The sequence below is a fragment of the Methanomassiliicoccus sp. genome (genome assembly GCA_012719175.1).
Lineage (GTDB): Archaea > Thermoplasmatota > Thermoplasmata > Methanomassiliicoccales > Methanomassiliicoccaceae > UBA6.
The window spans coordinates 1-113,895 of the sequence record JAAYAX010000013.1; the positions used below are offsets into that span (position 1 = coordinate 1).

The window sequence follows — 113,895 nt, forward strand, 5'->3', positions numbered from 1 at the left end:
ATACGAGATGCTCAGGGGCAAGGGCATGATGGATAACAAGGACGGTCTGACGGCCTTTGATACGCTGGCCTCTTATACACACCTTCACTTTGCCTCCTGCCCGAAGTTCGTTCGCCGGTTCGTGCATAACTGCGAGAAGTGGGGGCGAAGGTGAGATGGACGAGTATTGGTGCAAGGTGGTCAGCGAGCTGCAGGATTACCGCCCAGGACCCAACAAGGATTGCCCGTACTATTATTGTCACTTTGACGGTCAGGACTGCTCCCTGTGCTTCTGCCCCCTCTACCCGTGCATGGACCCCCGACTGGGCGGCATGGTGGTATCGAAACGGGGCACCGAAGTGTGGAGCTGCGAGTCCTGCTTATGGATCCACCGCGGAGAGGTGGCGAAGGAGCTGGCGAAGCGCATCGCTCCCACCGCAACCCCCCCTCCAAGATCGGAGCTGGAACATGTGAAGAAGGAGGTGGAGGCCTTGCATCCTGTCAGCGCGATGCCCATTATGGTTCTGGGAGCCACGTCGGGTGCGGGGAAGTCCCTTCTCGCCGCGGCGCTCTGCCGCCTGTTCTCCGATATGGGATTAAACGTCGCCCCGTTCAAGTCTCAGAACATGTCACTGAACTCCATGGTCACCCCTCAGGGCGGGGAGATCTCTCGGGCTCAGGCCTTGCAGGCGGTGGCGGCCAGAACGGAGCCGGACCATCACATGAACCCCATCCTCCTCAAGCCCAAGAGGGATGACGTGTCCCAGGTAATCGTTGACGGCAAGCCCTACAGGGACATGGACGTGAGGACCTACTATGGGGAGTTCACCCTCGGGGAGGGCACGGAGATCGTGAAGAGGGCGTGGGAGTTCCTCCGAAGGACGAGGGACGTGGTGGTGATCGAGGGTGCGGGATCCCCTGCGGAGATCAACATCCTCGACCGGGACATCGCCAATATGAAGGCAGCGGAGATCGCTCAGGCGCCATGCCTGCTGGTGGTGAACATGGAGTGGGGGGGTGCCTTCGCCTACGCCTTCGGTACCGTGGACCTTCTCCCCCCGGAGCACCGCCGCATGATCAAGGGGATCATCCTCAACAACATGTACGGCGACGCGACCTGCCTGGACGAAGGAATAAGGGAACTGGAATCGCGGCTGGGGATCCCCGTCCTGGGAGTGGTACCTCACGTGGAGCACTTCCTCCCTGACGAGGACTCCCAGGACCTGGCCAAGGAGAAGGGGTCCGGAGAGCTGAAGGTGGGGGTCATAATGCTCCCCCGCATCGCCAACTTCACCGACCTGGACGCGCTGGCGTTGGAGGGGGTGAAGGTCATCTATGTCAAGGAGGTCCGCTCCCTCCAGGGGGTGGACGCGGTAATCATCCCCGGGACCAAGAACACCGTGGCCGACCTGCGCTGGCTTCACGAGAAGGGTCTGTTCGAGGCCATTAGGTCACTTAGGGGCAAGGTCCCCATACTGGGCATATGCGGTGGCTACCAGATGCTGGGAAAAGAGGTCATCGACCTCAACGGGGTGGAGGGGGACGAAGGGGCCTCCTGGGAGGGCCTGGGGCTGCTGGACATCACCACCAACTTCGAGTTCTACGAGAAGAGGACCACTCAGGTGACCGGACGGCTGGCGGTAGGGTCAGGAGAGGTTCGCGGCTACGAGATCCATATGGGGCTGTCGCAGAGCAGGGAGTCTCCTCTATTCTACCTCAGGGAGAACGGTTCCGAGAAGGCGGAGGGCGCTATCTCCGCCGACGGCATGGTGATGGGCTCCTACGTACATGGCCTGTTCGACCTTCCCGCGTTCCGCTCCGCGTTCCTCTCCAAGATCCCCTATAGGGAGTCCAAGGACGTGCTGCCACATGATTATGACCGTTCCGTCCAGGAAGGGCTGGACGCCCTGGCATCGGTGGTGGGCTCGAGCCTGGATATGAACAGACTGCTTGCCATATTGAAGGAGGGTCTGTGATGGGGCGGATCATGGTCATGGGGACGTCCTCGGGCGCGGGCAAGACCACCATCGCTGCCCTGCTGTGCCGCCATTTCACACTCCAGGGGCTCAAGGTCGCCCCTTTCAAGGCCAGCAACCTTTCCCTCAACTCCTTTGTCACATCCCGAGGGGAGGAGATAGGGGTCTCTCAAGCCTACCAGGCGTGGGCCTGCGGTCGTGAACCGGAGGGGGAGATGAATCCTATCCTTCTAAAGCCTAAGGGTAGCGGGGTCTGCCAGATCGTCCTCGATGGGCACCCATATATGGACGTAGGCCGGGGGGGAAGGACGGTGGAGAGGGAGAACCTTATGGGCGCGGTCACCGCCGCCTATCGAAAGCTTGTGGAGAGGAATGACGTGGTGGTGATCGAGGGTTCTGGATCCCCTGCGGAGATAAACCTGAGAAGGGAGGACATCGCCAACATGGCCACGGCAGAGATGGCGCAGGCACCGGTGGTCCTGGTGGGTGATATTGAGAGAGGTGGTGTGTTCGCCGCCCTCCACGGCACATACACTCTCCTGGAGCCCAGGCACAGGCAGCTAGTGAAGGCCTACCTCATTAACCGTTTCCGCGGTGACGCCAGCATACTGGGGGCGGGCATAGACCGTCTTAGCGAGCTTACCGGTCTCCCCTGTCTGGGGGTGATGCCGTTCGCCGACCTGCGTTTCCCCAGCGAGGACAGCCTGGACCTTGCCCGCGAACAGGGCAAGGGCATGAACGGCGCAGACGTCAGGCAGGGCTGGCTGGACAACCTTGACAGCCTCTACCGGACCTCCCGGGACCACATCGATTACGAGATGATCGATAGGATCGCGTTGAGCTAGGGTCCAACCTAGGACGATGCACGACTAAACGTCGGCAACCGCCGCCTACAAGTAGCGGAGGGAGTGCGGTTCCCCCTCTCTCATCTTGGGCTTGAGGCCAAGCTGCAGCCATAGTCCCAGAGCCTTGCCCAGATCATGGATGTAATCCCCCGCGGCCAGGGTGTTCCTCTCGATGATGGTGGCGTACCGGTCCATGAGGGCCCCGGGCGGTATGAAGTCCAGGTTCTGCTTCTGCCCTTCCGGGGCCATGTATAGCAGCCTCTCCTGGAGGGAACAGAAATCCTCCTTCACGAAAGCAGGTTCCTCCGACAGTTTGATGTCCTTCCGGCCCAGGCTAAGGGACGCCTTCTCCGCGGTACGGAGCTCCTCCAGGATCTGGGAGGTGGCCTTCCTGCCGTTGAGGCAGTGATCGTGGAAGTCCTCCACACGCACGTTGAGGTAATCCGCCTTGGCGGCCCTCTCGCATTGTTGGACCAGGGCCATGAGCTTGCCCATCTCCTCGAACATCACCAAGAGGACCGAGAACCGCAGGCGGTCCCGACCAGGATATTCATCTTGGCCTGCCAGGACATGATAGGTGTTGGAGTTCTCCAGGATATGCGCTGCCAGGTCCTCGGCCATTTGAAAGGCTGCGTCCCGGGCAGGGTGAAGGACATCTGCTTCTCCGCTCATGCCTGGTCCATGGCACGACCGGATATGAAAGGTTTCCCGAAGCGATAGTAAGTAAAACCGTCGCCTCCAACTCTTATTGTGATTTAGAGCGAGGAAGAGCTCAGGGCGAGAGCGATGATGATCACCGAGGACAAGATTAGCTTCTACATCCGTCTGGCCTCATAGGGGTCCATAAACACCTTGTTATCGTGATATGGCCTTCTAACGGAGGTGGCTTTCCGGGGTTCATTCTCCCTCTGGTGTTCAGGGGCATCGGGCTTGTCGCACATGGCCTGGGGGCTTTTATGGGCACAGGGTACGCCGACCGGCTGGCGCTGAAGGAGTACAAGCGGCTCAAAGCACAGCGGTGATCTGTCCTCCTATGGAACGATAAACATGTGGAGGGGCGGACCACCTGCATTCTATCATTGGTCATGTCCCTCCTACTCACAATTTCCTTCTGATGCTGTCATCGAAATACTTTTTTAACATCCGTTTTATATGCGGCCACAGACGGGGATGGAGAAAGTGGCAGCTGTAGAGGTAAAAGACCTTGTGAAAACCTTCGGGGAGGTCCGGGCCGTTGACGGCCTCTCCTTCTCGGTGGCCGAAGGCGAGGTTTTCGGCCTTATAGGTCCGAACGGAGCGGGGAAGACGACGACCATGAGGATGATGTCCACCCTCCTCCAGGTCACCTCCGGGAGTATCAGCATCTTCGGTCATGACGTGATGAGGGACACGGACGAGGTCCGAAGGATCATCAGCTACCTGCCTGAGGAGGCGGGTGCCTACAAGAACCTGACCGGGAGGCAGTACCTGGAGTTCATCGCCCGGTTCTTCGCGAAGGGCAATGGGGCCGTGGAGATCGCCGCCAGGGGGATCGAGGTCGCCCGTCTCGACGACAGGATCGATGACCGGGTGGAGACCTACAGCAAGGGAATGGCCCGCCGTTTGCTGGTGGGCCGCGCGCTCATGTTCCGGCCCCGCCTGGCCATCCTCGATGAGCTGACCTCGGGATTGGACGTCATCAGTGCCCAGCAGATCCGCAAGGTGGTGCGGGACGCCGCTGCATCCGGTACCACGGTTATAGTGTCCTCGCACAACATGCTGGAGGTGGAGCTCATCTGTGACCGCATCGCCCTGGTCAACGCCGGCAAGCTCGTGGAGCTAGGCACCCCCTCGGAGCTGAAATCCCGGTATGGGGCGGCGAACATCGAGGATGTTTTCGTGAGGGTGGTAGGATGAAGCCGCTGACCAACATATTTCGAAAGGAGGTCAAGGAGCTGCTGACACCCGCCGCCATAATCCCGGTGGTCGTCATGGCGGTGCTGTTCGCAGCCCTGGGGGGGATGATCGGAGGGGCCCAGCAGGAAGCGTCCAAGGCCCCGGTCATCGGCCTCATCGACATGGACGGAGGAAATTATTCGCACGTTGTCTCCTCCTACATCTCCGCCAACTCGGAGATCACCTATAACGGTACCGATGTCGACGTCGGTCTGGAGACCGTTCGCACTGCAGGAGGCCCCGCTGTCATTGTCATAGAGGAGGACTTCACCTCCAACATCAGCTCCGGGGTCCCTGGCACCATAAGAGTGTACTGGATCATGGCCGGCGCAGGCATAATGGACTCCGTCTCCTCCTCGATCGTGGACGCTATCCTGTCGGGGGCAGGCCAGATGCTGTCCGCGAAGATGATAGAGGAAGGCGCGTCCACCAACTCCAGCCTCATAATGGCCCCCATGGTGAAGAGCGAGACCACCTACTTCAAGCAGATGACCATGGACGACATCTCCCCGTCCACTGTAGCCAGCGTCCTCTCCTCCCAATCTTTCCTGATACCGTTGGTGGTGATGCTGGTCATCCTCATGTCCGGGAGCAGCATCATCGGCTCCATGGGAATGGAGAAGGAGAACAAGACCTTGGAGACCCTCCTGACCATGCCCGTGAAGCGCCGTGACATCGTCCTGGGAAAACTTGCCGGGGCGGCGGTGGTAGGCCTGCTGATGGCCATCGTCTACATGGCGGGCATGGGCTACTACATGGGCTCCCTGCAGGGGCAGTCCGCCATCGACATGACCCGCTTCGGGCTGGTTCTCGATCCCCTTGACTACCTGCTGGTGGGGCTGTCCCTGTTCCTGGCGGTCCTGGGCGCCCTGGCACTGTGCATGTTGCTGGGGGCTTTTGCGCGGGACTTCAAGTCCTCGCAGACCCTTACCATGCCCATAACCTTCCTGGCACTGGTACCGTTCTTCATCATGATGATGAAGGACTTCAACACCCTACCACCGCTGGGGCAGGCGGTCATCTTCCTGATACCCTTCAGCCACCCCATGATGGTGATGAACAACCTCATGTTCAACGATTACTGGCTGGTGATCGCGGGCATAGCCTACGAGGCGTTGTTCGCCGCCGTCACCGTGGGGCTGTCAGTGTGGCTGTTCAAGAAGGACATGCTCATTACGGGATGGAAAAAAGGGAGCAAGAAGGCCTTCGGCGGACTCCTGAAAAAGGGGCGGTGATTAGTCTCCTTCCCTCAGTGGATGAACGTTGGGGACGTTAAGGCCCGAGCAACAATGTGAGACCGCGTCCATGGCCGTCGGTGGTCGGCAGGTCGCGATGCTGGCAATGGACAACCTAATGGTAATTATGTCTGTCTAAGGAACAAGGTTTAAGTAATGGAGCCTTTCTTTTCCCATCGGAGTTATCATATTGCCTAGTAGACCACCATTTAAACCGGGTTCCAGGGACGACAAGAAAAAGTTCCGTCCTCAGACACCCCGGGTGGCCATGTTGAACCTTCACCGAATGGGTTCGTTCAAGTACGATCTTCGGGAGATACTCAACGCCGCCCCTATGGACAAGACAGCTATACCCACCGTCGTCGCGAACATCATAGCTAAAGCATCAAGGGTCTCCGTCAAAGAGACCAAAGAGTACGTTAGGGAGATAGAGAAGTTGGGCACCATCGACAAGATCGCTGCCGATGATGTGTGCACCCTTTTGGACCGTTACTCCAAGTGGCGCTGAAATATCTTCTCAACGTTTACGGTTCAAGGGCGTGACGCTTATTTTCCTGCCCTTGTAGGAAGATTGCCGCAGAGCACGGAGAACTTTCAATCCTACGTCCTTGTGTATCTCCACAACGGTCTTGACAGGCCCGATCTCGATCTGCCCGACGGTGATCTCGTTCACCCTGGCCGTGCGGGCCACGAAGTCCGCCAGCTCCACCTTGTTGACGCCGTCATTAGCGCCGATGTTGATCTCAAAGCTCACCATTCCGAAGATGTCGGCCATCTCGTCGAAGTCCAGGACCTCCCTGACCGTCTCCTGCCCCTTCACTCCCGGGACCTCCACCTGCTTGAGCTTGACATCGGTGAAGTTCTGTATGGCCTCCAGTAGATGCATCTCATCGCTGGAGACGAAGGTGATAGCCTTCCCCTCCTTGCCAGCACGGCCAGTCCTCCCTATCCGGTGCACATAGCTCTCAGGTGATTCGGGGATGTCGTAGTTGATGACATAGTTGACCCCTTCGATGTCAAGGCCTCGTGCGGCCACGTCAGTGGCGATGAGGACCTTGATCTTTCCGGAGCGGAAGTCCCCCAGCACCTTCTCCCTTCGGGCCTGGGTCAGGTCACCGTGTATGGCCGCAGCGGGATAGCCGTAGGATGTGAGCCTGCTCTCTATGATATCCACCATGTGCTTCGTCTGGGCGAACACGATGGCCTTGGGCCTCTCCTTGTCCAGGACCCGGCACAAGGCCCATATCTTGTTCTTCCTGCCCACGGAGAAGTACATCTGCTTGGTATTGGGGAGGACCAGCTCATCCTCGGACACCGATACCACCTGGGGCGATCGCATATGTTCCTCGGCCAGTTTCCTGATCTCTCCAGGTATGGTGGCGGAGAACAACATGGTCTGGCGCTCCTTGGGGACCTTGGATATGATGTACGTGATGTCCTCGATGAAACCCATATCCAGCATGCGGTCGGCCTCATCTAGTACCAGGTAACGGACGTTCTTTAGATCGAGGGTCTTCCGCTGGATGTGGTCGATGACCCTGCCCGGGGTACCTACGACCACGTCCACGCCCCGGTGCAGGGCCTCGAACTGCGGCTCCATGCCTGCCCCCCCGTATACCGCCAGCACCTGGAGGTCAAGGTTGGCGCTCAGGCGCTTGATCTCCTCTGATACCTGCACCGCCAGCTCCCTGGTAGGGCACAGGATGAGGGCAGAAGGGAGCCTACCGGGCTCTATCCCCTGGATTATTGGTATCCCGAACGCGGCGGTCTTACCCGTTCCCGTCTGGGCCTGGGCGATGACATCCTGCCCTTGCAGCAGAAGTGGTATCGTGCCCACCTGGACCGGCGTAGGTTCCGTCCACCCCATACTTTCTATGGCCTTCATCACAGGTTCGGCTATCTGTAGACTTGTAAAATCCTCGGTCATATCAACTCACGTTCACAGCGTTCCATTATGAGATGGTCTCTATTGTTCAAGGCCCTCATCGACCCATTCCCACTTAATCATTGCTGTAATCCAGGAGCAAGAATCGGATGGTGATCGCGGACCCTTTCATTTCCATCCGGCGATATAGGGACCACCTAGCCATGTTTCTACGGCACCTCTATCGATCTGCGGAGGTGCTCATCTCTTCCGATGACGACGTTCGTTGACCGGAACGAACTCGTCCGCTCTGGTAGGAAGGTAGATCTTCTTGCTCACCCACCACCAGGCCAGCATCGTGGATGCCAGCGTCGAGAACAGTATCACATAGAGGAACCACGTCAAAGATGAGCCCTCTAAGGGGAGAAGCCCGCCGATGGTGGCTAGGGTATTGGGCACCAGCACCGCCGTGCCCAGGATGGTCAGCCACGTCATGGCCAGGGCCATGCGGTTGTTCAGGACCTGCAGCTGGTTGTTATAGATGGATTGCAGAACCTCCAGCCCGGAGGCGAGAACCTCCGACATGTGCTCGCTCAGTGAGATCTGCTGGGTCACGTCCACGACCAGCAGGTTGACCTTGGCCAGAACCTTGGGGTTATCGGTGATGACGTCAGCGTCACCGTACCTGAGGTTGTTGAGGACATCGAGGGTGCGCCAGAGAGTGTTGAGGTACACGATGAGAGTGTGCTTCATCTCGTAGATGCTCTTCCCCAGCATGCTCCTCTCCGCCTTCATGTCCAGGAGGCTCTCTGAGAGCCAGTCGGCCTGGTCCTCGATCTCCCGGAGCTGCTCGAAGTTCCGGTTGTTGTTCTCATCGATGATGCGGCACAACATCGTTGTGACCTTATCCTCAGGAAGCATGTTCTCAGGCAGCTTGCGGACGAAGGCCTCGGCGTACCGAGAGAAGTTGACCAGACGGGAGACGTCCTCGGAGTGGATGGTGAGGATCAGATTCTTCTTCACCAATATCAACAAGGGGAAGCACTGGAAGTCCACCTTCTTCACCCGAACCGCCGGCAGCAGGATGCCAAGCTCCACATCTCGGTCCTCGAAGTTGGTGAAGTAGCCCTTCAACAGGGTGGGGACCATGCTCTCACTGAAGCCGAAGGCGGTGGCCACCTGGGTCCCGTCCTTCTCCACATCCTTGACCATGAAGTTGATCCAGGTGAGGGATGAGCCTTGTATCTTGGGAAGGAACTCCTCAGCGTTGTCCCCGTAGAGCTTGAGGGGCTTGGACCCGGAGGGAATGGTGACCGCTACCGCCTTCTTCTTGGGAACCTCATTCCCGTTACCGTTCCCATTGGTCTGGGCCATCAAGTCCACACGGTTATCCGTTATTACTTTTCCCTCTACAACCTCCAAGTGCCCGCCTCCTCTATTAGTTATGTTCTAAGCCGTATCTGGCATGCCATTGTCAAACGTGTGCGCGGGTTGACATCTCAGCGCACCCTCTCCACCTTCCCCACATGCTTGGCGACCAGGTCCGAATGGTGCTGTTCGGCAGCGATGAGGGAGCTGATGGTGGTCAAGAAATTATCCGCATCCGCCTCATCTATGAGCAGGCCGGCGGGTGACAGCGAGAAGGAGTTCCTGACATCAGTATAAAGGTCGCGCATGAGGATCTCCGTACGTCCCAGGTCCATCATCATCTCCAGCTCGTTCTTGTTCTTGAAATTGAAATCTCTGCCCCTTACCGAAGTGAAGGTCTTGCCGGGACTGACCTTGACCATGGCCATGAGCTTCTGGACCATCTCCGCATGCTGGGCAGAGTCCACGATGAGCTCCATGAGCAGAGCGCGGAGCTTTTCCTTCTCATAGTACGCCTCCCACTGGGACTCGTGCTCGAACGACAGCTCTATCTCCAGGGCCCTGCGGAGCACCATCATGAGCTCGTCACCGTTACGATACGCAACCATAAATAATCAATAATAATTTTTTCACAATATATGTAATGGCTTCCATCTGATTCCACCATTCTCATTAATTATAAAATTAATTAGCAAAGATGAATAACTAGGATAATCGTATATGGACGTGTGAACACCGTAATCCTATCTCCTCGATTGGGCGCGATGGCCGGGATCGCCGGTTCCGTGTTCTTCGCTATCATGTGGACGGCCGCTGTCTTCGCCGACGGCAGCTGGCATCTGGGGGAGATGACCCTGAGCGAGCTGGGCGACCGTTCCCGGAGCGGACACCTGCTTTTCAACACTGGAGCGATGGTCACAGGCATCCTTTCCCTCCTGTTCTCCGTGGGACTGTATAAGGTCCTGTCCCCCGGCATCATAGGAAGAGCAGGAGCGGCAATGATGGGGCTGGCCTCCCTGCTGCTCATAGGGGTGGGTCTCTTCCCCATTGACACGGGAACTCCGCACACCGTGGTGAGCCTCTCCTTCTTCGGCATCGCCGCACTGGCCATGGTTCTTTTTATAGTCCCGTTCGCTAGGAGCTACGTCTTCCATCCCAGCATGGCGATGTTTACCGCGTTTCTCCTCCTCGTATGTCTAGTGGGCGCGGCCATCCTGAAACTGCCAGGGTTGGAGGCCCTAGCCGTCGGCTGCCTGCTCCTGTGGATGTTCGTGGTCAGCATCCGTATGATGTGGCATCATCCGGCCCGGTGATCACATCTTCCCCTGGTAGCGGAAGGCGATGTTGCAGCCACCCTCACGCGACACCATGCACGGGCCCATAGGGTATCGAGGGGTACACCCCCTGCCGAAGGCGGGGCACTCATGGGATTCTATGATGCCGCGGAGCACCTCTCCGCAACGGCACCCGCGATGTTCCTCCTCCACTGGAGGGCGGTCTTTGAGAACGTCCTGGTGGACCACCCGGGCGTTGTGATCGTCGTACTCCTCCTTGAGGTCGTACGCGCTCTGAGGGATCATGGGGAAGCCCCTCCAGGCACTGTCCACGGGACGGAACACCCGCTCCAGGAGCTTGATGGCCTTGGGATTCCCCTCCTTCTTCACCAGGCGGCCGTACTCGTTCTCCACCTGCGCCCTTCCTTCCTTGATCTGCTTTACCAGCATGTGGACGGCCATCAGCAGGTCCAGCGGCTCGAAGCCTGTCACCACCTGAGGGATCCCGTACTTTGTGGAGAACACCTGATAGGGATCTACCCCGATGATCGCGCTCACGTGCCCGGGCTCGATAAGCCCATCGATCCTGAACTCCCCCATGTTTATGATGGCATGCAGGGCCGGAGGCAGAAGGCGATGGCAGGAATAAACCGAGAAGTTATCCGGAAGCGTCTCCACCATGACCGCCGCGGTAGTGGGGCTGGTGGTCTCGAAGCCGATGCCCATGAAGACCATGTGCTTCACCTCCGAGGACAAACGCACCGCGTCCTCCACCGAGTACACGATGCGGACATCATGCCCTCTGGCCTTGGCGTCACCCAGGGAGCCCATGGGGGTGGGCACCTTGAGCATGTCCCCGAAAACCGCGATGGTCCTCCCTGCCTCCGCCAGAGCGATGGCATCGGCGACCTCGGCGGTGGTGGTCACACACACCGGGCAGCCCGGTCCCTGACGGATCTCTATGCCCACCTCCCGAAGCATGGGATCGAGGCCAAAGCGCACCAGGGTGTCCTGATGTGTACCGCAGACATGCATGAAACGGAGGTTCACATCCTCTTTTCGTATTGAGTCCAGTATCCTCTGGGCTGCTTCCTCGTTCCTAAGCTTGAACATCGTCCTCAACCACCTTGATCGATCGCACCATGCAGCTCTTACCCTTGATGATCTCCACCCTCTTGCCGCAGTCGGGGCAGTTCAGCGTAGGCACGTGAGAATGGTACATCTCATCCTCGTGATATGCCGCCCGACCGCGGTATTGACAGCTGGGGCAGGACACCTCCACCTCCTCCTTCTCGATCACCAAGGTGGAACCTTCCATGTCCGTGTCCTTGGTGAGCACCTCGAAGGCGAAGTTCAATTGGTCCGCGCCCAGGAAGGTCATCTCCCCCACAACCAGCAGCACCTCCTCGACCTTCAGGATGTGGTGCTTCCTAAGCTCCTCCCGGACGGCCTCCAGGATGGAGGACATGACAGCGACCTCGTGCATTCAGTTCGTCATTGGGACCCCATTATTAAAACCGTTTGCCGGAGGCTCAGCGCGTATCGGAGGAACGGACATGGCACAGGATTTAATATCATTAATGAATGGGAAATTGGATCATATGGCCGATGAGGAGCGCTCTCGCAAGGACCTTACCCTGGAGGCATTAGTAGAAGGAAAGAAAATGGAAGCCTACGTTGAGCACCGCACCCGTGATATGCATGTGTGCGCCCTTTGCGATAAGGTAGGTTACAAGAAATGCCCGATGAAGTGCGTGGGAAAACGTTGGATCTGCCTTGACTGCCTCCACCAGCTGCGCGAGGTCCTGGAGACCCTGGAGCAATGGGAGGCCGAGGTGCAGTTGGAGAGGGAGATGTCTAAGAAGATCGACGACGGCCTGGGTCTCTAGCGCCCTGTCCGACCGCTCTCTTGGAGGAAGGTATCACAGAACTCCTGGATGGGGCATAGGTCATGCTTTGGGCGTAGGGGCGTGCATATCTCCTGCCCGAAGCGCACCATCAGCTCGTTGACGGACCTCCATCGTGGCCTGGGGACCACCACCTTCAACTGTTCCTCGGTGCCATCCGGGCCCGCGCTGCGGACCAGCCCGATGCGGTTGGATATCCTATGTACATGGGTATCGACGCAAATAGCATCCTTTTCGAAGGCATATGCCAGAACGCAGTTGGCGGTCTTCCTTCCTACCATGGGCAGGGCCATCAGTCCCTCGATGTCCGACGGGACGGCATCATGGTGCTCCTCGTGTATGATACGGGCGATCTCCTTGATGGCCCTAGCCTTGCCCTTATGGAAGTTCACCGCTCCAATGGCCGCCGTGATGCTCTCCTCGGGAGCGTTCATCAGGGCCCGGGGTGTCCCATATTCGGAGAACAGCTTCTCGCTCGCTATCCAGGTGCATTCATCCCTGGTCCTCTGGGACAGGACGGTGGCTATGAGCATGGTGAAGGGGTCCCTCCTCCAAGAGGGTTCCAGCCCTATGGCGGAACCTGGTGATGCCCTCTGCGGAGAGCGTGCCTCCAGCCTGTCCAGGATCTCATCGACGGGTTTTTCGATCATCCAACCACCTGAAGGCCTCGCCGATGGTAAACAGCGAGCCCGTGACCAGTATACTATCCATAGGGGAAGCCAGGGCCACCGCCCTTGTCAGGGCGGCGGCAACGTCCGGCACCTCCTCCACCGTGCCCACGAATGGTCTCAGCGCCTGGGCCACCTGTGAGGCCGTGAACGCCCTGGGCGAGGAGGGGGATGTGGCTATTGCCAATCGCGCCAGGGGCCCGAAGCTAGCGGCTATGCCCTGCAGGTCCTTATCGCTGAGCACCCCCAGGACCAGGATCAGGCCGCTACCCAGCAGCCTCCCGACCTCGGCCGCCACGGTCCTGGCGCCATCAGGGGTGTGGGTGACGTCGAACATGATCAGAGGTTCACGGGAGACGATGTCCATCCTCCCCGGCCACCTCACCTTGGCCATGCCATTGATGATCGCCTCCTCGGGGATATAGATCCCTCTCCTCATCAGCTCGGCCAGGGTACCTCCTGCCAGCGCACAGTTGGACGCTTGGTACCGCCCGAGCAGGGGGACTCTGAGGGCCAGGTCAAGCTCCTCAAGGTATACCTCCGTACCATCCATCGTAGAGAACAGCTCCTCGAACCCCACATCCCTCCCGACGATCTTCAAAGGTGCCCCCAGGTCGCCCGCGCGAGCACGGATCACCGACAGCGCATCACTATCCTGCTCAATGGCGACCACGGGAACACCTGGCTTGATGATGCCGGCCTTCTCCCATGCGATGGCGGCGATGGTGTCACCTAGATACATCGTATGCTCAAGCCCGATCCTGGTGATGGCGCAGCAGTCAGGTGTTATGACATTGGTGGCGTCCAGTCTGCCTCCCATGCCCACTTCCACGACCGCCTCATCAACTCCTGCATCGGCAAAGTGGGCGAAGGCCATGGCCGTTGTCAGCTCGAAGAACGTCAAGCGCTCTTCGGGTGGGCCGGGCCGTTCCGCGAACTCCCTGACCTCATCGATGAGGTGGAGCATGTCCTTCACCGGTATGGGCGTTCCATCCACTTGGATGCGCTCTCGGAAGTCCACAAGATGGGGGGAGGTGTACAGCCCGGTGCGATATCCTGCCTCCTGTAGAACGGAGGCGGTCATGGCGCTCACTGACCCTTTACCATTGCTGCCCGCCACATGCACTGAGCGGAAGCGCAGGTGGGGGTCGCCAAGATGGGAGAGCAGCCGGGTGATGTTGCCCAGCCCTAGCTTGATCCCCATGGCCTCCCTACCATACAGCCATCTCAGCGGCTCATCGTCCATCATCAGCGTCACCCTTCCTCACTCATCGATCGAAGGCTCCAGCGCCAGGCCGGAGACGTACTCGGAGAGGTTCATTCCTGCTCTCCTGGAATGGGACTTGAGCACCTTCATGAAACCCGATCCGTACTGGGCGGCCTTCTTCTCGCGGTTAGCCAGAAAGGGATATCCCAGCCTTACCGCCGTCTCCCGCAGCGGGATCTTCCTTACCCCATCCCTGACCTTGTCTGTCGCTTCTATCTTGCTCGCCGCCCTGCGGACCTCAGGGTCCAGGAAGGGGTGATCGATGCTCTTGGAGAAGTGGGCGGCGATCCTCTGGTCGAGAGGCTGCACCTCGGCCAGCAGCTTTCCCAGGTCATCGTTCATGGACCTTTCCAGCACTGCAGGGGCCATATTGAGGTAACGGTTGTACCCTCCGAAGAGCTCGTCGGCCCCCTGCCCGGACATCAACACGTCCTCCCTGGAACGTGCCGCGATGATGTATAGCGGAAGCTGGAATGACAGTACCACGGGGTCCCTGATAGGGCAGACGCCGAGCAGGTCCCGGGTGGCCGAGATCACCTCATCAGAGGTAAGGACCATCCCCGTCCAGGGCAGCTTCAGCTCCTTCGCGGTCTCCCGCCCCGCCCTGAGGTCATGAGATCCATCGATGCCCACGGTATATAGGTAAGGTGTTCCGTGCTGTCCGGCGACAGCGGCCAGAAGGCCGCTGTCGAGCCCTCCTGAGAACAGGATGCCCACCTCCCCCTTGGCCATCGTCCCTTTGACCGCTTCCTGAAGGGCTTTCAACAATCTCTCGACATCGCTCATCGGCTGGTCGGAATCCCCTAGGGCGGTCAAGCAGATAAAGTTGACATCACATGGTGGTTTTTTAACGTCGTAGCCCTTACATAAACACGCTATGGACAAGGTAACGCGCATCGGCATCTCCTTGGAGCCGGAACTGCTCAAGGAGTTCGATGAGCTGGTGACAGGGAAAGGGTATACAAACAGGTCAGAAGCGATAAGGGATATCATCAGGTTCGCGCTTATCGATGACCGCTGGGAGGACGAGGATGCGGAGGTCGTGGGCACCATAACCATCGTCTACGATCACAAGAAAGGCGCGGTGCAGGAGCGTCTGATGGACATACAGCATGACCATCACGTAAACATCGCCTCCACTGTTCACCTCCATCTTAACCAGGACCAATGCCTGGAGGTACTTCTCGTGTGGGGCAAGGTCCGCGAGGTGAGGCACCTGTCGGACGAGATCATATCCGTGAAGGGCGTGAACTTCGGGAAGCTGACCATGACCTCAGGCTCGATGGACCTGAACCGCGATCAAGAGGTCCGGCACCCCCACTACCATTAGGGAAGGATCGAGTTCGCTGCGGTTAAAATCACCCTAGGGCCATCTTTTTTATACTCTGTGTTCTTTGGTCCAGGGCCATGAGCAGGCTCATCATTTCCGAGAAGAGCGATGCTGCTGCCAGGATCGCTACCATTCTCTCCAGGGGCAGCTCCAAGAGGACCAGCATCAACAAGGTGCCGGTCTTCAGGTTCGAGGATGGGGAAGGGCCTGTTAGCGTCGTAGGCCTCAGGGGCCACATCATAGAGCTTGATTATCCCGAGGGCATGAACGACTGGCGCAAGGTCCAGCTCGCAGATCTCATCAAGGCGGAGCCGGAGAAGCGCATCACCGCCCACAATATAGTGTCCACCCTCCGCGACCTGTCCTTGGAGGTCGAGGAGATCGTAATCGCCACCGACTTTGACCGCGAGGGAGAGCTGATCGGTCTGGAGACCGCTCGCCTCCTTGAACTGGGCGAGAAGAAGGTGAGCCGGGCTCGGTTCAGCGCCTTCACCCGGCAGGAGATCGATGACGCCTTCGGAAAGCTCACTGAGCCGGACGAGAGGCTGGCAGACTCCGCGGAGTGCCGCCAGAAGATCGACCTCGCATGGGGTGCTGTCCTCACCCGGTTCATCTCCCTGGCCTCCAACCAGGGGGGCGGCAACTTCCTGTCCGTGGGCAGGGTGCAGAGCCCTACCCTCGCCCTGGTGGTGGCCAGACACAAGGCCATCGAGGGGTTCGTCCCCAAGCCGTACTGGAACGTCAGCGCCCGGTTCGAGAAGGGCAAGGAGTTCCAAGGTAACCATGTCCACAACCCCTTCCATGACGAGGCCAAGGCATCTGAGGCCTTGGCCAATTGCCAGGGGGAGGGCAAGGGGAAGGTCACCAAGTACGAGAAGATCAACAAGGACGAATATCCTTTACCGCCGTTCAACACCACCATGCTTCTCATGGAGGCCAACAAGCTGGGATTCACAGCGGCCAGGGCCATGAAGATCGCCGAGGACCTGTACACCAGCGGTTACATCTCCTATCCCAGGACGGACAACACCGTGTACCCGACCTCTCTGGGGCTCAGGAGGATATTGGAAAAATTGAAGGAATCGGAGGACCTGAAGAAGGATGCCGAGGAGCTCCTGGAGCAGGAACATATTCGACCCTCACGGGGGAAGGTGCAGACCACTGACCACCCACCAATCTATCCTACCGAGGGCGCGACCAGCAAGCAGCTGAAGGGAGAGAAGTGGGCCATCTATGAGCTCGTGGCGCGGCGCTTCATGGCCACCGTGGCCCCACCGGCGAAGGCCCAGCTCTCCCACGCTTCCATAGATATCAATGGGGAGATCTTCGATTCCAAAGGCTATAAGCTTCTGTCACCTGGCTGGAAAAAATATTACCCGTACTTCAAGGTCAATGAGATCGACCTCCCCGAGCTGAATCTCGGCGAGGACATCGACGTGCTGGGGACGACCTCGGAGAAGAAGATGACCCAGCCACCGGTCCGCTACTCTCAAGGCAGTCTCATCCAGGAGATGGAGCGCCTCGCCCTGGGTACGAAGTCCACGCGCCATGACATCATCCAGAAGCTTTATGACAGAAAGTACGTGGAGGGCAACGATCTTATCCCTACGGCCAGCGGTGTCGCGGTGGCCGAGGCCCTGATCAAGCATGCCCAGATCGTCACCGACCCCAAGATGACCGCTCACCTGGAGAAGGATATGGACGACATAGCCAACGGGAAGAGCGAGCTTTCTGAGGTCGTGGAGGAATCCCAGGATATGCTGTCGGACATCCTTGATGCACTGGAGAAGCACCGGGAGCAGATCGGGGAAGAGATCCGCAAGGCCATTGAGGAGCAGCATTACATCGGTAAGTGTCCAGACTGCGGCTCCGACCTCAAGGTCATCAGGGGAAAGTTCGGCAAGCCTTTCGTGGGCTGCTCCAAATATCCAGAGTGCAAGCGCATTTATCCATATCCGCCCTCCGCGCTGGTTCAAGCGACGGAGGAAGTATGCCCGGAGTGCAAGGCACCCCGCGTAAGGGTCGTGAGGAAGGGTCAGTCACCTCAAGTGCATTGCATCGATCCGTCCTGCGAGAGCAACCGTGAGAGGAACACCGTGGGTGACTGCCCCAAGTGCGGCAAGGACCTCCGGGTGATCTTCTCCCGCGCGGGCAAGAGGTTCCTCGGCTGCTCTGGCTACCCTGAGTGCAAGCAGACCTACCCTCTCCCCCAGTACGGTCAGTTCTCCGCCACCGGTGAGAAGTGCGAGGCCTGCAGCGCTCCCATGATCCAGATCTGGATGAGGGGGCAGTCCTGGAAGTCATGCGTGGACATGGAGTGCCCCACCAAGAAGAAGAACGGGGAGTCCAAGGCCCAGAAGGCACCTGCGAAGAAAGCCCCGGCCAAGAAAGCGGTTAAAAAGAAGGCATCCTCTAATGTGGAGGGCTCTCCGGCTGCGGACAAGAAGGCCAAGGCCTCGCCCGCGAAGAAGGCGACCAAGAAGACGGCTGCACCAAAGAAGGCCGGGACCAAGGCCGCAGCGAAGAAGGCCGGGGCTCCCAAGAAGGATACGGAAAAGAAGCCCAAGGCCGCTCCGACATCCCCTTGAGCATCTTCCTATAACTCAGTTCCTTCCGCTTCCTACCTTCTCAGTGCTCATGGACATGATTCCCATGGTCATGCCCACCGTCATGGTGGTGCTCATCAAGGTCGCTGAGGTGGAGGTGCGCCCCTGGGATATCGAGCACACACTCAGTTGTGCGCTCGACTATCTCCACGACCTTGTCCCGGGGTAGTCCATAGAGAAGCACATTGAGGACGATGGAGAGTTCTCCGACCCCCTCATCAAGGGCTCCTCTGAACCGAGGTGCGGCCTTCTCATCGACCACGCTCACGGCCAGAAAACCATGGCTGGCGGTGCTGGCGAGGCATTTTATGTGACCGATGAGGGTGGCCCCTGCGGCCATGCACTCCCTGGCGATGACTGAAAGGAGCGATTCAATACGCGACTGCAGCAAGGCAGAGGGGACGGTCTCGTGGAGATCTACATCGATCTTCACAGCATATGCCGAGAAGTCGGAGGTTATCATCGGCTGGTCACCGCCTCTACGAACCTGTCGACGTTCGTCCCTTGGACCGCAGATATGGGAATGATGGGGACATTGGCGTTGATGGTGTGCAGGACGGCCTCCATCCGTTTCAGCTCCGCCTCCGGCACCGTGTCCATCTTGTTGAGCATGATCATGTCGGCCGCCTTCACCTGAGCGGTCATGGGCAGCCCCAGGGCCTTCAATATGACGTCGAAGCGCGAGGCGTCGACCACCACGGCCGACCTTATGTGAAGGGGATCGCTCCGTTTGTAATGATCTAGCACCTTGACTATGGCCTGAGGATCGGCGACCCCGGTGGGCTCCACCACGATCATGTCCGGCATCAGCTTCTCATCTATATCCTTGACCGTCTGCAGAAGGTCCGCTCCCAGAGTACAGCACACGCAACCGCTTGCCAGTTCCATGACCTCGAGGCCATACTTGGTCATGAGGCTTCCGTCGATACCCACGGTCCCGAAGTCGTTCACGATGACCACGACCTTGCGATTGGTCCGCTCGATCAAAGACCCGATTACCGACAGGACCAAGGTGGTCTTACCCGAACCGAGAAAGCCCGCGACGATTAGAACATCCATGAAACGTACCTGCTCGGTACGATTTCCTGAAGCCTATTAAAACCCTTTGAAAAACCGTGAAGGCGGGATGGCATTCCCAGGGTCACGGCCCCATTGCGTCATCTATATGGTGGTCCATGCAGTACTTTCTTCTTCCAATCCCAGGAAATGCCTCTCCATCGATTCCTTCTCCACAGCGATCCGACGGTTACGGCAGTTGACGCACTCCACCCTCTTGCCGAGCAGTTTCTTCCTGATGACCGTATCCGTATCCAGATCTACAAGCTCACCGCAGCCGCACAGGGCCTTCTTCATCGAGTTCGGACCAAACATGAGTGATACCTCAGCAATGCTTGATCCCATTGGACTCAGCAACGGTCACCCCCATCCCTGTTCTTGCGAACGTGCCGGTACCTTGTTGATCCTATGAGAGACTCATAGCATACGCTATTGGTTTACCTTCACTTACTTGAAATGTTGCAGACCCACCACAGAACAACGGATTTCCCCTTAGGTCCAATGTTCTTGACAGGACTGATAATCATGTAGCTTGAAACCCAATTTAAAGATTTCCGTAAGAGCGCATATTTTTAGATTAGAATTGGACATCTGGCTTGTATCAATTTGTTTATTATTCGTCCATATGATTAAAAGAAATTTCGGTATTATCAATTGTAGTAACAAGTGGCCAGTAAAAATGTGCTGGAGCAGTTTCTCCATTTTTTACTGGAACCTTTTTACTGTTATCATTTAAGATTTTTTCACCGGATAAATCTGGACATCTACCGGGATCCCTGCCCGGACGCTCTGCGTGACAATGCAAAAGTCCTCGAAGACCTGCCGGCAACGGGCGTAGCGGGCCGCATCCTCGAACTCAGGGAACATCTTCACCGACATGTGCGTGATCCTGAACCGCCCCTCCTCGTTCCTCTCTAGGGTGGTGGACACCTCGGCGGAGATATGGGGGACCTCCGAGTGCGCCTTTTCCATGCAAAAGACCAGGGAAGCGCACAGGCAATTGCCCACCGCGGCCGCCAACAACTTCCCGGCATTGGGGTACTCTCCCTTGCCAAGGGGCTCAGGCTCGTCGGTGTAGATGTCCTCGATCTTGTCGTTGAACGAGATGCGGTACTTGTATTCCTCTACCTTGCAGACCCGGGTGTGGAACTCACCCTCCTCCATCAGAGGGTCACCCTTCCGAGCTGCTCGAGGACCTCATCGCGGATCTCCTGGGGCGTCCTATCGGGGACCAGCCTACGTCCTTTCTCCATGAGCTTGGTGGCCGCGGGGACCATCTCCTGGCCGCACTTCGCGCACCTCGGGACCTCTTGAGGATCGTGCGTCACTTCAAAGCTGAGGCAATCCCGGCAGCGATAGACATGCTTCCTGCCACCGAACTTGCCCCTCTTGGCGACGGGGCGACCTTCCTTCTCCACGATGTCCAGGGCGAAATCCACGGTCGGGGCGTTGGAGATGCTGGTTCCCACGCCGAAGCCGTCCGCCCCCGCACGGGCAAGCTCGGGCAGCACTTTCTCGTCCAACCCTCCGGACACGAAAATGTCCACATCCTTGTATCCACGGATGTCCAGCTCCCATCGTACTTCTCTGATGAGCTCGGTGAAGGAGCCTCTGCGGGAGCCGGGGGTGTCCAGACGGACACCTGACAGGTCCTTGATGGCCTCACAGGCAGCGATGGCCTCCGTCTTCTCATCGGAGTAGGTGTCCACCAGCACGATCCGTGGGACCCCGGGATCGATGACCTCGTCGAAGGCCTTGAACGCGGTTATGGAGTCCCCCATCATGATTATCAGCGCATGGGGCATGGTGCCGTCCGGACTTCTGCCGATGGTCTCCGCCCCCAGGAGCGAGGAGACACCGTCGCATCCCCCTATGTACGAAGAGCGGTCGAGCATGGGACAGATGGCCGGGTGCGTGCGCCTTATGCCGAAGGCTATCATGGGACGTTCCCCCGCAGCCTTGCGGCAGCGGGCCGCCATCGTGGCCACGCCCGTGGAGTGGCAGATGAAGCCCAGCATGGGGGTCTCATAGATGCAGAACTGGGCATAGGGCCCTTCCATCGTCAGGATGGGCAGCTTGACTCCGCTCTGGGTGCGAGAGGGGAATACCGTGCCCTCGGTGAACCCCCAAACGTCAACGTTCTTGCCCTCCAGGAGTCGCAGCGCCTCCTCCAGACCGCACAGCACTCCCCACTGCCAATCGCGGGGGAGCTTTGCCACGGTCATCTCCCCCAGGGCCTGGGTGTCCATCATGCTCTTGGCCTGAAGGACCTCCATGGTCCGGGTGAAGTAGATGTCCGTGGTCCGGCCTTTCAAGATGTCCTCGTCGGAGGCGGTGAAGAAACGCTTCCCTCCTTGTTCTGCCATGATGCTCTTTCCTCAGGAGGCGGGAAATGGTTACGTTCCATTTAATCTATCGTGTCCTCAGGACCGAGAGCTCACGCCAGGGACCTGAAGGTCGACCTGCCAGCATATCTGGAGGATTGTCCCAGGCGTTCCTCGATGCGCAGCAGGCGGTTATATTTCGCCGTGCGCTCCGCCCTGGCGGGGGCTCCTGTCTTTATCTGACCGCAGCCCAGGGCGACGGCGATATCGGCGATGGAAGTATCCTCGGACTCCCCGGAGCGGTGGCTGACCATGACCGCGTAACCTGAGGAGCGGGCCAGGGCGGCAGCGTCCATGGCCTCGGTGACCGTTCCGATCTGGTTTACCTTCAAGAGAAGCGCGTTCCCGGCCTTGCGCTCGATCCCCATCCTCAGCCTCTGAGGGTTGGTCACGAAGATGTCGTCGCCGACGATCTGCAGATCGTCGCCCATGGTGGTGGTCATCAACGTCATGGTATCGAAGTCGTCCTCCATGACCGGGTCCTCCAGGCTTATGATGGGATACTTCCCCTTCAATTCCTTGTAGAAGTCTACCAGCTCTCCGGGCGTTAGCCTCTTTCCGTCGACGGTGTACACGCCGTCCTCATAGAACTCCGAGGCCGCCGCATCCACGGCCAGATACACGTCCTTTCCCGGTCCGTAGCCTGCGGACTCGATCGCCTTGACGATTATCTCCAGCGCCTGGTCGGTGGTGTCCAGGGGAGGTGCGAAGCCCCCCTCGTCGCCGATGTTGACCGCGCCCACACCATACGCGTCCTTCAGTTGCTTCTTCAGAGCGTGGTATATTTCGGCCCCGGTCCTCAAGGCCTCGGCGAAGGTGGGAGCGCCGGCAGGCGATATCATGAACTCCTGTATCTTGAGATTGCTCCCAGCGTGCTTCCCCCCGTTCAGTATGTTCATCATGGGCACCGGAAGGATGCGGCTGCCGGACACTAGATGCTCGTGCAGAGGTATTCCCTTCACCACAGCGCCCGTCCGGGCCGCGGCCAAGGATACCGCCACCGTGGCGTTGGCCCCCAGCCGGGACTTGTTGGGTGTGCCGTCCAGTTCTATCATTCGCTGGTCGACGGCCCTGAGGTCGGTGACGTCCATTCCCACCAGCGCCGGGGCGATGGTCTCCCTGATGCCACGTACCACGTTGACCACGCCCTTGCCGCCGTACCGCTTCCCTCCATCGCGGATCTCCAACGCCTCGTGCGAGCCGGTGGACGCCCCGGAGGGGGCGATGGCCGTTACCATGACCTTTCCGGCCTCGATCTCCGCCTCCACGGTCGGATTTCCTCTGGAATCAAGCACTTCACGGGCCCAAACACGAGTGATCTTGGTTGACATGTGCGTTCACCGACGGATCTTACTTCGGGTAGCTCCCGAAAAGCGCTCCCTGATCCCCAAGGACAACGGCGAGCATCCTCCCTGAACTTGCGGGGAGGTTACGTCTGTCATCCTGACACTGACCTCAGGGCAGCACAGGGATGGATGGTGAATCCGTTATTATGTCTTTCCCAGTTCCGGATGTTATCACAAAGAACCTTTCACATCGATGAGGGAACGAAGCCACGGCATAGCTAGCGCATTATCTTCGTGATCAGCTGGGGCTCCCCCTCGATGACCTCCATGTTCCTCTCCATTAGGGCCATCTCGCGAACGTCGAGGGCCCGAGGATCTACGGAGATTATGACACGGGACTTGAACTCCATGACCACCTCGGTGATGCGGTGGATCATCTTCAAGACCTTGTCGAAGCCATTGTTGACGATGAGGAACTCCACGCCATCGATCATTATTACGCTGTCATCGGACTTCTCGATGAACCTGATGATGGTATCGCCCAGGATGCCGATGTTGGCAGGATTGACGTATACCTTGCCCAGCTGATTGCTCAGCCAGATGATCGGGGTCTCCTCCAATCCCCACTCCTGGCGCACGGCCGCAGGGTATTGGCGGGTGACGCACAACCCCTGGATATTGTGGGTGACCTGATCGGTAAAGATCTCGAAGGACTTGACCGCCTTCTGCTCCTTGACCACGAAGCTCAGGCCGCGACGCAGCTCGTACTTCTTGGCCGATCTGCGTACCTTTTCCATACCCTCAGGTTGTCCTTCCTTCTTCTTCTTGAGGAAGTCGAAGATGCCCATGTCCTCCTTGGGCTGCTGCTCCTCGGCCAGGGGCACCGGTGCATCCTCAAGGATGGCCTTCAGACGATCGGACAGCTCCTTGTTGTTGAACGGTTTGCGTATATAGCCGGAGACCACATCCTGGAGGCCGAAGATGTCCGTTCCCACGTCGGTGGTGGCGGTGAGCATCATGACCTTGGTGTTGTTGGTGATCCCTTCCTCCTTGAGCTTCCGCAGGACCGACCAGCCGTCCATGTCCGGCATGTTGATATCGAGGAGAACGAGGTCCGGCTTCTCCGCTCCCGCCTTTTCCAGCGCTTCCTTCCCGCCGGACGCGGTCACCGGAGTGAAACCGGCCCCGGAGACGAGCTCGGAGACGATATCCTGTATCGCAGGATTGTCATCGACGATCAACACTTTCTTAACAAGAATGCCCCCTGGACATGCTTACAAAATCCAGAAGGCCATCAGCTTAATAAACTATCTCAGGTGAATATTATTCACGTAACTAACGTGAACGCGAACAGAACAGACCTTAGATGGTGAAAGGTTTTGAAGGCTTACGCCTTCCTGCTCTCTTTGGCCTTTTGGCGGAGGCCCTCATAACCGCACTTGCGGCAGCGGGTGGCCCGGGGGGCGTTGCGCGCGTCGCACTTCATGCAGACCTTCTTGTTAAGAAGCCTCGCATCAGCTTCCTTGAAACGTGCCATATATATCCTCTTGCGTGAGGAATATGAAGGTTCTATAAATACATTAGCAGAATGGCGGTCAGTCGGCGCTGTCCCCGCGGTTCTCCCCCACGAGGACCATGTAGGCCAGCAGAGACTCCAGCTGTATGCGCTCGTTAGAACCCTCGACGATGCGGAACTCGATCTCCCCGGTGCGGTCCATGAGCTTCACCTTATCATAGTCCGATATGTCCAGGTCGAATACCGTGCGATGGATCTGCTTTATAATATCCTCGCCTGAGAGGCCATACGATATCATTATTTCATCCAGACGATTCCTGGCGGCGATGAAATCACCGCTGATGGCGGTCTGCAGAAGGTCCTTCACCTCCTCCGGTCTGGCTGTTCCCGTGGTATGATACACGAGGTCCACGGTGATGTTCTCGCCCAGGGAAGCGGCCACTTGCAACGAGTTGACTGCTTTCCTCATGTCTCCTTGAGAAACGTGCACCAGGGCTTCCAAGGCATCGTCGGCGATGGTCAGGTTCTCCAAGCTGACGATACGGCGGAGGTTGCTGCGGACGTCCTCGGCCCTCAGAGGCCGGAAGCGGAACACCGCACAGCGTGACTGGATAGGTTCAATAATCTTTGAAGAGTAGTTCACACTGAGGATGAATCGACAGGTCTTGCTGTACTTCTCCATCGTCCTTCTTAACGCAGCCTGCGCGTCCCCTGTCAGCGCGTCGGCCTCGTCCAGGAAGATTATCTTGAAGTCGGCGCCCCCGATGGGCGCGGTACGGGCGAAGTCCTTTATCTTTCCGCGTACGACATCGATGCCTCTCTCGTCCGAGGCGTTGAGCTCGTTGAAATTACCCTTCCAGTTATCACCGTAAAGTTCCTTCGCCAGGGCTATGGCGGAGGTCGTCTTCCCGGTCCCGGCCGGACCGGCGAACATGAGGTGAGGTAGGTTGTGAGCCCGGGCATAGGACTCCAGGCGATCTACGATGTCACGCTGGCCAATGATATCCTTGAGGGTCTTGGGCCGGTACTTCTCTATCCATATCTCATTCATCAAAGTCAGTCCGCGCTAACGGGATGGAGTCAATTAAATGTTGTTACGGGCCGCCCGAAAGTGGCGGAGGACGAGTTTCATCATGCAAAGCCCAGAAAGGGCGATACAAATGAGCTTTGTATTACGGGGACCGAGCGTCTGGCGGTACGGTTGAATGTATCTCAGCTCCATATCTTTATTAATTCAGTTATTGGTATAAGCTAGAAGGAGGAGAAGCAGAAATGAACTGTCCAAGTTGTGGAAGGGAGTCGTCTCCCGGGGCAAAGTTCTGCGAGAACTGTGGAACGCCGTTGCCCAGTGTACAGAGCTTCCAGGCGCCCGATCCGCAGTACGCACAGGCACCGCCTCAGGCAAACGGGGCACAGCCCCAATATGGCCCACCGCCCCAGCAAGAGTCCCAGCCATATGGTCAGCAACCCTACGGCCAGCAGCCATATGGTCAGCAACCCTACGGCCAGCCCATGTACCCAATAGTGCAGATGAAGAATGCGGGAATCGCTGCGGTCCTCGCATTCTTGATCGCAGGGCTAGGCCATATCTACCTGGGACTGATAACCAAGGGCATTGTGTTCATGATACTCATGGTGGTCCTATGGATCGTTGGCATCTTCACGTTCGGCATCGGCTTCATCGTCTACATAATCTTCTGGCTGTGGCAGATCTATGATGCCTATAACAAGGCCAACCAGTACAACGCCGCTCTGCAGCAGACAGGGAGGGCCCCCTGGTAAACTTCTTCCTAACCTTCTTATTCATTGTCTTTCCAGATTAGATTATTAAACATCTTGAGGATATATCTACTAAAAGCGCGTTCAAAGGGACCAAGTATGTACTGTCCTAACTGTGGAACTAACCTGCCGGATGAATCAGCCTTCTGCCCCAACTGCGGTTTCGACCTAAAGAAAGGGACCGCGACTCCATCGCAACCATGGCAGCCCAATGTCCATCAGAACGCACCACCACCTTACGGTTACTACCTGCCGGTCAAGAGCGAGCTTGTGGCCGCAATACTGGGGTTCTTCATACCGGGGGCAGGCCATATCTATGTCGGCAAGATCGTTCGCGGCCTGATCTTCATGATCGCGTATTTTTCGTTGACCGTTATCTCTGTATGGGTGGTCTGGAGCCAGATAGGCGGCCTCGTAAATACGTCGGATCCTAACGAGATAATGAATGCACTGAGCGGCTCAATAGGCCTGATAACGGCCGTCAGCATCATCACGTTCATCATCTGGATAGTCCAGTTGATCGACGTTATAATGCTGACCAAGAAGTACAATGAGGGGCTGCAGAGGACCGGTCAGGCACCCTGGTGAAGTGATCATTTCGGCGATCGAAATCGCTAAGGTGAAATCTGAGAATCGATTGCTCAGCACATAACGATTAATAGGCCAGATCAAGATGCCTGGCCACATGGACTTCCTGGACCTCGATGGCTTGTTCTATTCGGCAACGCTGCTGTTCTTCATCTTCGATCCCTTTGCCAGCGTCCCGGTGTTCATTGCCATGACCAAGAGCTACGACGAGAAGGCCTTGGTGTCCTGTGCCAACCGCGCGATCCTGGTGGCAGCATTGCTGTTCGTCATATTCGTTCTTATTGGACAACCGCTGCTGGACATGTTCGGGATCACCGTGGACGGTTTCAAAGTAGCTGGGGGTCTTGTGCTCCTCCTGATGTCCATGGAGATCATCTTCGGTCTCAACCTCATCCGCTCGGGGGACCAGAACGTCGCCTGGGTTATCATCGCCACCCCCATTCTGACAGGTCCAGGAGTGATATCAACGGCCATCATCCTCACCGTGCAGTATGATCCTATCACGGTGCTGCTAGCAGGCAGCTTTTCGCTGGTGACGACTTGGCTCCTCATGCGCAACGCTCATGCCGTTACGCGTATCGTCGGGAACCAGGTCATCGATATCTTCTCCAAGGTCGTGGGGCTGCTGATAGCAGCTATGGCTATCGAATACATCTTCCGGGGGGCCACCGATTGGATGATCAACAATCCCCATTCCTTACTGGGCCTTATCCTTGGGATTTTCTAGGTACCGATCAAGGTGTGGGCCCTCCTTCCGAGTGGAGGAACACCGCGTTGTCATTTTTAGTGCAAGGAAAGATCTTTCTTCGAGTTAAACGGGAGGCTCCCCGTGGATGATCAGAACGGACATTGCACATTTTTTCGCGAACCTTATTCATCTCAGGCATTGTTAAAACGAGAAATGATCCTCCTAATCAGAATGAGGACATGAGAATATATTTTCTAAAAAAATAGAATTTTTAATTGATGTAATAAAAAAGGCTGAATAATTTTTTATAAAGACAATTTGCTTAACCAACATTCTTCCAGTTTTGGCTAGGAGGATTAGGGGGTTAATGACAATGGATGAAAAAAGCAAGATATTCGGGTTGACGTACGCGCAGGCATTGGCTGCAATTGCTGCTGTGCTTGGGATAATTGGAATGTTCCTACCATGGTGGTCATTCAGCGCTTATGGGTTTTCCTCCTCAGTGGGGGGCGGAGGTAGAAGCGCTTTAACAGGCTTCCTGTGCATAATCGTGTTGGCGATCATATTCTCCGACAAGATAATGAGTTTGATATCACAGTCATCGGGTGGTAACGGCACGGCCAACCAACTGTCCTCGTTCAATAACCTGGTCAAATCGTTCTCCAACATCATAATGCTCATCATCGGTTTGATCATACTTGTGCTGGCATTAGATGCCTTTGGAGTCCTTGGCAGCTACCAGGGAATCGGCCTATGGCTCACGATCATCGCTGGACTCGGCATCATCGGCTCAGTGGTCATCAACCTATTGATCTTCAAGGCCCCGCTCATGCCCTCGAACCCTGCCGGGCAGATCCAAAATGCCTTCAACCAGCCGCCTCCAGCACCTCAGCAGGCCCCGACCGCGTACTCACCGCCGGTTCCTCCTGCACCACAGCCTGCTCAGCCAATGAACCCGCCTCAGGCCGCTCCGACCGCTCAGGCCATGCCGAAGGTCTGCCCGTACTGCTCGGCACCTTTGACAGGAGAGAAGTTTTGCGGTAACTGTGGGAACAAGGTGGGCTGAGTCAAAACTCCTGCAATCTCTTTTTTTATACTTTTATGAAAACATCCTGATATGGCCCTTAGGCGCACGTCCAGAGCTTACACGCACATCTGTGAGATAGTGGAAGGATGAACGACCACCCCGAAGATAGGGGTCGAGGCCAAGAATTAATAACTTCTCCGGGTTGGGTATGTTGAATGAGCAGATGCGATAAGTGTAATCGCGAAGCCGTAGAGTTCATCAGATACAACGGCAGCCACCTCTGTTCCGCTCACTTCCAGGAGTATGTGGAAAGGCGAGTCAGGAAGGAGCTCAGGTCGCAGGTCGATCTGGACCGTTCCAAGCATATCGCAGTGGCCATTTCGGGGGGCAAGGACAGCTGCATCGCTCTTCTGCTGATACACAATATCCTGGAAAAGAGAAGGGATGTCACCATATCCGCCATTACTGTAGATGAGGGCATCGAAGGCTACCGCCCGGAGGCACTGCAGAAGGCGCGACGCTTGGCCAAGGACCTGGGCGTGGAGCATCATGTGATCAGATTCCAAGATGAGGTGGGGATGACCATGGACGAGACCGCCTCCATCCTAGGACAGCGAACGCCATGCGCCTATTGCGGGGTCTTTCGCCGCATGTGCATGAACTTGAAGGCAAGGGAGATCTGCGCGGACGTCCTGGCAACAGGTCATAACCTTGACGATGCGGCCCAGGCGGTGCTCATGAACTTCACCCGGGGGGACGTGGAGAGGCTGGCCCGCATGGGGCCCCATGAGAAGGTGCAGCCCGGCCTGGTCCCAAGGATCATGCCCCTTCGTCTCATCCCTGAGAAGGAGGTGTACCTCTATGCGCTGCTGCGCGAGATCGACTTCTCCGATTCCTCCTGCCCCTACTGGGAGGCGGCACTGCGCAACGAGTATCGGGATATCATCGACGGGATGGAGGCGAGGTCCCCGGGTACGAAGCACTCCATCATAGCCAGCTATGACGACCTCAAGCCACTGCTGCAGATGAAGTATCCTCAGACCGCCCTCAAATTGTGCCAGTGCGGTGAGCCCTCGCCCAAGGGAAGGTGCATGGCCTGCACCATGATGGAGGAGCTTCAGGACCGGCGGACCCGCCAGTTGCCCTGAGCCCATCTCATTGTACTACAGATGACCTCGTTTTCCGACCGCCTGGCTACCTTCCATCCTCGGAGTAAAGGTCCTCGATGCCCAGCGGGTGGGCTCTCTCCCTTACCGACCTGGAGACCTCCGGGGTCATCACGATCTCATCCGGCCACTCCCGCTCATGGCCGTCCACCGATCCCTTCTTGGTGGCATCGATGATGAGCTGCCTATCCGCCATCCAAACGTCTCGCAGGGGATCCACATTGTTAAAGAACTTCCAAAGACAGAGGGAGCTGTCGGTAAGGTCGATGTCGTCGAACAGGACGATCACACCCTCCCTGGTCAGCTGGGGGCTCCTTTCCAACAGGTCCCGATAGTACTTGGAGCTCTTCCATTTCTTATCAATGCTAAGGAGCAGGAGAGGGGTCCTGCGGCCAGCTGCGGCCATGCGGAAGGAGATGAAGCCCCTGTCCAGGTCTCTGAGCACCTCCCTGATCTCCATCTCTGAACGATAAGGTGAGAAGCGGGACTCGCCACGGGACCTCTCTCCCGGCCTCCGTTCCGTGGCATCGAGACCCAGCTTTCCACCGAACAGAGGGTCCGGCGCGGAGTGGTCCAGAACGTCCAGCACACCCTCCGTGAGCACCACGTCGGTCCACGGGTCGATGGTGTCCAGCAGGTGATCGAACAGGACCTCTGGCTTCAGGGGAACGTCCTCGTCGACGACGGCAATCATCTTGGCGAAGCTCATCTGCCCGCTCCCCCAAAGTGCGCTCATCACCTTCCGGGCGTGGAGCGGGTATTCCTTGCGAATTGAGACCACCACGATATTGTGGAAGACACCTTCCCATGGCATCCAATAGTCCACTATCTCCGGGACGACCATCCGCAACGGCGGTAGGAAGATCCTCTCCGTGGCCTTCGCTAGGTAGCAGTCCTCCATGGGCGGACGTCCCACCACGGTAGCACTGTATATGGCGTCCCGGCGGTGGGTCACGGCGGTCACATGGAACACTGGATACTCGCCCTTGAGGGAGTAGTAACCGGTATGGTCCCCGAACGGCCCCTCGGTCCGGGTCTCACCCGGTTCCACATATCCTTCGAGGACGAACTCCGCCGTTGCCGGCACTTCCAGGTCCACTGTGAGGCATTTAACAAGATCTACGGGAGTCCCCTGGATGAAACCGGCCAGCAGCATCTCGTCCATCCCTTGGGGCATGGGGGCGGTGGCCGCGTACGTCACCGCCGGGGCAGTGCCGATGGCCACCGCCACCGGCATGCGCCTTCCTTCCTTCTCGTACCCGTGGTAGTTGTGACTGCCGTCCTTGTGGATGTGCCAGTGCATGCCGGTGGTGTTACGGTCGTAGATCTGCATGCGGTACATGCCTACGTTCCTTTTCCCCTCCACGCTCTTGGTGAACACCACCGGAAGGGTAACGAACCTGCCCCCATCCTGGGGCCAGCACTTGAGCACCGGGATGGTGCCTAGATCGACCTCGTTCCCTGTCATGACCACTTCCTGGCATGGCGCTCTCCCGCCCTTCTTCACCTTGGGGAGGCACTTCGCCAGTCCCATAAGCTCCGGGAGCGTTCCCACCTTACCCATGAAGGTGGAGGGCATGGACATCTTCAGCAGTCCCGAGATCCTCTCTGCGAGTTCGTCGGGGGAATCGGCCTCCAGGGCCATGGCCATCCTCCTGTCGCTGCCGAAAGCGTTGGTCAGCACGGGGAAACTGCTACCGATCACGTTCTCGAACAACAGTGCCTTCCCGCCCCCCGGTACCTTGGACATGCGGTCGGTGATCTCCGTGATCTCCAGTTCCGGCGATACCGGCCCAACGACCCTCTTCAGCTCCCCTTCCTTCTCCAGACGTTTCACGAAGCTGTGCAGGTCCCTGTAGGTCATTGTCATCACTTCTCCAGTAGGTAGATATGGCATGCCCCCAACGTCAGCTCCCTTATCTCCAGCGGGGTGAAGCCCGCAGCCGCCATCTTGTCCTTCAGGACGTCAGGGGAGGGGAACGTGATGATGGAGTCGCACAGGTATCGGTATGAAGACTCATCTCCCTTCTGGAGGCGGACCACCACGGGCATGAGCTTGGTGAGGTAGAAGACCATGCCCTGCCTGATCACGGGATAGCGGGGTATGGACAGCTCCACCACAGCCAGACGACCGCCGGGCCTGAGGATCCGGTGCACCTCCCTGAGGAAGCCGTCGATATCGATCATGTTGCGGACGCCGAAGGCCACCATGGCCATATCAAAGGCCGCGTCCTTGAAGGGGGTGTTCAAAGCATCACCCTGGATCACGGGATAGGGGGCGTCCTGCCGACCCTTTCTCCACTTGGTGAGCGCGGTCCGGAGCATGTTGCGCGAAAGGTCGATACCCACTATGTCCCCGCCGTTCGTTGCCATCGCCTGCAGGGCCATGTCCCCGGTCCCCGTGGCGATGTCCAGGACCCGGTCCCCCGGACGGATGTCCAACATCTCCAGCGTACGCTTACGCCACCGGCGGTCGATGGAACCGGACATGAGCAGGTTGAGGCGGTCGTAGGTCGGAGTGATATCGTCGAACATGCCTCCGATGCGCGACGGCCTCTTGTCCATCTCCTTTGCGACGTGGGTTGGCAGGCTCATACGGACCCTCCTGACTTTCCCATCCGGTACTGGACGTTGCTCATGAGAGGAATACCCCCAGGGCTATGGCTACGAAGACCATCACCGATATGATGCTGTTGACGTTGAAAAAGGCGACGTTTATCCTGGTGAGGTCCGAAGGCCGGACCAGGAGGTGCTCTACGATGAAAAGTGCCCCTATCAGCAGGAGGCACGCGAGGTAGGCAAGGCCCATAGGCAGCATCCAGTAGAGGGCGGCCAGGCTGGAGAAGCTGATGACGTGAAGAATCGATGACACGGCCAGGGCGGCCGGCACTCCCAGACGGGAGGGAATGGACCTCAGGCCCTCCTTTCGGTCGAAATCGATGTCCTGGCAGGCATATAGTATGTCGAACCCGGCGATGTAAGTGGTCAGGGCCAGGCTGAGAACGGCCGTAGCCTCGGTGATCGTCCCTGCCACTGCCACGCTCGCCCCCAGGGGCATGAGCCCGATGGATATGCCCAGGACGAGATGGCTGGCAGAGGTGAAGCGCTTGGTGTAGGAGTATCCCAAGAGGATGGCCAGTACGGGGAAGGATAGCACGAAGCATAGAGGCGAGAGCATGGCCGCGGCTCCGACGAACACGATCGCTGAGAGGAGCGTGAACGATCCCGCCTGCTTCACCGAGAGCGTCCCCTGGGGGATGTGCCGCCCGCTGGTGCGGGGATTCCGGCTGTCGATCCCCGCATCCACGATGCGGTTGAAGCCCATGGCCGCGGACCGCGCCCCTACTATGGCCACTATTATCCACAGGACCATCTCTAAGGTGATGATGTGATCGGTGCTGAGTATCACCAGGGCCGCCAGCCCGAAGGGAAGGGCGAACACCGTGTGGCTTATCTTAATCATGTGGGCGTAGTTCACGGCCTTGTCCCAGGACCCCCCCTCTCCCTGGTCATCCTCCGCTGCCCGCGTCCAGCGGCACACGCGGCGCTCCAGGTAGGTGAACGATTCATAAATGGCGATGCCCAGGATGCTCATGGCCAGTATACCGACGTATATCTCGGTATAGTTACCCCAGGTCCAGGCGTTCGTTATCATATAGCCAAGTCCCGAGGTTCCCGCGAACGTCTCGGCGAAATACAGCACCGAGATGGAGGTCCCCGTGATTATGCGAAGGGCGGTGAAGCAGGAGGGCAGGGCCGCGGGGATCACCGCCTCCCTGATGATGTCCCCCTCCGATGCCCCCATGGACCGCATGGAGTCGATGTACTTGCGGTCCAGGCCGCTCACCCCTTCCTTGGTGGCGACCAGGATCTGGAAGAAGACCACCAGGGTGATGAGCAATATCTTCGATAGGTCTCCGAGGCCGAAGAGCAGGATCATCACCGGCAGGAACACCATCTTGGGGATGGGATAGGTCAAGAAGATCAGGGGGCTGACATAGCGATCGGTCTTGCGATCATAGCCGATCATTATCCCTAGAGGGAAGGCCAGAAGCCATGCCAGGGCGATGCTGGAGAGCACCCGGAAGGTGCTGGCTGCGAAGTTCGACCAGAACGTCGAGGTGCCGACCGCGGCCGCGAACGCCCTCAAGGTCTCCTCCGGACCTGGTAGTACCGGGGAGTTCAGGAGGACCGCGGCCACCTTCCACGCCAGAAGGCATGCGGCCAGGGACAGGGCGTATCCCAGCAGGCGCTGCTTGTTCATAGGCCCTCCACCGCCCGGCGGACCTCTCTGCATACGGCGAAGAAGCGCTCGTCGCTGCGGTATCCCTTACCTCCGGCGTCAGGATTGGGGACGATAGCGCGAATTCCGCACGGACGGCCGCCTAGGACCATGATCTCATCCCCCAGGAATACTGCCTCCTCAATGCTGTGGGTCACAGTGACCATGGTGAGCCCCTTCTGCTCACGGACCTCCAGCAGGGTGTTCTGCAGCCTCTCCCGGGTGAGGGTGTCCAGCGATGAGAATGGCTCGTCCATCAGCAGGATGGAGGGCTCCATGACCAGAGCCCTGCCTATCGCCAGCCTTTGTCTCTCGCCCCCGCTCATCCTGCTGGGGTAGTCGTCCTCATGGCCTTCCAGATCGAGGTATTTGATGATCTCCCGGGCACGGCGGTCCTGCTCCCCCTTGGGGACGCTCCTGATCCTCATGCCCAGGCAGATGTTGCCCCATACTGTCTTCCAGGGGAGGAGGCCGAAGTCCTGGAGGATCATCCCCACCTCCCGGGAAGGTCCCTTGACCTCCCGGCCTTCGATAAGGACCTTGCCCGACGTCGGCCGCGTCAGGCCGGCCAGCATGTAAAGTAGAGTGCTTTTACCGCAGCCTGAAGGTCCTATAATGGTCAATGAACGTCCGCTCTCTACCGAGAATGACAAATCCTCGATGACCCTGATCTCAGGAGCGAACTCTTTGGTGAGCCCCTCGGCAGTAAGCATTCGTTCACCCATGCAGTCCCGTCGCCATCACGTCGTTGAAGGAGAACCGCTCTGTGAGTATTCCGATATCCATCATCCAATCCTGAACCCTTTCCAGGTCCTCCCCCGCGGGGAGGGTCACGGGCGACAGAGGCGGGAAGGCGAAGGTGTTCCGGAGCTCCTCCGGGAAGTGGAGCTTATCATACAATACCTGGCTGTATCTCCATGGGTCCTCGTTGACCTTGGCAACACTGGCATTGTAGGCTTTCAGGAAGCTCTTGGCTGCCTGTTGGTTCTCGGAGATCCAATCCCCCCTCAGGGCGATCACGGTGGCGGTGGTGTTGACCGCGCGGTCATCCGTAAGCAGGATCGCACCATCACTTATCGCCCGTGTCACGAATGGTTCCGGGAGAACGGCAACGCTGATCTGGTCAGAGAGCAGGGAGCTGTACCGGATGGGGATGGCCGGGACCTGCTGGACCAATACCTCATCGGTTATCCCGTTGGCCGTCAGCATCTCGGTCATGAAGTACTCGGAGATGGACGCCACCGAGGTCGCGATGGACGTCCCGTTCAACTGCGTGATGTCACTGATGCCCGAGTTCGGTGAGGCCAGGATAGCGAACATGCGGTTGTCCGCTAGCGTTCGGTAATCGACCGTGACGACCCTCACGTCCATCGTCTTCCTGAGGACGAGGGTGTTGACGAGGTCTCCGAAGTATCCCTGAATGCTTCCAGCCGTGAACGCCGCGTCCCGCTCCAAGGCGCTATTGAACTCCACGAGCTGAACGTCGATGCCCTCCTGATCGAACAGTCCCTCCTCTTCGGCCACATGGAGGGGCAGGGTATCGATGACGGGGAGAACCCCAATCCGCAACACCTTGGTCTCCTCCTTGGGAGTCGATGCCATAAAGGCTCCCGCCGCCACCACCACCGCGACCAAGATCAGGGCGATGATGAACAAGATCCTGTTCCGTTTCACCATGAGATCAGCTCCGATGCGACCGTCCTTATCGGCCGATAATGTCGGCCCCCTCTTAATATGTTGCCAGAGCGGCCGGACGGAGGTGATGGGGAAGGGCTCACTTGAAAGAAATGAGAAAAAGGAAAGAGTTAGGGGTTTGTCCACGGTTCGCTTACACCAGGTCGTAGTACTTGTACGCCTCAGCGCCTTCATTGAGGCAATACTGCACCTTGGTGAAGTCCTTTTTGAGCTCCCACACGTCCTTCTTCACCGTTTCCGGGTTCTCCTTCTTGACGATGACCCGGTAGATCAGGCGGGCGACCTCTTCCATCTCCCCTTTCTCCATGCCCAGGCGGGTAAGCTCCTGCGTGCCCAGCCTCAACCCCGAGGGCTTTACGGAGCTGGTATCGCCGGGAAGCATGTTCTTGTTGGTGATGATGTTGGCATTCTCCAGGTCAAGTGCGCACTGGGCCCCGCCGCCGTGCTTGGCCACGCTGATGGCCAGGGTGTGGGACTCCGTGAAGCCGAGATGGGGACACATCACATCGATGCCCATCTCATAGAGGGCGCTGCCCAAGGCCTTGGCGTTCTTGATGACCTGACCAGCATACTGCTTGCCGTAGATCTCGAACTCCGCCATGGTGACCGCGAGGGCGGCCATGGCATGAAGGTGGTGGGAGGAGGTCACACCAGGGAAGGCCGCCTTCTGCAGTTTGGCCTGGACATCGTCACTGACCTTGTCTGCGATGATTATACCGTGGTTGGGGCCGGGGAACGTCTTGTGAGTGCTAGCGGATATTATCTGTACGCCTTCCCGCAGGGGATCCTGGAACTTGCCGCCGGCGATGAGGCCGAGCACGTGAGCGGCATCGTACCATACCGCGCAACCAGCTTCCTGCAGAGCATCCTGAATCTCCTTGATGGGTGTCGGGAAAAGGAACACCGATAGACCGAACTGGGCGACCTTGGGCTTCTCCCGAACCAGGAATTTTTTGGTGGCATCCACGTCAAGGTTCCAGTTCTTGTAGTCCCAGGGGTAGTGCACCGGGTTCAGACCCCTCAGGCCGACCGCACCGAACGGTGCGGTGGAGATGTGAGCACCCGATGCCAGCTCCGGGGTGGCTATCTTGTCGCCTGGTTTGGCCAGCGCGAACAGCACTGCGATGTTGGCCACCGTGCCGGATGTCGGGCGCACATCCACGAACTTGGCCTTGAATATCTTCCTGGCCAGCTCCAGGCACTTCAACTCCACCTTGTCCACATAGATGTTGCCTTGGTAGTACCTCTTGCCGGGAAGGCCTTCCGCGTACCGATCATGGAAATCGGATATCATCATCTCCTTTGCAAGGGGGCTAATGAGGTTCTCCGAGGCGATCATGGGGAGCGACTCTTCGAACCATTTGGTATGGGCTTTGACCTGGTCCTTAATCCAGTATGCATCTTCCTTCATAATAGTTACCGGCCTGAAATAAGGCAAGTTGTAAAAATAAGTGTTGCAGGAACAGAATGAACAAATCTGATGATTATCACGTACCTGAAATGATAACGCTTCAAAGCCTCAAATGAGGGGACATGATGCCAACTTTCGATGAACGTGATCAATTGAGGTTTTAAAAATGTGTGATAGGGCTCCCGGGTTCGCTCAGTGATATTATTATCAATGTTAATATAAATGTGTACCTTATTTTTTACCTCTATGAGCCAATCCTACACCCGCATGGTAAAGACCGTTGGAGATGCGAACATAATATTCGATCGAATGACCGACCTGCTGAGGGCCAAGGGATTCAGGGTCATCAACGCCGAGAAGCCCAGCCTTATCGTCGCCGATAGAGGACTTGTAAGGCCGACCAGGAAGCTTTGGAAGTCCTCACACAGCCTCGTGATCGCGTTCCATAAGATGGACGACTGCCCCGCCTTATCGTTCACCTACATCATGAGCGACATGTGGGACCGCACTCCTGGTGACGAGATCTACATGAACAATGAGATCAACGAAATCGTTGGTAACATGAACATGAACACCTCTACCATCGACATCTCATCTCTCCAGAACCGCATGCCTCAGACATCCGTTTCCTACAACTGAGCGTAAGGGAACGTCGATCATCTGGGATAAGGTTCTATCTGTCGTGAGAGGTTCGGCCAGATGGTGGTCAGGACCCTCAGCTACCAAACCCTTTACCGGTTTTAACTTTTCTTCAGCTCAGCCCAATCTTTTCTTTAGTTCTGATATTGAAGATACTGGCATGGGGTCAATGCCCTGGAGCATGGCAAGATAGAAGCTGACGTGGTCCCCCAGGACTATACCTCTCATCACGCTCTCCAGGGACGTCTCGCCTTTGAGGTCCACTATCAACGGGTCCAGGCCGAAATCTTCGAATATGGATATCGTGGCCTTGACGATCTCCGCCATCATCCCTCGGTCCGATGAGGCGCGCAGGAACACCGGCCTGTTCTTGCCATCCTTGGCACCGTCCACCCATCCCACTATCTGGTTGTGATCCGCCTCGGGCAGTTCGCCGTAAAGGCACAGCATCTTGGAGTTCTCATTTATCTGGGTCTGCCAGCGGCGGCCTGCCGAGCGCACGTTCCGTGAGGAATAGATGAAGGGAAGGGTCCCGGCCATTCCTATAGCGATCTTCTTTCCAGGGTTGTCCTCGGTGGGGGTGTGCGCGGAGCAGGAGCGGACGTCCTCCTCCAGCGAAGGGACCATCCTCTTGAGGTCGGTGGCCACTGGAGCAATTCCTACGCTCTCCAAAACGATCGCGGCACTTCCCAAGAGATGGCCCAGTGCGGCCCGAGGCTGGAGCCCCGGCGGTACCCGCACGATGCTCTCGCCGTTAGCCTCGGACAGCTGCAGCAGCCTACCTCCAGAAGTGATAACGGCGATACGGGTGCCGCGGCGCTGGGCCTCCGCATGCATGGCCAGGGTCTCCCTGGTATTGCCAGAGTAAGATAATAGTATGGTGAGGGTCTCCTCATCGACCCAACCAGGCAGGCGCACGTCCCTGACCACGGAGACCATGGTGTCCGTGGTTCCCATCAAGTGATCGCACAGGACATCGGCCCCCATGGCCGAACCCCCTAGGCCACACAGGCATACCTTTCTGTACCCCTTTTCGATGTTGAGCTCCTTCGATAGGGAGGCGAGCAGTTGCTGGGGAAGGGCAGCCATTTGGCCGAGCATATTGGAGGCATCGACCTGGGCCAGGCCGGAAGCGTCATCCAGGGTCAGGGGCATGCCCCTCCATATCAACAGACCGTATATTATTTGATTGATTGTGGGCACCGACTGCCGTAGATTGGCCACCCTGGGGGATTACTGTCTCAACAAAATCTTTGGTAGCTACCGGAGAGATAAAATATGGCGCCCCCTATCGGACGAAAAAGGTGATGATGTGGATAATTTGAGGGAGGCCTTCAACGCGCTGCGCTCCGGTAAGTTCGTGCTGATATTCGATTCGGACAGCAGGGAGGCGGAGACTGACATGATGATCGCCTCCGAACATGTGACCTATGAGAGCATCCGCACCCTCCGGAAGGAGGCGGGCGGTCTGATCTGCACCACTGTCCCTGCAGAGGTTTGGAAGAAGCTGGACCTCCCCTTCCTGGCAGAGCTGTTCGCGGAGTCCTATTCCAAGCACCCCGTGCTTAAGGTGCTGGCCCCGAACGACCTGCCGTACGACACCAAATCGGCGTTCTCCCTGACCATTAACCACCGGAGGACCTTCACGGGGATACCGGACGCGGACCGTGCCCTTACCATCATGGAGTTCTCGAAGTTGGGAAGCGGTCTGAACGGTCTCGATCCTGATCTTGCGCGGGAGGAGTTCGGTAAGAACTTCCGCGCTCCCGGTCATGTGTTCCTACTCAACTCCCAGCAGGGAATGCTCAACGACAGGAGAGGGCACACTGAGCTTTCCTCCGCCCTTCTCAAGATGGGCGGGATGTTCCCCTCGGCCACCATCTGTGAGATGATGGGCGATGATGGCAAGGCTCTTACCAAGGACAAGGCTCAAGATTATGCCCGACGATACGGCCTGAACTACCTCGAGGGTGCGGAGATCATCGAGGCATGGCAGGGCAGCAAGTGGTCACAATGAAAAGGGTCATGGCCAGCGGGGTCTTCGATATCCTCCATACCGGCCATATTCACTATCTATGCGAGGCCAGGAAGCTAGGCGATGAGCTGGTGGTGGTGGTGGCGACCGATAGGACGGTCAGGAAGAGGAAGCATGAGCCCATCACCCCCGAGAACATGCGTTTGGAGCTCGTTCGTGCCTTGAAGCCGGTAGACAGGGCGGTTTTAGGGAAGGAAGGAGATATGTTCAAGGTGGTCTCTGAGATAGCCCCGGACATCATCGCCCTGGGCTATGACCAGATGTTCGACGAGAAGGAGCTTAGGTCTCAGCTGGCCGAACGCGGGATGAACATTCAGGTCGTGAGGTTGGGTCACTATGAGGATGACCTCGACGGGACCCGCAAGATAATCCGCAGGATAATCGAGTGGCACAAGGATAAGGCCGACACCGAGGGGGCGATGCAATGAAGCTCATAGGGATAGCTGATACCACCTTCGCCCGTGTGGACATGGGCGGGGCGGCCATCGAGGAGCTGAAGACCCTGGGAACCGGTTACAAGGTAGTGCGCTACACAGTACCGGGCATCAAGGACCTTCCGGTGGCTTGCAAGAAGCTCATCGAGGAACAGCGATGCGACATCGTGATCGCACTGGGCATGCCAGGTCCGAAGGACAAGGACAAGAACTGTGCTCACGAGGCCTCCACCGGGATCATCGCCGCACAGCTGATGACCAATCATCATATCATGGAGGTCTTCGTCCACGAGGACGAGGCCCCCGATGCCAAGACCCTCGATTGGCTAGCAAAACAGAGGGCGAGGGAGCATGCCCGCAACGCGTACGATCTGCTGTTCCGTCCGGACGTCCTGTCCAAGAACTCGGGAAAGGGATTACGCCAGGGCTATGAGGACGCCAGGCCTATAAGGGAGTGATGACATGAAGAAGTACAATATTGGGATAGTGGTATCTGAGTTCAATTTTGACATCACCTCGATGATGTTGGAGCGGGCGAAGGCGCACGCCGCCTTCCTGGATGTGAACGTGAGCAGGGTCATCTCCGTCCCTGGGGTTTACGACATGCCCCTGGCCATAAAGAAGTTGCTGGAGGACCAGGGCATCGATGGAGTGGTCACCCTAGGTTGCGTGATCGAAGGAGAGACCGATCATGACCAGGTGGTCATCCAGCATGCCGCCCGCAAGATCATCGACCTCAGCCTCCAGTATGAGAAGCCGGTGTCCCTGGGCATCAGCGGACCGGGCATGACCCGCCTGCAGGCGGAAGAGAGGATCGAGAAAGGGCGTGATGCGCTGGAAGCTTGCGTCAAGCTCCTCAAGAACCTTGAGTGAAGCGCTTTCCTTCAAACCCCTTTTTATTTGTTTTGACCAAGAGCGCATGTTCTACATCCGGCATTAACGGCAGGCGTCCCATGCCAATTGATTTAGCTACGGCATGAAAAGGCTAAAAAACGAGGAGTGAAGGGGTTTGTATTATCAGGGGCGTTGACTCGGGCTGCTCAGGCGACCTTATGCATATACGTCTCGATGGCGTCGAACGCCTTCCCCAGGGTCTCCACCGGCGGCAGGAATGTGGCACGGAAGTGCATCTTCCCGTACGTCTCGTCGAAGCCGTGGCCTGGGACCAGCAGGACGTGACAATTCTTGAGCACGTCCAATACGAAGTCCTGATCGTTCTTCCAGTGCTTGGACTCGATCTTCGGGAAGATGTAGAAGGCCGCCTGGGGACGTGTGGTCGACAGCCCCGGTATATCATTGATACGCTTGCAGATGTAGTCCCGCCTCTCCTTGAGCTTATGGTTCATCGTATCAAGGTGGTCCTTGGGCCCCTTGAGGGCCTCTATGACCGCCATCTGGCAAGGATTATTGGCGCTGATGCGAAGCCTTAGCTGGCGCATCATCCCCTCCTTAATCTCGTCCAGCTTCCCCTGGGGATCGCGGAACACGGTGTAGCCGAGCCTCCATCCGGGCAGTAGGTCGACCTTGGAGAACCCATTGAATAGGATCATGGGCACGTCCTTGTTCAGAGATGCGGGGGAATGGTGGACACCGTCGAACGTCATGAGATCATAGATCTCGTCGGAGATGACGAAGAGGTCATGCTCACCGGCCAGGTCGGTCATCTCCTTTAGGACCTTGTCGGAGTACAGTGAGCCCGTGGGGTTGTTGGGGTTGATGATGACCATGCACTTGGTCCTAGGGGTGATCTTCTTCCTCAGATCATCGATGTCCGGCTGCCAGTTGTTGGCCTCATCGGCATGATAGGGTACTGATACGCCTCCGAAGAACCTGGTGAACTCCGTGTAAGTGGGGTAACCAGGACCGGGCACGAGGACCTCGTCGCCAGGGTCCACGGTGGCTGCGGTGACCATCTGGATGGCCTCCGTCACGCCCATGGTGATGACGCAGTCATCGAGGTCAACTTCCACACCGTTCTTCTGCTTCTCCTTCTCAAGGATGGCCCGGCGCAGTTCGAAGTCGCCCTCTGACTCAGCGTAACCGTTGTCATTGACCTCCACGGCTCGGCACAGGGCCTCGCGAACATGCCTGGGGGTCTCGAAATCATATTTGTTAGGGTCTCCGATATGGAGCTTGATGATCTCCGCCCCGTGCTTCTCCAGCTCTCTCGCTGGAAGAAGGATATCACGGATGGCGTAGGTCACGCCCATCGAGCGTTTGGTCGCCTTCATAAAAATCCGGCCTCAAATCTCGCCTTTAATAAATTACCAGTATAAACTAGCTTCGACATTATGGTCGTGGTCCAGATGAGGCCTCGTTTTTTTCGAAAAATGTATAATGGTCCTATGACTAACCGCAGCTTGTGGCCCTGGTCCGATTAGGCAAGATACCTCTGAGATGGTGCGATCCGTGCAACGTTCCTGTCCTTGAGAGCAAGCAGTGCGGTCGCTGCGGTGGTGCGACCAGGCAGATGGAGATAACACCTCCGGGCGATGCCCGTCCTGCATCTCCATGGGATGTGAGGCTCGTGAGGGAGGTCGTTGACAGGCAGTTCGGGCCGGGCTGCGGGGCGGCGGTACTGCCGGAAGGACACTTCGCGCTGATGAACAAGGCCCCGGCGCTCGACCGCATGGATGAGGTCATGGTGGACGGAACCGTGACCGGAACCCTGCGCTACGACCTGGGAAAGGGTTGGACGTTCCTGGCCCGGATGCCCGCGGCCAAGGCCATGCAGGCCATCGCATCCCGCGCGGTGGTCACGGCCGATGACGGCGCCATCAAGCCCATCCTCGATGGCTCGAACCTCCTGGCACCAGGGGTGGTCTCCAGAAGCGAGGGGATCTCCGTAGGGGATGAGGTGCTCGTTGTCGATCGCCAGGGAAGGGCCTTCGCCTCGGGGATCGCACGCATGTGCTCAGAGGAAATGAAAATGGGGGCCAAGGGCATGGCGGTGAAGGTGCGGTGGATGGAGGCCCCCGAGGATGCACCTCCATCAAAGGCCGCTTCGGGATGGACGGAGGTGCTGGAGGCCAACCACCCGGAGATGGACCGCAAGATCACAGAGGCCGTAAAGTTCATGCACCGCATAATGAACGAGAACAATGGCCTCCCCGCCGTGGTCTCGTTCTCGGGAGGCAAGGACTCACTGGCGACACTGCTGCTGGGACTGAGGACGGGGGTCAAGCTTCCCATTCTATACCTCGACACCGGCCTGGAGTTCCCGGAGACCTTGCAGCATGTCCATGACGTGGCCCGACGCCACGACCTCAGGCTGATCCTGGAGGAGGCTCCCCGGGAGGCTTTTGAGGAAGGGTTCAGAGTGTTCGGTCCGCCCGGACGGGACTACCGGTGGTGCTGCAAGACCAATAAGTTGGGACCTACGGTCCGGGCCATTGCCAAGAACTTTCCCGAAGGGGTCCTCTCCTTCATAGGTCAGAGGCGCTACGAGTCCGAGTCCCGCGCTGCCAAGCCCAGAGTGTGGCAGAACCCATGGACGCCGGGGCAGATCGGAGCCTCTCCCATACAGAACTGGACGGCGCTGCATGTATGGCTCCTCATCATCGGAGATGGGGAGCCATACAACCCTTGGTACGATCGAGGTCTGGACCGCATCGGATGCATAATGTGCCCCGCCTCAGACCTGGCCGAGCTTAAAGTGGTGGAGGACGGCTGCGCGAACTACAGAGAATGGTCGGAAAAGCTCCACGGCCATGCTTCCAGCAGAGGCCTCCCTACCTCCTGGGTGGAACTGGGAATGTGGAGGTGGAAGAAGGTGCCTCCTTCAATAATCCAGGAGGTGGACAGGGCGGGCTTCTCAGTGAGAGCTTCGAGAGACGCAGAGGAGGGGTCGGCCGAGAACCTCAAGCTGTTCCTCCAGGGGGGAGTGTCCCCATGTACCATGGGGTACTCCATCGAAGGCGCCTTCGATCGCCCTCTGCACCTGGACCGGGTGGCTAACGTCCTCAATATGCTTGGCGAGGTGACCGTGAACGAGGAGGAGGGCTGGGTGATGGTGGACAATGTCACCATCTTCGATGCCGGGGCCCTCATCGCCAAGGATGCGGACGCTGAAAAGTTAAAAGAAAAAGTGGAAGGGGTGCGTCGAACGGTGGTCAAGGCCGAGGAGTGCGTCGGTTGCGGCGTCTGCACCGGAAGATGCATCGAGGGTGCACTAAGCTTGGTGCTAGGCCGTGTTCATGTCAATGTTGCATCGTGCATCCACTGTGGACGTTGCATGGAACCGTGCCCAGCCATCACGTTCGGTGACAGCGCTTTTGATTTCTGACCTTCCTGACGAATATATTTGGGAAGGGGTTTTCCGGCGCGTCTCGATTGCCCCCGCGTTCACCGCACGAAATCGATGCCGTCGTCATCCATCGGGGATGGCCTTTGCTGCTGAGGCTGCTGCTTGTACTGCTGAGGCTGGCCACCGAGCTTGGGCTTAGCGACCTCATCCTCCAGAGCACCGAGCTTGCTGGTGGGGGCCCCTCCCTTGCCGTACATGTACTTGGAGGACGCTCCGGTGACTATCAAGAGGATCTTGATGGTGCCTTCCAGCTCCGGGTCCACCGAGCAACCCCAGATGATCCGCGCGCGCTCGTTGACGCTGTTGGTGACGATCTCTGCGGCCCTCTGAGCCTCGCCTACGGACATGTCCGGCCCGCCTACGACGCGGATAAGGGCGCCCTTGGCATCCTTGAGGTTGATCTCGCCCAGCAGCGGGGAGGTCAGCGCCTCATGTACCGCGGCCTTCACCCTGTCATCCTCCTCCGTGTTGCCTTCTCCTATACCCACGAAGGCGACCCCGCCTTCCTTCATGACCGTCTGAATATCAGCATAGTCAAGGTTGACCAGGCCTGGCTTGGTGATTATCTCGGTGAGGCCCTTTATGGTCTGCATCAGCACCTCGTCGGCGACCTTGAAGGCAGCGTCGACCGGCAGCTTGGGGACCAGTTCCAAAAGCTTGTCGTTGGGGACCACGATGGTGGTGTCGCACACGGAACGTAGCTTGTTGAGGCCGATCATGGCGTTTTCGGCACGAACGGTGCCCTCGGCCTTGAAGGGGAACGTGACCACGCCGATGGTGAGAGCCCTTATCTGCTCCTTGGCGATGGAGGCGACATAGTGCGCCGAGCCGGTTCCGGTGCCTCCGCCCATTCCTGCGGTGACGAAGACGATGTTGGAGCCGGTCAAGAACTGACGAATATCGTTGTCGTTCTCCCTAGCGGCCGCCTCACCGTTCTCCGGCAGGGCGCCGGCGCCCATCCCCCGGGTGGTGCTCTTCCCTATCAGTATCTTCCTCGGTGCGCGGATGGTCAGCAGGTGCTTGGCATCCGTGTTGATGGCGCAAAGCTGCGCGCCGCTGATTCCAGCGTCCACGCAGCGGTTGATGGTGTTAGAACCGCCCCCGCCACAGCCGATGATCTTGATGCAGACATCGAGCTGAGCAGCGATCCTCATGATCTCCTTGTCCGCATCCGACATGTCCTGCTGTGGAGCAGGAGCTGGAGCAGCTTGCGGTTGGACCGCATACTTCTCCTTGTATTCACTACCAAGTGCGTTCTTTACCAATGAATTTGGCATTAGTGCATCCCTCGTCTGACGAGACCGACTATCTGCGATATAAATGTTGTTGACTGGATGTGATTTTTTTATTATTTGAATATTAGAAAGTTAATATCATCGTCCTATCCAGTAAAAATTCAAAAAATGGGGTCAAGCTTTGTCTGACGATTGTCTGACATCAATCACGGACCTCTCGATGACGGTCTCCGGCCACAATACCACGTGAATACTGGGACTGTCCTCCAGTTGCCGGAAGCCCTTCTGGTATAAATCCTCGGCCGTAGTTGGTATGAGGTAGGATGCCAGTTTGACGAAGGCGAGCGACTGGGCATACAGCACGAAGGTCGCTGCACGGTCCTGATCGTGCACTCTGGTCTCCAAGGGTCCCTTGTATCTTTGCAGGAAATCATCTACATGCTCCTGGAGCAAGACCTTGGCCTCCGTGCGTTCGTTGTCAAGGACCAGGGCCTTGACCCGATCGATGAGGTCGTATAATCTTGCCATCTCCACCCTGTCCTCCGCATATAGGTCGGACGACGTTACCTTAGGCCTGTCCTTGACCCTGTCCTTGACCTCGTTGGCCAGGGTCAGAAGGTCGCCTCGCAGCTGGAACTCCTTATTGCGCTCCTCGATGATTGTGCTGGTATCATCGTAAGTCCTCTCTCGGCTTGCTTTCATGGCCTTGCGAAGGGGTTCCTCGATCGATCCTCCGTATATGCCCATTCGGGAGAGGTCGGGGGCCATCTTCAGGAGCTCCGCAAGATAGTCCTTCAGCTGCTCGGAGCTACGGTAACGGTGCTTGATGGTGTCCAAACATAGGCCGATGTCCCTGATGGCTCTCATAGTCTCCCCATCGAGGAAGGTCATCTTCGAAAGGTCCGCCAGGGAGACGATGTCCTCAACGGGGACGTCCTTCCTCTTGGCCATGGCCACCAGGAGCATTGTCTGCTCGTATATGGAGGCATAGGTGACCGCGTGAGCTCCGACAGATTCACCCAGGAAGCTCTGCACAGCCTTTCTGACCGTCCTGCTGGGGTGGACCATGTTGGTCATGATGGCCTCCATGCATATGGTGTCCTTGCTGAGCTCGTTCAGGGTCTGCCTGACCGGCCTGCGTATCCTTTCATCATCGTCATGATAGTGGTTCAAAAGGACGGTCACCGTCTCCAACGGTTTCTGTTCCGCCCATTTGACGATCTTCCGTTGTGCCCTCTCGATGTCGGAGTCCTGGTTCGAAGGGAAGGAATCCACGATAATGGCCTCTATGCGCTCCTCGTCGCTTTTCTTCCCCAGAATACTCCCCAACGGCATGAGCTTCACAGACTGATGATGTGAATTATTAGGCGACTAATAATAGCTTGCCGACCAGATTAATATTATGATAACAAATATTTTTCATTGTCATTATTGGTTCTCTATCTATTGCATGATGGCGAACCTCTTGCCCCCAATTTTCTTCGCTGATGTACTACCCAGTCCACAATATTATCAAAACTTATATATGGATGATGTTCAATTAACATTTAGCCTGGAAGCGTGTAGAAACATGAATGAGATGTCACCCGTAAGGAGCGCCTTGGACGAAATAAAGAAGCTAGACCATGTCCTGGACGCTTCCCTGGTGTCCCGTGGAGGCATGTATGTCATGGGCGGTCCCTTGAAGGGGCTTCACCGTGAGACCTATGCGGCTATGTCCGCCATCATGATCGGGGCAGCAGAGACGACCTCTTCAGAACTCAAGGACAAGCTGAACAAGGTGTCGGTGGAGCTGACGGAACAGACGTTGATCCTTATCAGCATTGGCCCCAAGTATCTCCTGGCGATCCTCGTGGACCATGGCGGGGACCGGGAGATGATCGCTTCTCAGACGAAGAAGATCATGTCCAACGTCGAGATGATCATCTAAGCCTGATCTCTTAACAAACCACTTACTATTCGATTCTCAGATGGCCATCCGTTTTCCCAGTGAACTTGTCGGAGCTGTCACATTCTTTTCAGGCCGCGCCTGAACCATCGAGAGGTGCTCATTATCGCCGAGCTCAATGACCGTGTAGAGGATTGACCAGCTCCGATAGCTTTACACCTCCCGGTTTTAATGGCGGTGATGACCTCAGACGCGGTCCGGCAGTCGTCGGGGACCTCGGTGAGCGCGCGTCCCAGGGACCTTTGGTCGTGCGCATCGCTCCCCCCCATGACCGGCAATCTCAGCTCCTCCGCGAGCGCCTTGGCGGCCCTGTTCCCTCCCCGGCGGGAGCGGCCGTTGGCCACCTCTATGGCATCGAAGTCGTTATCCCTAACGTTATTCTCCCCCAGCCCGGTGGACATCCGGTATGGGTGCGGCGCTATGGCGATACCCCCGGCCTCATGGATCTGACGGATGGTCTCAGCGACCTCCAGGCCTCGCGGGACGGGGCGATCCAATCCCAAACCCAGTATGTGGCCTCCCTTGGAGGATATCTCGATACCGGGAATGACTATCATACCCTCACCGAGGCGCATCGCCTCCTCGCAGCCACCCATGTCGTTGTGGTCGGTGATGGCCAAAACCCTTATGTCCAGTTGGCGACAGCGGTCGATGATCTCTTCTATGGTCTGATGGCCATCATCGGAGTGGGTGGAGTGAACGTGAAGATCTGCCTTCATCGCACCGTGGCCCCATTAGGGAGTCGCTCGTCAGCGGTGACGGGAGAGCCTTTCTCGGTGAAGAACACCAGGCATTCATCGGCCTCGGGCGAGGGCAGGAACACCGGGACCTTGGACCTCCCCATTCCCGGAGGACAGCGGCACTTCAACTTTCTGCCGATATCTATGCTCCCGTCCTCCTGGACCTCCCCGATGGTGAGGGTCAGTTTTTGGAAGTCCTTGAACTCGATCTGCTTCTCCCCGGGCGTCATGCCGCTGCTCACCTGATCGCCGGGCTCCGCCTCCGCGGGAGGTGCCAGCAAGGTAACCAGGTCCCCGGACTCGGCTGCCAGGAGCATCCCCTGGGACTCGTAGCCGCGCAGCTTGGCGGGCTTCAGGTTGGACACCACCACCACCTTCCGCCCTTTCAGCTCGTCGAGCGTGAAGTAGGCCTTCAGGCCGGCGACTATCTGCACCTTCCTTCCGATGTCCACCTGCATCAGAAGAAGTGAATCCGCGTTAGGGTGGTTCTGGGCATCGATTATCCTTCCCACCTTCAGGTTCAGGCTCTCGAAGCCTTTGAAGGCGGCATCGGCATCGTCCTTCTCGATAACGATCTTGGAGAACAAGGGTTTGGGCTCGAGCAGCTTCTGTCCCTCCGGTAGAGGGGCGGTGATGTTCTCCCAACCTTTGCTGAGTACAGTATCCTGGTGTCCCAGCAGCTTCCATGCTCCTTCTCCCGAACGCGGCAGGAAGGGGTAGCTCATCACAGCCAGCGCCTGGACCAGCTGCAGGTTGAGGTACAGCGCTGAGCCGCACTGTTCCCGGTCCTTCTTTATCAGCGCCCATGGTCCCACGCCGTCGAAGTAGCGGTTCCCGAACTGCGCCAGGTCCATGATGGCCTTGAGCCCTCGCTTGAACTCGCACTTCTGGAGGTTCTCATCGACCTCGGCGCGGGCCTTCTCGATGGCCTCCATCAACTCTTGCTTCTGGGCCTCGGTGCCGTGGTAGCTGGGCACCTCCCCGAAGTGCTTGAAGGTGAAGCTAAGAACGCGGTGGTAAAAGTTGCCCAGGGTGGCCACGAGCTCGTTGTTGATCTTGGTCTCGAAGTCCTCCCAGGTGAACTCCGAGTCCTTGTTCTCGGGCATGTTCACCGCCAGGTAGTAGCGGAGAGCGTCCACCTGGTAGCTCTTGAGGAGGGACGGGATGTCGATGGAGTTGCCCCGGCTCTTGGACAGCTTGTCCCCCTTGAAGGTAAGGAACTCGTTGGCAGGAACGTCGTACGGTAGGTTCAGACCCTCATATCCCATGAGCATTGCCGGCCATATGATAGTATGGAAGGGGATGTTGTCCTTGCCCAGGAAGTAATAGCCATTGACCGCGGGATCGGCCCAGTACTCCTTCCAGGCATCAGGTCGCCCTACCATCTTGGCCCATTCCTTGGAAGCCGAGAGGTAGCCGATGACGGCATCGAACCACACGTAGATGACCTTGTCCTCCCACCCCGGCATCGGAACGGGCACACCCCAGGACATGTCCCTGGTGATGGGGCGGTCCGCCAGCCCGGCCTCCAGCCAGTTCTTGGTAAAAAGTTTCACCGAGCTCTTCCAATCCTCCTTGCCGGAGATCCACTCGATAAGCCGGTCCTGGAACGCGGTCAGCTTCAGGAAGAAGTGTTCGGTCTCTCGAAGCTCAGGCGCGGTGCTGCAGTGGACACACACGGCCTTCTCCAGCTCACCGCCCTCGAAGGCCTTGCCGCACCTCTCGCACTGATCCCCCCTGGCCTTCTCGTTGCCGCAGGAAGGGCACGTACCTTCCACGTAGCGGTCGGGGAGGAACTTCTCACACCTCGGGCAGTAGTATTGGAGGGTGCCCTTCTTGTAAAGATAACCATGGTCCCTAAGGGTCTGGAACACATCGGTTACAACCTCGAAGTGGTTCTCCGTGTGCGTTTTGGTGAACAATGAGAACTGGATGTCAAGGCCCTCGATGGCCTTCTTGTTGATCTCATGGTAGCGCTCGGCGATGACCTCAGGGGTCACCCCCTCCTTCTCGGCCTTGACCGTTATGGGCGTACCATGCTGGTCCGAGCCGGATACCATGAGCACCTCGTTCCCATGAAGGCGGTGGTATTTCGAGAAGATGTCCGGGGGGAGGAGCGAGCCGGCCACATGCCCCAGATGGATGGGGGCATTGGCGTACGGCCACGCGACGCACACTAGAACCTTGACCATTATATCGCCAACGCATTGTGGAAGAAGGATTTAAGGTTGACCGCATGTCCCGTGGATGGCATCACAATCAACTTTTTATCGGATGGCCCATATTGCGCACAGTATGCGAATAGCCGTTCTGCTGAGGGACCACTGTCAGCCCAAGAAGTGCAACTCTGAGTGCAGGAACTACTGCCCCAAGGTGCGCACGGGCGTGGAGGCAGTGGTCATGGGCGAGAGCGGCCGTCCCGTGATATCTGAGGAGCTGTGCGTGGGCTGCGGGATCTGCGTGCACAAGTGCCCCTTCGAGGCCATCAAGATCATCGGCCTGCCGGAGGAGCTGAAGAGCGAGCTCATGCATCAGTATGGAACGAACGGTTTCCGCATCTACCGCCTTCCCGTCCCCAAGAAAGGACTGGTCACCGGCATTCTGGGTCCCAACGGCATCGGTAAGACCACCTCCATCAAACTGTTGTCAGGGGATGAGGTTCCCAACTTCGGAGAGTACGATAACCCTCCCTCCAAGGAGCAGGTCCTAGATAGGCTCTCAGGAACGGAGCTGGGCGATTACCTCACCAAGGTGTACGCAGGGAAGGTTCGCACGGCGCTCAAGCCCCAGTACGTGGACAAGCTCCCCAAGGTGGCCAAGGGCGTGGTCAGGGACCTGCTGAGCAAGGTCGCGGAAAGGATGACCCCTGACGAGGCCGCGGAACTCCTGGACCTGCATGAGGTCATCGACCGTCCCCTGGACAAGCTGTCCGGAGGGGAGCTGCAGAGGGTGGCCATCGCGGCCTCGCTGCTGAAGGACGCGGACACCTACTTCTTCGATGAGCCTTCATCGTACCTGGACATCTATCAGCGGATTAAGGTCGCTCGCTTGATCCAGTCCTTGGCGGCCGAGAAGCAGGTGGTCGTCATCGAGCACGACCTCGCCATCCTCGATTTCCTGGCCGATAATGCCTACCTGGTCTACGGTTCCGAGGGGGCGTACGGTATCTTCGCCAACCCTCGGCAGGTGCGCATAGCCATCAACACCTACCTGGACGGATATATGCGGGAGGAGAACATCCGCTTCCGGGATACCCAGATCCGCTTCGAGTCCCATCCTCCCAGGGACAGCCAGCTCACCGTCCACCTCCTCGACTACGACCGCATGGAGTGCGACTTCAAACAGTTCAAGCTCAAGGTGGAGCCGGGCACCATCAGGATCGGGGAGTCCATAGGTGTGGTGGGCCCTAACGCCATCGGGAAGACCACCTTCGTCAAGATGCTGGCCGGAGTTCAGGAGCCGACACTGGGGTCGGTGGACAAGAGCGTCAAGGTCTCATACAAGCCGCAATATATCGCCCCTGACTTCGACGGCACGGTGCTGGAGCTGTTCACCGCCACCAACCTCGAGTTCTTCCAGTCAGGCTTCTTCGAGAGCGAGATCGCCCATCCTTTGATGCTCAAACGCCTCTATGATAAGAACGTCAACAACCTCTCCGGGGGGGAGCTGCAGAGGGTGGCCATCGCCATATGCCTGTCCCGGGAGGCGGACATGTACCTCCTGGACGAGCCTTCCGCGTACCTTGATTCCAACCAGAGGATGGAGGCGGCGAAGACCGTCCGCAGGGTCATGGAGAAGAGGGGACGCAGCGCGCTCATCGTCGACCATGACATCTACTTCCTGGACATGGTCTCTGACTCCATGATGGTGTTCGATGGCATCCCCGGTCGCGAAGGCAAGGCCAACGGACCGTTCGATATGAGGGTGGGCATGAACATGTTCCTCAAGAACGTCGACGTCACCTTCCGGCGGGACAACGACACCAACAGGCCGCGGATCAACAAGCCCGGATCAAGACTGGATAGGGAACAGAAGGAGATAGGGGAGTACTACTACAGTGGAGCCTAAGGAGGACAGTACATCTTCTGCTGTCTTCTCCTGATGACGTAGTAGACCACCAGGGCCAGCGCTCCCACCAGCACCACGATCTCCAGCGGGCGGTACAGGTCCTCTATGGTCTGCCAGTTCTCTCCCAGCACCAATCCCATGTAGGACAGTACGAGGCACCAGGGGAAAGACCCGATAGTGGAGAGGACGATGAAGCGCTTGAAAGGCATGCATGCCATCCCCGCCGGGAGGGAGATGAAGGTCCTGACCACCGGAAGGAGCCGGGAGCCGAACACCGCCCAGTCCCCATACTTTCTGAACCAGCACTCCGCAAGGTCGAGGTGCCTCTCGTTCATGCGTATGTAGCGGCCGTACCTCTTGACCAGGGGGCGGCCGCCCTTGAGACCTACATAGTAAGCTATCGCCGATCCTACTGTGCAGCCAAAAGTGCCTGCCAGGGCCACCATCAGCATGTCCAGGATGGAATCGCCGAAGACCGATATCCTTCCCTGATAAACTAAAGCTCCGGCGAAGGGCAGCACTATCTCGCTGGGAATGGGTATGCACATGCTCTCAATGGTCATTAGCGTGAACACGCCCGGCAGACCCAGGAATCCCAGGATCCCCATGATGAGCTCCACTCCCCAAGCTATCAATCCCTCTATGAAGCCCATTGCCGATTGCCACTGCATCTATCTATATTAAATTTTCTCGGGCGAGATTCATCGACCTGACGAAAAGGTTTCATAGGCTGCCATGCCTACCAATGGCCGTTAGGTGAGAGCATGGAAGCGGTGCAAGTAACGGACGGCATTTTTTGGGTCGGGGCTATCGATTGGAACATCCGCAATTTCCACGGATATTCCACTTCCATGGGCTCGACCTATAACGCATACCTCATAACCGGGGAGAAGAACATCCTGATCGATACGGTCAAGAGGCCGTTCTTCGAGGAGATGGTGAGCAGGATAGGGAGCGTCATGGACCCCCAGAAGATCGATATAATTGTATCTAACCACACCGAGATGGACCACTCCAGCAGCCTGCCCCTGATGCAGGAACTGACCGGGGCTACGGTACTGGCATCCCGGATGGGGGTGGAAGGTCTCCGCCTTCACTTCCCCCAGCTGAGGACGGAGATGGTCAAGGACGGTCAGGAGATCAAGCTGGGAACGAAGACGCTCAAGTTCATAGACACGCCCATGCTCCACTGGCCGGATTCCATGTTCACCTACGTGGAGGAGGACAAGGTCCTGTTCAGCATGGATGCCTTCGGCCAGCACTATGCCACGACCAAGAGGTTCGACGACGAGGTGGACCAGGACGTCCTCTACCAGGAGGCGGCGAAGTACTATGCCAACATCATACTCCTGTTCAACTCCCAGGTGGAGAGGACCATCCAAAAGGCCAAGGACATAGACATCAAGATCATCGCCACGTCCCATGGGGTGATCTGGCGTAAGAACCTGGGAAGGATATTCGAACTGTACTCTCAGTGGTCCAGCTCCCGTACCAAGGAGAAGGCGGTCGTCGTCTACGACACTATGTGGAACTCCACTCGCATCATGGCCGAGGAGATCGCCGAGGGGATCGCCTCCGAGGGGGTCGAGGTCAGGGTCATGAAGCTGGGCGAGACCGACCGCAGCGAGGTCATGAAAGAGGTGCTGGACTCCCGGGCGGTGGTGATAGGTTCCCCCACGCTCAACAACAACCTGTTCCCCTCTGTCGCGGACATGATTTACTACCTCCGGGGCCTACGGCCCACCAACCGCATCGGGGCGGTGTTCGGATCTTATGGATGGGCCGGAGGGGCCGTAAAGATGGCGCAGGACCTGCTCAAGGGAAGCGGCCTGGAGCTTCCCATGGAGCCCTACCAGGTGAGGTTCGTTCCTCAGGAGGAGGAGCGCCGGAAATGCCGGGAGTTCGGCAGGACCATCGGCCTGAAGATCAAGGAGAAGAGCAGCGGTTGAGCGCCACGTATCGGTCTCGGTCTCTCCTAAGGCTCCGTTATCTACTGGTCCGGACCAGGATGGGAGGGATGTAAAGGATTTCCGGGCCCATCACACCATGTTGTGCTTCCGTCTCAGCAGGAAGATGAGCAGGAAGGCCCCTCCGAGGCCCAGAGGCAGGAGGATGAGGAGAACGTTGAGACCTGACTCAGTTCCCTCCAGGACCACCAGGCTGCTGACCGAGGGGCTGATGCTGGAATCCATGTTGAGGACGCCGACACGGTAGCTCGAGGACCCGGTAGGGGCATTGATATCGGTGAAGCTCCTGGCCCCACTGTCGGTGATCAGCCCGATGACATCATCGTTACTCCCGGCGACTGCACGGTATACCACGAAACCTCCTACCTCGCCTGAGGAGGAGTTGCCCTCGGGCATGGACCAGGTGATCACCGCGGAATCGCCGCTGCGGACCACCTTGACATCGGTGGGCGTGGGGGGAGGGTACAGAGAGGTGGCCGTTACCATGGACCGTTGTCCCTCTCCATTGGCGTTGACCGCGGCCACGGCATATACGTATGCGGTCCCGGGCACAGCGCTGGTATCCTTGATCGTCATATCGGTCACCGCGGCGAGCTTCGCTAATGACCCTTCATCCGCGCCCCGATACACGTTGTAGGCGATGATGGAAGCACCCCCATCAGCCGGAGGGCTCCATGACAGGGTCACGGTCATCGGTCCTGCCTGGCCCTGAAGATCGGTGATCTCACCGGGCAGGGCAGTGGGATGGGCGACCGCCACATCGCTCATGGCCCCCTCTCCGGCATCGCTCACAGCCGCCACTGCATAGAAGTACTCCAGTCCGTTGGTTACCATCGTGTCGTTGAAGAACAATGTCTCGTTCACGGTAGCGTACGCTGCCAGTTCACCTGACACCGTTCCTCTGAATATCTTGTACTCAGTGATGGGGGCGTCCGAGGGGGGGACCGACCACGTGATGTTGACGAAGGACAGGCCGCTGGTCGCGGCCGCCATGGGGGCCGCGGGCGGACCGAAGGTGGTCTGCTGGAAGATGGTCGACGCCTGTCCGAATCCCGCGGAGTTGTGCGCACTTATCCTGAAGGAGTAGAAGGTGCCGTCAAACAGGCCGAGAAGGGTGTACTCGGTCACGTTGCCGGTCAGGGCGCTGTGTGAGAGGTCGTTAACGGAGGTTCCATACTCTAACAGATACCCGTCGATGGCGCTCCCCCCATCGTAGGGGGCCGTCCAGTTGATGGTTATGCTCTTCAACCCGGGAGCTGCCTGTACCTGCTCAGGTACGGACGGGACCGTATGCGGAGTGCCCTGGACCACATCACTGGACTCTCCCTCGTAGATGCCGTTAGAGGCCTTTACGACGTAGTAGTAGGTCTGTCCGTTCACCACGGAGGTGTCGTTGTAAGAAAGGTTCAATCCTGTGTCCGCGAGTAGGACCTCGCTCCCGGGGGAGTCGGAACGGTAGACCAGGTATCCGGTCAAGGGTATGCCGCCAGTGTCCGTGGCCGCTGACCAGGAGATCTGGTTGTAGCTAGGCCCGCTGACGACCGAGACGACCATGGGCGCACTGGGCTCGCCCAGCCTGGCAGCCGTTAGCCCGGAGACCTCGGAGCTGAACGGACCCTGGCCGCCGCTGTTAAAGGCCGCGACCGAGATGTAGTAGGTGGTACTCTCGGCCAAGCCGGAAATGGTGTATGTCAGGGAGGTTCCCGCGGAGGCTGAGTAGGTCCTGGTGCCAGGAACCATGTCCCAGAAGACACGGTACTCGATTATGGACGAAGTACCTGTATAATCAGGGGCGTTCCACGTCACCTGGAAGGTGTTTCCAGAAGGCGATAGGATGACGTTCTTAGGCTCCGAAGGCAAATCGCCATTGTCGGCACCTTCTGAAGCTAGGATCCTTGAACCCGCACGAAATGAGCTGTCCGTTCCCACCACAGTGGACGCCCCGCTGGGGTCGTCCTGCGCCACATGGGAGCTTCCAAAGACAAATACGGCTCCGGATATCAGCAGAGCCGCTGCTAGCAGCATGGCCGCGACCTTTTTCATCCCATCACCTTCGACTATGTCCACATAGACTATCCAGATAAAAAAGGAGCGACTCCGCGAGGGATCTGCTACGGACCAGGCGATGGTACGACCTAAGGTGTCTGCTTCCCTTATACTGTCGGTGCCTCGCCAGGGAAGCGGCCTGTGTAAAAGGCCAGGCACGGAGAGTTGGAACGAACTTTGTACGTGATTTAAAAATTGAAGGAAAAGGGCTTTCGCCGTTGGTTCTCAGCCCGAGGCTTTGACCCCGTTGCTCCGTGCCTTGATCTTGGTGGACTTGACGGCCTTTAGACCGCAGGCCTTCTTCATCTCGTCGACCTTATCTACTTTCTCCCAGGTGAACTCTGGCTCGCTCCTTCCGAAGTGGCCGTAGGCCGAGGTCAGCTGATAGATGGGACGCCGGAGGTCAAGGGTCTCCATGATGCCGTCGGGAGTGAGGTCGAAAACCTGGGTCACCGCCTTGGCGATCTTTTCCTCGGACACCACTGCGGTACCCTTGGTGTCCACCATGACCGAGACAGGGTGAACGACGCCAATGGCATAGGCGACCTGCACCTCGACCTGCTTGGCCAGGCCCGCGGCGACGATGTTCTTGGCGATGTATCGGCACATATAGGCAGCGGAACGGTCCACCTTGGTGGGGTCCTTACCTGAGAACGCGCCGCCTCCGTGGCGGCCCATGCCCCCGTAGGTGTCCACTATGATCTTGCGTCCGGTGAGGCCGCTGTCCCCGCTGGGTCCACCGATGACGAACCTGCCCGTGGGATTGATGTGGTACTTGGTCTTGCCGTCGACCCACTTCCCACATATCGGCTTGATCACCTTCTCCTTTATGGCCTTCTCGATGATAGCGTGCACCTTCGCATCGTCGGCCTCGCCATTGATCTCCGGCGCGTGCTGTGTGGACACCACCACGGTGTCTATCCTCTTGGGCACACCGTCCTCGTACTCAACGGTCACCTGGGTCTTGCCATCGGGCCTCAGCCACGGCAGCGTCCCCTCCTTGCGGAGCTTGGCTAGCTGCATGGCCAGCTTCTGGGCCATGAGAATGGGGAGAGGCATCAGCTCCGGGGTCTCATCGGTGGCGTATCCGAACATGAGCCCCTGGTCCCCTGCGCCGGTAGCGAGCTTCTTGCCCTTCTTCTCGCGGCAGACGCCCATGTTTATGTCCAGGGACTGATCGTGGAGGGACGAGAGCACGCTGATGTACTCGGAATCGAATCCATACTCGGGCTGGTCGTAACCGATGTCCTTTACCGCCTGCCGGATGACCTTGTCCGCGTCCACCAACACCCGCTTGCAGGGATCGGTCTTGAGCTCCCCCGCCACGACCACTATGCCTGTGGTGGCCATGGTCTCGATGGCACAATGGGCATTGGGATCCTGTGCCAGGTAGGCATCAAGGACGGCATCGGATATCCGATCGCAGAGCTTGTCCGGGTGACCTTCGGTGACGGACTCAGAGGTGAAAAAGTGGCTGACCATTTCTAATCACACTTGGGACGAGGAGAATACAATAGAGTATATATACTTTAACGCATTTTTTGAGGTATAAATCTATAACTGTTGGTTATAATGGAACTCTCTGAGATAAAGCGTCTACGGCAGAAGGTAGGACTGTCCCAGACCGACCTTGCCAGGAAGGCCGGGGTTTCGCAGGCACACATTGCCAAGATCGAGGGCGGCAAGGTTGACCCCAGGTTCTCCACGGTGGAGAGGATAATGCAGTGCCTGAAGGAGGAGGAGAAGGACCATTGCTCGGCCTACATGACCACCACCATCTATAGCGTCCAGGCGAGCGATGATGTCTCCACGTCCGCCCGCCTCATGCGTAGGAAGAACGTCTCCCAGCTGATCGTCCTGAGGGAGGGACACATCGTGGGCATGATCACCGAGGAGGACCTTATGAAGTTCCAGGGGGACGCCCACTCCACTCTCGTGGACGAGGTCATGAGCGATCCCCCTCCAACGGTGTCTGGGAACACCAGCGCCGACACTGTGCGGGACATGCTGCTGGAGTTCCCAGCGGTCGTGGTGATGGACCGCGACCGGACCGTGGGGATTCTGACCAAGACGGACCTGATAAAAAGGACCTAGGTGCGCCCGGCCCGGAAGGGCTCAGATGCCTAGCACCCTTAGCCAGGAAGCGATCGGGCTGTCCCTTTTATGTGATGTTCCAGCTCATAAAAAATGCCTTGCGCACAAGGGCGGCATAGGATTAAATCACTGATAGATTTTATCCAGTGGCGTGCAGGGCCGAGCAGATATTCATGTCCATACGAAATATTCAGGGGTCCATAAGATGGGCCCACTGCGTTTTCCCGAGTCCGTGTCCGATCCCGCGGCAGTTGTGAGAAAGGCCTTGGCGGAGAAGATCAACGTCCTATGCATAACCGACCATAACAGCACCGCAGGTGCCATGAAGGCCCTCGAGGCGGCGAAGAGCATACCGGGCATCGAGGTCATCATGGGCGAGGAGGTCACCACCGCCGACGGGGAGGTTCTTGCCCTGTTCATCAATGAGGAGATCCCCGCTGGCCTCTCCATCGAGGATACCATGGACCGGATCCGGTCGCAAGACGGTCTCGCTGTAGCTCCGCATCCTTTCAGCCTGCACTGCCCCTGCCTGGGCGAGAGGATAAACGATATCGGACTGGACGGCATTGAGGTCCTCAACGGCGGTCATATCGACGACTACGCCAATGCTAGAGCTCAGAAGGAAGCCCTATCTGGCAAGTTCGCCCGCACCGGAGGCTCCGATTCTCACTACCTGCCCACAGTGGGAATGGCCTACACCACCTTCGAGGGAGGTACGGCCGAGGAACTGAGGCAGGCCATCCTGGGGAAGCGCACCGATGCCGGAGGGAGGGTCATTCCCATGGACAAGGCCATTGCATGGAGCATGAGCGTCATCGCGACCTCGGACAAATACATTCTCCGTTCCTTCCTAGGCCTGGATAAGGAACCGACCGATGACCCCATCATCGCCCGGGTGCAGACCTTGAAACTAGGCCAGAAGCTGGGGGCCCTGACTGGCTCCTTCGTCTATCTACTCCCGCCTATACCGTTCCTGATGGGGATCATAAGCCAGAAGTTGTTCCGGGTGCAGGCCGAGAAGCAGGAGAACGGTAAGTCCTCGGTACTGGGACGCCTTGGACACTTCTACTGATCGTGCGAGTGCGGAGGTACGGAGGGATCGTGAAGGTTGTTCAGAGCCTTGATGAGTACCTCGCTGAGCGATGGATGGATCACCTGGCTGCGTGCCATGGGCCGGTAAGAACCGTTCTCGGCGTTCATGATGAACGTTATCTGCTGGACCAGAAGATCGGCCTGCTTCCCCGCGATGTGGGCACCAAGGACCTGCTGGGACCCGTTCTCTACGATGACCTTGACGAGCCCATAGTCGTCGCCCATGGCGGTACCCTTGGCCACATCTGAGTATCTCGCGAACCCAACTAGATAGCTGATCCCCCGGCTCTTGACCTCGGCCTCGGTCAGTCCCACGCTCCCCACCGTGGGGTACGTGTACACGGCGGAGGGGATGGCATGCTCGTCCACCTGCGCCTTCTCCTTGTTGTTGATATTGTACCATACCACCTGGCTCTCGTAGTTGGCGGTGTGGCGGAACATGTGACGTCCGGTGATGTCCCCCAGAGCCCAGATGCCTGGAGAGGAGGTCTCCAGGAAATCGTTGACGATCACATAGCCGTGGGCATCGGTCCTGACCCCGGTGGCCTGCACGTTGAGGTCCGGGGCATTGCTCTGCATTCCTGTTCCCAGAAAGAGCATCTCCGCCCTTTCCTTCTCCACCAGGCCGCTGTCCAGGTCCTTTCTCACCACTTCCACCTCGTCGCCCGCCTTATTCACCTCCAAGATGGTCTGTCCGGTGGAAATGGTGACATGCTCCCCCAGCTTCTTCTCCACCACGTATCCTATCTCCGGCTCCTGATCGGGAAGCAATCTAACGTTCCTCTGGATGATCGATGTTTTAACACCCATGGCCGAAAAGAAGTGGGCGAACTCGCATGACTTGTAGCCGCCCCCTAGGAAGATGATGCTTTTCGGTAGAGAGGTTATCTCAAAGATGTTCTCGGAGAGCTTGAACGGAACGTCCTGGATGCCAGGGATGGCGGGCACCATGGAGCGGGCGCCCGCGGCGATGACGAACTTGGAAGCGCGGATGGTGCTGTCCCCGACCTGAAGAGCATGGTCCCCCACGAACCTGGCGGCAACCTGGTAGAACCTCAATCGGGGGTCCTGACGTACCGCATCCTCTATGTTCCCCCTGTCCCTGAGCACGACCTCCCAGGTGCGCCTGCGGATGGTATCGAAATCCACGCCCTCGAGCTTGGGACGGATCCCCAGGTGGGCCCCTTCCTCCATTTCCCGGATCACTTCGGCTGGGTAGGTCCACACCTTCGAGGGAATGCAGCCTCGGTTCAAGCAGGTCCCGCCTAGCGGCCCGTTCTCCACCAGAGCTACCTTCATGCCTTTGTTCAACGCCGCATCCACAAGGTTGAGACCGGCCCCGGAACCGATGATGATTAGGTCGAATTTCTCCACACTAACGCACCTCCACGAGAAACGCTCCTGGACTATATTGACTTAGTCAGCGGCCTGTGCTAAGTGAGTATGATGATAGGACCTCGCTCAACCTTGATTCTTTAACGAATCACACCCTGACCTGGCTTTAGGCGATCCTTTCAGAACCTACCTCTCCAGTTACCCAGAGAAATATCTAAGCCATTTTTTTTGAATTATCTTAAGGAAAAAAATGGTGCATCATAGCCCCTTGATCCGGATTAGATGAGTCTCAACATACAAATGTCTAGTATTATTATATATTCTATTCTAATGTCTCTTACCAAAGAGTTTATCTATATATTTGTCTATCATCTTGAATCGGGACGATACAAATGACCATTAAAATTCTTCATGTGAAGAATATTATTGGTCGGTCGGCCCGCATCGGAGGGTGACATCCCTCACAAAGATCGGAGATAAGATCAGATGGCATACGATACTGGAGCGATCGCGTGGATGCTAATATCCACAGCATTGGTCCTCATGATGACCCCCGCGGTGGGGTTCTTCTATGGGGGCATGCTGAAGAGGAACAGCATGCTCTCCATGCTGGGCCAGAGCCTGATAGTAATGGGTGTGGTCACCATCATCTGGGTGGTGTTTGGGTTTTCCCTTGCATTCGGTGCAGACAATGGAGGGCTGATCGGTAACTTCGACTTCCTCCTGATGAACGGTATCGGTGTGTTCTCCGAACCACCGGCCTTAGCGTGGTTCCCCACCTCGATACCGCCTCTGCTTTACATGCTGTTCCAGGCCACCTTCGCCATCATCACAGTGGCGTTAATCATCGGTGGCATAGCTGAACGCATGAAGCTGGCCGCGGTCACAGTGTTCCTGACGATCTGGACGGCCTTGATCTACATCCCCGTGGCCCACTGGGTCTGGGGTGGGGGCTGGATCTTCCAGATGGGGGCCCTGGACTTCGCGGGGGGCACGGTCGTCCACATCACGGCCGGTGTGACCGTCCTTGCGGCAACCCTGGTCATCGGGAAAAGGCTGTCCAGGACCAACGGTTGCACGGAGGAGCCGGCGCACAACATACCGTTCGTGGTCCTCGGCGGCGCCCTCCTGTGGCTCGGCTGGTTCGGCTTCAACGGCGGCAGCGCCTTGGGCGCCAACGAGATCGCTGTCAACGCCGTCGTAGTCACCACGATAGCGGCAGCAGTGGCCGGTGTGGTCTGGGGGCTAGTATCATACATCCACCTTGGCCGCACCAGCGTCCTTGGCATGATTACCGGCGTGGTCGTGGGCCTCGTGGCCATCACCCCGGCCAGTGGCTTCGTCGATACAACAGGTGCCATGGTCATAGGGACGATAGCTCCCGTCATCTCCTATGGTGCCATCCAGCTCCGCAAGAGGCTGGGCTTCGATGATGCCCTGGACGTCTGGGCCTGCCACGGCATGGGCGGTACCTTCGGCGCCATCGCCACTGGCTTCCTGGCCACTTCCGCGGTCAACCCCGCGGTGGTCAGCCAAGGCCTCCTGTACGGTGGTGGCATCGACCTCCTGGTCAAGCAGCTCACCGCCGTGGGGGCTGTGTGGGCCTTCGTGTTCGTGGTGGTCTTCGTCCTGATGAAGATCATGGTAACAGTGTGGCCTAAGTGGCGCATCAGCAAGGAAGAGGAGAGGATCGGCGTGGACATAGTCCAGCACGGTGAGAACGCGTACAGCTGAGGAGGGTGAGATATGAAAAAGATAGAGGCCATCATCAGGCATGAGAAGCTCAACCAGGTCAAGGCGGCCTTAGAGTCAATAGACATATCGGGTATGACCGTCCAGGAGGTGCGCGGCCGGGGGGAGCAGAAGGGTCTGGAGTTCATCAACCGCGCGGGAAAGTACCGCGTGGACCTCCTGCCCAAGATGCTCGTCACCATCGTGGTCCCCGACAAGAAGGTGGACGCCATCGTGGACACCTTGATCAACGGCGCCCGCACCGGTGAGATCGGCGACGGCAAAATATTCATCAGCGATGTGGAGCGGTGCATCCGCATCCGCACCGGGGAGGAGGGCAACGAGGCCCTCTGACCCCGCTCTTTTTTTCAAGTACATGCGTGGAACGGTCGCCGGAGGGAGACCACCCCCACGCTTTTTTCCTGCTTGGTATCTCTTTGAGAGGCTACCTCTTCTTCCTCCGCCAGAGGATCAGTCCCAACAGCGCCAATACCAGGAGCGCGATGGCTATTATGATCCATAGTTCCCAGGAAAGACCTAGGGGGGCTGCTCCGTTCGTCGAGGAGCCACTTACGACGATGGGGCTGCTGATCTGGGTAGAGTTGCCACCGCTGTCCACAGCATTGATCACCAGATCATGGTCACCTTCGCTCGGTGATGCTAGGTCGAAGTTGTGTGTATCGCCGCCGATCGCTCCCACCAGCACACCATCGAGGAGAATATCGTAGTGGTCCACCAACCCTGATGGGTCGTCCACGCTCCAGGAGATCGATATTGTCTCTCCGGGAACGTAGGATCCTCGCATCTCTCCGAGAGTGAGAGCGATGTTGCTTATCGGGATATCCTCGAGGTTCAACGTCCGAGTGGTCTCTGAATTATTGGCTTTGTCCACAGAGTAGAACTCGAGCAACTGATGCCCACCATCCCTGATCTGCAAGGGAGAGGCATACACAGACCATACGCCCCCATCAACGCGATAGTATGTTCTGTTGATCCCCGAGGTGCTATCGCGCGCTGTCAAGGTGATGTTAGCCGAGCTATCGATGGAGTATGTGGTCACGGGCGAGGTATGGTCCACTAAGATGGTGGTTGTACGCGTCTCCTCCACATTCCCTGCATTGTCTGTCGCCCGGTAGCTGAGGTTGTGCAAACCCTCGCTGCTAATAGTAATATCCTGGTTCCATACGTTCCATGTCATACCGTCCAGGCTGAACTCGATTTTTTCCACACCGCTGCGCTGGTCAGTGGAAGCAAGGTGGATAGTCACCGGCCCGTTACCGGAGTGGGTCATGGTCGTCGTCGGAGGATTCATATCAACAGTCGTGGAGGTATCCGGGCTCGATGGCTGGATCTCCGTGGTCCCCCCTCCGACGGCAACGCTGAGGAACTGGTACTGAGCCTCGCCCCCGGTCAAGGAGGCGTTGAAGTAGATGGGTGACCCATAGGGGAAGTTGCCATCCGTTACCATTTGATCATGGTACAGGGTGTACGTCGAGTTGGCCGTTGTCTTGTAGTACAGCCGGACGCTCTCCGGCGTCCCCTGGCTGGTGTCCGCATTGACCTCGATGGGGAAAACTGCGGGCGAGTACGCAGGTAGGGCTTCCACGGATGACCATGAAGGGACCAAATCCTGCGTCACCAGGATGTCATCCACGTACGCTCCTTCCTTCATCTCCGTGCCCGACGAATAGGCCCCGCTTACGAAGTCGAAGCTGAGGGTCTTGGTGTTGGCTGGGATGGTCACCGTCGCCATGGTCCATGTGGTGACGCTGGCGCTAGGCTGCGTCCATTTGATGTCATAGGTGGAATTGTTTGAAGACGTGCTCACCTGAAGATGATCGTAACCTCCCGGAGCATTGCTGGCCATAGTGTCTGCCCAGTAGTAGAAGGTCAGGGTCCCGTCTCCCTGAGATGGGTCGAGGGTAAGGGAATGGCGCATGTACGCGGACATGTTGGCATCGTATCTGTCTATGGCGTAGTTACCAACGTTACCCTCGCCCCGGGCCAGGGATATGCTGTTGGTGCCGATGACGGCGACCCATGCACTGTGAGTTCCCCCATGCATCCTGTGGGTGGAGTGACACCATGTATCCACGCCGGAGCTGGGATTGGTATCGCTCCTCATCCATTTCTCCCGGTTATCTTGGTCCCAGGCATCATCGCAGGTCCAGGCCGGGTTTTCGATGTTATCACGGAGTACTGTCACGGTCTCTGTGCTCGCGCTCGCAGTAAAAGAGCCGATAGCGATGCTGCTCGAGAGCAAAGAGGTAACGATTGTGATACAAACTGCCATGCGGCATGCTGCCATAGTTCGAGCCATCATAATATACTCCAATCCCCAGAGATTACCTTGAGCGAGCTAATCGGGTTCGTTGTATTTTAATTCAATATGTTGAGCTGTACGTTTCCGTAACATGAGGATACTCTTCGATAACAATGACGAAAGGCCGATCTGGACCTGAGAAAGATATAAAAAATTTATTCTACAACACCATGATAAAAGATTTGTTATCGGACCCCGTTATTCTATCGTAGGGGAGCTGAATAGATGTACCTTCAGCCGAGTTCTTCCTAGTAGCCTGTGTCTTCATCTCGCTATTCCTGATCAACAAGGTGTATCGCAACAAATGCATGAGGTGCAAGAAGAGAGGCCTTTTTGGATACAGGAACGTCTTTAGGGATAGCCGAAATGAAGAGAAGATTATGCACCAGGGGCGTATCTGCAGAGGATGCAGAGTGGACCTAGAATCCGAGGACGGAGCTCAGTCGTGGAAGGTGAAATGACGACTACCATTGTTACCCTTTCTATGATTTTTAAATACGGTGGATCATTCACCTCCCTGGGATTTGGACAATAGAAAGGTTCTAGCCCGTACTAGGGCAAGGAACTAAGCATAACGCCCCTTCACCATAACAGGGGATTATGCTCCCATAGGGGGCGACGTTCATAAAGTTAAAAAATGGAGCTGGAAAAGCGATTAATCCTTTTTTCCAGTGGCATTTATCCTGGATGTTGTGTTGCTACCATATTTGACCCTGTTCTTCCTCGCGAAAAGGTTCCTCCCGCAGTAGGGGCAAAAATGGTCCCTCAACTCAACATCCTTCTTGCAGACCTGACAATAATCGATCATTTATTCACGATTCAACAAACGCCCGAACGTATAATATCTTACCTAATTTCCTCGCAGATTGTCAGGGTTCAATGGGATGAGCCCATGTTCTGCCCCGAGGGGGCTTTATTTCGCCTTACTATTTTTTTCACTGTTGAAGAACGGTATAGGCCAGATGAAGAACGCCTAAAATGAATATGATTGAAAGATTATGCTAAAAAAAACTGTTCAAAATAAATATTATGAATTGCATGGAATACTGGAACAAAGTTCCTCGACCTCGGCGTTCTAAATAGAGGGGGCTAGGCGAGTAATTAGGAATGCGCACACTGTGACGCGCTCCAAATACGCAGCTAGATCTGTCGAATTTACGTTCCATTGAAGGATTTCTGCTCTCAGGCCTGGTTAAGTAAGGGGTTTTACCGCAACGCTTTGATGATACGCACTATATCCTCACTATCTTTTGATATCTTTTTTGACATATCCTCCAACTTTTTGCCTGACATCTTGGAGGTCTTTATGCACCTTCGTTTAGGCTCCATGATTCCGTTCATTTCATCTTTCGTTAGTCCACTTACTGCCATGATGGTTTGAGCAGCTACTACAATATCACGCTCTGGAATTTTTTTCAATTTAGCTTCTTTTATAAAAGGTATCACGTACCTAAGTGATAGGGTCTTCATCTGAGGAACTATCAGATTCACACATAGTTCCTGATTGCACCCCACGACCACCATCACCTTCTCGGTGAAGAGGCAGTCATCTGACGATTCCGTGAATCGCACGCATGCCTGGAGCATATAGCATCCAGGCGGAACCTCCAACTCCACATTAGCTGCTTCATCAGGAATTGGCTTGCTTAATTCAAGGTCGGTCCATTGGTCTCGGCAATGGTAGATGTTCACATAACCGCATTCTTTCTTACCAACAGGTTTGCACCCCTCGTCTCTCAGCCAAATGTTCAACTTCGAAAGACTCATTCAACATTCCTCCCCCATTGTTACTAATGATGTTAGTAACGGTATGTTATTCTCTAGCATGCGTTATTTAATTCTTTTTAATATCGGGTCAGAGCCACATTTTGTTGTTCTGAGCAAGATGGTAATGCTTCTTGATGCTTGGATATTGAGGATGGTGTCATGAAGAGGTGACGGGCAGGCACAAATTTTGTTGAATGGGATCTAGGGATTTGTAGAATGGTCTGGAACTCCTCAATGAAAGGAGGTGCCAGAAAGAGAGGGTCCGAGGGAACGATCATCATTTCATGGTCAGGCATAGACCACTCGCTCACCATCGCGTTGATCATAGTCTGCATCTATTTTCATATCTGGTCAACGCCTGAACGGATATTTTGTTTAATCATACATGAGGAGCCCAATTTTAAGGTAGACATGATAGATGAAAAGTGAGCATGATTTCAAAGAAATAGCAATTGGTCTCCGCTAGCGGCCATAACGTAATTTATTGAGCCTTTAAAAAGGTAGAATGGATAGAAGGGAAGCGCACACGGGGGGATTCGAACCCCCGACTTGCAGCTTAGGAGGCTGCTGCCATATCCAAGCTAGGCCACGTGTGCTTGTGTTTTTACCAGAAGAAGATTCAGTAGAAAAGGTTTGGGTCGGAGGTAACCTCACTGTTCCTGAGGTATCTCTTCCGGAGCGATCTCCTCGGGGGCCGGCTCCTCCTTGGAGGTCTCGGCCGGCTTGACGTACTCCTCAACGAAGCGGACCTTCTCAGCCTTCATGGCCTCGCGGAGGTCGGCGACGATGCGGTACTTGGCGAGGAGCCACTTCTGGTCGTACTTGCAGACGTCCGGCAGGACCATGCAGATGCTCTTGTCCTTCACGCGGATGTTGAAGTTCTCAGCGGTGCCGTAGTCCATCTCCAGGACCGCCTTGACCTTCTCCTCATCGCCCTCTGCCTTGGACAGCACCTTGAAGTGGTACTTCAGGCTCTTCCCGGCCAGGCGGCGGTTGAAGTCCACTCGGACCCGTCCAGCGGTGACCGCGGTGACAATACCCGTACGGTTCTTGATGTTGATCTCCATACCCACGCGGGGCTCCACTTCCTGTCTAAGGAACTCACGGAGGGCGATCATCTCTACAAGCTTGGGATCGCGAGGTCCGGCCGCCTTCTCAGGGGGGATCACGACATCGTATTCCTTTCCGACCTCGACGTTCTCCAAGGCCTCGTCCAGACCGGGAAAGACCCTTCCGCCGCCGATGAGGATCGGTACCGGCACATACTGGACCTTTTCGTTGTACAGCCCTGCGTCCTTGGCGGTCTCAGCGTTGGTGGTGTCGAACAGCTCGTTGGTGTCCTCTACCCAGCCATCGAAGTCTATGCGTACGATATCTCCCTTCACTGCCTTATCGACCTGGTTCTCGTCTCCACTTGACATTAAATCACCTGAATGAATGGCGGAATATGGATTGGTGTCATTAGTTCGTCATTTTTATACTTTTTGGTGATTCCAAGGACGTTGTCTGGCCCAAAAAAGAGTAGAAAAAATCCTATATGGCTACCAGGGTGCTGCATGCCATTATTTTTCATCCTAAGGCGCACCTGACCTCCAAATTTATTATATGGGTGAGCTTTATCCTGGACTCAGGCCACCATAGCCTAGCCCGGTAGAGCGGCTGACTTGTAATCAGCAGGTCGCGTGTTCGAATCACGCTGGTGGCTCCACTCCTTATCTCCGTCTTGTTTTTCCGATGAACTAATCTAGTGACATATTGACGCTCTATCGAGTGGCAATCGGGAGACGGTCTTTCTTCTCTGCTGCCTCACAACCATACGGTGTCGTCCTCCCGATAGTTCACCTTGATCACCATGAAACCGAAGTCCTCCTCTACCAGGGGCATTCCGTGCACCTCTCCTGGCTCGCAAACGATGACGTCACCTGCCTCTGCATCGATCCGCCGGTCATCGATGGTTATAGAGCCTCTGGCAAGAACGAAGAATATCTCCGTCTGCTCCTTGTGGTAATGGGGAGGTATGGTTGAGCCCTTCTTGAACCGAACCTCCTGCAGGAGGTCCACCTCCTCAGGGAAGAGATCGCCTGTCAATATCTTCCTCTTCGAATAGCCTGGTCCGTCCGTCCATTTCATGGATGCTGCTTTGAAGTGCTTTATCATCTCACCCCTACAGGCCCCGGAACGCGTGATCGAGTATGTCCATGGCCTCATCTATGAAATCGTTTTCCACGATCAGCGGAGGTATGAAGCGGATCGCCGACCGGCCTGCTGGGAGGAGTATCAGACCTCTCTTGAAGCATTTCTCGATGATCACGTCCCTTTCCCGGACCGCATGTTCCTTGGTACGCCGGTCCCTTACCAGCTCTATGGCCTGCATAAGCCCAAGGCCCCGCACGTCTCCGATGGTCTCATGATGCTGCTGCAGCTCGAACAACCTCTGGTGCAGGTACGAGCCTACCCTGGCCGCGTTCTCCAATAACCTCTCAGTTTCCAGCACGTCCAGGGTGGCCAGGGCGGAGGCGCATGCCAGCAGGTTACCTCCAAAGGTGTTGGAGTGTGCCCCGGGCACCAGGTCCATGTGGGAAGGGAAGATGGCCGCCCCGATGGGCAGCCCCGAGCCCAGAGCCTTGGAGGTGCACACCACGTCCGGGACGACCCCGAAGTGCTCGATGGCCCACATCCTTCCGGTCCTTCCCATGCCTGCCTGCACCTCATCGTCCACGAGCAATATGCCGTTCTCCCTGCATATCCGGGACAGCTCCTTGACGAACGCCGCCGGGGGCACGATGTAGCCTCCCTCGCCCAGGACTGGCTCCAAGAACATGGCGGCCACCTCGTCCGGTGGGAGCAGGGTGGGGAAGTAGGTCTCCTCAATGATCTTGGCGCAGAGGGTACCGCACGAGCCTGGCTCTTGCTTGTAGGGACAACGGTAGCAGTCGGCGTAGGGGACGTGAGTGACCCCCGGAACCAGCGGAAAGAAGCGTGCCCTCTGCAACGTCTTACTGGACGTGAGGGACAGGGCGCCCATGGTCCTCCCATGGAAGCATCCCAGGAAGGCCAGGAACCTCTTCCTACCAGTATACCAGCGCGTGATCTTCATGGCCGCCTCCACAGACTCCGCCCCGCTGTTGGTGAAGAAAACCTTCTTTTCTCCGCACCCCGGGGTGATCTCCGTCAGCTTCTTGGCCAGGGCGACCTGGGCATCATAGTAGAAATCAGTGCCCGCGAAGTGGAAGAGCCTGGAAGCCTGCTCCTGAACGGCCCTCACCACCTTGGGGTGGGAGTGGCCCACGTTCATTACCGATATGCCGCTGGCAAAATCAAGATAAGTGTTGCCGTCGACGTCCGTGACCTTTCCGCCCTCAGCGTGAGAGACGGCCACCGGGGACGCTTTGGTCGCGGTCGCTAGGTACCTGTGGTCCGCGGCCACTATCTCTCTCGCCCTGGGCCCGGGCGGCTCCGTGAGTATGTTGGCGATCCTTCCCATTTATCCACCGGAATTAGGATGGGCGACCTTGGTATTTTAACAGTGCAGCGGGAGGGGCGACGGGGCCGGACCTAATTACTAATAGTTATCTCGCCTCTTCGAACTCCGATCCCAGATGAAAGGTCAGAGCTTCGGTCGCTTGTGGATAGTGGCGTTGGGCCTAATCGGCCTGTTCGTTCTAGCCACGGTGGTGGTCCCTGGCCTGACGAACCCGGGCCAGACCGGTAACAACAGGGATGCCGACGATCAGACGTCAGGGGAAGGGCTGAAGTTCAACGCCCCCACCACGACGCTGACCTCGCTCGTGAAGACCGTGGGCGAGTCGGTGGACTTCACAGTGAGCGCGTCACCGGTCTCTGCCACCACCGGCAAGGGCGGGGATTTTGCTTGGGTGATAGTTATGGACGGCACCGACATCAGGAACGGAGCGGCGATCCTCACGTTCGAGCAGCAACTGGTCCTGTGGTACCCCGGTGAGGGTACATCGGCCATCGGGATGGGGCCTCGTTTCACGCAAGGCGCTGGTGCTGCCTCCATGAACGTTACCGCGTCCTTCAACCTCACTATGATCTCCACGGGAAGTTACACGTTCCGCATCTGGCTAGCTGATGCCAGTGATCTTCCGATGACGGACCTGGGGAACCTGACGGCGGTCAGCCCGGCTCGTTGGGTCAGCTTCGAGGTCGACCCGGCCTCCAACCCCACGATCGAGCTGACCCAGACCCTCAGCTTCCCTTCCGGCAGCGTGGGCCTGAGCACTTGGTCCCCGGCTAGCATGACCGACCAGGTAGCGACAGGCGGTGGTTGGACCGGCACCGTGGTGGACTACCTGGCGATATCCAAGGCAGGGATCGGCAGCGTCGATGTCCAAGTTAGGGTGCCTACCTCCACAGGGTACTACTTCCTCAGCTGGAGGGATACCGGCGACCGCCTCGTGGGAGAGCTCGCCAGGACCCCGTTGTCCGCGGTCGCCTCGGCGGAGGGGGCACGGAACTGGTCCATCGGCTTTGACCTGTACTTCGTCACCAGCGGCAGCTACACCGTCGAGACCTGGGCAGCGGAGCTGTCCACCGGCAGCATTCTGAGCCAGATCAATACTGCCAACATCTTGGCCGATAGCGGCACCGTTCCAGGGAACGGCCTACAGGTGATCGAAGGTACAGGCGGGAATGATGATTTAGACCCATACGATGGCCTCGTGGGGAGCATTGATGGAACAACTGACATGATCATGCCCATCGATGATTATTCCAACCTTACCAAGATCGAGGACGGATAGACGATATTCCCTGGAGAAGGTGCCCAGGAGACTCCATCAATCCTCGGGGTTCAGCTTCTCCGCGGACTCGATGCACTTTGACAGAATGGAGTATGCCTGCATCATGTCAGCCTCGTTTACTATGAAGATGGTGTCGGTAAAGACGCTCACCGATTCCAGCACGTTGATGCCACCATCCGCGAGGTTGTTCGCGAGGAAGGCGAACACCCCACTGGTCTCAGTGATCCTCTCCGGGGAGCGGACCGATATCTCCACTAGATCGGTGCGTATCTTCAACACGTTCTCCGGCCCCACCGCGTTCACCACCTCGTTCTGCAGCTTCTCGTCGGCGATGATGGTGATGGCGTGGGTACCCTGGATGATCTGCATGATGGTCTTCTCGTTGAAGAGCCTCTTGAGGACCGCCTCCAGGCGGTGGAGCACCGTCCAATCGTTCTTGGCGGTGATGATGGCGATCTTCGTCTTCAGCTCCAGGCGGGAGTTGCGCAGTACCTTCAGTATCTCCTTCTCATGGTCACGCCGGCCTAACTTTACGGCGTAGCGGCGACAGGCGATCATCACCGCCTCCTCGTTGGCGATGGAGAGCTCCTTCATGATCATCCTGGCCAACGACGAGTAGTTGATGAGGTCCTTGGAAATGCAGTCCTTGACACTGGGATGAGCATCGATATAGATGCGGGTCCGCTCGGCGATGCTCTCCTTTTGCACTTCCTTCTTCATGTTCCTGTCAAATAACAAGGGACAGTATAAAATTTATCACTCAGACATAGCCTGGAATGCCTCCTCATCGAGGGACAAGAAGGCCCTGAGCCTTACCAGGGGCGGGTCAGGAGGTAGGCGGCCAGGAGAATGTGCAGAAGCGCGAAGAGGTAGACCAGGAGGAACTTGTTCTTCCTGGTCTTGTGGCGGAAGCTGCGCATGGCCACCAGGGCCCCGAAGGGTCCGATGAGGGCAACCAACAACAACGTCCTCTCAGGCACCCTCCGCAGCATCCTGGATGCGGCCTTCTTGTCCGCGTAGTAGATGACCAGGGCGGCAACGTTGGCCATCAGGTAAACTCCCAGGATCCACAGTATGTCCCAGCCCGCGCTCACCGACACCACCCTGGATTCATCCTCATCACCGGTCCTGGAAGGCCTTCAGGACATCGTTGGTCTTGGAGACGGAGTCGTCGCTGACGATAAGGGGCGGCACCATCCTCACGATCTTCCCTCCTGTCACGTTCACCAGTATCCCTTCGCCAAGCGCGTACTCCTGGAAGTGCTTGGCCTCCTCACCCATCTCCAGACCGATCATGAGGCCCTTTCCCCGAACCTCCTTGATGAGTCCGCCACCCACAGCAAGGCTGCGAAGCTCCTGCGACCACCTCTCGCCAAGGGACGCGGACCTGTCCACCAGGCCCTCTTCCTTGATGGTCTCGATGACCGTCCTGGCTACCGCGCAGGCCAGGGGATTGCCGCCGAAGGTGGTGCCATGCGCACCCGGCTTGAACGTGGCAGCGAGCTCACAGGTGGTGAGGCAGGCTCCTATGGGGAAGCCTCCCCCCAATGCCTTGGCCAGGGTCACAATGTCCGGGACCACGCCCATATGCTGGAACCCGAACCAATTACCAGTGCGGCCTATCCCTGTCTGAACCTCGTCCACTATGAACAGGCTGCCGCGCTCATCGCAGAGGTCCCGGGCCGTCCTGAAGAACTCCTCCTTGGCCGCCACTATCCCGCCCTCTCCCTGGATGGGCTCACAGATGAAGGCCGCGGTGTCACGCGTTATCGCCGACTTCAGCTGCTCCACGCTGTTGAAGTCGATGAAGTCGAAGGCCTTGGAGACCAGGGGCTCGAAGCCGGATTGGTATTTCACCTGACCGGTGGCCGAGAGAGGTATCATGGTTCGGCCGTGGAAGGAGTTCTTGGTGGACACGATGCGGGCGCGTCCCGTAGCCTTCACGGCCAGCTTGAGCGCGGCCTCGTTGGCCTCCGTCCCGCTGTTGCAGAAGAAGGAGACCTTCAGGGGAGAGGGGGACACGGAGGCCAGCGCTTCCGCGGCCTCGGCCTGTTCCCTGACAAGATAGAGGTTGGACACGTGCATCATGCGCCCTGCCTGCTCGCTCACCGTCCTTACCAGAGATGGATGGGCATAGCCGAGCACGTTTACGGCGATGCCTGCCACCAGATCGATGTACCTCTTACCGTCCAGATCATAGAGGAACTCCTTCTCCCCATGATCGAAACATAGGTCCTGGCGCCCATAGTTCTGGAACAGGAACTGATGGTCCAGTTCCCTCACCTTTTCTTTGTCCATCTTTCATCCCACAGTTATCATGGTGCCGCTGTCCTGACCATCCACCAGCCTCCTGATCAGGGAGTGCGGCTCCTTCCCGTTCAACATGTAAACTGTACCCACGCCGTTGAGGAGCGCGGTGCGGCAGGCCTCCACCTTCGGCACCATGCCTCCGGTGATCACCCCGGCATCGATAAGGCGGTCGATCTCCGAGAGTGTTGTGGAAGGTATATGCTCCTTGCTTCCCTCACCTCCGCGCAGTATTCCGGGTACATCGGTCACCAGGACCATCTCCGTTGCCCCCACTGCCCTGGCCACGTGGGCGGCCACCGTATCGGCGTTCACGTTCAGGGCGCTGCCGTGCTCATCGGCACAGATGGGGTATATGACCGGGACGGTATTGCGGCCCATCAGCTCCTCCATGAAGGTAGGGTCGATGTGTGAGACCTCCCCTACACTGCCTAGATCGACATGCACCTCATGTCCGCTCTCGTCTTCCGTCCTCACCGGAGGCATCTTCTGAGCGATCACCGTGCCCTTCTCGGCCCCGGCCATACCGTGCGCTCCCACCCCGGCCCGGGTCAAGGCTTGAACCACCTGAGCGTTGATCCTGGAGAGCACCTCCGCGGCCACCTGCAAGGCGTCGTCGTCGGTCACCCTGAGCCCGGACACCTTCTTCACACTGAGTCCGCGCCTCTCCATCTCCTGGGATATCTCCGGGCCGCCGCCGTGGACCAGCACCGGTTGGAACCCCGCGGAAAGTAGAGAGGATATGTCCTGGCCGAAGCGCTCTAGGTCCCCTTCGCCGCTGAGGGCGTTGCCGCCGAACTTGACCAAGACACGGCGTCCGCTATCAACCTGAACTTGATCCATGCGCATCACTCAGGTGGTATACTCGGCGTTTATCTTGACGTACTCGTAGGTCAGATCGCAACCCCAAGCCTCAGCCGCTCCGTTGCCCACACCCAGGTCCAAGTGCATGGATATGTTGTGTTCCGACAGGAGCTTGCGGGCTATGACCTCCTCCTCGGAGCAAGGCTTCACCTGCGGAACCCCGCCTTCGAAGAGGATGACCTCCTCACCGTTGCTGCCGATGGTCAGGCGAACCTTGTCGATGTTGAACTCGCTGCCGGAGTTGCCCATAGCGGCCAGTACCCTCCCGAAGTTGGGATCGGCCCCGAATATGGCCGTCTTCACCAGGCTGGAGGATATTATCCAGCGCCCGGTGGTCCTGGCCTCCTTGTCCGACTTTGCGCCGGTCACTTTAAGCTCGATGAGCTTGGTGGCCCCCTCGCCATCCAGCACCACCTGCTTGGCCAGGGACTGCGATACATAGAGGACGGCGTCCCAGAAATCATGGTTGTCGTCGACGGGCTTACCGCCCGCGGCGCCGTTAGCCATCAGCACCGAGATGTCGTTGGTGCTCTGGTCGCCGTCGACGTTAATCATGTTGAAGCTCTTGTTGATGCATTCCTGCCACTTCCACTCCGGAGGCTTGCTGAGCACCGCATCGGTGGTGATGAAGCTCAAAGTGGTGGCATGCTTGGTCCTCATGGACGGTGATATCATCCCCGATCCCTTGGCCATCCCCGCGATGGTGACCACGGTCCCATCCTTGAGGGTGACCTGGCAGGCGGCCTCCTTGATCGTCTTGTCGGTGGTCAGGATGGCCATGTTGGCGCGATGGTCGTACTCCCTGCCGGAGCCGAGCTTCCCCGAGATGTTCCTTATCCCCTGGTCCAGCTTGTCCATGGGGAGGTAGCGGCCGATCACGCCGGTGGAGGCCACCCCTACCAGCTGAGGATGTATGCCCAGGGCCGTGGCTGCCGTGTCCGACATGGCCATGGCGTCCTTCATGCCCTGAGGGCCGGTGATGGCGTTGGCATTACCGCTGTTGACGACAAAGGCCTGGATCTTGTCGGTGTGACGCTGGATCATGAGCTCTATGGGCGCCGCCCTCATCTTGTTCTGAGTGTACGCACAAGCGGCGATGGCCGGCCTTTCCGAGTACAGCATCGCCAGGTCCAGCCTCTCCCTCTTGATCCCGCAGTGGATCCCTTCCGCCTTGAAGCCCTTGGGGGTGGTTACCCCGCCATCGATAATTTTCATCTCCTACACTCCTAGTCCTGGGAAATCGAGACCTACGGTCTCATCCATGCCGAACATTATGTTCGCGTTCTGCACCGCCTGGCCGGACGCGCCCTTGACCAGGTTGTCCAGCGCGCCCATCACCACCACGGTGCCCATGTCGGCCTTCTCCGCACCGACCTCCACAAAGTTGGATGCCAACGTGGAGGGGATGGAGGGAACGGCCACCCTCCGGACGAACCTGCGCCCGGAGTAGTATTTTTCGTAGAGCGCCTGCAATTCGTCCTTGCTTTTATCCTTTTTCAAAGTAACATAGCTCGTCGTGAGCATTCCGCGTATGATCGGCAGCAGGTGAGGCGTGAACACGACGCCTACACCAGAACCGGCAACATCGCTGAGGGTCTCGCTTATCTCCACGGTGTGGCGGTGGCCCACTATCTTGTACGGGGTGATGGTGGCCCCGCAGTTGGGGTGGTGGGTCGCCTTGGTGGTCTCCGCCCCGGCGCCGGAGGTCCCGCTCTTGGCGTCTATTATCACCTTCTCATCCACCTGGCCACTCGCGAGCAGGGGAGCGAGGGAGAGCACGGAGCAGGTCGGATAGCAGCCCGGGTTGGCGACCAGGTCGGCACGGGCGATGCGCTCGCGGTATAGCTCGGTCATTCCGTAAACGGCCTTTGACAGCCCTTCCGGATCGCTGTGGGGGTGGCCGTACCACTTCTCATAGACCTCAGGGCTAGAGAGGCGATAGTCGCCGCTAAGATCGATGACCTTTACACCCCTGGACAGTAGGTCGGGGGCTATGGCCATGGAAGCCCCGTGGGGAGTGGCCAGGAAGGCCAGGTCCAGGTCGGCGTCCTCGTTCAGCTGGGCCTCGAAGGAGAGGTCGGTGAAACCCTGGAGGGACGGAAGGACCTTGGCCACGGGCATGCCGGCGTTCTGCCTAGAGGTTATCGCTTCCAGACTGATCTGGGGATGGCGGCATAGTATGCGTCCAAGCTCGGCCCCAGTGTATCCGGAGCCTCCCACGATTGCGGCCTTTATCATTCCATTTGACCTCATGCGCTTTTAAGGTCCGATGATAAAAAGGTACAAGTATTAAGCATGATGACCCAAATGAGACAATCGTGTCCCTCACTGTTGCAAAAGGGACTATCTGGCTCTGGGGATTTCTGCCATGTCCGGTAAGAGACTCCTATGAGTAGGTTTGTCGGAGTTCGGCCAACAAGCCTTTATAATGTGTCCAATCTCAGCAGCACGATCCCAATGGCATCCAGCAAGAAGAAGGTAAATGCTGCTCCCAAGTCTGAAAGGAAGAAGGTAGTGCTCGCGTACTCTGGAGGTCTCGACACCTCCGTCGCCATCCGCTGGTTACAGGATAACCACGACCTCGACGTGGTGGCCGTATCCATCGACGTAGGTCAGCCTGGTGATATGGAGAAGAATATAGAACGCGCTAAGTCCATCGGATCGGTGGCCGCATACGCCATCGACGCCCGCGAGGCGTTCGCCGAGGACTACGTATGGCCATCCTTGAAGGCCAATGCGCTGTACCAGGGCATCTACCCTCTGTCCACGGCTATCGCCCGGCCTCTGATAGCCAAGCTGCTGGTGGATGTGGCGAAGAAGGAGGGGGCGGACTTTATCGCCCACGGCTGCACCGCCAAGGGGAACGACCAGGTCCGGTTCGATGTCAGCATAGCCGCCCTCGCCCCCAACATCAAGATCTTGGCCCCCATGAGGGAGTGGGTCATGACCCGCGAGGAGGAGATAGACTACGCCAAGAAGAACAGCATACCTATCCCGGTGAAGAAGGCGTGCCCCTACTCCACCGACGAGAACCTGTGGGGTCGGAGCTGCGAGTGCGGTGTCATCGAGGATGCCTCCAAGGAGCCGCCCGAGGACTCCCATGAATGGACGGTGTCCCCCCTCAAGGCCCCTGATAAGCCCACGTACGTGGAGATCGGCTTCGTGAGCGGTGTGCCAGTATCCATCGACGGACGCAAGCTTCCCCCCGTGGAGCTGATCGAAAGGATGAACAAGCTCGCAGGGGAGAACGGCGTGGGCCGCATCGATCATGTAGAGGACCGCCTGGTGGGCATCAAGTCCCGCGAGACCTACGAGTGCCCGGGCGCGGTGACCCTCATCAAAGCGCACCAGTCCCTTGAGGGCCTGGTCCTGACACGGGATGTCCTGTCGTTCAAGAAGAGCGTCGAGCAGCGCTTCTCCGATCTGGCATACGACGGCCTGTGGTTTTCCCCCCTCATGGACGCCCTCAAAGCGTTCGTGGAGAGCACCCAGACCTATGTAACTGGCGTCGTCCGTGTAAAGCTGTACAAGGGGAGCGCGGAGGTCGTGGGACGGGAATCCCCGTACTCGCTGTACAGCGAGGGGTTGGCCACCTATGCCAAGGGCGATGAGTTCGACCACACCTCGGCTGAGGGCTTCATATACGTCTGGGGCCTGCCGCTGAGGACCGTGGCCTCTGCCCATAAGGACAAGATGAAGGTGGTGGACGCCAAGGTCGATAAGGCCAAGCCATCTCCCGCCAAGAAGAAAAAGTGATGCTTGGAGATCAAACCCCTTAACCCATCCCTTTTTTATTACTATGTGTTTCTGGAGCTGATGAGGTCCGTGGAGGTCTTGCAGCATGAGCGGTGAGAAGAAGACACTTTGGTCCGGAAGGTTCAGCGAGGGCGCCTCCCACAGCACCCTGGCGTTCACATCCTCCCTTCGGGACGACAGCCGCCTCGCCAGGTACGATGTCATCGGCTCCCTGGCCCACGTGCGCATGCTGGCCCGTCAGAACGTCATCGGCGCCAAGGATGCCAAGGATATCGAGCAGGGCCTCAAGGGCATACTGAAGCAGGTCGAGGAGCGGACACTTCCCATCCAGCAGGACCTGGAGGACATTCACTCCAACATCGAGTTCATTCTCACCGACCGCATCCAGGACGCCGGCGCAAGGCTGCACACGGGCCGCAGCAGGAACGACCAGGTGGTGACGGACGTACGCATGTTCCTCCGCGATGCCACCCTGGACACCATCGAGACCATCATGATGCTGGAGAAGGGGCTGATGGAGCGGGCGGAGGCCTACCACGACGTGATACTCCCCGGCTTCACCCACGTCCAGCATGCGCAGCCGGTGACGGTAGGGCACTGGATGATGGCCCATCTTCAGCGCCTGCAGCGTGATGCTGGGCGCTTCATCGATTCCTACGAGCGGCTCAACATCTGCCCCCTGGGATCGGCCGCACTGGCCGGAACGACCTACAACATCGACAGGACATACACGGCACAGCTGCTGGGCTTCGAGGCTCCCTGCTCCAACTCCATGGACGGCGTTTCCGACCGTGATTTCGTGGCCGAGTATCTGTTCGCCGCGGCCCTGACCGCTGTGCACCTCTCCTCCCTGTGCGAGGAGCTTGTGTACTGGTCCTCGCCGGAGTTCGGCTTCGTGGAGATGGCTGATGCCTATTCCACCGGAAGCAGCATCATGCCCCAGAAGAAGAACCCCGATGTCGCGGAACTGACCCGGGGCCGTGCCGGGGCGGCTCTAGGGGACCTCGTCAGCATTATGGTGACGATGAAAGGCCTTCCTACCGCCTACAACCGGGACCTGCAGGAGGACAAACCCGCCCTCTTCGCTTCCTACGACCGCCTGATCCCCTGCCTGCGCATGACCACATCCATGATCTCCACCATGAAGATCAACGCGGAGAGGATGTTCCAGGCATGCCAGGAAGGTTTCCTCAACGCCACTGACCTCGCGGACTACCTCGTCGTCAAGGGCCTTCCCTTCCGCAATGCCCACGAGGTGGTGGGGGCGGTGGTCCGCCACGCCATCGAGAGGAAGGGCAGGCTGGAGGACCTGTCGCTAAAGGAGCTGAAAGGGTTCTGCGACCTGATCGAGGAGGATGTGTTCGAGTTGCTGCCCATCGAGAGGTGCGTGGCCCGCAGAACGTCCCTGGGAGGGACCTCGCCCCTGGTCTTCGCTCCGCAGGTGGAGCGCGCAAGGTCCGAGATCAAGGCTCAGGCCTCATATGTGGAACGGGAGAGGAAAAGAATAGCGGGCGCGTTCAGCGCCCTTCTGGAATGAGAAGGAGCACTCTCTAAAACATGTTCGATCAACTCTGATGATGTCTGGAGACCGTCGGCAGAAGCGAAACGACCTCGCCCGAGGCCGCTACTAATCGACTTCCTTGGGGCCCAGGGCGTTCCACTGCAGGGTGTGCTTGACACCGCTCTTCGTTAGGAGCTTGCTGACCTTTTCACTGAGACGGACGACCTCGCTGCCCGCAATGTTGGACTTCAGATAGAACTGGTTGCTTCCCAGCGGGAAGATCATGCGCATCCGGCCCTTGCGGTTGTATCCTTCAGGCTTCTCGTTCTTCCTCAGCGCCTGCTGGTTGATGAAAATGAACATCTGCATGACGTCATCATCGTCCGGCAACTGGTCTGTTTCCTCCAAGAAGACCTTGAGGATCTCCGGGAACGACTCTGCAAGGTCCTTGTATTGGAAATCGGGCCCGAACATGAAATGCCCGCTGGTCGCCTTCATCGTTTTTTGAAAGGGGGGTGCGTATTTATAATTTACCGCACCCCGGGGGCCCGGTCCCTCCGGTTAGCGTCCAAGGAGATTAATATCCCCTAATCTGGTCCAGTATGTGTGCTGGTAGCGCTCACGGTAGCTGGCTCCGACTCCCTAGGAGGGGCGGGCATAGAGGCAGACGTCAAGGCCATGGCATCCCAGGGTGTGCATGGGGCGGTGGCCATCACCGCAGTGACGGCCCAGAACTCATGCCGGGTCGCCAGGATACTGCCCCTGCCCGTGGATGAGATCATCGGGCAGATGGATGCCGTCCTGGAGGATGTCCATATATCGGCGGCCAAGACCGGCATGCTGTACTCGGCAGAGATAGCCACGGCCGTGGCCCAGAGACTGGCCTCCACGGATTTCCCCCTAGTGGTGGACCCGGTCCTGGTAGCGGGCGTGGGAGATGCCTTGGGGCGGGAGGGTCTGGTGGAGGCGATGCGAGAGAGGATCGCGCCGTTGGCCACCATTATCACGCCCAACGTCCCCGAGGCGGAGGCCCTGACCGGCCTGAGCATATCCACGGACGACGACGTGCGCAGGGCCTGTCGATCCCTGGTAAAGCAGGGGTCGGAGGCGGTCCTTCTAAAGGGGGGTCATATGGACGGGGACAGGAGCGTGGACACGCTCTATCACCAGGGTAAGTTCCTGCGCCTGGGGTCCCCCCGGGTGGAGGCCCGCGGCCATGGTGGGGGCTGCATCCTCTCCTCGTACCTCACGGCCAACCTGGCCAAGGGGATGGGGGTATGGGAGTCCTTCATAGCGTCGCGCGCAGCGATCATGGAATCGATAGCCGGCCGCTTCCAGGTGGGGAGGGGCGTGCCTGTGGTGGAACCCATGGGCGGTATCCTGAAGGATGCGCATCGATATCGTGTATCAGCCCGACTAAAGGCCTCTGCCGAGAGAGCGGGGGGATCGCTTCCCAGGAGCTGGGTCCCTGAGACCGGAGCGGAGATGGTGTTCTGCCTCCCCGGGGCCACGAACATCATGGACGTTTGCGGGACGGCCGTCCCCACCCGTGCCCGGGAGGGCGAGCGTTGCCCGACCTTCGGGGGAGCCCCCCGCCTGTCCGCTGCGGTCTTGGCGTCGATGATGTACGACGGAGGGATGAGGGCCGGCATGAGCCTGAGATGCACTAGCAGTGTCGTCAACTGGGCGAGGCGCGCGGGCCTGAGCATCGGTACATACCGGCGTAGGATGGGTACCGGAGACATCACCCGCTGTGAAAGAGAGGCGATGGAAGACCTAATAAACGTCCTTGGATGTGTCCCCGATGTTGCCTGTGACCGGGGTGGCCCGGGAACGGAGCCCCTGGTCCGGGTGCTAGCCTCCAGCCCCGAAGAGCTGGTCAGCAGGATCGAGAAAGCCCTACGATGAGGATTATCAATGCGAATCGCCATGTTCACGGACACATATCTGCCAGCGCGCGATGGGGTGGTCAGCTCCATATTGCTGACCAAGGCGCAGCTGGAACGCATGGGCCATGAGGTCTTCATCTTCGCTCCCGATCCCGGCAACAGCCACAAGGAGGAGGACGTCTATTACTTCCGTTCCCTGAACTACAAGAAGTACCCTGGCTACAACGCCGCCATCTTCCCTTCCAACAAGTGCGAGATCCTCAAGGAACTGAATGTGGACATAATCCACAATCACGGCCTGCTGTTCATGGCCGTGCGCTCGATGTTCGCATCACGGACCCTCCACATACCCAACCTGGTGACGTTCCACACCATGCTCACAGATGCGGCCAAGTTCTATTCCCCCATCGACGTCCCCGATTGGATGTTGACCAGGCCGTTCTGGTTCTATCTGCGGGAGCTCTTGGAGCGGGCGGATGCGGTGGTCGCTCCCACCAACGCCATCAAGAACGAGCTTTTGTCCTACGCGCCCAGCATGAACCGCGTCGAGGTCATCCCTACCGGGGTGGACACCACCCGCTTCAATCCTGACGTGGACGGGGCCGCCTTCAGGGAGAGGTTCGGTCTCAGGGACAGGAAGGTCCTGATGCACGTGGGGAGGATCGCCAAGGAAAAGAACCTGGACCTCGTCCTTGACGGCTTCTCCCTTCTGTCCAAGGAGGACCCTCAGGTGAGACTGGTCCTCGTCGGAGAGGGGCCGGCGAAGAAGCACTACCAGGAAATGGTGCATGAGATGGGGATGGAGGACAGGGTTGTGTTCACCGGATTCGTACCGGATGATGAGCTGCCATCGACGTACGCGGCCTGCGATGCCTTCACCATAGCCTCCAAGTTCGAGACCCAAGGCCTGGCAGCGCTGGAGGCGATGGCCACAGGAAAGCCCGTGGCGGGCATCAACTTCCGGGCGGTGGCGGAGATGGTCAGGCCAGGTGAGAACGGCTATCTTTTCGAGGAGGACGTGCGATCCTGCGCGACCGCCATGAGGGAAACCCTGGAACACTCTCAAGAGATCAGCGAGAGCACCCGGCGGTTCGCCCTGGGATACTCCCATGAGAAGAGCGCACAGAAGCTGGTCGAGCTTTATGAGGCCACCATCGAGCGGAAGAAAATATCGCTGAACGGAAAGTAGTTCTAAGACATACGGATTATCTGAAGAAAATGACCGACATAGGTACGATGGTCTATGATCTGTTCCAGCCATTAGGACTCTATGGCGGTCTAGTTTGCATTTTCATTCTGTTCTATGTCGATGCCATACTCTTTCCCACAGTGCCGGAGCTGTTCACGGTCATCATCTTCACCACCGTGCCATTGAACCCCGGTCCGTCCCTGCTGATGTATGCCGGAGGTGTTCTGGTCACCATCGTACTGGCGGAGATCACCGGCGTCATGACCCTATACTTGATAGTGAAACGGGCCAAGGTTCCCGAGCGCATCTGCGAGGTCATCCGTCGTTACCAGGCTTTCCTGTTCTGCCGGGACGAGCGGATGATCCTGGTTAACCGCATCGCACCGGTGGTTCCCTTCCTGGGGGCGTTCATTGCGGTGACCCAATGGAGCTTGAAGAAATCCCTCGCCTTTGTCGTCATCGGGGGAGTGATCAAGTACGGGATCATCCTTGCCCTCAGCGGCATATTCGTCGTCTATTTCTCCCAGGGTACGGCCAGAGTAGCGACGGTGGTGATGGTTCTCGCCATCATCCTACTGAGCGTGATCGTCTCCTATTACAGAAAGAGGAAGTCGCAAGATGCGTGTGGTACTGCTTAACCCATTTCACTACCCTTACATGGGCGGCATAGAGCACCGACTGCATGAGGTGTCCTGCCGGCTCGCCGGTAAGCACGAGATGATCGTCCTGACCTCGCAACTGCCGGGCACCTCCGAAGAGGAGGAACGGGATGGTTACCGCATCGTGCGCCTCCCATCGAAGTTCACAGACATCTATAACCCTCCCTTCGTCACCACCCCCGGGGTCCTGGAGGCACTGGAGGGGCTGGACCCGGACGTGGTGGACTTCCACTACCGGTGGGCCCCATCCTACACCAAGGCCATGAAGCGCTACCGGGGAAAATGGGTGTTCACCTTCCATAACACCTACGGGGAGGGGCACGGCCTCAACCGCATCCCCAGCCTGATCAATGACGCCCTGTTCTGTCGCATCATAAGGAAGCGCCGGGTGATCTGCATCACCGAGTTCATAAAGGGCGATCTTCTTAAGCGAGGGTTCGACCCCGCCCTGCTGGATGTCATCCCTCCGGGGATCGAGGTCCCCCCGGAGGTGGGCACGGAGGGGGATTACATACTCTTCATCGGACGCTTGGTCGGGACCAAGGGCATCCCTTATCTTATCAAGGCCATGGACCAGGTCGACGGCCGCCTCATCGTTGTGGGGGATGGGCCGGAGAGGGAGCGTCTGGAGTCGGTGGTCCGAAAGGCAGGTGTGGGGGAGAAGGTCACCTTCACGGGACGGGTCAGCGAGGAGAGGAAGATAGAGCTGCTCTCCAATTGCAAGGTCTTCGCCATGCCGTCGCTGTTCGAGTCCTATGGCCTGGCAGTGGCGGAGGCCATGTCCTACGGCAAACCGGTGGTGGCATCCCGGGTGGGGGGCCTGCCGGAGGCGGTGGGTGACGGCGGTGTTCTCACTCCACCCAAGGACAGCAAGGCCATCGCCGCGGCCCTCAACCAGCTGCTAAAGGACGATGAGGTCCGAGAGGCCACCGCCCGGCGGGCGCGGGAGCACATCCTGAGATTCTCCTGGGACAACATCGTGCAGGACGTGGAGGCCGCTTACCGCAGGGTGGCGGAGGAATAGTTGCTCGATGTCCTCCACTCTGCCCGCGCTCGCCTTCCTGGCCGCAGGCACCCTCGCTTTCATGGCCCTGAGCTTGGGTAGGAAGGGTACGGCCGAAGCCCTCAGGAATGCTAAGGAGGAGTGGCCATTCATCCTTCTGCTGCTCTTAGCGTTGGGAGGAAAGGCCTGGACAGAGCGTTCGATGGTGTCTGCCGCGCCTCCCCTTCTATTGCCTGATGCCTTCCAGCTCCTCGGAGAAGAGGTCTCTGCGATGCAGTCCTGGCTTCCAGGAGAGCTCGTGTTCCTGTTCTCCTTCCTTTATGTGCTCCTCTTCCCCCTGACATTGGGAACGGCCGCCCTGTGGCTGCTATCTACGGACCGCAATAGGTTCCGGACATATTGCACCTCGATGGCCATCGCCAGCATTGTCCTGCTTCTTGCTCATGTTCTGATGCTCTCGACCCGTCCCGCCCTGGACCCTTCGTCCGGAGTGAGCCCATTGCTGTACAAGGATAATTTTTGGGGACCCCTATCCGACGACCTGATATCGCGTGGCCAAAGCTTTCCCAGCGGCCACACCACCCTCCTGACCGTGGTCGCCCTGGCGTTGCGGGGCAAAGGGAAGGGAGCAATGGTCGCGCTCATCATTCTAGGTCTGAACATGATCGGCGTGCTCTACCTCGGCCTGCACAGGCCCGCGGACGTGGTCGTGGGCCTCCTCCTGGGATGGTTCAGCGTCCTCTCCGGCCGATACCTCCTCAGGAAGTACGAAGGAAAGTGTTCTAACTTATGGAGATGAGAGTAACTATGAAGGTCAGCTCCTTACCGGCCACCTCTCGATCATGATTGATTACGGCCGTCCCGTTGGTCACGTCCACGCTCTCCACATAGATCTCGGAGCCAGTGTAGTCGATGCCTTTCTTGGCGAACGCACTGGAGGCGTCCAACTGGTGATGTACAATGATGTTATCACCCGTGCTGTCGTATGTGGCGTTGATCTGCCATCCCTGGCTTGGATCCGATGAGCTGCCATATGCTTTGTAGTCAGCACCGCCCGAGGGAATGTCGTTGAGGATGCGGACGTTCGCACCGTCGACGAACAGCACCTGCACGTTCCAACCGTACACCGGATCGGTGTACAGCATGAAGCCGGTAGGGGTGGCGCTGAAGTAGTCCTCGAAATCACTGATGGACATGGTTCTCTGGACCGGGACCGACTCCGTGAGCTGGAGAGTTATCAGCTTGCTTTCATTAAGCGTATATCCCTCGCCAGCGGGAATGACTATCGTCCTTGTCTCCCCCTTCTTCATGCCCACGATCCCCTCGCTGAAACCAGTCAGTGTGCCCTGCGAGCCAAGGATGAACTCATATGGCTTGTAGACGGTCTCGTTGCCCCTGAAGCTGAAAGAGAGCGATTTGGGATTGGTGGTATTGTCTGCAGCCACGGAGTATATCGATGTGTCGAAGACCCTTCCGTCCGCCAGCTTACCTATGTAGTCGACCTTGACGACATCTCCTTTCTGCGCTGCCCGGTTCTCGCCGGTTAAGAACATGAATGCCCCTATCGATGACGCCACCAGCACGATGACGATAACAACGGCGATGAGAGCGTTCTTGCCACTACGATCTTGGGATAAAGCTGACCTCGACCTCATAGGAACGTGCCAGTGATTCTGTTCGCTCGATTTATAATGTGTGGTCTCAGGGGACATTTCCTACACCGTAGTAAGTGCTGGCCAGGACGGGCTCGGACCCTTGCTTGCAAGGTCCTCACGGCTTGATCGGAACTTTCACAGATGCCCTCGTGGGGCCAGTGAGGATGCGTAAGCCATTTTTTCCGGAGAAACCGTAAATATACGACAGGTATTAGGAGCGGCCTGATGAAGACCCTTTACATTCACTCTGACTACCTGGAGTACGCTGTGAAGAAGCCTACTCCCGTCGCCGACCAGATCACCGAGGATGAGAAGCAAGGTCGGTTCGAGGAGGTCCTGGTAGCCTTCATCAGCGTGGAGAAGGAGGACGAGAGCGATCCTGAGGCCATAGCAAAGAAGGTCACCGATGACCTGGTGCAGGTCTCCAAGAAGGTCGGTGCGGACACCATCGTCCTATACCCCTACGCTCACCTGTCCTCCTCGTTGTCCTCCCCGGACGTTGGGAAGAAGATGCTCCGGACCATGGAAGCGATCCTTCAAGAGAAGGGCCTAAAGGCCCATCGCGCGCCGTTCGGCTGGTACAAGTCATTCAAGATAAGCTGCAAGGGGCACCCCCTATCTGAACTGTCCAGGGAGATGCGCCTCGAGGCCAAGAAGGTCGAGGTGGAGAAGTACGATCCATCGGTGATGCTGAAGCAGATATCCAAGACCAAGCTGAGCAAGGGTGACCTCAAGGAGAACGATCACCGCATCATCGGCCAGAAACTGGACCTGTTCAGCTTCTACGACGTTGCACCAGGAATGGTTTTCTGGCACCCTAAGGGGCTGATCATACGCAACGCACTCATCGATTTCTGGAGGGCAGAGCACAGGAAGGCCGGTTACGTGGAGATAAAGACCCCGCAGGTCATGAGCGATGTCCTGTGGAAGACCTCCGGCCACTGGGAGCATTACAAGGACAACATCTTCCTCACCAACTACGATGACCGCCAATTCGTGGTCAAGCCCATGAACTGTCCCGGGGGTATACTGGTGTTCAACAGCAAGGACCGCAGCTACCGGGAACTGCCAATGAGAGTAGGGGAGATGGGGGAGGTCCACAGAGTGGAGCTTTCCGGCGTCCTCTCTGGGCTCTTCAGGGTCATCCAGTTCACCCAGGATGACGCGCATGTTTACTGCACGGAGGAGCAGCTGGAATCCGAGATCAATGGTATCATCGAGCTGGTCAGCAAGTTCTACCAGCTCTTCGGTTTCCAATACCGCATGGAGCTGTCCACCAGGCCCGAGAACTTCATGGGGCAGATGGAGCAGTGGAACAAGGCAGAGAGCCTCCTACGGAAGGTCCTGGACGATAGAGGCGCCAAATATGAGGTCAACGAGGGAGATGGAGCGTTCTACGGACCCAAGATAGATTTCAAGATCAAGGACTCGCTGGGAAGGGAGTGGCAGACCGCCACCATCCAGGTGGACTTCCAGATGCCTGAGAGGTTCCAGATAAAGTACGTAGGGGACGATGGCAAGGACCACCGCCCCATCATGCTCCACCGTACCATCTATGGCTCCCTGGAGAGGTTCATAGGCATACTCATCGAGCACTACAACGGCAACTTCCCCCTCTGGTTGGCCCCGGTGCAGCTGCGCGTTATCTCCTTCAAGGATGACAATGCCAAGTCCGCCAAGGAGATCCACGATAGGCTGTTCGACCTCGGTTACCGTGTGGATCTGGACCTCAGCTACGGTACCGTGGAGGGTAAGGTCAGGGATGCGGAGCTGCAGAAGATACCGTACATCATCGTGATCGGGGACAAGGAGGAGCAGAACGGCACCCTGGCGGTTAGGAAGCATGGTGTCAAGGGAGCCAAGTTCGGCGTGAAGTTCGAGGACTTTGTCGCCCAGTTGGCAGCAGAGAACAGCCCCTCAGGGGCGTCTGACGACACGAAGGTGCTGCACTAGGCTCTTAAGGAGTTCTCGTTCTCTCCGAGGGAGCTTTCCCTTTGTGGAAAGAAGCTTCCCTGGCATCATCTTTTTACTATTGGCCAAGGTGAGGGAAGAGACCGCGGTTCGATGGATCGGTCTGATCGTACTATTTTAAAATTTTTATTAATGATTAACAACTTTCGGCCATATTTTTATTAGGCCTGCGGTCGATACCATGCCATGCGCAAGATGGCGGTCATCAGCGTCTCCCTGAACGAGAAGAACCTCGAAGTGCTTGACAAGATGGAGAAGGAGCTGGGGCTGGCAGGAAGGAGCGAGGCCATCAGGGCTTGCCTCAGAGCAGCGGAGGCGGAACTGAAGGAGAGGGCGTCCCTCACTGGAGAGGTGGAAGGCGTTCTGATAACCGTCCATCGTAAAAGGGATGAGCAGAACTTCGAGGAGTCGGTGCACCATCACACCGACATAATATCCACGCAGCTGCATTCCCATCTTAAGAACGGAAAATGCCTTGATGTCATACTTATTAAAGGGGATGCGGAGAGCGTCAAGAGCCTCATGGACGATTTCCATAAGGATAAGGACCTCGAGTACCTCAAGTTCATACAGTCGTGATCCTGTCCACCTCCCCACCCCCACGTGATGGTGTAGCGGCATTGCGATGACCTTGAAAAAATAATTAAGACCACTCATGGCGCAGAAAAGATTTTGACCTGACAATAATATTGGGAGCGGATGGACGAAAAGGACCTGAGGCTTTTTCAGCTTCTGCTCATCAACAACAGGATCACGCATCGGGAGATGGCCCATGAGCTGGGGATCTCCGTGCCCTCGGTCCACAGACGCCTTCAGAACCTCATAGACCAGGGGATCGTCACCAAGTTCACCGCCAATATTTCTTCTGGCTACCTCAGAGCTGTTCCCGTTAAGATCATGGGGGTCAGCGAGTCCCTGTCCATAAATGGCCATATGAAGGAACCGACCGAAAGGAGCTTCACGGAGAAGGTATATCAATTCGGATCGAACGCCCTGGTCATAACTCTGTTACTGAAAGGTCTGGATGACCTTGGGCCCTCCGTGGAACGTATCCGGGAGAACCTGGAGATAAGGGAGCTCAGCGTGGTCATACCCTCCAGGGCGACCTCGGCCAACATACCGGTCCATCACAAATATACCGGCACCAAGCCTCTCACATTACTGGATTATCGCATCATAGCGGCACTGCACGATGATGCAAGGAAACCCCTGAACGAGGTAGCTGATGATCTCGATGTCTCCGTGAAGACGGTCAGGCGTCACTTTGACACCATGGTGGAGCAAGGGTCCATTGAGCTTAGCACCAATTGGATGCCAGAAAGGACCTCCGGTATCTACTCCCTTGTTCATATCGAGCTGCGGCCGGGTGAGAACAAGGGCCGATACATCGCCCGCTTGAACGACAGGTTCGGCCCTCGTATACTCGTAGGATTGGAGTCCAGCAACCTTCCTGATCTGGTCGTCCTCAGCTGCTGGTCCCCCACCATGGATAAGCATATGGAGATGGTGGAGGACATATCCAATGATGAGGAGACCGTTCTCACCTTTTCCAGGATCATTCGCAGCACCTGGTTGTTCAAAACGTGGAGGAACAAGCTATTGCAGGAAAGGATCGCCGGGCCTTGGCACTAGCTCGCCCGGCAGCTTGCTGGCTTGCGTTAATCCATTCCCTTTTTTTATTGACCGATGAAAAAAAGGAGCATTCCTCCTCACTTTTTGTTCCTCTTCTTCTTTTCAGCGGCTAACACGAGTTTATGCTCGGTCAGACCGATGAAAGCCGTGAGGAATAGGAATGACCCGAACACGGGAACACCAATCCTCCCATCGCCTTGAAGGAGCTTCGTCGATGGGAGAGCCAGCGGTTGAAGGTCAGATGGCCTTGAAGGGGGGCGAGTATAGTTCAGGGACGGTGAGCTGCATTGGATGAACTTATCCTCGACCTGCTGGTGGCCTTTCTTATCGTTGCTCCTGTCGTGGGAGCTCTGGTCTGCCTTTACCTGCGAAAGCTGCCAGCGATAGGAAAGGCGGTCGGAGCGGTCTCCGTGCTTATGGCAATATCTGCTCTAGCCCTTCTATCGATAGTGGTGACAGCAGGGCCGATCGTCCGGGATGCGTATGGTCTTGAAACGATCAGCGTAGGAATAACGATCCTGGACCTCATACTCATGCTCGCATTCTTATACATCTCCTGGAAGGCAAAGAGCGCCCTGGCGGGAGTGTTCGCCGGCCTCCAGCTCGTTGTCCTCACTGCCATGGAGGTGGGCGGTGTCAGTGAGCATGGGGCAGCTATGAATGTTGATCAGCTAAGTGTGATGATGGCGTTCATCACCTCGGTCATAGGGTCCATAATATGCGTTTTCGCGGTCAGGTACATGACCCACTATGAGGACCATGGGCGGTTCTTCGCTGTGATGCTGCTGTTCCTGGGGGCGATGAACGGGGCGGTCTTCTCCAACAACCTGCTGTGGCTGTTCTTCTTCTGGGAGGTCACCACGCTGTGTTCGTACCTTCTAATAGGCCATACCGGTACGAAAGATGCCCGAAGGTCCGCGGTCACTGCGGCCGAATACACTCTAGGGGGCGGGCTGGCCCTGGCCGTGGGGATCCTGCTGTGCCACTCCCTATTCGGTACGGTGTTCATCGACCAGATACCTGAGGGAGCGGCATTAGGCAGGCTGGCCTTTCTACCTCTGGCGCTCATGGCCGTGGCCGCTTTCACCAAGTCGGCCCAGATCCCATTCCAGAAGTGGCTGCTGGGTGCCATGGTGGCGCCGACCCCGGTCTCGGCCCTACTGCACTCGGCAACCATGGTCAACCTGGGAGTCTACCTCCTGCTGAGGCTGGCTCCCAAGCTTCAGGGCAGCGGAGCGCTTTCGACGATAGTGGCACTGGTGGGGGTCATCTCCTTCGTTATCACGGCCGTTCTAGCCATGACCCAGAGCAACGCCAAGCGCGTGCTGGCCTACTCCACAATCAGCAACCTGGGTTTGATCGTGGCGTGCGCAGGCCTGGGTACGTCCCTGGCCCTGACGGCGGCGATGCTCCTCCTGGTCTTCCATGCCATATCCAAGGCCCTCCTCTTCATGTCCGTCGGCGTCATTAAGGAACGGACAGGGTCGGAGGAGATCGATGCCATGGAGGGCCTCCGGGACTCCATGCCGCTGGTGTCCGCGATGGTCCTGGTGGGCGTGTCCATGATGGTCATGCCCCCCTTCGGGATGTTCGCGTCCAAGTGGCTGCTCAGCGAGGCCGTTGCCTCCCATCCCTTGATCGCGCTGCTACTGGTCCTGGGCTTCGGGGCCACCCTGGTCTATTACGCGAAATGGCTAGGGAGGATCTTCACAGGCGGCATCAGGAGGGACCGTCTCCAGCGGGACGGGACCCCCCGGACGTATGCTGCGACCCTGATGGCGACGGCCACGGTCGGTATACTGGCGACCGTCCTGATGGGTCCGCTCCTAGATGGTCTCATCAATCCCTATGTCTCCAGGGTCTTCGAGCCCGCCCTTCAAATGGGCGAGTGGGGACTGTTCACGACCATGGGCCTGTTCCCCATGGTGGCCCTTGTCGTCCTTGCAGCCCTGCTGGTGATTGTGGTCATACTGCCACGGAGGGCGCCACAGGTCCGGGAGGTCTACACATGCGGGGAAGGCAGCGACGTCCAAGTCGGTACGTTCTACTACTGGACGGAAGCGAAGGTGGCAAAGATCACTTGGACGGCCAACATGCTGATGGCGCTCCTGATCATCGTCATGGTGTTCTCTCCGCTCATCCAGGAGGTGGCAGCGTGAGCTCCTCCTTCGAGCAGATAGCCCTCCTGGCCCTATGGGCGGCGGTCCCGCTGCTGGTCGGTGTGCTGCTAGGCCTAGATCGGGTCCTGACGGCCCGCCTGCAGGGGCGCCAGGGTCCCTCGGTCCTGCAGTCACTACGCGACCTGACGAAGCTGCTGCATAAGAAAGGGAGCTACGTGAACGGCTCTCAGGCCATGTTCGCCTACGGGGCCCTGGTCCTACAAGCATCGGCAGCCCTGGTGCTGATCATGGGAAGCGACGTCCTCACCGCCTTCCTCCTATCGGGGGTGGGCTGCTTCCTCATGGTCATGGCCGCCCTCTCGGTGCGATCACCATACTCCCATCTGGGAGCCCAGCGCGAGCTGGTGCAGATGATGGCCACGGAACCGGTGGTCATGATGATCGTGCTATCCTTAGGATATGCCAGCGGTTCGTTCCTGGGCTCAGATATGGATGAGATGCTGGTCCTGACCCTGCCGCTAGCAGCGGCGTCTATGGTGCCAGTGCTCCTCATCAGGCTGGAGAAATCGCCTTACGACATCGCCACCGCGCACTCGGAGATCGTCTCCGGACCCTACGTGGAGTTCTCCGGCAGGGGGCTGGGCATCACCAAACTGGCCCACTGGTTCGAACTGGCAGTGATGTTCGGGATCCTGCTGCTCCTCTTCCGCCTGCCCGACCCCGCGCTGGACCTGGCGGTCAAGGCAATGGTGGTACTCGCGGTGGTCGTTATGACGGCCGTTATCGACAACACAACTGCAAGGCTTACCCGTTGGAGGATGCTCCGCTTCAGCCTCACCTTCTGTCTGGGAGCGGTGATGCTCAATATGATCGTCCTCTACCTGGTCAATACTGGGGTGATACAGTGAAGGGAAGAAGAGAGGCGAGATCGCCATGGATACTGCACTTCGACACAGGATCGTGCAACGGGTGCGATATCGAGATATGGGCGCTGCTGACGCCGAAGTACGATGTGGAGAGGTTTGGGATGATGAACAAGGGTAACCCCAAGCACGCCGACATACTGCTGGTCACAGGTCCAGTGACGACGAAATGCGCTCCGCGGCTGAGGAACCTGTACGAGCAGATGCCAAATCCCAAGCTGGTGGTGGCCTGCGGTGACTGCGCTTCTACGGGCGCCCCCTTCGTGGGTTGCTATAACACCTGCGGGGGCGTGGACTCGGTCATTCCCGTGGACGTGTACGTCCCTGGCTGTGCCTGCCGTCCCGAGGTCCTCATCGACGGAGTGGTCATGGCCGTGAACAAGTGGAGGGAGATCACCAGCGTTTCGTCCGAGGGGGCGAGAGCATGAGCGGATGCTCCAACACCGAGACGGTCGCGAGGGTCGCTGCCATGATGAGGGAGAAGGATACACGCCTGGTGACCATCGTGGCCGCGGATGATGGTGAAGGCACCGCGGAGCTCATCTACATCATGGACAGGAGAGGTGAGCTCATCAAACTCCGCGTCCGCTGCCGCTGGGACGAGGAGCTGGAGAGCCTATCGCCAGAGTACAAGGGAGCGGAGAACATGGAGAGGGAGATGATGGATCTGCTGGGACTGAGCTTCCAGGGGGTGCAGGGAGGACTGTTCCTGGGACCGGGAGGCCAGCCCCCGCTAAGGACACAGGGAGAGTGATGATATGAGCAGGACGACACTGATACCTTTCGGGCCGCAGCACCCTGCGTTCCTGGAGCCGCTGAACCTCAGCCTGAAGCTGAGCGAGGAGACCGTCATAGGGGTGGAGATCAACTATGGATACAACCACCGTGGCCTAGAGAAGGCGCTGACCAGCGACTTCCGCAGGAGCATCTACATGTGCGAGAGGGTGTGTGGCATATGCTCCTTCTTCCACTCCACCGCCTACTGCCAGTCCCTGGAGTCCCTGTTCCAGGCCGAGGTGCCGGAGAGGGCACGGTACATCCGCACGATCATGATGGAAAGCCAGCGACTGACGTCGCACCTCCTGGCCCTGGGCCACACCGCCGAGGCCATCGGTTACGAGAGCCTGTTCATGCAGCTCTTCCGGGAGAGGGAGTCCATCATGCGCATGGTCAATGACATATCCGGGAACCGGGTGCATTACAGCATGAACACCATCGGAGGGGTCAGGAGGGACATCTCCGCGGAGCAGCAGGCGGACGTGATCACCAAACTGGATGGTCTGGAAGTTCGTTTCCAGGAGCTTGCCGAGATCTTTGAGAAGGACCCCACCATAAGGGCACGCACGGTTGGCAAGGGTGTGCTCACCGAGGAGATGGCGCGCAACTACGGCGTAGTTGGTCCTGTGGCCCGGGCCAGCGGTCTCGCCCAGGACCTCAGGGATACATATAGCCAGGGTCTGAACTTCCATCTGGTGGTGAGAGAGGAAGGGGATGCCTATGCCCGCAGCATGGTCAGGGTGGAGGAGGTCCTCCGATCGATAGACCTGATACGTCAGACGGTGTCGGAGCTACCGGGCGGACCTCTGCAAGCCCCGGTAAAGGGTAATCCCAAGGGCGAGGCCTTCACTCGGCTGGAGGCGCCTCGCGGGGAGCTGCTCTACTATGTCAAGGCCAAAGGAACGGCGGACCTGGAGCGCATCAAGATCAAGACCCCGGCGTTCGTGAACGTGGCCGCACTGTCGGCCATGGTCCCCGGCTGCGAGATGGCGGACATACCTGTGATCACCGTTTCTGTGGACCCCTGCATATGCTGCACGGAGAGGTGAGCATATGGCCATGCTGTCCATAGTGCTGAGGAACCTGATCACTGGACCGGTAACGACAAGATATCCTGAAGGGCCTGCGGACATACCCGAAGGCAACAGAGGCAGGGTCGATTGGAACATGGAAGCTTGTACCCTCTGCGGGCTCTGCCAGAAACGCTGCCCAACCCTAGCCGTCAAGGTCGACAGGAGGGCAGGGACCACCACCATGGAGGTGTTCCGCTGCATCGCCTGCGGGGTGTGTGTCGATGTCTGCCCTCAGGATTCCATATCTATGGTCATAGGGACCTCGCGACCGGGATACATCAAGGAAGTTCGGACATACATAAAGGAGGTGACGGAAGAGCGGGCCGAAGACCGCCCGCAGCCCTAGGGCGTGATACATTGTAGATGGGAGCGCTGTTCACCGTTAAGCGACGTGGAATCCTTTCCCTGCGCTCCCCAAAATATTTCTGATACCCGGTCGGACCTGGGCCATTCGACCCGTCCATGAAGTAGGGAGAATCACCCTCCTTAAAGAGCCTGGGTCCCATTGTCACAGGAAGCCGGGAGTCGGACCATTGATGAAGGTCGATCGTCACAGTTCAGAGCTCGCGAACGTCCCCCCTCACACCTAGGGCGTTCCCTGTGAACATTGCTCCTCATATCGAGAAGCTACATATCCTATCCCATCTCGAAGCTGCTAACCCCGAAGACATGGTCCAGCTGAACGGCGGGAGGGTCCTTGGTATATATGCGCACGGTCCTGAAGACCTCGGCCAAGTGGAGGATGTTCGCGAGGGTCATGCCCTCATGGTTGAAATCGGTGACATCAAGGAGGTATTTCTCGCCTGGAATCGTGGAGATGAGGCCGCGCAGCACCTTCTCCGCTGTGCGTCGGTTGTCGGCGAAGAGCGGACCTATCTTATGGCCAGTCCTGCATGGCCTGATGGCCCCGTAGCCAGCTATTGTCTCCTCCTGGAGCGACACCAGCACCGTGGTCCCTTCCTGGGAGAGAAAGGATTTGAGAAAGTCCTTTCGGGGGGCGGAAAAGATCCGGGCATCATATGCGGAGAGCTCGTCCCAGGGGATCTCGGTCCCGAGCACGAGGTCAGGATCATGGTCCCCGCCCCCCCATCCCCGGAACCGATGATTCCAATAGACTGGTCGAAAACCCATCCTTTGATAGTGGGGGAGCAGGTGGGGAACGCCGTCAGCCCCGATGTTGCGTCCCTTTCCCTTATCCAGAACGTGCTCCACCATCCTTCTGCCGATCCCCAGGCCACGCATGTCCTTGCGGACTATGTTGAATCCAAAGAAGCTAAGGTCACCGGGATAATCGATCAGCGATACAGAGGATATCATCTCGCCGGCGATCTCACCGGCGTAAAAGGCGGTGGGCGCAGCATCATAGAACGCCTCGGCATCGTGGAGACCGGGGTTCCATCCCTCCTTGTCAGCCCATTCAACGGCCGTGCCGACCTCGTCCCTGGTCATGTTCCTGATCGTCAGCGGTCCGGTCGGGCGGTACATTTTTTATCGATGATCACCGTCCTGATATGAATATTAATTTTCTTCTATAAAACCCAGCGATGATAACGACCGGGGGGTTAGGAAAAGGAAGTAGAGCTGAAAGGGTTTGTCAGATCAGCCAGAAGCACGGATCATCTCCACGATGGCGTCCCCAGCCTGCCTTGTATTGAGCTTGCCTCCCATATCCGCAGTGACCAACCTTTGGTCCATGGCCCTCTTCACCGCCCATTCGATGAGCTTACCGAGGTCCGGACGGCCCAGCTGATCAATCATCATCTTGGCCGCGAGGATGGCGGCGATAGGGTTGGCTTTTCCCTGTCCCGCGATATCAGGTGCGGAACCGTGAACGGGCTCGAACATGGAGACCCCATGGGGATTGATGTTGCCCGATGCGGCCACTCCCAGTCCCCCCATGATCTCCGCCCCCAGGTCGGTGAGTATATCGCCGAACATGTTGGGGCAGGCCACGATACCAAAGCGCTCCGGAGACCTCACCAGGGCCATGGCCATGGCATCAACGTACATGAACTCCACGGGGATGCCATACTCCTCCGACTTCTGCTTGAAGATCCTCCTCCATAAATGGTACAGGTGGGTGCATATGTTGGCCTTGTCCGCGGCGGTGATCTTCTCCACCCCCCGGTTCCTGGCCATCTCGAACGCGTAATCGGCGAAGCGCTCGATGCCCTTGCTGGACATTATCCCTACCTCATAGGCGAACTCATAGTCGGAGGAGGATGTGGCCTCGACCTTGAGGTCCAGATCATAAAGGTGCCGCCTTATCGTGATCGTGGAGGTCGGTTCCTTCTTTTGGAAGGAGCCGCCCGCGCCCATGTAGAAGTCCTCGGTGTTCTCCCTCAAAAAGGTGATGTCAAAATCCCGCTCCCTCTTAAATGGAGTATATGGGTGCCATGACCTTGACGGACGCATGTTCACATACTGATCGAAACGTGTTCGCATGGTGATGAGGATCCCCTTTTCGAGGATGCCCGGAGCGACCCGGGGGTCACCTATGGCCCCGAAATAGATGGCATCTTTCTTTCCCAGGCGATCGATGTCCTCTTCGGTGAGCAGGTCCCCGGTCCGAAGGTACCTCTCCGAACCGATGGGGAACCACTCCCACTCAATGGAGAGCGATTCGACCTCTGCTGCTGCATTCAGGACCTTGACCCCTTCAGCAATCACCTCTGGCCCGATGCCATCTCCAGGTACCACCGCGATCTTGTACATGCAAATTCCTCTGAAATGTGACCCTCAATGTCCAGCTCCTATAATTTGATAGTGGACGGAGTACGATGTGTGATCATGATCTCACCAGCTTAGCACACCAACACACGGTCTACGCATGTGCTGGCGACCCCTCCGCCTATAGCGGCAGGTGCTGATCCTGAGTCGGGGTCCCCGTGCGGGGATCGCAGGTGGACTGCATCATCATGCTGCGGCTACTGCCAGGGGCGATGAACCAAGGGATGTGGCGACCGCTATTCATAGCCGTCTGCTCAGGGTCGCCCCCACTCTTAGCCTTCCCGCCCTAAATGGGCTTGGACCTCAGAGCCTACGGATCTCCGCGGCCACCGCGTCACCGACCTCATGGGTCTTGGCGCTTCCTCCAAGGTCACGGGTATATATGCCCCTGTCAAGGGTGGCTCTCACAGCCTTCGTGACCAGGTTCCCCAGGTCCCTGCGGCCAAGGTTGTCCAGCATCATCTTCCCCGCCAGGATGGTGGCGAGCGGATTGATCTGGTCCAATCCCTTGTATTTCGGGGCGCTGCCATGGACCGGCTCGAACATCGAGATCCCTTGAGGGTTGATGTTGCCGCCGGGTGCCAGACCCAGACCCCCGGTTACCTCCGCTAGAAGGTCCGTAAGAATGTCCCCGAACATGTTGGGGGTGGCCACGATCCGGAACTTGTCCGGGTTCTTGACCAGGGCCATGGACATGGCGTCAACGAACATGAAGCCGAAATCCATGCCGGCCTGCCGGCACTTCTCCGACCACACGTCCCGCCACATCCCATAGATGTCACTGCAGACATTGGCCTTGTCGATGATGGTTATGTAGTTCTCACCGACCATCTTCGTATAGTCGATCACGAAATCTGCGAAGCGTTCGGTGTTCTTCCGGGAGAGCAGGCCCACCTGGTACGCGTACTCGTCCACTACAGTGGATGAGGCCTTGACGTCGATGCTCATATGGTAGAGGTGCCTATCGATATCGAGCGTCCTCGAGTCCACCTGGTCCATGAACCTTCCACCAATTCCCACATAGAAATCTTCAGTGTTCTCCCGGAACACATCGATGTTAAAGTCCACATCCCTCTTCAGTCTCCCGAACGGCTTCCACATGGGCGCCGGACGGTGGTTTATGTACTGGTCAAAAGAGAAGCGCAGAGCCAGGAGGATGCCTTTCTCCAGAATTCCTGGTCTGACCCTATCATCCCCGGTCGCGCCCAGATAAATGGACTCGAACCTCCTCAGTTCCTCCACGTCCTCTGAGGTGAGGAGCTTGCCCGTGCTCAGATAACGTTCCGCATCTATCTGGAACTCTTGAAAGTCGAACTGGATGGAGTGGTTCTCGGCCAGTGCGTTCAAGACCTTCAATCCCTCATCGATCACCTCGGGTCCGATGCCGTCGCCCGGTATCACAGCTACTTGATGCATTTTTTTTCCTCCCTGATCTTGGCCATCAGCCCCCCTCTGTCCATCAGGTCCTTGATGAACGGAGGGAACGGGGCGAAGCGCCATTCCATCCCTTTGGTCTCGTTCACGATCTTACCGTTCTGAACATCGATAGTAAGGACGTTACCCTCATCAGCATCTATCTTGCACTCGATGGGCAGCATGCCGACGTTGATGGAGTTGCGATAGAATATTCGAGCATAGGACTCTGCGATCACGCAGGTGATCCCCGCCTGCTTGATGGCACGGGGCGCATGCTCCCTCGAGGACCCGCAGCCGAAGTTCTTCCCGGCCACGATGATGTCGCCCTTGTTCACGCTCTTGGCCATCTCCGGACGGACCCTCTCGAAGAGGAAATCGCCCAGGCAGTTGTTGTTCTGGCTGATGAGCCTTTCCGCGGGTATGATCTGATCGGTGTCCACATGGTCATCGAAGCGCCATGCTCTCCCCCTTAGTTCGTTCACTGTATCGCCTCCGGTGCCACGATCCTTCCGGCCACAGCGCTCGCCGCCACCACTGCTGGCCCGGCGAGGTACACCTCCGAATCCTTGTGCCCCATACGGCCGATGAAGTTGCGGTTGGTGGATGACACGCACTTCTCCCCTTTGGCTAGAACGCCCATGTGTCCCCCCAGGCAGGCCGCGCAAGTCGGTCCGGAGACGAAGGCCCCCGACCGTACGAACTCGGCCAGCAGCCCCTCCTCAATAGCTTGCTGGTACACCTGCGTAGAAGCAGGTACCACCACCATTCGCACGTCCCGATGCACCTTCTTGCCCTTCATGACCTGGGCAGCGATGCGTAGGTCCTCGATCCGTCCGTTGGTGCACGAGCCCAGGAACGCCTGGTCGATGGCCACGTCCACCTCTGCCGCAGGCTTACCGTTGCTGGGAAGATGGGGAAGGGCGACCATATAGTCGAGAGCGCCGAGGTCGTACTCCAGCGTACGTCCGTACACCGCCCCGGGATCGGGCGCCACCGGCGTGTAGCTACCTCTGACCTTTCCTTGAAGGTATGAAACGGTTCGCTCATCGCATGGGAATATCCCCGCCTTTCCCCCGGCCTCGATGGCCATGTTGCTGACCGTGAGACGGTCGGAGACCGGGACGCTGGCCACCCCGACGCCGGAGAACTCGAAGGCCTTGTAATTCGCTCCATCGACGCCGATGTCGGTGATTATCCTGATTATCAGGTCCTTGCCGGATACCAGCCCGCGGAACCTACCGCTGAGGCGGACATCGATGGCCTCGGGCACCTTGAACCACAGGCGTCCCTCAGCAAAGCAAGCGGCCGCCTCGGTGCTGCCGATGCCCGTGGAAAAGGCGTTTATCCCTCCATAGGTGCAGGTGTGGGAGTCGGCCCCCACTATGAGGCGCCCGGGTGCGGCGAATCCCTCGTCCACCATCACCTGATGGCAAACACCCCCCCTGCCTACCTCGAAGTAGTGGGGAAGGGAATACTTCTGGACGAAGCGTCTCATCTCCGCGGCCTGCTCGGCGGAGGCGACGTCCTTGTTGGGGACGAAATGATCGGGGATGAGCACGATCTTGTCCTTCTTAGGCTCGCATTCCAGTGACTCGAACTCCTGGAACGCCAGAGGGGCCGTCACATCATTCGCCATTACGTAGTCTATCTCCGCCTCCACGATCTGGCCGGCGTGGGCCTCCACCCCGGAATGGGCGGACATGATCTTTTCGGATATGGTCTTTGATCCTGACATCTGAAATCTCCCTTCAACGGCTGAACAGGCGGTCCAGAGCTTCCATGGTAGAGTCCACGCTGGTCTGAACGATGTCCGTACCCACGGCCTTGCCTATGGACATGGTCTTCTTACCGCCGTTCCTTGATACCCTGACGGTCACCTCGCAGAGGGAATCGCTCCCCCCAGTGATGGCGCTGAGGCGATATTCCTCAAGGGATATGTCATTACCCATGACCGCCTTGATGGCGTTTATGGCCGCGTCCACCGGCCCGATGCCGATGGCGGTGCCGGTCTTCTTCTCCCCATGGACATCTATGGACACCACCGCAGTGGGCGTGGTGTTCATGCCGGTGAACACCGCGAACTCCTTGAGCTTCACCTGGTTGACCTCTCTCTTTCCCACGATGTGGGATGCCAGCGCCACAAGCTCGGCGTCGTCGACATCTTTTCCGCCATCGGCGAGCTTCTTCACCTTGTCCACTATCTGGGCGATCTGCTCATCAGTGATCTCCATGCCATACTCCCTGAGCTTCTCCTTCACGGAGTGGGCGCCCGTGTGCTTCCCGATGACGATGCTCCTCTGCACCCCCACCATCTCTGGCCCGAAGGCCTCGTAGGTGGAGGGATCGCCCAGCACCCCGTGGACATGTATCCCTGACTCATGGGCGAAGGCGTTGTTGCCTATGATGGCCTTGTTGCCCGGAATAGCATAACCGGTCAGTCGGCTGACCAGTTTGGAGGTGGGACCGATCTTGCGGGTATCAATGGACATCTCCGTGCCGTAGAACGCCATGAGCGATAGGACCGCTTCCTCCAGCGCTGCGTTCCCTGCCCTTTCCCCCAGGCCGTTGACCGTGACGTGCATCTGCTGCGCTCCCTGACGGACGGCAGAGATGGAGTTGGCGACGGCCAGACCGAAATCGTCGTGGCAGTGCACCGAGATAGGTACCTTGGTCACGGTCATGAGTTCCTTTATCAGGTACTCCATGGCCGAGGGCGAGATCGTCCCTACGGTGTCCGGCACGTTGATCTTGTCCACTCCTGCATTCTGAACAGCGATGTGCATGTCCTTGAGGAAGTCCAGGTCGGTCCGGGTAGCGTCCTCGCAGGAGAACTCCACGGTAAGGCCTCGCGATTTGGCGTACTCGATCGACTCCACCGCCTTGGCCATCACCTCGGGACGGGTCATCTTCAGCTTGTGCTTGAGGTGAATGTCCGATGTAGCGATGAACGTGTGCACGTAATCGAGACCACAGTCCGCGGCCACATCAATATCCCGCTTCACGCACCTCGCCAGGCCGCATATCCGCGATCTCAGGCCGAGCTTGGCTATCTTCCCTACAGCCTCCTGCTCACCTACAGAGGCTGCAGGGAAGCCCGCCTCGATCACGTCCACTCCCAGCTCGTCCAGGGCCTGCGCTATGATGATCTTGTCTTCCGCTGAGAGCGCTATGCCTGGGGTCTGTTCACCATCGCGGAGGGTGGTATCGAACACCATTACCCTCGACGGCAGGGTATCGGCCTTGACCACATTGTTGAACTGGCTGGTGTACACTCTCTTTCGGTCCAGCGGGGGACGGAGGGCTCTAGTTTGGACTGTAGCACTTTGGTCGACCATAGTAATCGCCTCAGGTTGCCCAGGATTCAGCAATGTGTCTAATACTCACGCAAAATCAATGCCAGTTTGGTGGCGATGATGCACATTGCTTCGGGCCTCGTTATCGGCGATTATCGGAATCCTATATCGGTATATAATCTTTAGTTTCAAGAGCGGAAGGAGACAAGGGAACCTATCTCGCCCTAATGATAGGTGAGAGCGGTCCGGCAAACGTTAACTTGATATTTTTTCATGTGAGCGTACAAGTTCACAGCTCTCTTCAATATTAGGCCAATGTCCGGATGGATGACCTGAATAATTAATAACAGAGAGATGCCTAAAACTATTGAATGGATGCACTGGTCTTCGGTCCTGTTCCCTCCCGCAGGTTCGGGAGTTCCCTGGGAGTGAATCCTGTCCCCTTCAAGACATGCAACTACTCATGTGTCTACTGCCAGTTGGGAAGTTCAACGTCCTTGAGGACGGAAAGGCGAGAGTATTATCCTACATCACAGGTGGTCGAAGAGATACGCGCTGCCCTTGAGGCCATCAATGGTCAGGTTGACTTCGTGACGTTCATGGGTGAGGGAGAGCCGACCCTGGCCTCCAACCTGGGCGATATGATGAGGGGGGTCAGTGAGTTCTGGGAAGGGGGTATCTCCCTAATCACAAACGGCTCCCTGTTCTCCCGACCGGAGGTCAGGGTGGATGCCATGGCGTTCGATGTCATCTCACCCACGGTCTCAGCGGGGGATGAGGTCACCTTCAGGAGATTGCACCGCCCCCATCGTAAGTTCACTTTCAGCAGGACGCTGGAAGGCCTTGTCGATCTCAGAAGGACATTTCAGGGAGAGATCTGGGCGGAGGTCATGCTCGTGCGCGGTATCAACGATTCTCAACAGTCCCTTGACAATATCAGAGACGCCATACGTTTAATCGGTGCGGACCGAACATATATCACCGTCCCCACACGCCCTCCGGCAGATGGCCGTATCTCTGCTCCGGAGCCAGAGGTCTTAAGACGGGCGCTTGATTCATTACCTGGTGCCGTGGACATGACCGGCCCGGAGGCCGGCACCTTCGAAGCCCGCTCCGGAGATCCGATCGACCATTTACTGGCCATTGTTGCGAACCATCCCTTGCGTGAAGATCAGGTTGTGGGCATCCTATCGAGCCGGTATTCCGAGCGGGATGTGGCCGATGTCGTGAAGATGTTGGTCGATGAGAAGAAGCTGGAGAGAAAGCAGTATGGAAGGACCTTCTTTTACATCTCACCACCAGCGGTAGGCTGCTGATACGTGCGTAGGAGGGTCAGGGTTCTAATGGAGGTCACCATACGTCCTGATCGCTTAGAACGTTGAAATTTCTCCAGATGGGGTTGTGCTCTTCCAGAACGGTGGTACACTGGTACGGCTCTTATCACACCCCGCGTCTTTCGCCCCAGATTATCTTGTGGAGCTGTGGTAGAACGCGCACCCACAGTTTGTCCTCGAGGACCCACCCTGCTAGAGGAAGAAGGTCGGTCCCTCCGGCGGGGGTCATGATGACCGGGGCATTGATATCTTGCTCGCTCAGGACCTTCTTGGCGAACAGATAATCGATGCGGTCAGCGATGACGAACTTGAGCTGGTCCCGGAGCGAGAGGAAACCGAGGTTATCGTAAAGGTTATGAGTGCTCATGCCCGAGCTGGGGCACTTGAGGTCCATGGATATCATTATCTCCTCGGAGCTGGGAAGCCGGTCCAATGGAAGAGAGCCGTTGGTCTCGATGGTGATGTGGTATCCATCGTCCAGCAGCATATCGATCAGCTGATAGATGTCCTTCTGGATGAGAGGCTCCCCTCCCGTCAGGCTCACAAAGGGGGCACCATAGCCGTCCACGGCGGCGCTGATCTCCTCCGCCGCCATGTCCTTTCCGCCCTCGCGAGCGTAGCGGGTATCGCACCAGGAGCAGTCCAGGTTGCAACCCACGGTCCTCACGAATGTCGTTGGCATCCCTATCAGAACACCCTCTCCCTGCAAGGAGAAAAAGATCTCCGATATCCTCATGTTAGGTCCTCATAAGTGATGGGGTCCCGGAGGGAGTTGTCCCGGAAGCCCTTCAGCCGCAGGAGGCAGGAGTCGCAATGCCCGCAGGCCTTCTCTCCACCGCTGTAGCAGGACCAGGTCAGGTGCAGCGGAGCCTTCAGCTCGGTGCCTAATCTGACGATCTCGGCCTTGCTCATCCTCAGTATGGGGGCCTCCACGCGAATGGGTCGTCCCTCGACGCCGGTCTTGGTTCCCACCCTGAGCACCTCCTGATAGGCCTCGAAGAACTCCGGGCGACAGTCGGGATAGCCGGAGTAGTCGATGGCATTGGCACCGATGAATATGGCCTCGCCACCCTCGGTCTCGCAAAGACCTGCGGCCAGGCTTAGGAGTATTATGTTCCTGGCCGGGACGTAGGTAACGGGTATCTCCTCGCCGATACCCTCAGGAGCGTCATGGAGCGGCACCTCCACTCCTCTGGAGGTGAGCGCGCTCTTCCTCAGGAAGCTGAGATCGAGGTCCATCACGATGTGCTGCCTCAATCCATAATGTCTGACCACCGATCTCGCTGAATCCAGTTCACGGGAGTGCCGCTGTCCATAGCCCACGGTCAGGGGTATGGCATCATATCCTTGGGACAGCGCGTAGGCCAGGACCGTGGTGGAATCCAATCCTCCAGACAGCAGGACGACCGCCTTGTTCAATCGTTCACCTCGCGCTTCACCCATGCCGTCTGACCCCTCTCCTCGTCCAAGCCGACCTCGATTATCTTCACGTTGGCCGGTGGGTCTAGTTCTCGGATAAGGCGGCCCAGAATCAGCTCGGCCAGCTCCTCGGCACTGGTCTGGGATATATCAAGAATTATAACGTCCTCCTGAGGGAGCACATACCTCTTTCCGCCGACAAGGACCTCCACCTCTCGGCCCTTCTTGATAGTCATCCCCCGTGAGCGGCCGGGGAGCAGGATACGGTGGTCCAGTTCCTCCACGATGCTCTTAAGGGAGCGCTTGAGATCGACAAAGTCCATCACCATGCCGTCCTCAGCCTTATCACCATACAGCACCAAGCGCAGCGTGTAGCTGTGGCCGTGAAGCCTACCGCACTTGGCATGACCAGGTATGAAATGAGAAGCAGAGAACTTTATACCCGAGTACTCGCCATCTATCTCGATCCTCATGATTATCGGACATGTATCAGGTCCTTAAGGATTTACATTTGACGCTGGTCCCTTATTATATGCCTGAACGGACATTCGACATCATCAGAAAACTTAGTGAGGACGGGGGAGTAAAACCAATACTTGGGGAAGTTGGAGAAGCCCCCCGCCCCCATTGTAATTAAAAGCTCGAGGTTATTAATGGTATGCCCGGTTTCATCGCATGCCATCCTTTGACAGGGCGGCAGCGAGAACGATGGAGTCAACATAGCTCTCCTTGGCCCTCGATGTGTCGATGTACGTCCTCGGAATGTTGAGCACCGGGGCCCCCAAGGCCTTCCCCCCGCCCAGGAAGTGCAGCGTCCTGAAGATGAGGTTTCCGGAAATACCGTCGGGAGCTATGATGACATCGCATTCTCGGACCGCACTTTCGATGAGTATCTGCACGTCCCGGGCGTCGATGCCCACCTCACGCAGACGCTTCACGACGACAGCGGCATCTTCCAGGGTGCGGTCCACGGCGGCCATTCGTCCCATGTCCGAGGAGCGGCCCCCGGACATTATGCCGACCACGGGGGTTACGCCGAGGCGGCGGAGGATCTCCGCCCCCCTCCAAGCCATCTCGAACTTCTCCTCGGCCGTCCAGCCCTCGTCGATCCCCACGGGCGCCAGCAGGAACATCGTCCCCTGAGGCGGTTCCAAAAAGGCTGCGCGCAGTACTCTCTTGACCCCGAACACCTGCCTCAATGCAGCCATGGCCTCGTTAGAGTCCATGTCCCCCCTGACGGCCGCGTCCAATTTACCATCCCGAAGGTCCTCCGCCAGCTGCTGCGCGTCATGATATATCACCACCTCACCCAGGCCTAGAGGCTCAGCCTGATCGCAGCTGAGCCTGACCTTGCGATCGTCCTCGGCGGTGCCGATGCCTATGCGCAGCCTCCCACCCCGGATCTGGGACAGAAGGAGGTCTGAGGTCATCATCAGGGGGTCATGGCCCAAGGTTAGATTAATAGTTCATGCCCCCGCTACCAGGGGTCGGCTCATCATATGGAGGCATGAGGGAGTGAACATCACCAAGGGTGAGCGGGAAAGGATCCTCTGGCGTCGTCTTTCTGCCCAACATCTTGATCGCCGGTACCCCCGCTCTTCGTTAAAAGAGGTTGTGGGGGCCTGTGGGGTTCAGAACACGCCCCCCGGTTCTGCTAGCATTTCACTCATTGCCAGGATCGATGGGATATCCCCAGATGAAGTGCGGCATCAACTTGAGGACGATCGCATGCTTGTCCAGGCATGGAGCCTAAGGGCGGCGCCACACATCTTTCCCGTGGATGATTATCATACATTCACACAGGGCCTCTTGCCCTGGGAGGAGACTTTCCTACGGCATTTCATAAAGGGTGCGGTCGATAGCCTGGATAAGGTGGAACTCAGCGTTACAGAGCTGACGGAGATCATGTTCCCGGCCGTCACGGAGGTTCTCGACGGCATAGGTCTGAACAAGGCTCGGCTGGCGGGGGAGGTGGCGGACCTGATGTGCTCGAGAATTTCGTCCAACCTTCACAATCTGTGGAACGCACCTGGTCCCTTCGGTAGGTTCGGAGAGACTCTGGTAGGGTATGGTTTGTACATTGGGTCCCTGGCGGGGGCCGTGTGCCACGGACCTCGGAAAGGTACCTCCGCTCTGCTGGTCCGCCCTGACCAGTGGCTTGATCCGCTGGCACCATCGGACCCGCTGAAGGCGCGGATGGACCTGGTGCGAAAGTACCTACACTGTTACGGACCGTCCACTCCGGGAAGCATGGCGGCCTGGTCCGGGCTCCATCCCCAGCAGGTCTCGGAGATGTGGAAATGCATCTCTGAGGAAGTGATGCAGGTCAGCCTCGGGGGTAGAGGTATGTGGCTTTTGGCATCGGACAGGGAGGAGCTGGAGAGACCCCCCCGTTCCTGAGGATGCGCGACTCCTCCCTCCTCATGATCCCTATATGCAGTCCCGTGACCGGGAGCTCCTGCTGCCGGACACATCACTTCACCACCACGTGTGGAGAATGGCTGGTGGCCCGGGAACGGTCCTTTTCGAGGGAGAGGTGGTGGGGACCTGGAGATCGCAGAAGAGGGGTGGACGCATCTCGCTGTCGGTGATGCCTTTCCGTCACCTCAGCCCGTCAGCGATCGAGGGCATCAATGAAGAGGCCGTTCGGATGGCAGGGCAGATGGAGCTGGACCTGGCCGCGGTGAAGGTGTCCCCACCTCTCCGTCCGTGATCACCCTTGGATGCTGTCCAGGGAGTAGTCGGACCACTTTTTAAGCCCCAGGACGATCTCCATCTCCACCGGCGTGAGGATCGGTTTGGGGTACCGCAGGTAGTCGTCCACGGCGATCCGGGGACAGGCGGTGGAAACGTACGCGTCGGCCTGGTATGGAAGCAGTCGGTCGGGGTGTATCTCCTCCAGGAGCACGATCTCCGCCGAGCGGTCGTTCTCCTCTGCAAGGTCCTTTAGCCTCCTTGCCAGTTCCAACCTCTCCTGCCCTACCTTGGTGGACACGAGGATGAGAAAGTGTCTCGCGCTCTCCGCTCTGACAATGGCCGCGTGCCTCTGCCTGAGGATCCTCTCCTTGAGATCCTCCATGTCCCTCACCTCGTTCATAAGGGGGTCCAAGACCAGTACAGGTTTGTCTGATTCGATGGCCACCATGAGGGGGTGGAAGTCACCGCTCCCGACGTACAGGAACTGGTCCACATCCTTCACTATGGGGTCGACGGAGCTTATGTTGCACCCCAGGACCTGGCCCTCGAACTTGATGCGGGCATCTCCCCTCCCTATGCGCACCTCCTTCCCGTGCGATGCCAGCCAATCCATTATCTTTGGGAGCTGAGGCACGTGCTGTACGGTCGTAAGAAGGCCAACGCGATCACGGAGCACCGGCAACGCCCTTTCCAGGAGCGCGCTGACATCGACATCTATGAAGACCTCTACGAACAGGATGTTCGCGGGGGAGGCCATGGATGGAATTTCCGCGTGCCCGAACTGCACCAGGGCGTCCGCGTATCGAGAGAAGGAGGGGGCATAGTCACATGCTCCATAACAGGGATCGCCGAGGATGAGGATGTCCGCGCCTGTCCTCTCCCGGAGATCGCAGGCGATGTTCTGGGCATGGACCTTCAGGCCTTCAGGGAGCTGGACAGCCACCGTTCGTGCGTCCCTGCTCACAATCCATTCGGCGACCTCGGCCAATCTGAAGTCGTACAATGACAAACCTCTCGCAGAGAATAAGAAATAAAGTGGTTTTTAAAGAAATTGTTTAGGTCAGAAGCTCGGCGCCCTTCTCTATCTCCATGTAGCATGGGGACGGGAGCTTCATAGAGGCCTTCCACATCGCCTCCTTGGCGGCGTTGAACGCCTGGGGGGTGACCCGGATGGTCATGATGGTGTCCCCGCTCTGGACCCTGGCAGCGGTTCCCACGGCCTTACCGAAAGCCCCGCGCATACCGCCGGACACACGGTCCGCACCGGCGCCGGTAGCCATCTTGTGCTCCCTCAGAACGATATGGGGGAAGATACGGATCTTCAGGTGGAAGGAAGCACTGGTCGTCCCCTTGGACAGGGCCCTGTTGGCCGCGATACGAGCGGCCTCAAGGGCAGTGTGCCGTACCTGGCAGGGCTCCTTTATCCTGAGGTTCAGGACCACCGGGAACTCTCCGTTGATGGTACCTAGGTCGAAAGTGTTGATACGAGGAGCGGGCACACCACCCATATATTCCCTGCGGGTGTAGGCCTGGCCCCTTATCTGGCGGTACATTCTTCCGGGCTTGCGCGACATAAAGATTCACCTGTGAAATTCAACTTGGAGGGTGGGTTACATTATTGTTTTTGTATTTAAGGGTGATGGCCCAGAAGGGTAGCGGGACGGGCCGTATAAAAATCGTCTGGACACGGGCGTTAAAGTAAGGTCTAGCTCCTGACCAGGCTAAGGTCCTCGACCTTGCCGTCGATAAGCTCCAACTTTACCCTTACCTCGCCTCTCTCCATAAATATGGATGCCTTGCGAAGCATCGATTGATAGACGGCTATCCTCTTTCCGGAGGTTGACATCTTCATCTCCACGCATTTCAGCAATCCCAGGCCTTCAAGCATGCGGATCCTGTTGTAGCAGGCGGAGATGGGGATCCCCAGGTTCTCGCTCATCTCGGACGCGGTCCTCGCCTTATCGATAGACCAAACAAGTATGCGAGCCGCGTATTCATCGTTCATAACGCCAGAGGCGGTTAATGCATCCATGCCATCCCCGGGAGTGGGAATTACTTACAACCGATATATAAGATTGCATTGGACTCCATCGAGATAATGAGAATCAAGAATGATTCTTGATGAAACATATAAAAAAGGAGATGGAACGTACAATTTTTTTAGACCTTGCCGCATAAGAACGGCCGGAGGGAGCATGAAAGAGGAAGAGCTGCAGAAAGAGATAGAGGAACGGTTGAAGAGGATCGCCGATCACTACGAGCAGATGCCCTTGATCTGTGGTGCCCTGGCCCAGGAGCCTGACCTGTTCATGCCCTACACAGACCTTTCCCGACGCCTCCTGCTGGAGCCAGGAAGCCTCAGCAAGAGGGAGGCGGAGCTGGCCGCTGTGGCCGCAGGTGCCGCTCTGTCCAGCGAACATTGTCTGGACCTCCATATCTCTCAGGCGATGAGGTCCGGAGCGTCCAAGGCGGACGTCATGGAGGCCATCATGATAGGCTCCTTCATGGCCATGACCTGCGGTCTGTCCGTAGGTCTGAGAAAGCTTCAAGAGAAGGTTTGATCGGTCGTCGCTCGAACCATCGTATTTTGGGCCCGTTGCCGTTAATTATGTTGCGTTAGAGACAGGTGTCCAACTATGATCTCTGGTCAAGTGCTGAGCCGGCAACATCATGCCACTTATCGAGGAGACCTCCCAGAGAGTTAAGCAAACATATTTCATCCCCCTCCTTCTCTCGATGCAGGGATAAGGGCGGCAAATGGCCAAGAAACGTCTGAGCAACAGGGAGATTAAGGGGATCGCTCGTCGAAGGATGAGACGGCTTATGGACATGGCATCGGTGGAGGCGAGGAGCGGCGATCAAGCTCGCAGCCGCCGGTACGTTTCCCTGGCCCAGGCGATCGCCATGAGGACCAACACTCCCATGCTCAAAGAGCGGCCTTATTGTCCCGAGTGCATGTTGGCTTTGCTCCCAGGGCTAAATTGCCAGGTCCGGCTACGGTCGAACCGCGTCAGCGTGCACTGCCTAGCATGCGGACATGTGAGGCGTGTGCCCTATCTCAAGGAAAAGAGAGGTGTCGAAAATGCCAGTCAAGCTAAGCAAGAAGGAACTGATCAAGAAGGGGTCGGAGCTCGATCCCACCATCCATGTGGGAAAGGAGGGTGTGAGCGAGGGCATCATAGAGGAGGTGAAGGCCCAGATAAAGAGGAGCAAGCTGGTCAAGGTCAGGGTGCTTCCCGCGGCCGACCAGGACAAGAACGAGGTGGCACAGGAACTGGCCCGAAGGACAGGCGCCAAGGTCGTGGAGACCCGTGGTTTCACGGTCCTGCTCTGTGAAGCAAGCCTTTTTGATGAGAAATCACGTTAGGGCGAAGAGGAGACACTGGCCATGCTCGATATCGATCTCATTCGGAAGGACCCAGAGTTCGTACGCACATCCCTGAGGAACAGAAACTACTCCGAGGAGGTGCTTGATGAGTTCCTCAGGATCGACGGGGAGTGGCGCAAGCTCGTCGATGAGGGCAACCGCCTAAAGTACGAGAGGAACAGGGCCTCTGAGGCGATCCCTGGTCTAAAAGGGGATGAGAAGCAGGGCATGATCGCAGAGATGCGCAGGGTCTCAGAGAGGATCAAGCAGATAGACGCCACGGTGATGGAGCTGGATGCCTCGAGGGCGGATGTGGTTCTCAACCTTCCCAACATTCCGGATGCCAGTGTGCCTGTAGGCTCGTCCTCGGATGACAATCAGACCATCAGGACATGGGGCGTGAAGGGACGACGTTTCGATTTCGTACCTAAGAAGCACTTCGAGCTGGCCGAGGACCTGGACATCATTGACTTCGTCCGCGGGACCAAGATCACGGGGAGCGGTTTCTTTGTGCTCAAAGGCGATGGCGCGCGACTGGACAGGGCTCTCACCCAGTACATGCTGGACCTACACCACGGGCAGGGCTACACGGAGATCTTTCCGCCCGCCATAGTGAACAAGGCCGCGGTCATTGGAACTGGCCAATACCCCAAGATGAAGGACGACATGTACTGGTGCGAGAGGGACGACCTATGGCTGAACCCCACTGCTGAGGTTCCCGTGACCAACCTGCACCAGGACGAGATCTTCGAGAAGGAGCAGTTGCCAATATCCTACACCGCATATCTGCCCTCGTTCCGCCGGGAGGCGGGAAGGAACGCTGATACCCGTGGCATCATACGTGTGCACCAGTTCAACAAGGTGGAGCTGGTCAAGTTCCTCCTTCCTGAGAACTCGTTCGCTCAGCTGGAGGTTCTTAGGGACGATGCCGAGGCCGTGCTGCAGGGATTGGAGCTACCATACAGAGTGCAGCTGCTGTGCACCGGGGATATGGGATTCGCCAGCGCTAAGACCTATGACCTGGAGGCCTACGCTCCCGGTCAGGAACAGTGGCTGGAAGTGTCATCGTGCTCCTGCTTCACCGACTTCCAGGCACGACGGGCGCGCATCAAGTATCGGCCGGAACCGCACCTCAAGAGCGAGTTCGTGCACACCCTTAACGGATCTGGCCTGGCCCTTCCGCGCACTATGGTCGCGGTCATGGAGAACTATCAGAACGCTGACGGCAGCATAACCATCCCCCAAGTCCTGCGTCCCTACATGCAGGGCCAGGAGATCATTGGGTAGAAGGGCGAGGTGGCTGGCCCTACCGATCCAACGATCGGCCCGTACTTAACGACAACAGGTTGGCTGAGCAACATGGATTACGGGTCCAGCAACCAGTATCCCAGACATTATAACGAAGTTTTTCCATCCGGGAACAGGTTGTGACCATGGATCTGTCGATAGAGGCCGTCCTTCTTCAACTGTTCGTCCTATTCCTCCTCGCCAAGCTTTTCGGCATGGTATGCGAGCGCCTGGGGGTCTCGGCAGTCATCGGGGAGATCTTGGCAGGTATCCTGGTGGCCACCACCATCCCCTTGAGCATGCTGGGCCTGGGTCCGGACGTATCCTTGTTCAACATCCTGGGCCTTGACAAGGACATCTCCTTCTTCGAGATACTGAGTGAGCTGGGCGTCATCTTCCTGCTGTTCGCGGTGGGATTGGAGACCCCGTTCTCGGAGCTGCGCAAGGTAGGAAAGACCGCCACGTTGGTCGCGGTCCTCGGAGTCATCCTACCTTTCCTCGCAGGCTTCGCCTTGATACTAGGTTTCGGCCATGGTCAGACCGAGGCGCTGTTCATCGGTGCGGCCATGGTGGCCACCAGCGTGGGAATAACCGCCCGGGTCATCAGCGACCTGAGCCTCACCCAGTCCGTGGAGGCCAGGGTCATAATTGGCGCTGCCGTCATCGATGATGTCCTCGGCATGATCGTCCTGGCCATAGTAGTGGGGGTCGCCTCTGGAGGCAACACCGGGATACTGGAGATAATACTGGTCTCAGCCTCGGGGATCGTATTTGTCCTGGCAGTGATCTTCGTAGGTTCCATCATGATGCCCCATGCGCGCAGACGGGTGGAGGACCGCAGGAACCGCAACAAGGCCAGCGATCCAGATGAGGATATTCTATGCGTGGAGAAGAAGAAACCTGTGCTCTCCCCTCTTCCTCTGGCGTTGCTTATTTGTTTTGCCCTTTCCTTCGTCGCATCCTACGTGGGCCTGGCGGCCATCATCGGAGCATTCCTCGCAGGCATGGCCTTCGCCGAGTTCAAGGACAAGTGGCCGTGCGAGCGTGACTTTGATTCCATCAACGAGTTCCTGGTCCCCTTCTTCTTCATCTACACTGGCATGCTCGTCGACATCTCGTCCTTTGGCGACGTCCTCTTCCTGGCAATAATTGTTACCATACTGGCCGTGTTGACAAAGGTCGTCGGATGCGGCCTGGGATCGCTGAAGATGGGGAAGAAGACCAGCACCATCATCGGTGTGGGCATGGTCCCCCGGGGAGAGGTGGGCATCATCGTCGCGTCCATCGGGTTCGGCATGCAGGTCGTATCCCAGGACATGTTCTCCGTGGTGGTCTTCATGTCCATGGCCACGACCATCATAGCGCCGTTCCTGCTCAC

General features: G+C 57.8%; 113 protein-coding genes, 2 tRNA genes and 3 pseudogenes (1 of these 118 only partly in view). 56 read left to right on the plus strand and 62 right to left on the minus strand.

Annotation, left to right across the window (positions count from 1 at the left end):
- The 3 genes from GXX95_09425 to GXX95_09435 form a co-directional block, all read left to right on the plus strand.
- The coding region (locus tag GXX95_09425; protein NLT38361.1) for a hypothetical protein at positions 1-154 on the plus strand (154 nt) is incomplete at its 5' end.
- Between the two features lies 1 nt (position 155).
- Positions 156-1,955: a cobyric acid synthase gene (locus GXX95_09430; GenBank protein NLT38362.1), complete on the plus strand. Its 1,800-nt coding sequence runs from the start codon at positions 156-158 to the stop codon at positions 1,953-1,955.
- Positions 1,955-2,800, plus strand: coding sequence for a cobyric acid synthase (locus GXX95_09435; GenBank protein NLT38363.1), 846 nt, complete (start codon positions 1,955-1,957; stop codon positions 2,798-2,800). The genes GXX95_09430 and GXX95_09435 overlap by 1 nt, the downstream gene beginning before the upstream one ends.
- Before the next feature lie 45 nt (positions 2,801-2,845).
- Here GXX95_09435 and GXX95_09440 read toward each other — a convergent pair whose 3' ends face one another.
- Positions 2,846-3,472: a hypothetical protein gene (locus tag GXX95_09440; protein ID NLT38364.1), complete on the minus strand. Its 627-nt coding sequence runs from the start codon at positions 3,470-3,472 to the stop codon at positions 2,846-2,848.
- 188 nt (positions 3,473-3,660) lie between these two features.
- Between GXX95_09440 and GXX95_09445 the strand changes: the two genes are divergently transcribed.
- The 4 genes from GXX95_09445 (at position 3,661) to GXX95_09460 (ending at position 6,478) form a co-directional block, all read left to right on the plus strand.
- Positions 3,661-3,822, plus strand: a complete 162-nt coding sequence (locus tag GXX95_09445) for a 2TM domain-containing protein (GenBank protein NLT38365.1) — start codon at positions 3,661-3,663, stop codon at positions 3,820-3,822.
- 157 nt (positions 3,823-3,979) lie between these two features.
- Positions 3,980-4,696 carry an ABC transporter ATP-binding protein gene (locus tag GXX95_09450; protein NLT38366.1) on the plus strand — a complete coding sequence of 239 codons (717 nt, stop codon included), beginning with the start codon at positions 3,980-3,982 and terminating at the stop codon, positions 4,694-4,696.
- A complete protein-coding gene (locus tag GXX95_09455; protein ID NLT38367.1) occupies positions 4,693-5,970 on the plus strand; it encodes an ABC transporter permease in 1,278 nt (425 codons plus the stop codon). Before GXX95_09450 ends, GXX95_09455 begins: the two co-directional genes overlap by 4 nt.
- Before the next feature lie 190 nt (positions 5,971-6,160).
- A complete protein-coding gene (locus tag GXX95_09460; GenBank protein ID NLT38368.1) occupies positions 6,161-6,478 on the plus strand; it encodes a hypothetical protein in 318 nt (105 codons plus the stop codon).
- Positions 6,479-6,487: 9 nt separating this feature from the next.
- Here GXX95_09460 and GXX95_09465 read toward each other — a convergent pair whose 3' ends face one another.
- The 3 genes from GXX95_09465 to GXX95_09475 form a co-directional block, all read right to left on the minus strand.
- Complete coding sequence (locus GXX95_09465) at positions 6,488-7,897, minus strand: DEAD/DEAH box helicase (protein ID NLT38369.1); 1,410 nt, start codon at positions 7,895-7,897, stop codon at positions 6,488-6,490.
- Between the two features lie 198 nt (positions 7,898-8,095).
- Entirely contained in the window at positions 8,096-9,256 is a 1,161-nt protein-coding gene (locus GXX95_09470) for a magnesium transporter CorA (GenBank protein ID NLT38370.1), read from the minus strand.
- Between the two features lie 77 nt (positions 9,257-9,333).
- Positions 9,334-9,810, minus strand: coding sequence for a hypothetical protein (locus GXX95_09475; GenBank protein NLT38371.1), 477 nt, complete (start codon positions 9,808-9,810; stop codon positions 9,334-9,336).
- A 120-nt stretch (positions 9,811-9,930) separates the two neighbouring features.
- Here GXX95_09475 and GXX95_09480 point away from each other — a divergent pair, with 120 nt between their 5' ends.
- The gene (locus tag GXX95_09480; protein NLT38372.1) at positions 9,931-10,515 is read left to right on the plus strand and encodes a DUF998 domain-containing protein; all 585 of its coding nucleotides are present in this window, start codon (positions 9,931-9,933) and stop codon (positions 10,513-10,515) included.
- On the opposite strand, the gene hypD is transcribed toward GXX95_09480, so the two are convergent.
- On the minus strand, positions 10,516-11,589 hold the full coding sequence (gene hypD, locus GXX95_09485; GenBank protein NLT38373.1) for a hydrogenase formation protein HypD: 1,074 nt from the start codon (positions 11,587-11,589) through the stop codon (positions 10,516-10,518).
- The gene (hypA, locus tag GXX95_09490) at positions 11,576-11,962 is read right to left on the minus strand and encodes a hydrogenase maturation nickel metallochaperone HypA (GenBank protein ID NLT38374.1); all 387 of its coding nucleotides are present in this window, start codon (positions 11,960-11,962) and stop codon (positions 11,576-11,578) included. Before hypA ends, hypD begins: the two co-directional genes overlap by 14 nt.
- Positions 11,963-12,077: 115 nt before the next feature.
- On the opposite strand from hypA, the gene GXX95_09495 reads away from it, so the two are divergent.
- Positions 12,078-12,365, plus strand: a complete 288-nt coding sequence (locus GXX95_09495; GenBank protein NLT38375.1) for a hypothetical protein — start codon at positions 12,078-12,080, stop codon at positions 12,363-12,365.
- Here GXX95_09495 and GXX95_09500 read toward each other — a convergent pair.
- The 3 genes from GXX95_09500 to GXX95_09510 are packed head-to-tail and all read right to left on the minus strand — an operon-like array spanning position 12,362 to position 15,104.
- Positions 12,362-13,033, minus strand: coding sequence for an endonuclease III (locus GXX95_09500; protein ID NLT38376.1), 672 nt, complete (start codon positions 13,031-13,033; stop codon positions 12,362-12,364). The genes GXX95_09495 and GXX95_09500 overlap by 4 nt on opposite strands.
- Positions 13,011-14,300: a bifunctional folylpolyglutamate synthase/dihydrofolate synthase gene (locus tag GXX95_09505; protein NLT38377.1), complete on the minus strand. Its 1,290-nt coding sequence runs from the start codon at positions 14,298-14,300 to the stop codon at positions 13,011-13,013. Before GXX95_09505 ends, GXX95_09500 begins: the two co-directional genes overlap by 23 nt.
- Positions 14,301-14,315: 15 nt before the next feature.
- The gene (locus GXX95_09510; protein NLT38378.1) at positions 14,316-15,104 is read right to left on the minus strand and encodes a hypothetical protein; all 789 of its coding nucleotides are present in this window, start codon (positions 15,102-15,104) and stop codon (positions 14,316-14,318) included.
- A gap of 91 nt (positions 15,105-15,195) precedes the next feature.
- Here GXX95_09510 and nikR point away from each other — a divergent pair, with 91 nt between their 5' ends.
- The gene (gene nikR / locus GXX95_09515) at positions 15,196-15,648 is read left to right on the plus strand and encodes a nickel-responsive transcriptional regulator NikR (GenBank protein NLT38379.1); all 453 of its coding nucleotides are present in this window, start codon (positions 15,196-15,198) and stop codon (positions 15,646-15,648) included.
- 77 nt (positions 15,649-15,725) lie between these two features.
- The gene (locus GXX95_09520) at positions 15,726-18,236 is read left to right on the plus strand and encodes a DNA topoisomerase I (protein ID NLT38380.1); all 2,511 of its coding nucleotides are present in this window, start codon (positions 15,726-15,728) and stop codon (positions 18,234-18,236) included.
- A gap of 40 nt (positions 18,237-18,276) precedes the next feature.
- Here the strand turns inward: GXX95_09520 and GXX95_09525 are convergent, their stop codons facing one another.
- The 9 genes from GXX95_09525 to GXX95_09565 all read right to left on the minus strand — a co-directional run bounded on the left by GXX95_09525 (position 18,277) and on the right by GXX95_09565 (position 25,547).
- Positions 18,277-18,717 carry a hypothetical protein gene (locus tag GXX95_09525; protein ID NLT38381.1) on the minus strand — a complete coding sequence of 147 codons (441 nt, stop codon included), beginning with the start codon at positions 18,715-18,717 and terminating at the stop codon, positions 18,277-18,279.
- Entirely contained in the window at positions 18,714-19,313 is a 600-nt protein-coding gene (locus GXX95_09530; GenBank protein ID NLT38382.1) for a GTP-binding protein, read from the minus strand. Before GXX95_09530 ends, GXX95_09525 begins: the two co-directional genes overlap by 4 nt.
- Before the next feature lie 102 nt (positions 19,314-19,415).
- On the minus strand, positions 19,416-19,625 hold the full coding sequence (locus tag GXX95_09535) for a hypothetical protein (GenBank protein ID NLT38383.1): 210 nt from the start codon (positions 19,623-19,625) through the stop codon (positions 19,416-19,418).
- Positions 19,626-20,042: 417 nt separating this feature from the next.
- Positions 20,043-20,474 (minus strand): OsmC family protein, encoded by a 432-nt coding sequence (locus GXX95_09540; GenBank protein NLT38384.1) that lies wholly within the window; start codon positions 20,472-20,474, stop codon positions 20,043-20,045.
- A complete protein-coding gene (locus GXX95_09545; protein NLT38385.1) occupies positions 20,474-21,676 on the minus strand; it encodes a nicotinate phosphoribosyltransferase in 1,203 nt (400 codons plus the stop codon). The genes GXX95_09540 and GXX95_09545 overlap by 1 nt, the downstream gene beginning before the upstream one ends.
- 71 nt (positions 21,677-21,747) lie before the next feature.
- Positions 21,748-23,025, minus strand: coding sequence for a phosphopyruvate hydratase (eno, locus tag GXX95_09550; GenBank protein ID NLT38386.1), 1,278 nt, complete (start codon positions 23,023-23,025; stop codon positions 21,748-21,750).
- 233 nt (positions 23,026-23,258) lie between these two features.
- On the minus strand, positions 23,259-24,221 hold the full coding sequence (locus GXX95_09555) for a DUF835 domain-containing protein (protein NLT38387.1): 963 nt from the start codon (positions 24,219-24,221) through the stop codon (positions 23,259-23,261).
- 146 nt (positions 24,222-24,367) lie between these two features.
- Complete coding sequence (locus GXX95_09560; protein NLT38388.1) at positions 24,368-24,517, minus strand: 50S ribosomal protein L40e; 150 nt, start codon at positions 24,515-24,517, stop codon at positions 24,368-24,370.
- Positions 24,518-24,575: 58 nt separating this feature from the next.
- Complete coding sequence (locus tag GXX95_09565; protein NLT38389.1) at positions 24,576-25,547, minus strand: replication factor C small subunit; 972 nt, start codon at positions 25,545-25,547, stop codon at positions 24,576-24,578.
- 221 nt (positions 25,548-25,768) lie between these two features.
- Here GXX95_09565 and GXX95_09570 point away from each other — a divergent pair, with 221 nt between their 5' ends.
- From GXX95_09570 to GXX95_09590, 5 genes are all read left to right on the plus strand, one after another.
- Entirely contained in the window at positions 25,769-26,278 is a 510-nt protein-coding gene (locus tag GXX95_09570; protein NLT38390.1) for a zinc-ribbon domain-containing protein, read from the plus strand.
- A 96-nt stretch (positions 26,279-26,374) separates the two neighbouring features.
- On the plus strand, positions 26,375-26,863 hold the full coding sequence (locus GXX95_09575; GenBank protein NLT38391.1) for a zinc-ribbon domain-containing protein: 489 nt from the start codon (positions 26,375-26,377) through the stop codon (positions 26,861-26,863).
- 85 nt (positions 26,864-26,948) lie between these two features.
- The gene (locus tag GXX95_09580; GenBank protein ID NLT38392.1) at positions 26,949-27,590 is read left to right on the plus strand and encodes a MarC family protein; all 642 of its coding nucleotides are present in this window, start codon (positions 26,949-26,951) and stop codon (positions 27,588-27,590) included.
- Between the two features lie 334 nt (positions 27,591-27,924).
- Positions 27,925-28,617 carry a hypothetical protein gene (locus GXX95_09585; protein ID NLT38393.1) on the plus strand — a complete coding sequence of 231 codons (693 nt, stop codon included), beginning with the start codon at positions 27,925-27,927 and terminating at the stop codon, positions 28,615-28,617.
- A 176-nt stretch (positions 28,618-28,793) separates the two neighbouring features.
- Positions 28,794-29,726 carry a TIGR00269 family protein gene (locus tag GXX95_09590; GenBank protein NLT38394.1) on the plus strand — a complete coding sequence of 311 codons (933 nt, stop codon included), beginning with the start codon at positions 28,794-28,796 and terminating at the stop codon, positions 29,724-29,726.
- A gap of 46 nt (positions 29,727-29,772) precedes the next feature.
- Here the strand turns inward: GXX95_09590 and GXX95_09595 are convergent, their stop codons facing one another.
- From GXX95_09595 to GXX95_09625, 7 genes and pseudogenes are all read right to left on the minus strand, one after another.
- Positions 29,773-31,608, minus strand: coding sequence for a menaquinone biosynthesis decarboxylase (locus tag GXX95_09595; protein NLT38395.1), 1,836 nt, complete (start codon positions 31,606-31,608; stop codon positions 29,773-29,775).
- Between the two features lie 5 nt (positions 31,609-31,613).
- Positions 31,614-32,339, minus strand: coding sequence for a ubiquinone/menaquinone biosynthesis methyltransferase (locus GXX95_09600; GenBank protein ID NLT38396.1), 726 nt, complete (start codon positions 32,337-32,339; stop codon positions 31,614-31,616).
- A gap of 40 nt (positions 32,340-32,379) precedes the next feature.
- A complete protein-coding gene (locus tag GXX95_09605) occupies positions 32,380-33,207 on the minus strand; it encodes a UbiA family prenyltransferase (protein ID NLT38397.1) in 828 nt (275 codons plus the stop codon).
- A 66-nt stretch (positions 33,208-33,273) separates the two neighbouring features.
- Positions 33,274-34,008, minus strand: a pseudogene (locus tag GXX95_09610) (ABC transporter permease).
- Complete coding sequence (locus GXX95_09615; GenBank protein ID NLT38398.1) at positions 34,005-34,739, minus strand: ABC transporter ATP-binding protein; 735 nt, start codon at positions 34,737-34,739, stop codon at positions 34,005-34,007. Before GXX95_09615 ends, GXX95_09610 begins: the two are co-directional and overlap by 4 nt.
- A 4-nt stretch (positions 34,740-34,743) precedes the next feature.
- A complete protein-coding gene (locus GXX95_09620) occupies positions 34,744-35,703 on the minus strand; it encodes an ABC transporter substrate-binding protein (protein NLT38399.1) in 960 nt (319 codons plus the stop codon).
- 151 nt (positions 35,704-35,854) lie between these two features.
- The gene (locus tag GXX95_09625) at positions 35,855-37,135 is read right to left on the minus strand and encodes a serine hydroxymethyltransferase (GenBank protein ID NLT38400.1); all 1,281 of its coding nucleotides are present in this window, start codon (positions 37,133-37,135) and stop codon (positions 35,855-35,857) included.
- Between the two features lie 243 nt (positions 37,136-37,378).
- On the opposite strand from GXX95_09625, the gene GXX95_09630 reads away from it, so the two are divergent.
- Positions 37,379-37,771: a hypothetical protein gene (locus tag GXX95_09630; GenBank protein NLT38401.1), complete on the plus strand. Its 393-nt coding sequence runs from the start codon at positions 37,379-37,381 to the stop codon at positions 37,769-37,771.
- A gap of 117 nt (positions 37,772-37,888) precedes the next feature.
- On the opposite strand, the gene GXX95_09635 is transcribed toward GXX95_09630, so the two are convergent.
- Positions 37,889-38,926 carry a bifunctional phosphoglucose/phosphomannose isomerase gene (locus tag GXX95_09635; GenBank protein NLT38402.1) on the minus strand — a complete coding sequence of 346 codons (1,038 nt, stop codon included), beginning with the start codon at positions 38,924-38,926 and terminating at the stop codon, positions 37,889-37,891.
- 157 nt (positions 38,927-39,083) lie between these two features.
- Here GXX95_09635 and ribB point away from each other — a divergent pair, with 157 nt between their 5' ends.
- From ribB to GXX95_09655, 4 genes are read left to right on the plus strand one after another with little or no spacing between them, the layout of a single operon-like run.
- Positions 39,084-39,788: a 3,4-dihydroxy-2-butanone-4-phosphate synthase gene (gene ribB / locus GXX95_09640; protein ID NLT38403.1), complete on the plus strand. Its 705-nt coding sequence runs from the start codon at positions 39,084-39,086 to the stop codon at positions 39,786-39,788.
- Positions 39,785-40,234, plus strand: a complete 450-nt coding sequence (locus tag GXX95_09645; protein ID NLT38404.1) for an FAD synthase — start codon at positions 39,785-39,787, stop codon at positions 40,232-40,234. Before ribB ends, GXX95_09645 begins: the two co-directional genes overlap by 4 nt.
- Positions 40,231-40,698, plus strand: coding sequence for a riboflavin synthase (locus GXX95_09650; GenBank protein ID NLT38405.1), 468 nt, complete (start codon positions 40,231-40,233; stop codon positions 40,696-40,698). Before GXX95_09645 ends, GXX95_09650 begins: the two co-directional genes overlap by 4 nt.
- A 4-nt stretch (positions 40,699-40,702) precedes the next feature.
- Positions 40,703-41,113: a 6,7-dimethyl-8-ribityllumazine synthase gene (locus tag GXX95_09655; protein ID NLT38406.1), complete on the plus strand. Its 411-nt coding sequence runs from the start codon at positions 40,703-40,705 to the stop codon at positions 41,111-41,113.
- A 167-nt stretch (positions 41,114-41,280) separates the two neighbouring features.
- Here GXX95_09655 and GXX95_09660 read toward each other — a convergent pair whose 3' ends face one another.
- Positions 41,281-42,471, minus strand: coding sequence for an aminotransferase class I/II-fold pyridoxal phosphate-dependent enzyme (locus GXX95_09660; GenBank protein ID NLT38407.1), 1,191 nt, complete (start codon positions 42,469-42,471; stop codon positions 41,281-41,283).
- 131 nt (positions 42,472-42,602) lie between these two features.
- On the opposite strand from GXX95_09660, the gene GXX95_09665 reads away from it, so the two are divergent.
- A complete protein-coding gene (locus tag GXX95_09665; GenBank protein NLT38408.1) occupies positions 42,603-44,525 on the plus strand; it encodes a phosphoadenosine phosphosulfate reductase family protein in 1,923 nt (640 codons plus the stop codon).
- Positions 44,526-44,584: 59 nt separating this feature from the next.
- Here the strand turns inward: GXX95_09665 and ftsZ are convergent, their stop codons facing one another.
- Together ftsZ and GXX95_09675 are read right to left on the minus strand one after the other, a co-directional pair.
- A complete protein-coding gene (ftsZ, locus tag GXX95_09670) occupies positions 44,585-45,823 on the minus strand; it encodes a cell division protein FtsZ (protein ID NLT38409.1) in 1,239 nt (412 codons plus the stop codon).
- A gap of 132 nt (positions 45,824-45,955) precedes the next feature.
- A complete protein-coding gene (locus GXX95_09675) occupies positions 45,956-47,116 on the minus strand; it encodes a hypothetical protein (GenBank protein ID NLT38410.1) in 1,161 nt (386 codons plus the stop codon).
- Between the two features lie 265 nt (positions 47,117-47,381).
- Between GXX95_09675 and GXX95_09680 the strand changes: the two genes are divergently transcribed.
- Positions 47,382-47,711, plus strand: a complete 330-nt coding sequence (locus GXX95_09680; protein NLT38411.1) for a dynein regulation protein LC7 — start codon at positions 47,382-47,384, stop codon at positions 47,709-47,711.
- A gap of 77 nt (positions 47,712-47,788) precedes the next feature.
- Here the strand turns inward: GXX95_09680 and GXX95_09685 are convergent, their stop codons facing one another.
- Together GXX95_09685 and metG are read right to left on the minus strand one after the other, a co-directional pair.
- On the minus strand, positions 47,789-48,448 hold the full coding sequence (locus tag GXX95_09685) for a PHP domain-containing protein (GenBank protein ID NLT38412.1): 660 nt from the start codon (positions 48,446-48,448) through the stop codon (positions 47,789-47,791).
- Positions 48,445-50,661, minus strand: coding sequence for a methionine--tRNA ligase (gene metG / locus GXX95_09690; protein ID NLT38413.1), 2,217 nt, complete (start codon positions 50,659-50,661; stop codon positions 48,445-48,447). Before metG ends, GXX95_09685 begins: the two co-directional genes overlap by 4 nt.
- Before the next feature lie 103 nt (positions 50,662-50,764).
- On the opposite strand from metG, the gene GXX95_09695 reads away from it, so the two are divergent.
- Entirely contained in the window at positions 50,765-52,537 is a 1,773-nt protein-coding gene (locus GXX95_09695; protein NLT38414.1) for a ribosome biogenesis/translation initiation ATPase RLI, read from the plus strand.
- Here GXX95_09695 and GXX95_09700 read toward each other — a convergent pair.
- Positions 52,534-53,181 (minus strand): DedA family protein, encoded by a 648-nt coding sequence (locus GXX95_09700; protein NLT38415.1) that lies wholly within the window; start codon positions 53,179-53,181, stop codon positions 52,534-52,536. The two genes, GXX95_09695 and GXX95_09700, sit on opposite strands and share 4 nt — an antisense overlap.
- Positions 53,182-53,301: 120 nt before the next feature.
- On the opposite strand from GXX95_09700, the gene GXX95_09705 reads away from it, so the two are divergent.
- On the plus strand, positions 53,302-54,486 hold the full coding sequence (locus GXX95_09705) for an FprA family A-type flavoprotein (GenBank protein NLT38416.1): 1,185 nt from the start codon (positions 53,302-53,304) through the stop codon (positions 54,484-54,486).
- A 90-nt stretch (positions 54,487-54,576) separates the two neighbouring features.
- Here the strand turns inward: GXX95_09705 and GXX95_09710 are convergent, their stop codons facing one another.
- Together GXX95_09710 and GXX95_09715 are read right to left on the minus strand one after the other, a co-directional pair.
- Entirely contained in the window at positions 54,577-56,547 is a 1,971-nt protein-coding gene (locus tag GXX95_09710; GenBank protein ID NLT38417.1) for a hypothetical protein, read from the minus strand.
- A gap of 228 nt (positions 56,548-56,775) precedes the next feature.
- Positions 56,776-58,032: a methionine adenosyltransferase gene (locus tag GXX95_09715; GenBank protein ID NLT38418.1), complete on the minus strand. Its 1,257-nt coding sequence runs from the start codon at positions 58,030-58,032 to the stop codon at positions 56,776-56,778.
- 90 nt (positions 58,033-58,122) lie between these two features.
- Here GXX95_09715 and GXX95_09720 point away from each other — a divergent pair, with 90 nt between their 5' ends.
- Complete coding sequence (locus GXX95_09720; protein NLT38419.1) at positions 58,123-58,644, plus strand: CBS domain-containing protein; 522 nt, start codon at positions 58,123-58,125, stop codon at positions 58,642-58,644.
- 205 nt (positions 58,645-58,849) lie between these two features.
- Positions 58,850-59,716 carry a PHP domain-containing protein gene (locus GXX95_09725; protein ID NLT38420.1) on the plus strand — a complete coding sequence of 289 codons (867 nt, stop codon included), beginning with the start codon at positions 58,850-58,852 and terminating at the stop codon, positions 59,714-59,716.
- On the opposite strand, the gene GXX95_09730 is transcribed toward GXX95_09725, so the two are convergent.
- The gene (locus GXX95_09730) at positions 59,710-61,110 is read right to left on the minus strand and encodes a dihydrolipoyl dehydrogenase (protein NLT38421.1); all 1,401 of its coding nucleotides are present in this window, start codon (positions 61,108-61,110) and stop codon (positions 59,710-59,712) included. The genes GXX95_09725 and GXX95_09730 overlap by 7 nt on opposite strands.
- A gap of 447 nt (positions 61,111-61,557) precedes the next feature.
- Between GXX95_09730 and GXX95_09735 the strand changes: the two genes are divergently transcribed.
- Positions 61,558-62,805, plus strand: coding sequence for an ammonium transporter (locus tag GXX95_09735; GenBank protein NLT38422.1), 1,248 nt, complete (start codon positions 61,558-61,560; stop codon positions 62,803-62,805).
- Positions 62,806-62,817: 12 nt separating this feature from the next.
- Complete coding sequence (locus GXX95_09740; GenBank protein NLT38423.1) at positions 62,818-63,156, plus strand: P-II family nitrogen regulator; 339 nt, start codon at positions 62,818-62,820, stop codon at positions 63,154-63,156.
- Positions 63,157-63,247: 91 nt separating this feature from the next.
- Here GXX95_09740 and GXX95_09745 read toward each other — a convergent pair whose 3' ends face one another.
- Entirely contained in the window at positions 63,248-65,095 is a 1,848-nt protein-coding gene (locus GXX95_09745; protein ID NLT38424.1) for a hypothetical protein, read from the minus strand.
- A 667-nt stretch (positions 65,096-65,762) separates the two neighbouring features.
- Here GXX95_09745 and GXX95_09750 point away from each other — a divergent pair.
- Positions 65,763-66,107, plus strand: coding sequence for a hypothetical protein (locus tag GXX95_09750; protein ID NLT38425.1), 345 nt, complete (start codon positions 65,763-65,765; stop codon positions 66,105-66,107).
- A gap of 224 nt (positions 66,108-66,331) precedes the next feature.
- Here the strand turns inward: GXX95_09750 and GXX95_09755 are convergent, their stop codons facing one another.
- The 3 genes from GXX95_09755 to GXX95_09765 form a co-directional block, all read right to left on the minus strand.
- Positions 66,332-66,892, minus strand: coding sequence for a hypothetical protein (locus tag GXX95_09755; protein ID NLT38426.1), 561 nt, complete (start codon positions 66,890-66,892; stop codon positions 66,332-66,334).
- Between the two features lie 521 nt (positions 66,893-67,413).
- Positions 67,414-67,488 (minus strand) — tRNA-Arg (locus tag GXX95_09760).
- A 54-nt stretch (positions 67,489-67,542) separates the two neighbouring features.
- Positions 67,543-68,313 carry a peptidylprolyl isomerase gene (locus GXX95_09765; protein NLT38427.1) on the minus strand — a complete coding sequence of 257 codons (771 nt, stop codon included), beginning with the start codon at positions 68,311-68,313 and terminating at the stop codon, positions 67,543-67,545.
- A gap of 210 nt (positions 68,314-68,523) precedes the next feature.
- On the opposite strand from GXX95_09765, the gene GXX95_09770 reads away from it, so the two are divergent.
- Positions 68,524-68,600, plus strand: a tRNA-Thr gene (locus tag GXX95_09770).
- A 98-nt stretch (positions 68,601-68,698) separates the two neighbouring features.
- On the opposite strand, the gene GXX95_09775 is transcribed toward GXX95_09770, so the two are convergent.
- Together GXX95_09775 and GXX95_09780 are read right to left on the minus strand one after the other, a co-directional pair.
- Positions 68,699-69,049, minus strand: coding sequence for a cupin domain-containing protein (locus GXX95_09775; GenBank protein NLT38428.1), 351 nt, complete (start codon positions 69,047-69,049; stop codon positions 68,699-68,701).
- Positions 69,050-69,056: 7 nt separating this feature from the next.
- A complete protein-coding gene (locus GXX95_09780) occupies positions 69,057-70,376 on the minus strand; it encodes an acetyl ornithine aminotransferase family protein (protein NLT38429.1) in 1,320 nt (439 codons plus the stop codon).
- 115 nt (positions 70,377-70,491) lie between these two features.
- Here GXX95_09780 and GXX95_09785 point away from each other — a divergent pair, with 115 nt between their 5' ends.
- Positions 70,492-71,655, plus strand: coding sequence for a hypothetical protein (locus tag GXX95_09785; protein NLT38430.1), 1,164 nt, complete (start codon positions 70,492-70,494; stop codon positions 71,653-71,655).
- Positions 71,656-71,691: 36 nt separating this feature from the next.
- Here the strand turns inward: GXX95_09785 and GXX95_09790 are convergent, their stop codons facing one another.
- From GXX95_09790 to GXX95_09815, 6 genes are all read right to left on the minus strand, one after another.
- On the minus strand, positions 71,692-72,375 hold the full coding sequence (locus tag GXX95_09790; protein ID NLT38431.1) for an ACT domain-containing protein: 684 nt from the start codon (positions 72,373-72,375) through the stop codon (positions 71,692-71,694).
- A gap of 92 nt (positions 72,376-72,467) precedes the next feature.
- Positions 72,468-72,704 (minus strand): DUF1294 domain-containing protein, encoded by a 237-nt coding sequence (locus GXX95_09795; protein NLT38432.1) that lies wholly within the window; start codon positions 72,702-72,704, stop codon positions 72,468-72,470.
- Positions 72,705-72,774: 70 nt separating this feature from the next.
- Positions 72,775-73,953, minus strand: a complete 1,179-nt coding sequence (locus tag GXX95_09800; GenBank protein ID NLT38433.1) for an aspartate aminotransferase family protein — start codon at positions 73,951-73,953, stop codon at positions 72,775-72,777.
- 3 nt (positions 73,954-73,956) lie between these two features.
- Complete coding sequence (gene argB / locus GXX95_09805) at positions 73,957-74,805, minus strand: acetylglutamate kinase (protein NLT38434.1); 849 nt, start codon at positions 74,803-74,805, stop codon at positions 73,957-73,959.
- 9 nt (positions 74,806-74,814) lie between these two features.
- Complete coding sequence (argJ, locus tag GXX95_09810) at positions 74,815-76,041, minus strand: bifunctional ornithine acetyltransferase/N-acetylglutamate synthase (protein ID NLT38435.1); 1,227 nt, start codon at positions 76,039-76,041, stop codon at positions 74,815-74,817.
- A gap of 3 nt (positions 76,042-76,044) precedes the next feature.
- Positions 76,045-77,064: an N-acetyl-gamma-glutamyl-phosphate reductase gene (locus GXX95_09815; GenBank protein ID NLT38436.1), complete on the minus strand. Its 1,020-nt coding sequence runs from the start codon at positions 77,062-77,064 to the stop codon at positions 76,045-76,047.
- A gap of 219 nt (positions 77,065-77,283) precedes the next feature.
- On the opposite strand from GXX95_09815, the gene GXX95_09820 reads away from it, so the two are divergent.
- On the plus strand, positions 77,284-78,582 hold the full coding sequence (locus tag GXX95_09820; GenBank protein ID NLT38437.1) for an argininosuccinate synthase: 1,299 nt from the start codon (positions 77,284-77,286) through the stop codon (positions 78,580-78,582).
- 85 nt (positions 78,583-78,667) lie between these two features.
- Positions 78,668-80,119, plus strand: coding sequence for an argininosuccinate lyase (gene argH / locus GXX95_09825; protein NLT38438.1), 1,452 nt, complete (start codon positions 78,668-78,670; stop codon positions 80,117-80,119).
- Positions 80,120-80,209: 90 nt separating this feature from the next.
- On the opposite strand, the gene GXX95_09830 is transcribed toward argH, so the two are convergent.
- Entirely contained in the window at positions 80,210-80,557 is a 348-nt protein-coding gene (locus GXX95_09830; GenBank protein ID NLT38439.1) for a hypothetical protein, read from the minus strand.
- 132 nt (positions 80,558-80,689) lie between these two features.
- Between GXX95_09830 and thiD the strand changes: the two genes are divergently transcribed.
- Genes thiD through GXX95_09855 form a run of 5 tightly spaced genes read left to right on the plus strand, consistent with a single transcriptional unit; the run spans position 80,690 to position 85,622 of the window.
- Positions 80,690-81,991: a bifunctional hydroxymethylpyrimidine kinase/phosphomethylpyrimidine kinase gene (gene thiD, locus GXX95_09835; GenBank protein NLT38440.1), complete on the plus strand. Its 1,302-nt coding sequence runs from the start codon at positions 80,690-80,692 to the stop codon at positions 81,989-81,991.
- A gap of 21 nt (positions 81,992-82,012) precedes the next feature.
- Positions 82,013-83,161, plus strand: coding sequence for a glycosyltransferase family 4 protein (locus tag GXX95_09840; GenBank protein ID NLT38441.1), 1,149 nt, complete (start codon positions 82,013-82,015; stop codon positions 83,159-83,161).
- Between the two features lie 29 nt (positions 83,162-83,190).
- Entirely contained in the window at positions 83,191-83,799 is a 609-nt protein-coding gene (locus tag GXX95_09845; protein ID NLT38442.1) for a hypothetical protein, read from the plus strand.
- Positions 83,780-84,844 carry a glycosyltransferase family 4 protein gene (locus GXX95_09850; GenBank protein ID NLT38443.1) on the plus strand — a complete coding sequence of 355 codons (1,065 nt, stop codon included), beginning with the start codon at positions 83,780-83,782 and terminating at the stop codon, positions 84,842-84,844. Before GXX95_09845 ends, GXX95_09850 begins: the two co-directional genes overlap by 20 nt.
- A gap of 7 nt (positions 84,845-84,851) precedes the next feature.
- Positions 84,852-85,622: a phosphatase PAP2 family protein gene (locus GXX95_09855; GenBank protein ID NLT38444.1), complete on the plus strand. Its 771-nt coding sequence runs from the start codon at positions 84,852-84,854 to the stop codon at positions 85,620-85,622.
- On the opposite strand, the gene GXX95_09860 is transcribed toward GXX95_09855, so the two are convergent.
- On the minus strand, positions 85,606-86,478 hold the full coding sequence (locus GXX95_09860) for an FKBP-type peptidyl-prolyl cis-trans isomerase (GenBank protein ID NLT38445.1): 873 nt from the start codon (positions 86,476-86,478) through the stop codon (positions 85,606-85,608). The genes GXX95_09855 and GXX95_09860 overlap by 17 nt on opposite strands.
- Positions 86,479-86,703: 225 nt before the next feature.
- Between GXX95_09860 and thrS the strand changes: the two genes are divergently transcribed.
- From thrS to GXX95_09905, 9 genes are all read left to right on the plus strand, one after another.
- Positions 86,704-88,431 (plus strand): threonine--tRNA ligase, encoded by a 1,728-nt coding sequence (thrS, locus tag GXX95_09865; GenBank protein NLT38446.1) that lies wholly within the window; start codon positions 86,704-86,706, stop codon positions 88,429-88,431.
- Between the two features lie 204 nt (positions 88,432-88,635).
- Positions 88,636-89,028: a CopG family ribbon-helix-helix protein gene (locus tag GXX95_09870; protein ID NLT38447.1), complete on the plus strand. Its 393-nt coding sequence runs from the start codon at positions 88,636-88,638 to the stop codon at positions 89,026-89,028.
- 120 nt (positions 89,029-89,148) lie between these two features.
- Positions 89,149-90,081, plus strand: a complete 933-nt coding sequence (locus tag GXX95_09875) for a winged helix-turn-helix transcriptional regulator (protein ID NLT38448.1) — start codon at positions 89,149-89,151, stop codon at positions 90,079-90,081.
- A 287-nt stretch (positions 90,082-90,368) separates the two neighbouring features.
- The gene (locus tag GXX95_09880) at positions 90,369-92,240 is read left to right on the plus strand and encodes an NADH-quinone oxidoreductase subunit L (GenBank protein ID NLT38449.1); all 1,872 of its coding nucleotides are present in this window, start codon (positions 90,369-90,371) and stop codon (positions 92,238-92,240) included.
- Positions 92,237-93,109, plus strand: a complete 873-nt coding sequence (locus GXX95_09885) for an NADH-quinone oxidoreductase subunit H (GenBank protein ID NLT38450.1) — start codon at positions 92,237-92,239, stop codon at positions 93,107-93,109. Before GXX95_09880 ends, GXX95_09885 begins: the two co-directional genes overlap by 4 nt.
- Positions 93,106-93,552 (plus strand): NADH-quinone oxidoreductase subunit NuoB, encoded by a 447-nt coding sequence (nuoB, locus tag GXX95_09890; protein NLT38451.1) that lies wholly within the window; start codon positions 93,106-93,108, stop codon positions 93,550-93,552. The genes GXX95_09885 and nuoB overlap by 4 nt, the downstream gene beginning before the upstream one ends.
- Entirely contained in the window at positions 93,549-93,878 is a 330-nt protein-coding gene (locus GXX95_09895) for an NADH-quinone oxidoreductase subunit C (protein ID NLT38452.1), read from the plus strand. The genes nuoB and GXX95_09895 overlap by 4 nt, the downstream gene beginning before the upstream one ends.
- Before the next feature lie 4 nt (positions 93,879-93,882).
- A complete protein-coding gene (locus GXX95_09900; protein ID NLT38453.1) occupies positions 93,883-94,950 on the plus strand; it encodes an NADH-quinone oxidoreductase subunit D in 1,068 nt (355 codons plus the stop codon).
- Positions 94,951-94,954: 4 nt separating this feature from the next.
- Positions 94,955-95,320 carry a 4Fe-4S binding protein gene (locus GXX95_09905; protein NLT38454.1) on the plus strand — a complete coding sequence of 122 codons (366 nt, stop codon included), beginning with the start codon at positions 94,955-94,957 and terminating at the stop codon, positions 95,318-95,320.
- Between the two features lie 290 nt (positions 95,321-95,610).
- Here GXX95_09905 and GXX95_09910 read toward each other — a convergent pair whose 3' ends face one another.
- From GXX95_09910 to GXX95_09935, 6 genes are all read right to left on the minus strand, one after another.
- Complete coding sequence (locus tag GXX95_09910) at positions 95,611-96,459, minus strand: GNAT family N-acetyltransferase (GenBank protein ID NLT38455.1); 849 nt, start codon at positions 96,457-96,459, stop codon at positions 95,611-95,613.
- 114 nt (positions 96,460-96,573) lie between these two features.
- Complete coding sequence (locus GXX95_09915; GenBank protein NLT38456.1) at positions 96,574-97,689, minus strand: isocitrate/isopropylmalate dehydrogenase family protein; 1,116 nt, start codon at positions 97,687-97,689, stop codon at positions 96,574-96,576.
- Positions 97,690-98,007: 318 nt separating this feature from the next.
- Positions 98,008-99,120: an isocitrate/isopropylmalate dehydrogenase family protein gene (locus tag GXX95_09920; protein ID NLT38457.1), complete on the minus strand. Its 1,113-nt coding sequence runs from the start codon at positions 99,118-99,120 to the stop codon at positions 98,008-98,010.
- Positions 99,108-99,602: a 3-isopropylmalate dehydratase gene (locus tag GXX95_09925; GenBank protein NLT38458.1), complete on the minus strand. Its 495-nt coding sequence runs from the start codon at positions 99,600-99,602 to the stop codon at positions 99,108-99,110. Before GXX95_09925 ends, GXX95_09920 begins: the two co-directional genes overlap by 13 nt.
- Positions 99,599-100,855, minus strand: coding sequence for a 3-isopropylmalate dehydratase large subunit (locus GXX95_09930; protein ID NLT38459.1), 1,257 nt, complete (start codon positions 100,853-100,855; stop codon positions 99,599-99,601). Before GXX95_09930 ends, GXX95_09925 begins: the two co-directional genes overlap by 4 nt.
- 13 nt (positions 100,856-100,868) lie before the next feature.
- Positions 100,869-102,455 (minus strand): 2-isopropylmalate synthase, encoded by a 1,587-nt coding sequence (locus GXX95_09935; protein NLT38460.1) that lies wholly within the window; start codon positions 102,453-102,455, stop codon positions 100,869-100,871.
- A gap of 329 nt (positions 102,456-102,784) precedes the next feature.
- Between GXX95_09935 and GXX95_09940 the strand changes: the two genes are divergently transcribed.
- Positions 102,785-103,729 (plus strand): radical SAM protein, encoded by a 945-nt coding sequence (locus GXX95_09940; protein NLT38461.1) that lies wholly within the window; start codon positions 102,785-102,787, stop codon positions 103,727-103,729.
- A 124-nt stretch (positions 103,730-103,853) separates the two neighbouring features.
- Here the strand turns inward: GXX95_09940 and GXX95_09945 are convergent, their stop codons facing one another.
- The 4 genes from GXX95_09945 to mtxX form a co-directional block, all read right to left on the minus strand.
- Positions 103,854-104,483 carry a radical SAM protein gene (locus GXX95_09945; GenBank protein ID NLT38462.1) on the minus strand — a complete coding sequence of 210 codons (630 nt, stop codon included), beginning with the start codon at positions 104,481-104,483 and terminating at the stop codon, positions 103,854-103,856.
- Positions 104,480-105,190: a 7-cyano-7-deazaguanine synthase QueC gene (queC, locus tag GXX95_09950; protein ID NLT38463.1), complete on the minus strand. Its 711-nt coding sequence runs from the start codon at positions 105,188-105,190 to the stop codon at positions 104,480-104,482. Before queC ends, GXX95_09945 begins: the two co-directional genes overlap by 4 nt.
- Positions 105,163-105,642, minus strand: coding sequence for a 6-carboxytetrahydropterin synthase (locus tag GXX95_09955; GenBank protein ID NLT38464.1), 480 nt, complete (start codon positions 105,640-105,642; stop codon positions 105,163-105,165). Before GXX95_09955 ends, queC begins: the two co-directional genes overlap by 28 nt.
- 192 nt (positions 105,643-105,834) lie before the next feature.
- A complete protein-coding gene (gene mtxX, locus GXX95_09960; GenBank protein NLT38465.1) occupies positions 105,835-106,596 on the minus strand; it encodes a methanogenesis marker protein Mmp4/MtxX in 762 nt (253 codons plus the stop codon).
- Between the two features lie 85 nt (positions 106,597-106,681).
- Between mtxX and GXX95_09965 the strand changes: the two genes are divergently transcribed.
- Positions 106,682-107,566: a winged helix DNA-binding domain-containing protein gene (locus GXX95_09965; GenBank protein ID NLT38466.1), complete on the plus strand. Its 885-nt coding sequence runs from the start codon at positions 106,682-106,684 to the stop codon at positions 107,564-107,566.
- Positions 107,547-107,879, plus strand: a pseudogene (locus GXX95_09970) (winged helix DNA-binding domain-containing protein). The gene GXX95_09965 and the pseudogene GXX95_09970 overlap by 20 nt, the downstream one beginning before the upstream one ends.
- Here the strand turns inward: GXX95_09970 and dph2 are convergent.
- The 3 genes from dph2 to GXX95_09985 all read right to left on the minus strand — a co-directional run bounded on the left by dph2 (position 107,880) and on the right by GXX95_09985 (position 109,895).
- Positions 107,880-108,866 (minus strand): diphthamide biosynthesis enzyme Dph2, encoded by a 987-nt coding sequence (gene dph2, locus GXX95_09975; GenBank protein NLT38467.1) that lies wholly within the window; start codon positions 108,864-108,866, stop codon positions 107,880-107,882. It lies immediately after the preceding pseudogene.
- A gap of 52 nt (positions 108,867-108,918) precedes the next feature.
- Positions 108,919-109,437 carry a 50S ribosomal protein L16 gene (locus tag GXX95_09980; GenBank protein ID NLT38468.1) on the minus strand — a complete coding sequence of 173 codons (519 nt, stop codon included), beginning with the start codon at positions 109,435-109,437 and terminating at the stop codon, positions 108,919-108,921.
- Positions 109,438-109,568: 131 nt separating this feature from the next.
- A complete protein-coding gene (locus GXX95_09985; protein NLT38469.1) occupies positions 109,569-109,895 on the minus strand; it encodes a helix-turn-helix transcriptional regulator in 327 nt (108 codons plus the stop codon).
- 163 nt (positions 109,896-110,058) lie between these two features.
- Here GXX95_09985 and GXX95_09990 point away from each other — a divergent pair, with 163 nt between their 5' ends.
- The 5 genes and pseudogenes from GXX95_09990 to GXX95_10010 form a co-directional block, all read left to right on the plus strand.
- Positions 110,059-110,424 carry a hypothetical protein gene (locus tag GXX95_09990; protein NLT38470.1) on the plus strand — a complete coding sequence of 122 codons (366 nt, stop codon included), beginning with the start codon at positions 110,059-110,061 and terminating at the stop codon, positions 110,422-110,424.
- A 196-nt stretch (positions 110,425-110,620) separates the two neighbouring features.
- Positions 110,621-110,848: pseudogene (locus GXX95_09995) on the plus strand (hypothetical protein).
- Between the two features lie 97 nt (positions 110,849-110,945).
- Entirely contained in the window at positions 110,946-111,230 is a 285-nt protein-coding gene (locus GXX95_10000; GenBank protein ID NLT38471.1) for a YhbY family RNA-binding protein, read from the plus strand.
- Between the two features lie 21 nt (positions 111,231-111,251).
- Positions 111,252-112,517, plus strand: coding sequence for a serine--tRNA ligase (gene serS, locus GXX95_10005; GenBank protein NLT38472.1), 1,266 nt, complete (start codon positions 111,252-111,254; stop codon positions 112,515-112,517).
- Positions 112,518-112,663: 146 nt separating this feature from the next.
- Positions 112,664-113,895 carry the 5' portion of a cation:proton antiporter gene (locus GXX95_10010; GenBank protein NLT38473.1) on the plus strand. It continues 55 nt past the right edge of the window, so 1,232 of the gene's 1,287 nt are visible here — the first part of the coding sequence; its start codon is at positions 112,664-112,666; the stop codon falls past the right edge of the window.

What these genes read in the sequence shown, in the direction of transcription:
- GXX95_09430 (NLT38362.1), top strand. Translation starts at nt 156, where the DNA reads ATGGACGAGTATTGGTGCAAGGTGGTCAGCGAGCTGCAGGATTACCGC.
- GXX95_09435 (NLT38363.1), top strand. Translation starts at nt 1,955, where the DNA reads ATGGGGCGGATCATGGTCATGGGGACGTCCTCGGGCGCGGGCAAGACC.
- GXX95_09440 (NLT38364.1), bottom strand. Translation starts at nt 3,472, where the DNA reads ATGAGCGGAGAAGCAGATGTCCTTCACCCTGCCCGGGACGCAGCCTTT.
- GXX95_09455 (NLT38367.1), top strand. Translation starts at nt 4,693, where the DNA reads ATGAAGCCGCTGACCAACATATTTCGAAAGGAGGTCAAGGAGCTGCTG.
- GXX95_09465 (NLT38369.1), bottom strand. Translation starts at nt 7,897, where the DNA reads ATGACCGAGGATTTTACAAGTCTACAGATAGCCGAACCTGTGATGAAG.
- GXX95_09475 (NLT38371.1), bottom strand. Translation starts at nt 9,810, where the DNA reads ATGGTTGCGTATCGTAACGGTGACGAGCTCATGATGGTGCTCCGCAGG.
- hypD (NLT38373.1), bottom strand. Translation starts at nt 11,589, where the DNA reads ATGTTCAAGCTTAGGAACGAGGAAGCAGCCCAGAGGATACTGGACTCA.
- hypA (NLT38374.1), bottom strand. Translation starts at nt 11,962, where the DNA reads ATGCACGAGGTCGCTGTCATGTCCTCCATCCTGGAGGCCGTCCGGGAG.
- GXX95_09495 (NLT38375.1), top strand. Translation starts at nt 12,078, where the DNA reads ATGGCCGATGAGGAGCGCTCTCGCAAGGACCTTACCCTGGAGGCATTA.
- GXX95_09500 (NLT38376.1), bottom strand. Translation starts at nt 13,033, where the DNA reads ATGATCGAAAAACCCGTCGATGAGATCCTGGACAGGCTGGAGGCACGC.
- GXX95_09505 (NLT38377.1), bottom strand. Translation starts at nt 14,300, where the DNA reads ATGATGGACGATGAGCCGCTGAGATGGCTGTATGGTAGGGAGGCCATG.
- GXX95_09510 (NLT38378.1), bottom strand. Translation starts at nt 15,104, where the DNA reads ATGAGCGATGTCGAGAGATTGTTGAAAGCCCTTCAGGAAGCGGTCAAA.
- nikR (NLT38379.1), top strand. Translation starts at nt 15,196, where the DNA reads ATGGACAAGGTAACGCGCATCGGCATCTCCTTGGAGCCGGAACTGCTC.
- GXX95_09520 (NLT38380.1), top strand. Translation starts at nt 15,726, where the DNA reads ATGAGCAGGCTCATCATTTCCGAGAAGAGCGATGCTGCTGCCAGGATC.
- GXX95_09525 (NLT38381.1), bottom strand. Translation starts at nt 18,717, where the DNA reads ATGATAACCTCCGACTTCTCGGCATATGCTGTGAAGATCGATGTAGAT.
- GXX95_09530 (NLT38382.1), bottom strand. Translation starts at nt 19,313, where the DNA reads ATGGATGTTCTAATCGTCGCGGGCTTTCTCGGTTCGGGTAAGACCACC.
- GXX95_09535 (NLT38383.1), bottom strand. Translation starts at nt 19,625, where the DNA reads ATGTTTGGTCCGAACTCGATGAAGAAGGCCCTGTGCGGCTGCGGTGAG.
- GXX95_09540 (NLT38384.1), bottom strand. Translation starts at nt 20,474, where the DNA reads ATGGAGGAGGGTGAGTTCCACACCCGGGTCTGCAAGGTAGAGGAATAC.
- GXX95_09545 (NLT38385.1), bottom strand. Translation starts at nt 21,676, where the DNA reads ATGGCAGAACAAGGAGGGAAGCGTTTCTTCACCGCCTCCGACGAGGAC.
- eno (NLT38386.1), bottom strand. Translation starts at nt 23,025, where the DNA reads ATGTCAACCAAGATCACTCGTGTTTGGGCCCGTGAAGTGCTTGATTCC.
- GXX95_09560 (NLT38388.1), bottom strand. Translation starts at nt 24,517, where the DNA reads ATGGCACGTTTCAAGGAAGCTGATGCGAGGCTTCTTAACAAGAAGGTC.
- GXX95_09565 (NLT38389.1), bottom strand. Translation starts at nt 25,547, where the DNA reads ATGAATGAGATATGGATAGAGAAGTACCGGCCCAAGACCCTCAAGGAT.
- GXX95_09570 (NLT38390.1), top strand. Translation starts at nt 25,769, where the DNA reads ATGAACTGTCCAAGTTGTGGAAGGGAGTCGTCTCCCGGGGCAAAGTTC.
- GXX95_09575 (NLT38391.1), top strand. Translation starts at nt 26,375, where the DNA reads ATGTACTGTCCTAACTGTGGAACTAACCTGCCGGATGAATCAGCCTTC.
- GXX95_09580 (NLT38392.1), top strand. Translation starts at nt 26,949, where the DNA reads ATGCCTGGCCACATGGACTTCCTGGACCTCGATGGCTTGTTCTATTCG.
- GXX95_09585 (NLT38393.1), top strand. Translation starts at nt 27,925, where the DNA reads ATGGATGAAAAAAGCAAGATATTCGGGTTGACGTACGCGCAGGCATTG.
- GXX95_09590 (NLT38394.1), top strand. Translation starts at nt 28,794, where the DNA reads ATGAGCAGATGCGATAAGTGTAATCGCGAAGCCGTAGAGTTCATCAGA.
- GXX95_09595 (NLT38395.1), bottom strand. Translation starts at nt 31,608, where the DNA reads ATGACCTACAGGGACCTGCACAGCTTCGTGAAACGTCTGGAGAAGGAA.
- GXX95_09600 (NLT38396.1), bottom strand. Translation starts at nt 32,339, where the DNA reads ATGAGCCTGCCAACCCACGTCGCAAAGGAGATGGACAAGAGGCCGTCG.
- GXX95_09605 (NLT38397.1), bottom strand. Translation starts at nt 33,207, where the DNA reads ATGATTAAGATAAGCCACACGGTGTTCGCCCTTCCCTTCGGGCTGGCG.
- GXX95_09615 (NLT38398.1), bottom strand. Translation starts at nt 34,739, where the DNA reads ATGCTTACTGCCGAGGGGCTCACCAAAGAGTTCGCTCCTGAGATCAGG.
- GXX95_09620 (NLT38399.1), bottom strand. Translation starts at nt 35,703, where the DNA reads ATGGTGAAACGGAACAGGATCTTGTTCATCATCGCCCTGATCTTGGTC.
- GXX95_09630 (NLT38401.1), top strand. Translation starts at nt 37,379, where the DNA reads ATGAGCCAATCCTACACCCGCATGGTAAAGACCGTTGGAGATGCGAAC.
- GXX95_09635 (NLT38402.1), bottom strand. Translation starts at nt 38,926, where the DNA reads ATGCCCCTGACCCTGGATGACGCTTCCGGCCTGGCCCAGGTCGATGCC.
- GXX95_09645 (NLT38404.1), top strand. Translation starts at nt 39,785, where the DNA reads ATGAAAAGGGTCATGGCCAGCGGGGTCTTCGATATCCTCCATACCGGC.
- GXX95_09650 (NLT38405.1), top strand. Translation starts at nt 40,231, where the DNA reads ATGAAGCTCATAGGGATAGCTGATACCACCTTCGCCCGTGTGGACATG.
- GXX95_09655 (NLT38406.1), top strand. Translation starts at nt 40,703, where the DNA reads ATGAAGAAGTACAATATTGGGATAGTGGTATCTGAGTTCAATTTTGAC.
- GXX95_09660 (NLT38407.1), bottom strand. Translation starts at nt 42,471, where the DNA reads ATGAAGGCGACCAAACGCTCGATGGGCGTGACCTACGCCATCCGTGAT.
- ftsZ (NLT38409.1), bottom strand. Translation starts at nt 45,823, where the DNA reads ATGCCAAATTCATTGGTAAAGAACGCACTTGGTAGTGAATACAAGGAG.
- GXX95_09675 (NLT38410.1), bottom strand. Translation starts at nt 47,116, where the DNA reads ATGCCGTTGGGGAGTATTCTGGGGAAGAAAAGCGACGAGGAGCGCATA.
- GXX95_09685 (NLT38412.1), bottom strand. Translation starts at nt 48,448, where the DNA reads ATGAAGGCAGATCTTCACGTTCACTCCACCCACTCCGATGATGGCCAT.
- metG (NLT38413.1), bottom strand. Translation starts at nt 50,661, where the DNA reads ATGGTCAAGGTTCTAGTGTGCGTCGCGTGGCCGTACGCCAATGCCCCC.
- GXX95_09695 (NLT38414.1), top strand. Translation starts at nt 50,765, where the DNA reads ATGCGAATAGCCGTTCTGCTGAGGGACCACTGTCAGCCCAAGAAGTGC.
- GXX95_09705 (NLT38416.1), top strand. Translation starts at nt 53,302, where the DNA reads ATGGAAGCGGTGCAAGTAACGGACGGCATTTTTTGGGTCGGGGCTATC.
- GXX95_09710 (NLT38417.1), bottom strand. Translation starts at nt 56,547, where the DNA reads ATGAAAAAGGTCGCGGCCATGCTGCTAGCAGCGGCTCTGCTGATATCC.
- GXX95_09715 (NLT38418.1), bottom strand. Translation starts at nt 58,032, where the DNA reads ATGGTCAGCCACTTTTTCACCTCTGAGTCCGTCACCGAAGGTCACCCG.
- GXX95_09720 (NLT38419.1), top strand. Translation starts at nt 58,123, where the DNA reads ATGGAACTCTCTGAGATAAAGCGTCTACGGCAGAAGGTAGGACTGTCC.
- GXX95_09725 (NLT38420.1), top strand. Translation starts at nt 58,850, where the DNA reads ATGGGCCCACTGCGTTTTCCCGAGTCCGTGTCCGATCCCGCGGCAGTT.
- GXX95_09735 (NLT38422.1), top strand. Translation starts at nt 61,558, where the DNA reads ATGGCATACGATACTGGAGCGATCGCGTGGATGCTAATATCCACAGCA.
- GXX95_09740 (NLT38423.1), top strand. Translation starts at nt 62,818, where the DNA reads ATGAAAAAGATAGAGGCCATCATCAGGCATGAGAAGCTCAACCAGGTC.
- GXX95_09745 (NLT38424.1), bottom strand. Translation starts at nt 65,095, where the DNA reads ATGGCAGTTTGTATCACAATCGTTACCTCTTTGCTCTCGAGCAGCATC.
- GXX95_09750 (NLT38425.1), top strand. Translation starts at nt 65,763, where the DNA reads ATGGAGCTGGAAAAGCGATTAATCCTTTTTTCCAGTGGCATTTATCCT.
- GXX95_09755 (NLT38426.1), bottom strand. Translation starts at nt 66,892, where the DNA reads ATGAGTCTTTCGAAGTTGAACATTTGGCTGAGAGACGAGGGGTGCAAA.
- GXX95_09765 (NLT38427.1), bottom strand. Translation starts at nt 68,313, where the DNA reads ATGTCAAGTGGAGACGAGAACCAGGTCGATAAGGCAGTGAAGGGAGAT.
- GXX95_09775 (NLT38428.1), bottom strand. Translation starts at nt 69,049, where the DNA reads ATGATAAAGCACTTCAAAGCAGCATCCATGAAATGGACGGACGGACCA.
- GXX95_09780 (NLT38429.1), bottom strand. Translation starts at nt 70,376, where the DNA reads ATGGGAAGGATCGCCAACATACTCACGGAGCCGCCCGGGCCCAGGGCG.
- GXX95_09785 (NLT38430.1), top strand. Translation starts at nt 70,492, where the DNA reads ATGAAAGGTCAGAGCTTCGGTCGCTTGTGGATAGTGGCGTTGGGCCTA.
- GXX95_09790 (NLT38431.1), bottom strand. Translation starts at nt 72,375, where the DNA reads ATGAAGAAGGAAGTGCAAAAGGAGAGCATCGCCGAGCGGACCCGCATC.
- GXX95_09795 (NLT38432.1), bottom strand. Translation starts at nt 72,704, where the DNA reads ATGGCCAACGTTGCCGCCCTGGTCATCTACTACGCGGACAAGAAGGCC.
- GXX95_09800 (NLT38433.1), bottom strand. Translation starts at nt 73,953, where the DNA reads ATGGACAAAGAAAAGGTGAGGGAACTGGACCATCAGTTCCTGTTCCAG.
- argB (NLT38434.1), bottom strand. Translation starts at nt 74,805, where the DNA reads ATGGATCAAGTTCAGGTTGATAGCGGACGCCGTGTCTTGGTCAAGTTC.
- argJ (NLT38435.1), bottom strand. Translation starts at nt 76,041, where the DNA reads ATGAAAATTATCGATGGCGGGGTAACCACCCCCAAGGGCTTCAAGGCG.
- GXX95_09815 (NLT38436.1), bottom strand. Translation starts at nt 77,064, where the DNA reads ATGATAAAGGCCGCAATCGTGGGAGGCTCCGGATACACTGGGGCCGAG.
- GXX95_09820 (NLT38437.1), top strand. Translation starts at nt 77,284, where the DNA reads ATGGCATCCAGCAAGAAGAAGGTAAATGCTGCTCCCAAGTCTGAAAGG.
- argH (NLT38438.1), top strand. Translation starts at nt 78,668, where the DNA reads ATGAGCGGTGAGAAGAAGACACTTTGGTCCGGAAGGTTCAGCGAGGGC.
- GXX95_09830 (NLT38439.1), bottom strand. Translation starts at nt 80,557, where the DNA reads ATGTTCGGGCCCGATTTCCAATACAAGGACCTTGCAGAGTCGTTCCCG.
- GXX95_09840 (NLT38441.1), top strand. Translation starts at nt 82,013, where the DNA reads ATGTTCACGGACACATATCTGCCAGCGCGCGATGGGGTGGTCAGCTCC.
- GXX95_09845 (NLT38442.1), top strand. Translation starts at nt 83,191, where the DNA reads ATGACCGACATAGGTACGATGGTCTATGATCTGTTCCAGCCATTAGGA.
- GXX95_09850 (NLT38443.1), top strand. Translation starts at nt 83,780, where the DNA reads ATGCGTGTGGTACTGCTTAACCCATTTCACTACCCTTACATGGGCGGC.
- GXX95_09855 (NLT38444.1), top strand. Translation starts at nt 84,852, where the DNA reads ATGTCCTCCACTCTGCCCGCGCTCGCCTTCCTGGCCGCAGGCACCCTC.
- GXX95_09860 (NLT38445.1), bottom strand. Translation starts at nt 86,478, where the DNA reads ATGAGGTCGAGGTCAGCTTTATCCCAAGATCGTAGTGGCAAGAACGCT.
- thrS (NLT38446.1), top strand. Translation starts at nt 86,704, where the DNA reads ATGAAGACCCTTTACATTCACTCTGACTACCTGGAGTACGCTGTGAAG.
- GXX95_09870 (NLT38447.1), top strand. Translation starts at nt 88,636, where the DNA reads ATGCGCAAGATGGCGGTCATCAGCGTCTCCCTGAACGAGAAGAACCTC.
- GXX95_09875 (NLT38448.1), top strand. Translation starts at nt 89,149, where the DNA reads ATGGACGAAAAGGACCTGAGGCTTTTTCAGCTTCTGCTCATCAACAAC.
- GXX95_09895 (NLT38452.1), top strand. Translation starts at nt 93,549, where the DNA reads ATGAGCGGATGCTCCAACACCGAGACGGTCGCGAGGGTCGCTGCCATG.
- GXX95_09900 (NLT38453.1), top strand. Translation starts at nt 93,883, where the DNA reads ATGAGCAGGACGACACTGATACCTTTCGGGCCGCAGCACCCTGCGTTC.
- GXX95_09905 (NLT38454.1), top strand. Translation starts at nt 94,955, where the DNA reads ATGGCCATGCTGTCCATAGTGCTGAGGAACCTGATCACTGGACCGGTA.
- GXX95_09910 (NLT38455.1), bottom strand. Translation starts at nt 96,459, where the DNA reads ATGTACCGCCCGACCGGACCGCTGACGATCAGGAACATGACCAGGGAC.
- GXX95_09915 (NLT38456.1), bottom strand. Translation starts at nt 97,689, where the DNA reads ATGTACAAGATCGCGGTGGTACCTGGAGATGGCATCGGGCCAGAGGTG.
- GXX95_09920 (NLT38457.1), bottom strand. Translation starts at nt 99,120, where the DNA reads ATGCATCAAGTAGCTGTGATACCGGGCGACGGCATCGGACCCGAGGTG.
- GXX95_09930 (NLT38459.1), bottom strand. Translation starts at nt 100,855, where the DNA reads ATGTCAGGATCAAAGACCATATCCGAAAAGATCATGTCCGCCCATTCC.
- GXX95_09935 (NLT38460.1), bottom strand. Translation starts at nt 102,455, where the DNA reads ATGGTCGACCAAAGTGCTACAGTCCAAACTAGAGCCCTCCGTCCCCCG.
- GXX95_09940 (NLT38461.1), top strand. Translation starts at nt 102,785, where the DNA reads ATGGATGCACTGGTCTTCGGTCCTGTTCCCTCCCGCAGGTTCGGGAGT.
- GXX95_09945 (NLT38462.1), bottom strand. Translation starts at nt 104,483, where the DNA reads ATGAGGATATCGGAGATCTTTTTCTCCTTGCAGGGAGAGGGTGTTCTG.
- queC (NLT38463.1), bottom strand. Translation starts at nt 105,190, where the DNA reads ATGGGTGAAGCGCGAGGTGAACGATTGAACAAGGCGGTCGTCCTGCTG.
- mtxX (NLT38465.1), bottom strand. Translation starts at nt 106,596, where the DNA reads ATGACCTCAGACCTCCTTCTGTCCCAGATCCGGGGTGGGAGGCTGCGC.
- GXX95_09980 (NLT38468.1), bottom strand. Translation starts at nt 109,437, where the DNA reads ATGTCGCGCAAGCCCGGAAGAATGTACCGCCAGATAAGGGGCCAGGCC.
- GXX95_09985 (NLT38469.1), bottom strand. Translation starts at nt 109,895, where the DNA reads ATGGATGCATTAACCGCCTCTGGCGTTATGAACGATGAATACGCGGCT.
- GXX95_09990 (NLT38470.1), top strand. Translation starts at nt 110,059, where the DNA reads ATGAAAGAGGAAGAGCTGCAGAAAGAGATAGAGGAACGGTTGAAGAGG.
- GXX95_10000 (NLT38471.1), top strand. Translation starts at nt 110,946, where the DNA reads ATGCCAGTCAAGCTAAGCAAGAAGGAACTGATCAAGAAGGGGTCGGAG.
- serS (NLT38472.1), top strand. Translation starts at nt 111,252, where the DNA reads ATGCTCGATATCGATCTCATTCGGAAGGACCCAGAGTTCGTACGCACA.